Annotated in this window: 119 protein-coding genes and 1 tRNA gene (1 of these 120 running past the window's edge); 66 read left to right on the forward strand and 54 right to left on the reverse strand. The window is 39.0% G+C overall.

What is annotated here, in order from left to right; genetic code table 11:
* The first annotated feature begins 164 nt into the window (after positions 1-164).
* Positions 165-1,739, forward strand: a complete 1,575-nt coding sequence (locus AC5SLP_RS10775; RefSeq protein ID WP_495255157.1) for a DUF3373 family protein — start codon at positions 165-167, stop codon at positions 1,737-1,739.
* A 35-nt stretch (positions 1,740-1,774) separates the two neighbouring features.
* Here the strand turns inward: AC5SLP_RS10775 and AC5SLP_RS10780 are convergent, their stop codons facing one another.
* Positions 1,775-2,593: an Mrp/NBP35 family ATP-binding protein gene (locus AC5SLP_RS10780; protein WP_495255158.1), complete on the reverse strand. Its 819-nt coding sequence runs from the start codon at positions 2,591-2,593 to the stop codon at positions 1,775-1,777.
* 370 nt (positions 2,594-2,963) lie between these two features.
* Between AC5SLP_RS10780 and AC5SLP_RS10785 the strand changes: the two genes are divergently transcribed.
* The 9 genes from AC5SLP_RS10785 to AC5SLP_RS10825 are packed head-to-tail and all read left to right on the forward strand — an operon-like array spanning position 2,964 to position 11,974.
* Positions 2,964-3,992 carry a sulfurtransferase gene (locus tag AC5SLP_RS10785; RefSeq protein ID WP_495255159.1) on the forward strand — a complete coding sequence of 343 codons (1,029 nt, stop codon included), beginning with the start codon at positions 2,964-2,966 and terminating at the stop codon, positions 3,990-3,992.
* A gap of 10 nt (positions 3,993-4,002) precedes the next feature.
* Positions 4,003-6,870 carry a molybdopterin-dependent oxidoreductase gene (locus AC5SLP_RS10790; protein WP_495255160.1) on the forward strand — a complete coding sequence of 956 codons (2,868 nt, stop codon included), beginning with the start codon at positions 4,003-4,005 and terminating at the stop codon, positions 6,868-6,870.
* 3 nt (positions 6,871-6,873) lie between these two features.
* On the forward strand, positions 6,874-7,977 hold the full coding sequence (locus AC5SLP_RS10795; RefSeq protein ID WP_495255161.1) for a 4Fe-4S dicluster domain-containing protein: 1,104 nt from the start codon (positions 6,874-6,876) through the stop codon (positions 7,975-7,977).
* A complete protein-coding gene (locus AC5SLP_RS10800) occupies positions 7,974-9,158 on the forward strand; it encodes an ethylbenzene dehydrogenase-related protein (RefSeq protein ID WP_495255162.1) in 1,185 nt (394 codons plus the stop codon). Before AC5SLP_RS10795 ends, AC5SLP_RS10800 begins: the two co-directional genes overlap by 4 nt.
* The gene (locus tag AC5SLP_RS10805) at positions 9,155-9,538 is read left to right on the forward strand and encodes a hypothetical protein (RefSeq protein ID WP_495255163.1); all 384 of its coding nucleotides are present in this window, start codon (positions 9,155-9,157) and stop codon (positions 9,536-9,538) included. Before AC5SLP_RS10800 ends, AC5SLP_RS10805 begins: the two co-directional genes overlap by 4 nt.
* Before the next feature lie 8 nt (positions 9,539-9,546).
* Positions 9,547-10,089, forward strand: coding sequence for a TorD/DmsD family molecular chaperone (locus tag AC5SLP_RS10810; RefSeq protein ID WP_495255313.1), 543 nt, complete (start codon positions 9,547-9,549; stop codon positions 10,087-10,089).
* On the forward strand, positions 10,083-11,108 hold the full coding sequence (locus tag AC5SLP_RS10815; RefSeq protein WP_495255164.1) for a 4Fe-4S binding protein: 1,026 nt from the start codon (positions 10,083-10,085) through the stop codon (positions 11,106-11,108). The genes AC5SLP_RS10810 and AC5SLP_RS10815 overlap by 7 nt, the downstream gene beginning before the upstream one ends.
* Before the next feature lie 47 nt (positions 11,109-11,155).
* A complete protein-coding gene (locus AC5SLP_RS10820; protein ID WP_495255165.1) occupies positions 11,156-11,404 on the forward strand; it encodes a DUF3862 domain-containing protein in 249 nt (82 codons plus the stop codon).
* Between the two features lie 60 nt (positions 11,405-11,464).
* Entirely contained in the window at positions 11,465-11,974 is a 510-nt protein-coding gene (locus AC5SLP_RS10825; protein WP_495255166.1) for a DUF4405 domain-containing protein, read from the forward strand.
* A gap of 19 nt (positions 11,975-11,993) precedes the next feature.
* Here the strand turns inward: AC5SLP_RS10825 and AC5SLP_RS10830 are convergent, their stop codons facing one another.
* The 4 genes from AC5SLP_RS10830 to moaC form a co-directional block, all read right to left on the reverse strand.
* Positions 11,994-14,339, reverse strand: a complete 2,346-nt coding sequence (locus tag AC5SLP_RS10830; RefSeq protein WP_495255167.1) for an HD domain-containing phosphohydrolase — start codon at positions 14,337-14,339, stop codon at positions 11,994-11,996.
* Between the two features lie 140 nt (positions 14,340-14,479).
* Positions 14,480-15,733 (reverse strand): DUF6781 family protein, encoded by a 1,254-nt coding sequence (locus tag AC5SLP_RS10835; RefSeq protein ID WP_495255168.1) that lies wholly within the window; start codon positions 15,731-15,733, stop codon positions 14,480-14,482.
* A gap of 13 nt (positions 15,734-15,746) precedes the next feature.
* Complete coding sequence (locus AC5SLP_RS10840) at positions 15,747-16,004, reverse strand: HP0495 family protein (protein ID WP_495255169.1); 258 nt, start codon at positions 16,002-16,004, stop codon at positions 15,747-15,749.
* Positions 15,976-16,455: a cyclic pyranopterin monophosphate synthase MoaC gene (moaC, locus tag AC5SLP_RS10845; RefSeq protein ID WP_495255170.1), complete on the reverse strand. Its 480-nt coding sequence runs from the start codon at positions 16,453-16,455 to the stop codon at positions 15,976-15,978. Before moaC ends, AC5SLP_RS10840 begins: the two co-directional genes overlap by 29 nt.
* Before the next feature lie 228 nt (positions 16,456-16,683).
* Between moaC and rbp the strand changes: the two genes are divergently transcribed.
* On the forward strand, positions 16,684-16,962 hold the full coding sequence (gene rbp / locus AC5SLP_RS10850) for an RNA-binding regulator (protein WP_495255171.1): 279 nt from the start codon (positions 16,684-16,686) through the stop codon (positions 16,960-16,962).
* A gap of 49 nt (positions 16,963-17,011) precedes the next feature.
* Here rbp and AC5SLP_RS10855 read toward each other — a convergent pair whose 3' ends face one another.
* Positions 17,012-18,058: a phospholipase A gene (locus tag AC5SLP_RS10855; RefSeq protein ID WP_495255172.1), complete on the reverse strand. Its 1,047-nt coding sequence runs from the start codon at positions 18,056-18,058 to the stop codon at positions 17,012-17,014.
* A gap of 125 nt (positions 18,059-18,183) precedes the next feature.
* On the reverse strand, positions 18,184-18,471 hold the full coding sequence (locus tag AC5SLP_RS10860) for a Dabb family protein (RefSeq protein WP_495255173.1): 288 nt from the start codon (positions 18,469-18,471) through the stop codon (positions 18,184-18,186).
* A 121-nt stretch (positions 18,472-18,592) separates the two neighbouring features.
* On the opposite strand from AC5SLP_RS10860, the gene AC5SLP_RS10865 reads away from it, so the two are divergent.
* Positions 18,593-19,729, forward strand: a complete 1,137-nt coding sequence (locus AC5SLP_RS10865) for a nitrous oxide reductase accessory protein NosL (protein ID WP_495255174.1) — start codon at positions 18,593-18,595, stop codon at positions 19,727-19,729.
* 10 nt (positions 19,730-19,739) lie between these two features.
* Here AC5SLP_RS10865 and AC5SLP_RS10870 read toward each other — a convergent pair whose 3' ends face one another.
* From AC5SLP_RS10870 to AC5SLP_RS10895, 6 genes are all read right to left on the reverse strand, one after another.
* Positions 19,740-20,909, reverse strand: a complete 1,170-nt coding sequence (locus tag AC5SLP_RS10870; protein WP_495255175.1) for an EAL domain-containing protein — start codon at positions 20,907-20,909, stop codon at positions 19,740-19,742.
* On the reverse strand, positions 20,906-21,481 hold the full coding sequence (mobA, locus tag AC5SLP_RS10875) for a molybdenum cofactor guanylyltransferase (protein ID WP_495255176.1): 576 nt from the start codon (positions 21,479-21,481) through the stop codon (positions 20,906-20,908). Before mobA ends, AC5SLP_RS10870 begins: the two co-directional genes overlap by 4 nt.
* The gene (gene leuC / locus AC5SLP_RS10880) at positions 21,481-22,746 is read right to left on the reverse strand and encodes a 3-isopropylmalate dehydratase large subunit (RefSeq protein ID WP_495255177.1); all 1,266 of its coding nucleotides are present in this window, start codon (positions 22,744-22,746) and stop codon (positions 21,481-21,483) included. Before leuC ends, mobA begins: the two co-directional genes overlap by 1 nt.
* Before the next feature lie 100 nt (positions 22,747-22,846).
* Positions 22,847-23,074 (reverse strand): YgaP family membrane protein, encoded by a 228-nt coding sequence (locus AC5SLP_RS10885; protein WP_495255178.1) that lies wholly within the window; start codon positions 23,072-23,074, stop codon positions 22,847-22,849.
* Between the two features lie 75 nt (positions 23,075-23,149).
* Positions 23,150-23,767: a Crp/Fnr family transcriptional regulator gene (locus tag AC5SLP_RS10890; protein WP_495255179.1), complete on the reverse strand. Its 618-nt coding sequence runs from the start codon at positions 23,765-23,767 to the stop codon at positions 23,150-23,152.
* Positions 23,768-23,830: 63 nt separating this feature from the next.
* Complete coding sequence (locus AC5SLP_RS10895; RefSeq protein ID WP_495255180.1) at positions 23,831-24,232, reverse strand: gamma-glutamylcyclotransferase family protein; 402 nt, start codon at positions 24,230-24,232, stop codon at positions 23,831-23,833.
* A 108-nt stretch (positions 24,233-24,340) separates the two neighbouring features.
* Between AC5SLP_RS10895 and AC5SLP_RS10900 the strand changes: the two genes are divergently transcribed.
* The 11 genes from AC5SLP_RS10900 (at position 24,341) to AC5SLP_RS10950 (ending at position 34,367) form a co-directional block, all read left to right on the forward strand.
* Positions 24,341-24,793 (forward strand): GNAT family N-acetyltransferase, encoded by a 453-nt coding sequence (locus AC5SLP_RS10900; RefSeq protein ID WP_495255181.1) that lies wholly within the window; start codon positions 24,341-24,343, stop codon positions 24,791-24,793.
* 1 nt (position 24,794) lies between these two features.
* A complete protein-coding gene (locus tag AC5SLP_RS10905) occupies positions 24,795-25,250 on the forward strand; it encodes a methylated-DNA--[protein]-cysteine S-methyltransferase (RefSeq protein WP_495255182.1) in 456 nt (151 codons plus the stop codon).
* The gene (locus AC5SLP_RS10910; protein ID WP_495255183.1) at positions 25,247-26,392 is read left to right on the forward strand and encodes a glycerate kinase; all 1,146 of its coding nucleotides are present in this window, start codon (positions 25,247-25,249) and stop codon (positions 26,390-26,392) included. The genes AC5SLP_RS10905 and AC5SLP_RS10910 overlap by 4 nt, the downstream gene beginning before the upstream one ends.
* Positions 26,389-27,714, forward strand: a complete 1,326-nt coding sequence (locus AC5SLP_RS10915) for an NFACT family protein (protein WP_495255184.1) — start codon at positions 26,389-26,391, stop codon at positions 27,712-27,714. The genes AC5SLP_RS10910 and AC5SLP_RS10915 overlap by 4 nt, the downstream gene beginning before the upstream one ends.
* A gap of 83 nt (positions 27,715-27,797) precedes the next feature.
* The gene (locus tag AC5SLP_RS10920) at positions 27,798-28,130 is read left to right on the forward strand and encodes a hypothetical protein (RefSeq protein ID WP_495255185.1); all 333 of its coding nucleotides are present in this window, start codon (positions 27,798-27,800) and stop codon (positions 28,128-28,130) included.
* A gap of 60 nt (positions 28,131-28,190) precedes the next feature.
* On the forward strand, positions 28,191-28,955 hold the full coding sequence (locus AC5SLP_RS10925) for a phosphatidate cytidylyltransferase (RefSeq protein WP_495255186.1): 765 nt from the start codon (positions 28,191-28,193) through the stop codon (positions 28,953-28,955).
* Position 28,956: 1 nt separating this feature from the next.
* On the forward strand, positions 28,957-30,024 hold the full coding sequence (gene dxr / locus AC5SLP_RS10930; RefSeq protein WP_495255187.1) for a 1-deoxy-D-xylulose-5-phosphate reductoisomerase: 1,068 nt from the start codon (positions 28,957-28,959) through the stop codon (positions 30,022-30,024).
* A gap of 75 nt (positions 30,025-30,099) precedes the next feature.
* Positions 30,100-31,350, forward strand: coding sequence for a uracil-xanthine permease family protein (locus AC5SLP_RS10935; RefSeq protein WP_495255188.1), 1,251 nt, complete (start codon positions 30,100-30,102; stop codon positions 31,348-31,350).
* 13 nt (positions 31,351-31,363) lie between these two features.
* Positions 31,364-32,695, forward strand: a complete 1,332-nt coding sequence (locus AC5SLP_RS10940; protein WP_495255189.1) for an alanine/glycine:cation symporter family protein — start codon at positions 31,364-31,366, stop codon at positions 32,693-32,695.
* 8 nt (positions 32,696-32,703) lie between these two features.
* Entirely contained in the window at positions 32,704-33,825 is a 1,122-nt protein-coding gene (locus AC5SLP_RS10945) for a metallophosphoesterase (RefSeq protein ID WP_495255190.1), read from the forward strand.
* A complete protein-coding gene (locus AC5SLP_RS10950; RefSeq protein WP_495255191.1) occupies positions 33,822-34,367 on the forward strand; it encodes a hypothetical protein in 546 nt (181 codons plus the stop codon). Before AC5SLP_RS10945 ends, AC5SLP_RS10950 begins: the two co-directional genes overlap by 4 nt.
* Here the strand turns inward: AC5SLP_RS10950 and AC5SLP_RS10955 are convergent.
* Complete coding sequence (locus AC5SLP_RS10955; RefSeq protein ID WP_495255192.1) at positions 34,360-34,971, reverse strand: class I SAM-dependent methyltransferase; 612 nt, start codon at positions 34,969-34,971, stop codon at positions 34,360-34,362. The genes AC5SLP_RS10950 and AC5SLP_RS10955 overlap by 8 nt on opposite strands.
* A 100-nt stretch (positions 34,972-35,071) precedes the next feature.
* Here AC5SLP_RS10955 and AC5SLP_RS10960 point away from each other — a divergent pair, with 100 nt between their 5' ends.
* The 4 genes from AC5SLP_RS10960 to tsaD are packed head-to-tail and all read left to right on the forward strand — an operon-like array spanning position 35,072 to position 40,356.
* Positions 35,072-35,665, forward strand: coding sequence for a hypothetical protein (locus AC5SLP_RS10960; RefSeq protein ID WP_495255193.1), 594 nt, complete (start codon positions 35,072-35,074; stop codon positions 35,663-35,665).
* Between the two features lie 26 nt (positions 35,666-35,691).
* On the forward strand, positions 35,692-38,577 hold the full coding sequence (locus AC5SLP_RS10965) for a cache domain-containing protein (protein WP_495255194.1): 2,886 nt from the start codon (positions 35,692-35,694) through the stop codon (positions 38,575-38,577).
* 30 nt (positions 38,578-38,607) lie between these two features.
* Entirely contained in the window at positions 38,608-39,354 is a 747-nt protein-coding gene (locus tag AC5SLP_RS10970) for a M15 family metallopeptidase (protein WP_495255195.1), read from the forward strand.
* Complete coding sequence (tsaD, locus tag AC5SLP_RS10975; RefSeq protein ID WP_495255196.1) at positions 39,355-40,356, forward strand: tRNA (adenosine(37)-N6)-threonylcarbamoyltransferase complex transferase subunit TsaD; 1,002 nt, start codon at positions 39,355-39,357, stop codon at positions 40,354-40,356.
* Here the strand turns inward: tsaD and AC5SLP_RS10980 are convergent.
* The 4 genes from AC5SLP_RS10980 to AC5SLP_RS10995 are packed head-to-tail and all read right to left on the reverse strand — an operon-like array spanning position 40,353 to position 42,810.
* Positions 40,353-40,871, reverse strand: a complete 519-nt coding sequence (locus AC5SLP_RS10980; RefSeq protein WP_495255197.1) for a P-loop nucleotide/nucleoside kinase family protein — start codon at positions 40,869-40,871, stop codon at positions 40,353-40,355. The two genes, tsaD and AC5SLP_RS10980, sit on opposite strands and share 4 nt — an antisense overlap.
* A gap of 23 nt (positions 40,872-40,894) precedes the next feature.
* Entirely contained in the window at positions 40,895-41,668 is a 774-nt protein-coding gene (locus AC5SLP_RS10985) for a UDP-N-acetylmuramate dehydrogenase (RefSeq protein WP_495255198.1), read from the reverse strand.
* Positions 41,668-41,934 carry a flagellar biosynthesis protein FliQ gene (gene fliQ, locus AC5SLP_RS10990; RefSeq protein WP_495255199.1) on the reverse strand — a complete coding sequence of 89 codons (267 nt, stop codon included), beginning with the start codon at positions 41,932-41,934 and terminating at the stop codon, positions 41,668-41,670. The genes AC5SLP_RS10985 and fliQ overlap by 1 nt, the downstream gene beginning before the upstream one ends.
* 12 nt (positions 41,935-41,946) lie before the next feature.
* Positions 41,947-42,810 carry a menaquinone biosynthesis family protein gene (locus tag AC5SLP_RS10995; RefSeq protein WP_495255200.1) on the reverse strand — a complete coding sequence of 288 codons (864 nt, stop codon included), beginning with the start codon at positions 42,808-42,810 and terminating at the stop codon, positions 41,947-41,949.
* Between the two features lie 156 nt (positions 42,811-42,966).
* Here AC5SLP_RS10995 and recA point away from each other — a divergent pair, with 156 nt between their 5' ends.
* Genes recA through AC5SLP_RS11015 form a run of 4 tightly spaced genes read left to right on the forward strand, consistent with a single transcriptional unit; the run spans position 42,967 to position 46,262 of the window.
* The gene (gene recA, locus AC5SLP_RS11000) at positions 42,967-44,004 is read left to right on the forward strand and encodes a recombinase RecA (RefSeq protein WP_495255314.1); all 1,038 of its coding nucleotides are present in this window, start codon (positions 42,967-42,969) and stop codon (positions 44,002-44,004) included.
* Positions 44,001-45,272: a phosphopyruvate hydratase gene (eno, locus tag AC5SLP_RS11005; protein ID WP_495255201.1), complete on the forward strand. Its 1,272-nt coding sequence runs from the start codon at positions 44,001-44,003 to the stop codon at positions 45,270-45,272. The genes recA and eno overlap by 4 nt, the downstream gene beginning before the upstream one ends.
* The gene (locus AC5SLP_RS11010) at positions 45,269-45,544 is read left to right on the forward strand and encodes a septum formation initiator (protein WP_495255202.1); all 276 of its coding nucleotides are present in this window, start codon (positions 45,269-45,271) and stop codon (positions 45,542-45,544) included. Before eno ends, AC5SLP_RS11010 begins: the two co-directional genes overlap by 4 nt.
* Before the next feature lie 13 nt (positions 45,545-45,557).
* Complete coding sequence (locus tag AC5SLP_RS11015) at positions 45,558-46,262, forward strand: AMIN domain-containing protein (RefSeq protein WP_495255203.1); 705 nt, start codon at positions 45,558-45,560, stop codon at positions 46,260-46,262.
* A 45-nt stretch (positions 46,263-46,307) separates the two neighbouring features.
* Here the strand turns inward: AC5SLP_RS11015 and AC5SLP_RS11020 are convergent, their stop codons facing one another.
* The 3 genes from AC5SLP_RS11020 to topA form a co-directional block, all read right to left on the reverse strand.
* Complete coding sequence (locus AC5SLP_RS11020; protein ID WP_495255204.1) at positions 46,308-47,588, reverse strand: citrate synthase; 1,281 nt, start codon at positions 47,586-47,588, stop codon at positions 46,308-46,310.
* A gap of 141 nt (positions 47,589-47,729) precedes the next feature.
* Entirely contained in the window at positions 47,730-48,575 is an 846-nt protein-coding gene (locus AC5SLP_RS11025; RefSeq protein ID WP_495255205.1) for a biotin synthase, read from the reverse strand.
* Positions 48,576-48,674: 99 nt separating this feature from the next.
* Positions 48,675-50,750, reverse strand: a complete 2,076-nt coding sequence (topA, locus tag AC5SLP_RS11030; RefSeq protein ID WP_495255315.1) for a type I DNA topoisomerase — start codon at positions 50,748-50,750, stop codon at positions 48,675-48,677.
* A 158-nt stretch (positions 50,751-50,908) separates the two neighbouring features.
* Between topA and AC5SLP_RS11035 the strand changes: the two genes are divergently transcribed.
* From AC5SLP_RS11035 to AC5SLP_RS11105, 15 genes are all read left to right on the forward strand, one after another.
* A complete protein-coding gene (locus tag AC5SLP_RS11035) occupies positions 50,909-52,378 on the forward strand; it encodes a flagellin B (RefSeq protein WP_495255206.1) in 1,470 nt (489 codons plus the stop codon).
* Positions 52,379-52,565: 187 nt separating this feature from the next.
* Complete coding sequence (locus AC5SLP_RS11040; RefSeq protein WP_495255207.1) at positions 52,566-55,334, forward strand: motility associated factor glycosyltransferase family protein; 2,769 nt, start codon at positions 52,566-52,568, stop codon at positions 55,332-55,334.
* A 122-nt stretch (positions 55,335-55,456) separates the two neighbouring features.
* Entirely contained in the window at positions 55,457-56,122 is a 666-nt protein-coding gene (locus AC5SLP_RS11045) for a methyltransferase domain-containing protein (RefSeq protein ID WP_495255208.1), read from the forward strand.
* On the forward strand, positions 56,119-57,015 hold the full coding sequence (locus AC5SLP_RS11050) for a glycosyltransferase family 2 protein (protein WP_495255209.1): 897 nt from the start codon (positions 56,119-56,121) through the stop codon (positions 57,013-57,015). Before AC5SLP_RS11045 ends, AC5SLP_RS11050 begins: the two co-directional genes overlap by 4 nt.
* Positions 56,996-58,492, forward strand: a complete 1,497-nt coding sequence (locus AC5SLP_RS11055; RefSeq protein WP_495255210.1) for a hypothetical protein — start codon at positions 56,996-56,998, stop codon at positions 58,490-58,492. Before AC5SLP_RS11050 ends, AC5SLP_RS11055 begins: the two co-directional genes overlap by 20 nt.
* 8 nt (positions 58,493-58,500) lie before the next feature.
* Entirely contained in the window at positions 58,501-59,340 is an 840-nt protein-coding gene (locus tag AC5SLP_RS11060; RefSeq protein WP_495255211.1) for a methyltransferase domain-containing protein, read from the forward strand.
* Complete coding sequence (locus AC5SLP_RS11065; RefSeq protein ID WP_495255212.1) at positions 59,333-59,551, forward strand: hypothetical protein; 219 nt, start codon at positions 59,333-59,335, stop codon at positions 59,549-59,551. The genes AC5SLP_RS11060 and AC5SLP_RS11065 overlap by 8 nt, the downstream gene beginning before the upstream one ends.
* Complete coding sequence (locus tag AC5SLP_RS11070) at positions 59,548-60,201, forward strand: nucleotidyltransferase family protein (RefSeq protein WP_495255213.1); 654 nt, start codon at positions 59,548-59,550, stop codon at positions 60,199-60,201. The genes AC5SLP_RS11065 and AC5SLP_RS11070 overlap by 4 nt, the downstream gene beginning before the upstream one ends.
* A gap of 2 nt (positions 60,202-60,203) precedes the next feature.
* Positions 60,204-61,175: a hypothetical protein gene (locus tag AC5SLP_RS11075; protein WP_495255214.1), complete on the forward strand. Its 972-nt coding sequence runs from the start codon at positions 60,204-60,206 to the stop codon at positions 61,173-61,175.
* Between the two features lie 6 nt (positions 61,176-61,181).
* On the forward strand, positions 61,182-62,606 hold the full coding sequence (locus AC5SLP_RS11080; protein WP_495255215.1) for a glycosyltransferase family 9 protein: 1,425 nt from the start codon (positions 61,182-61,184) through the stop codon (positions 62,604-62,606).
* A 212-nt stretch (positions 62,607-62,818) separates the two neighbouring features.
* Positions 62,819-63,805 carry a GDP-mannose 4,6-dehydratase gene (locus tag AC5SLP_RS11085; protein ID WP_495255216.1) on the forward strand — a complete coding sequence of 329 codons (987 nt, stop codon included), beginning with the start codon at positions 62,819-62,821 and terminating at the stop codon, positions 63,803-63,805.
* Positions 63,802-64,035: a hypothetical protein gene (locus AC5SLP_RS11090; protein ID WP_495255217.1), complete on the forward strand. Its 234-nt coding sequence runs from the start codon at positions 63,802-63,804 to the stop codon at positions 64,033-64,035. Before AC5SLP_RS11085 ends, AC5SLP_RS11090 begins: the two co-directional genes overlap by 4 nt.
* Before the next feature lie 140 nt (positions 64,036-64,175).
* Positions 64,176-65,108: a glycosyltransferase gene (locus AC5SLP_RS11095; protein ID WP_495255218.1), complete on the forward strand. Its 933-nt coding sequence runs from the start codon at positions 64,176-64,178 to the stop codon at positions 65,106-65,108.
* 23 nt (positions 65,109-65,131) lie between these two features.
* Entirely contained in the window at positions 65,132-67,027 is a 1,896-nt protein-coding gene (locus AC5SLP_RS11100) for a glycosyltransferase (protein ID WP_495255219.1), read from the forward strand.
* A gap of 13 nt (positions 67,028-67,040) precedes the next feature.
* Entirely contained in the window at positions 67,041-68,348 is a 1,308-nt protein-coding gene (locus AC5SLP_RS11105) for a glycosyltransferase (RefSeq protein WP_495255220.1), read from the forward strand.
* On the opposite strand, the gene AC5SLP_RS11110 is transcribed toward AC5SLP_RS11105, so the two are convergent.
* From AC5SLP_RS11110 to pseB, 11 genes are read right to left on the reverse strand one after another with little or no spacing between them, the layout of a single operon-like run.
* A complete protein-coding gene (locus AC5SLP_RS11110) occupies positions 68,337-69,734 on the reverse strand; it encodes a CDP-glycerol glycerophosphotransferase family protein (protein WP_495255221.1) in 1,398 nt (465 codons plus the stop codon). The two genes, AC5SLP_RS11105 and AC5SLP_RS11110, sit on opposite strands and share 12 nt — an antisense overlap.
* Positions 69,727-71,106 carry a 2-C-methyl-D-erythritol 4-phosphate cytidylyltransferase gene (gene ispD / locus AC5SLP_RS11115; RefSeq protein ID WP_495255222.1) on the reverse strand — a complete coding sequence of 460 codons (1,380 nt, stop codon included), beginning with the start codon at positions 71,104-71,106 and terminating at the stop codon, positions 69,727-69,729. Before ispD ends, AC5SLP_RS11110 begins: the two co-directional genes overlap by 8 nt.
* A complete protein-coding gene (locus AC5SLP_RS11120) occupies positions 71,106-72,434 on the reverse strand; it encodes an AMP-binding protein (RefSeq protein ID WP_495255223.1) in 1,329 nt (442 codons plus the stop codon). The genes ispD and AC5SLP_RS11120 overlap by 1 nt, the downstream gene beginning before the upstream one ends.
* Positions 72,427-73,128: an SDR family NAD(P)-dependent oxidoreductase gene (locus AC5SLP_RS11125; RefSeq protein WP_495255224.1), complete on the reverse strand. Its 702-nt coding sequence runs from the start codon at positions 73,126-73,128 to the stop codon at positions 72,427-72,429. Before AC5SLP_RS11125 ends, AC5SLP_RS11120 begins: the two co-directional genes overlap by 8 nt.
* A complete protein-coding gene (locus AC5SLP_RS11130; RefSeq protein WP_495255225.1) occupies positions 73,121-73,408 on the reverse strand; it encodes a hypothetical protein in 288 nt (95 codons plus the stop codon). The genes AC5SLP_RS11125 and AC5SLP_RS11130 overlap by 8 nt, the downstream gene beginning before the upstream one ends.
* Position 73,409: 1 nt before the next feature.
* On the reverse strand, positions 73,410-73,946 hold the full coding sequence (locus tag AC5SLP_RS11135; protein WP_495255226.1) for a hypothetical protein: 537 nt from the start codon (positions 73,944-73,946) through the stop codon (positions 73,410-73,412).
* A 19-nt stretch (positions 73,947-73,965) separates the two neighbouring features.
* Positions 73,966-75,006 (reverse strand): pseudaminic acid synthase, encoded by a 1,041-nt coding sequence (pseI, locus tag AC5SLP_RS11140; RefSeq protein WP_495255227.1) that lies wholly within the window; start codon positions 75,004-75,006, stop codon positions 73,966-73,968.
* The gene (gene pseG, locus AC5SLP_RS11145) at positions 75,003-75,890 is read right to left on the reverse strand and encodes a UDP-2,4-diacetamido-2,4,6-trideoxy-beta-L-altropyranose hydrolase (protein WP_495255228.1); all 888 of its coding nucleotides are present in this window, start codon (positions 75,888-75,890) and stop codon (positions 75,003-75,005) included. Before pseG ends, pseI begins: the two co-directional genes overlap by 4 nt.
* Positions 75,874-76,566, reverse strand: coding sequence for a pseudaminic acid cytidylyltransferase (gene pseF, locus AC5SLP_RS11150; RefSeq protein ID WP_495255229.1), 693 nt, complete (start codon positions 76,564-76,566; stop codon positions 75,874-75,876). The genes pseG and pseF overlap by 17 nt, the downstream gene beginning before the upstream one ends.
* Positions 76,563-77,684 (reverse strand): UDP-4-amino-4,6-dideoxy-N-acetyl-beta-L-altrosamine transaminase, encoded by a 1,122-nt coding sequence (gene pseC, locus AC5SLP_RS11155; RefSeq protein ID WP_495255230.1) that lies wholly within the window; start codon positions 77,682-77,684, stop codon positions 76,563-76,565. Before pseC ends, pseF begins: the two co-directional genes overlap by 4 nt.
* Positions 77,681-78,670 (reverse strand): UDP-N-acetylglucosamine 4,6-dehydratase (inverting), encoded by a 990-nt coding sequence (gene pseB, locus AC5SLP_RS11160; RefSeq protein WP_495255231.1) that lies wholly within the window; start codon positions 78,668-78,670, stop codon positions 77,681-77,683. The genes pseC and pseB overlap by 4 nt, the downstream gene beginning before the upstream one ends.
* Positions 78,671-78,814: 144 nt before the next feature.
* Between pseB and AC5SLP_RS11165 the strand changes: the two genes are divergently transcribed.
* The 5 genes from AC5SLP_RS11165 to AC5SLP_RS11185 are packed head-to-tail and all read left to right on the forward strand — an operon-like array spanning position 78,815 to position 83,051.
* Positions 78,815-79,534 carry a flagellin gene (locus tag AC5SLP_RS11165; protein ID WP_495255232.1) on the forward strand — a complete coding sequence of 240 codons (720 nt, stop codon included), beginning with the start codon at positions 78,815-78,817 and terminating at the stop codon, positions 79,532-79,534.
* A gap of 26 nt (positions 79,535-79,560) precedes the next feature.
* Positions 79,561-80,148, forward strand: a complete 588-nt coding sequence (locus AC5SLP_RS11170) for a class I SAM-dependent methyltransferase (RefSeq protein ID WP_495255233.1) — start codon at positions 79,561-79,563, stop codon at positions 80,146-80,148.
* Positions 80,145-80,927 carry an alpha/beta hydrolase gene (locus AC5SLP_RS11175; RefSeq protein WP_495255234.1) on the forward strand — a complete coding sequence of 261 codons (783 nt, stop codon included), beginning with the start codon at positions 80,145-80,147 and terminating at the stop codon, positions 80,925-80,927. Before AC5SLP_RS11170 ends, AC5SLP_RS11175 begins: the two co-directional genes overlap by 4 nt.
* Positions 80,920-82,092, forward strand: a complete 1,173-nt coding sequence (locus tag AC5SLP_RS11180) for a class I SAM-dependent rRNA methyltransferase (protein WP_495255235.1) — start codon at positions 80,920-80,922, stop codon at positions 82,090-82,092. The genes AC5SLP_RS11175 and AC5SLP_RS11180 overlap by 8 nt, the downstream gene beginning before the upstream one ends.
* A gap of 5 nt (positions 82,093-82,097) precedes the next feature.
* Positions 82,098-83,051 (forward strand): hypothetical protein, encoded by a 954-nt coding sequence (locus AC5SLP_RS11185; RefSeq protein ID WP_495255236.1) that lies wholly within the window; start codon positions 82,098-82,100, stop codon positions 83,049-83,051.
* Between the two features lie 35 nt (positions 83,052-83,086).
* Here AC5SLP_RS11185 and AC5SLP_RS11190 read toward each other — a convergent pair whose 3' ends face one another.
* The 3 genes from AC5SLP_RS11190 to dcd are packed head-to-tail and all read right to left on the reverse strand — an operon-like array spanning position 83,087 to position 84,760.
* The gene (locus tag AC5SLP_RS11190) at positions 83,087-83,542 is read right to left on the reverse strand and encodes a hypothetical protein (RefSeq protein WP_495255237.1); all 456 of its coding nucleotides are present in this window, start codon (positions 83,540-83,542) and stop codon (positions 83,087-83,089) included.
* Positions 83,543-83,554: 12 nt separating this feature from the next.
* Complete coding sequence (locus AC5SLP_RS11195) at positions 83,555-84,193, reverse strand: GNAT family N-acetyltransferase (RefSeq protein ID WP_495255238.1); 639 nt, start codon at positions 84,191-84,193, stop codon at positions 83,555-83,557.
* A gap of 6 nt (positions 84,194-84,199) precedes the next feature.
* The gene (gene dcd, locus AC5SLP_RS11200) at positions 84,200-84,760 is read right to left on the reverse strand and encodes a dCTP deaminase (RefSeq protein WP_333804795.1); all 561 of its coding nucleotides are present in this window, start codon (positions 84,758-84,760) and stop codon (positions 84,200-84,202) included.
* A 91-nt stretch (positions 84,761-84,851) separates the two neighbouring features.
* On the opposite strand from dcd, the gene accB reads away from it, so the two are divergent.
* Both accB and AC5SLP_RS11210 read left to right on the forward strand, forming a co-directional pair.
* Positions 84,852-85,325, forward strand: coding sequence for an acetyl-CoA carboxylase biotin carboxyl carrier protein (gene accB, locus AC5SLP_RS11205; RefSeq protein WP_495255239.1), 474 nt, complete (start codon positions 84,852-84,854; stop codon positions 85,323-85,325).
* Positions 85,325-86,656 (forward strand): acetyl-CoA carboxylase biotin carboxylase subunit, encoded by a 1,332-nt coding sequence (locus AC5SLP_RS11210; protein WP_495255240.1) that lies wholly within the window; start codon positions 85,325-85,327, stop codon positions 86,654-86,656. The genes accB and AC5SLP_RS11210 overlap by 1 nt, the downstream gene beginning before the upstream one ends.
* Positions 86,657-86,727: 71 nt before the next feature.
* On the opposite strand, the gene AC5SLP_RS11215 is transcribed toward AC5SLP_RS11210, so the two are convergent.
* Positions 86,728-87,585, reverse strand: coding sequence for a peptidylprolyl isomerase (locus AC5SLP_RS11215; RefSeq protein WP_495255241.1), 858 nt, complete (start codon positions 87,583-87,585; stop codon positions 86,728-86,730).
* A gap of 201 nt (positions 87,586-87,786) precedes the next feature.
* On the opposite strand from AC5SLP_RS11215, the gene gltX reads away from it, so the two are divergent.
* From gltX to upp, 3 genes are read left to right on the forward strand one after another with little or no spacing between them, the layout of a single operon-like run.
* Positions 87,787-89,187, forward strand: coding sequence for a glutamate--tRNA ligase (gene gltX / locus AC5SLP_RS11220; RefSeq protein ID WP_495255242.1), 1,401 nt, complete (start codon positions 87,787-87,789; stop codon positions 89,185-89,187).
* Positions 89,180-90,457, forward strand: coding sequence for a malic enzyme-like NAD(P)-binding protein (locus AC5SLP_RS11225; protein ID WP_495255243.1), 1,278 nt, complete (start codon positions 89,180-89,182; stop codon positions 90,455-90,457). Before gltX ends, AC5SLP_RS11225 begins: the two co-directional genes overlap by 8 nt.
* Positions 90,458-91,087, forward strand: a complete 630-nt coding sequence (gene upp / locus AC5SLP_RS11230) for a uracil phosphoribosyltransferase (RefSeq protein WP_495255244.1) — start codon at positions 90,458-90,460, stop codon at positions 91,085-91,087. It abuts the gene before it with no gap.
* Between the two features lie 43 nt (positions 91,088-91,130).
* On the opposite strand, the gene gdhA is transcribed toward upp, so the two are convergent.
* Positions 91,131-92,492, reverse strand: a complete 1,362-nt coding sequence (gene gdhA / locus AC5SLP_RS11235) for an NADP-specific glutamate dehydrogenase (RefSeq protein ID WP_495255245.1) — start codon at positions 92,490-92,492, stop codon at positions 91,131-91,133.
* 23 nt (positions 92,493-92,515) lie between these two features.
* Entirely contained in the window at positions 92,516-93,187 is a 672-nt protein-coding gene (locus AC5SLP_RS11240; RefSeq protein ID WP_495255246.1) for an MqnA/MqnD/SBP family protein, read from the reverse strand.
* 130 nt (positions 93,188-93,317) lie between these two features.
* On the opposite strand from AC5SLP_RS11240, the gene AC5SLP_RS11245 reads away from it, so the two are divergent.
* From AC5SLP_RS11245 to AC5SLP_RS11285, 9 genes are all read left to right on the forward strand, one after another.
* Positions 93,318-94,079: a TerC family protein gene (locus tag AC5SLP_RS11245; protein WP_495255247.1), complete on the forward strand. Its 762-nt coding sequence runs from the start codon at positions 93,318-93,320 to the stop codon at positions 94,077-94,079.
* Entirely contained in the window at positions 94,076-95,083 is a 1,008-nt protein-coding gene (locus AC5SLP_RS11250; RefSeq protein WP_495255248.1) for a rod shape-determining protein, read from the forward strand. The genes AC5SLP_RS11245 and AC5SLP_RS11250 overlap by 4 nt, the downstream gene beginning before the upstream one ends.
* Before the next feature lie 156 nt (positions 95,084-95,239).
* Positions 95,240-95,671, forward strand: a complete 432-nt coding sequence (locus AC5SLP_RS11255) for an arsenate reductase ArsC (protein WP_495255249.1) — start codon at positions 95,240-95,242, stop codon at positions 95,669-95,671.
* A gap of 116 nt (positions 95,672-95,787) precedes the next feature.
* A complete protein-coding gene (locus AC5SLP_RS11260) occupies positions 95,788-96,192 on the forward strand; it encodes an arsenate reductase ArsC (RefSeq protein ID WP_495255250.1) in 405 nt (134 codons plus the stop codon).
* Positions 96,185-97,147: a permease gene (locus AC5SLP_RS11265; RefSeq protein WP_495255251.1), complete on the forward strand. Its 963-nt coding sequence runs from the start codon at positions 96,185-96,187 to the stop codon at positions 97,145-97,147. Before AC5SLP_RS11260 ends, AC5SLP_RS11265 begins: the two co-directional genes overlap by 8 nt.
* Before the next feature lie 58 nt (positions 97,148-97,205).
* Positions 97,206-98,639 (forward strand): sensor domain-containing diguanylate cyclase, encoded by a 1,434-nt coding sequence (locus AC5SLP_RS11270; protein WP_495255252.1) that lies wholly within the window; start codon positions 97,206-97,208, stop codon positions 98,637-98,639.
* An 8-nt stretch (positions 98,640-98,647) separates the two neighbouring features.
* Positions 98,648-99,100 (forward strand): rhodanese-like domain-containing protein, encoded by a 453-nt coding sequence (locus AC5SLP_RS11275; protein WP_495255253.1) that lies wholly within the window; start codon positions 98,648-98,650, stop codon positions 99,098-99,100.
* Between the two features lie 2 nt (positions 99,101-99,102).
* Positions 99,103-99,330 (forward strand): thioredoxin family protein, encoded by a 228-nt coding sequence (locus AC5SLP_RS11280; protein WP_495255254.1) that lies wholly within the window; start codon positions 99,103-99,105, stop codon positions 99,328-99,330.
* A 10-nt stretch (positions 99,331-99,340) separates the two neighbouring features.
* On the forward strand, positions 99,341-99,793 hold the full coding sequence (locus AC5SLP_RS11285) for a C-GCAxxG-C-C family protein (protein ID WP_495255255.1): 453 nt from the start codon (positions 99,341-99,343) through the stop codon (positions 99,791-99,793).
* Positions 99,794-99,804: 11 nt separating this feature from the next.
* Here the strand turns inward: AC5SLP_RS11285 and mnmA are convergent, their stop codons facing one another.
* From mnmA to AC5SLP_RS11365, 16 genes are all read right to left on the reverse strand, one after another.
* The gene (mnmA, locus tag AC5SLP_RS11290) at positions 99,805-100,824 is read right to left on the reverse strand and encodes a tRNA 2-thiouridine(34) synthase MnmA (protein ID WP_495255256.1); all 1,020 of its coding nucleotides are present in this window, start codon (positions 100,822-100,824) and stop codon (positions 99,805-99,807) included.
* Between the two features lie 370 nt (positions 100,825-101,194).
* Positions 101,195-101,270: transfer RNA gene (locus tag AC5SLP_RS11295), tRNA-Thr, on the reverse strand.
* 100 nt (positions 101,271-101,370) lie between these two features.
* Positions 101,371-102,651 (reverse strand): aminotransferase class V-fold PLP-dependent enzyme, encoded by a 1,281-nt coding sequence (locus AC5SLP_RS11300; protein WP_495255257.1) that lies wholly within the window; start codon positions 102,649-102,651, stop codon positions 101,371-101,373.
* A 143-nt stretch (positions 102,652-102,794) separates the two neighbouring features.
* The gene (gene cobA / locus AC5SLP_RS11305; RefSeq protein ID WP_495255258.1) at positions 102,795-104,063 is read right to left on the reverse strand and encodes a uroporphyrinogen-III C-methyltransferase; all 1,269 of its coding nucleotides are present in this window, start codon (positions 104,061-104,063) and stop codon (positions 102,795-102,797) included.
* The gene (locus AC5SLP_RS11310; protein WP_495255259.1) at positions 104,060-106,345 is read right to left on the reverse strand and encodes a ferredoxin-like domain-containing protein; all 2,286 of its coding nucleotides are present in this window, start codon (positions 106,343-106,345) and stop codon (positions 104,060-104,062) included. The genes cobA and AC5SLP_RS11310 overlap by 4 nt, the downstream gene beginning before the upstream one ends.
* A 175-nt stretch (positions 106,346-106,520) precedes the next feature.
* A complete protein-coding gene (locus AC5SLP_RS11315; protein WP_495255260.1) occupies positions 106,521-106,916 on the reverse strand; it encodes a M67 family metallopeptidase in 396 nt (131 codons plus the stop codon).
* Complete coding sequence (locus AC5SLP_RS11320) at positions 106,913-107,719, reverse strand: HesA/MoeB/ThiF family protein (protein WP_495255261.1); 807 nt, start codon at positions 107,717-107,719, stop codon at positions 106,913-106,915. Before AC5SLP_RS11320 ends, AC5SLP_RS11315 begins: the two co-directional genes overlap by 4 nt.
* Positions 107,716-107,922 carry a sulfur carrier protein ThiS gene (gene thiS, locus AC5SLP_RS11325; RefSeq protein WP_495255262.1) on the reverse strand — a complete coding sequence of 69 codons (207 nt, stop codon included), beginning with the start codon at positions 107,920-107,922 and terminating at the stop codon, positions 107,716-107,718. The genes AC5SLP_RS11320 and thiS overlap by 4 nt, the downstream gene beginning before the upstream one ends.
* Before the next feature lie 99 nt (positions 107,923-108,021).
* Positions 108,022-109,395, reverse strand: coding sequence for a sulfate adenylyltransferase subunit 1 (locus AC5SLP_RS11330; protein ID WP_495255263.1), 1,374 nt, complete (start codon positions 109,393-109,395; stop codon positions 108,022-108,024).
* Positions 109,395-110,273 (reverse strand): sulfate adenylyltransferase subunit CysD, encoded by an 879-nt coding sequence (gene cysD / locus AC5SLP_RS11335; protein WP_495255264.1) that lies wholly within the window; start codon positions 110,271-110,273, stop codon positions 109,395-109,397. The genes AC5SLP_RS11330 and cysD overlap by 1 nt, the downstream gene beginning before the upstream one ends.
* Before the next feature lie 182 nt (positions 110,274-110,455).
* On the reverse strand, positions 110,456-111,148 hold the full coding sequence (locus tag AC5SLP_RS11340) for a phosphoadenylyl-sulfate reductase (protein WP_495255265.1): 693 nt from the start codon (positions 111,146-111,148) through the stop codon (positions 110,456-110,458).
* On the reverse strand, positions 111,145-111,372 hold the full coding sequence (locus AC5SLP_RS11345) for a DUF2061 domain-containing protein (RefSeq protein ID WP_495255266.1): 228 nt from the start codon (positions 111,370-111,372) through the stop codon (positions 111,145-111,147). The genes AC5SLP_RS11340 and AC5SLP_RS11345 overlap by 4 nt, the downstream gene beginning before the upstream one ends.
* Positions 111,373-111,591: 219 nt before the next feature.
* The gene (locus AC5SLP_RS11350) at positions 111,592-112,077 is read right to left on the reverse strand and encodes a glutathione peroxidase (RefSeq protein ID WP_495255267.1); all 486 of its coding nucleotides are present in this window, start codon (positions 112,075-112,077) and stop codon (positions 111,592-111,594) included.
* Between the two features lie 140 nt (positions 112,078-112,217).
* Positions 112,218-113,393: a sensor histidine kinase gene (locus tag AC5SLP_RS11355; RefSeq protein ID WP_495255268.1), complete on the reverse strand. Its 1,176-nt coding sequence runs from the start codon at positions 113,391-113,393 to the stop codon at positions 112,218-112,220.
* Positions 113,374-114,036, reverse strand: a complete 663-nt coding sequence (locus tag AC5SLP_RS11360) for a response regulator transcription factor (RefSeq protein WP_495255269.1) — start codon at positions 114,034-114,036, stop codon at positions 113,374-113,376. The genes AC5SLP_RS11355 and AC5SLP_RS11360 overlap by 20 nt, the downstream gene beginning before the upstream one ends.
* Before the next feature lie 150 nt (positions 114,037-114,186).
* Positions 114,187-114,996 carry a DUF2059 domain-containing protein gene (locus AC5SLP_RS11365; protein WP_495255270.1) on the reverse strand — a complete coding sequence of 270 codons (810 nt, stop codon included), beginning with the start codon at positions 114,994-114,996 and terminating at the stop codon, positions 114,187-114,189.
* A gap of 151 nt (positions 114,997-115,147) precedes the next feature.
* Here AC5SLP_RS11365 and AC5SLP_RS11370 point away from each other — a divergent pair, with 151 nt between their 5' ends.
* On the forward strand, positions 115,148-115,343 hold the 5' portion of the coding sequence (locus tag AC5SLP_RS11370; protein WP_495255271.1) for a FixH family protein. 188 nt of this gene lie beyond the right edge of the window; the window shows 196 of its 384 coding nt (coding positions 1-196); the start codon lies at positions 115,148-115,150; the stop codon falls past the right edge of the window.

Raw genomic sequence — 115,343 nt, forward strand, 5'->3', positions numbered from 1 at the left:
TCAAAAAAATATCCAGGGCTAGATGCTTTCTTAAAAGGCGAAAAATTTCAAAAATTTATGCCTGATATTAAAGACTTCTGTATAGAGTTTGCAAGCGACAGCGGTAACGTTCCGTCTTGCTAATTAAGTGTAAAAAAATCTTACTTTAAGAAGGTAAAAAAAAGATGAAAAAAATCATCGCTCCACTGCTCATTGGGGCAGCATTAACGTCAGCATTTGGCGCGGATGAAGCATTAAAACAGGAGATCGAGGCACTTAAGGCGCAAATGGCTGAATTAAAAGATGCTCAGTCAAAGATTAACGTCGATGCGCTTAAAGCACAACTAAAAGAAGTCAAGGCACATGATGCGGGCGATAACATTAAATGGGATATTGACTTTAGAACATCTTATGATTATTTAGACTATAAAGTGACATCAGGCGCAATGGCTCCTGTGGATAGTGCTAAAAATGGGATTTGGAGCAATAAGTTAATTCTTGGCATGGCGGCACAACCTGCTGATAATTTAACATTTAAAGGATCGTTAAGCGCTTATAAGTTATTTGGAAATAATAATGCAACAGCTTACAATGCTTTTCAAAATATGGATTGGTACTCATCTGAGACTCCTGATGATTCTACGATTCGTTTAAGAGAGGCGTATTTCCTTTATTTTGGTAATATGGGTGAAGTACCTTATACTGTAAGTTTTGGCCGTCGTCCATCTGTTGATGGTTTTATGACAAACTTAAGAGCTGATAATGAGCACCCAGCATCGCCAATTGGACATAATATCAATATGGAATTTGATGGGGCTAGCTTTAAATTTGATGTTGAAAACCTTACTGGAATTTCAGGTATGTATTTCAAAATCTGTTTAGGTCGTGGTAATTCTAATGCTGATTCCAAATATGCAACATTTGATAATTTCCAAGGTTCATTAACAACTGCTGGAATGATGAATACAGCATTGCCTTATACTAAAAATGGTAATGATGCTCCTAATATGGACCTTGCAGGCTTACTTGTCCAAGTCTTTGATAATGGTCAATATAAATTAATGGCGAATTATTTTAAAGGCTGGAATATGATGGGTGCTAATATTCAGTGGAAAGGACAAGGTCTCATTGCAGATAATCCAGCTGATCCAACTACATATCTAGATGATACATATAATGTCAATCTTGTAGATGTTGGTGATCTAACAGGTGGTGCGTTATCACTTCAAGTCAATGGTATTGGTGATGGTATCAACGACTTCTTAGATGACAGTATCTTCTTTATTTCTTATGCATTTAGCAAAACGGATCCAAAAGGTACGCATGGTATCATGGCAAGCAATGCAGGTGCTGGTGGGACAGATGTAACTGAAATGTTAGGTTCTTCTGATAACGAAACAGGTTATTCTATCTATACAGGCGTTCAAGTTCCTGGTTTTATGAAAGATCAACGTTTTGGATTAGAGTATAACCATGGCAGTAAATACTGGAGAAGCTTTACCTATGGTGAAGATACTTTAATTGGTTCAAAACTTTCAGCACGTGGTAATGCTTATGAAGCATACTATATCCTTCCAATCGTAGGTAAAAACTTAACCGCGCAACTTAGCTATGTTTATATAGACTATGATTATTCTGGTAGCGATATGTTCTTCGGTTCAACAGGAACACCAATGACAAAAGCACAAGCTTTAGCAAATGGTATGAGTTTTGTTGATTCCGCTTCAGAAATTCGTGCTTCTTTACGATACAGATATTAGTCTCTATCTTCTTTAGAGAGGTCATTATGACCTCTCTACTCCTTTAGATTTTTCTCAATTTTGTTTACAATGTCATTATAGATACATTGTGTTTGTGTATCTCCTAGAGCGATAGGAATTTTTCCATTATCGCTAAGGGCTAAAATTTCATACGTCAGTGGAATTTGTCCTAAAAATGAAATGTCATACGTTTTGCACAGCTTTTCTGCGCCGCCTTCACCAAAAATATCGTATTTTTTGCCTGTATCTGGGGCTATAAAATAACTCATATTTTCGATGAGTCCTACAATGGGGACGTGTATATCTTGAAACATCACAATGGCGCGACTGACGTCGTCGGTACTCAGCATTTGGGGCGTTGTTACAAGTATTACACCACTTAGAGGAAGCTCTTGCGCCATAGTTAGTTGTACATCACCTGTTCCTGGAGGCATATCGATGACTAACACATCGAGCTCTCCCCAATTCACGTCGTCTAAAAACTGCATTAAGGCACTTATTGCAACGGAGCTTCGCCAAACAAGAGGTGTATCATTTTTTGGCGTTGTAAGCCCTACACTCATCACTTTTATTCCAAAATTTTCACTGGGAATCATCTTGTTCTCGTCATTCCATCGCAGTTTTTCATTTTCAACGCCTAAAAGTCTTGGTATGCTAGGCCCATAAATATCTGCATCAAGTAGCCCTACTTGTAATGCTCTTTGTGCAAGACCAACGGCAATATTTGCAGCAACGGTGCTTTTCCCAACCCCTCCTTTTCCGCTACTAATTGCGATAACTTTTTTAGCATAAGGTGCTCGGTTGTTTGGCTTTTGTGTTGTGCCATAGGTCGTTTTCTTTTTAATAATATTCATAGAGATCCTTTACATGTAAAAAGCATGAGTATAAATGCATATCTCTTTGCTTAATTGTTTGTGATAGTGGGATGAAATGTAACATATAATATACAGTGATAGAAGAAAAAGCTTTTTATTATGTATCATTTTCATCTTATTGCGTATATGTTTCCTTTAGTTAAGTTACATTTATGTAACAAATTCATCATACTTATTTTATTTTACATCGTGTTAAGTAAACGATGACTAAAATCGAGTAAATAGCTATAGTATAAAGCTAGAATTTAGTAAATTCGGCAATTTTATATAAGTTATAGTCTATTATTATGGTCTTTTGCTATTTTTTCACTAAATACAATGAGTAAAATAGATACATAAAGGAGATTGTATGGTTATATTTAGAACAATAGTTCTTTCATTGATGCTTTATACAGTTTCTTTTGCTACATCAAGTGACATATTGATTTCAGCAGAAGATGCAATGAAGCTTATCGGGAAGGATCACGTTATGTTCGTCACGGGCGATGATGAAGATATTTATGCCACAGGACACATTAAAGGTTCTGTTGAAATGTATGCGCATCACTTACATCATTCATCTATTACGGGTCAGATGGAGTGCGCGCCGTTATTTATGTGTCCGAAGGAGGCAGAGGCGTATATCGGGAAGAAGGGCATTGATAACGATACGCTTGTAATTGCTTATGATGATTTCAAAGGACCAAACGCGACGGGCGTGTATGCTTTTTTTAAAAGCTTTGGTCATGAAAAAATTAAAATCCTTAACGGTGGACGAGCGGCGATAATGGCGGCTGACCCTGAGCAGAAAATTTATGATGAGCTTAAAGCAAAGCTCAAAGCAGCAAAAGACGATAAGACGCTGAGTGATCAAATCAAAGTACAAATGAAAGAACAAGAGAAGAAACTCATTGTACAAAGAGGCGAAGAAAAAGAGCGTGTACCTAAAAAATATCATATTGACCTCCAAAAGATTGATTACACCTTTATTGCAGGGAAGGATGAAGTACTAAAAGCGGTGCAGGATTTGATTGCAAAGGGTGCAAAATCCTCTTATGCCATTATTGATGCCAGAGGCTTTGAGGAGATTATGGGTGAACGTAAGATGGATAATGTTGCGCGTGGTGGACATATTCCTGGTGCTACATTTATTGAGTGGAAAAATATCACAGACATGGATAAAAAGCTCTCCTTTAAAGAATTAGAAAAACTTCAAGCGGTGTTTGACCAAAATGGCATTACAAAAGATAAAACGATTTATGCGTATTGTCATGTCGGTGCAGGAAGAAGTTCTCACATTGTAACCGCATTGGAGCTTCTAGGATACCCCCATGTAAAAGTTTATACGGGCAGTTGGGACGAGTGGGCAAATGATATGAATTTGCCGATTCGACGATAAGGAGTTAAACATGTTAAAACGAAGAGATTTTTTGAAAATATCGAGTGCTACTGCTGCGATGATTGCAGGCGAAGGGTATGCATTTGCCAAAACGGGTGCAATGAAAATTGAGAATGCGAAAGAGCATTACCCCAATACAAGTTATACGGAAGCGATGTACCGTAATGAATTTGGATTTACGTATGGTGTAAAAGAAGAGCATGGTTTTGCGTACCATTGCGTGAATTGTCAAGGAAACTGCTCATGGGAAATTTGGTCCAATAATGGCGTCGTCACACGTGAAAACCAATCGTCGCGTTATCCTTCTATCAATGCGAAAATCCCTGATTTTAATCCTCGTGGATGTAACAAAGGGGTACAACACTCCCAAATCATGTACGAAAAAGACCGCTTACTTTATCCAATGAAACGTATGGGTAAACGAGGCGAGGGCAAATGGAAGCGCATCTCGTGGGATGAAGCAAGCCAAGAGGTTGCCCAAAAGATATGGGATGTCATGACCGATCCTAAAAAAGGTCCCGGCAAGTTGATGGTACATGCGGGTACGGGACTTTTAACCGAAGGCAGACGTGGTGGACCACTTCGTTTCTCGACACAGTTGGGTGCAGTACGAATTTATCCAGCATCATACCTCGGCGATATGTTCAGCGGTGCGGCTGTGGCGTATGGTGAAGGAAACTTAGGCTGTACGTATGATTTTATGTACACGGTCAATACGGCTGTTTTTTGGGGTGGTAATCCTTCGGTTTCTCGTATTCCTGATGCCCATTTTGTCTGGGAAGGTAAATACAACGGTGCAAAGGTCATTGTTATCACACCAGAATACAATGCCAGTGCACGTGCCGCTGATCTTTGGATACCGATTAAAGCAGGAAGTGACAACATCCTTGCGATGAGCGTTATTTTTGAGATTTTAAATGCAAAAATGTATCGTCCTGCATTTATGAAAACGTATACCGACTTGCCATTTTTAGTAAGAGCTGACAACAAGAAACTATTACGCAGATCGGATTTGGAACATGCCAAAGATGAAAAAGAGCACGAAAAATTTGAAGAACAGTTTTACACGTGGAATGCCAAAACCAATCAGCCTATTTTGATGCCAGGTACCGAAGGTAGCGATATAAAAACGTTGCGTTTAGCCGAATTTGATATTGAGCCAATGCTAGAGGGAACATTTGAAGTGACGCTACATGATGGCAAAAAAGTTGAGGTTACAACGGTGTTTGAGATGCTAAAACGCTCAACGGCTCGTTTTAGTCCAGAAGCAACGCAAAAAGATACGGGTGTTCACCCAGACACTGTTCGCCAACTCGCACGTGATATTGCTCTTCCAAAAGTTGTAGAAATTACAACAGGCTTTAGCTTGAACAAATATTTCAATGGCATGATGTCCATATGGAATATTGCATCTATCTGCGGCTTAACGGGACGGATGGGACCGTATGGCGGGCTTAATACCGAAAACGAGTTCCAACTGAGCGGCCTTGAGGCACTGAGTGGCTTTTCAGGTAAATACACCGCGCGTTTTGGTTCAGGCTTCGTGGGTGAATTCATTTTGGGCGATGGGATGAAAACGTTTGAGCAATACTTTAATGATGCTGACGTAAGGCGTGCTCAAAATGGAATGGGGAAAGAGGAGTATATGAAGGTTGTTTCTATGCTCCTTGAAAAAGGTAAAGACGGCAAAGAAAAAGGAGTGAAGCCGCACTGGACACCCGAAGTGGCATTGGTTGTTGCCGATTCAAAATTCAGACGAAACAAAGGCAACGCTTACAAAGAGGCGTTCTTGAAAAAAACAAACTATTTTGCTTATGTGGATACGCGCATGAGTGAAGCGGCTGTGTATGCGGACTTATTGCTTCCTGCAAAAAGCCATTATGAAGTGTGGGATATTCGCTCAAGCCCGGGATACCATCGCTTCACAAACCTCGCACAACCTGCAAAAAATCTTCGACCCGTAGGTGAGTCGATGGATGAGTGGAGCATGTTTACCCTTATAGCTAAAAAGTTAGAAGAGATTGCTAATAAACCAGAAAACAAAGAAAAAGCGAAAGTTACAGACGATAAACGCTATGCCAAAGAGGGCTATCATGACCTCACTATCGTCCATCAAGAGTTTACGAATATGGACGAAGATAGTAGGTCTGAAATGGAGCCGATTTTGGGCACGGATAAACAAGCCGTAGAAGCGGCGCTGAAAAACTGCGTGCAGTACGAGCCGTGGACGATTGAGAAGATGTACAAAACGGGCGGATTTTTGCAGCTCAATGAAAAAGCGGCGAAAAGCTCTCCTTTGTATGCAGACCGTCCGTTTAATTCCAACGAAGACCATCTTTTTAAATTCCAACGCTTTGAAACACTTAGTGGTCGTCAAACATTTTACGTTGATCATGACATGTACATCAAGATGGGCGCTCAAACCAATACGGGCATGCAGGGCATTCGCCCTGATACCAAAGCGCATCCGTTTGTCTTAATGACACCGCATGCGAGATGGAGTATCCACTCCAATTATAAAACAAGCCGTACACTCTTGCGTTTACAACGAGGTGTTCCTGCCGCGCAAGTCAATCGCGAAGTTGCCAAACTAAAAGGGATTCTAGACGGCGATTCCATTCGCATTTTCAATACGCTTGGCGAGTTTTATGCGATGGCCAAACTTAGCTCCTCTTGTCCGCCCGATGGATTGGTGTTGGAGCACGGGTGGGAGCCTTACATGTATAAACACAAAAAAGGGCATAACGAAGTCGTTCCAACGGCACTCAACCTTTTGGAGATGGCAGACGGTTGGGGGCATCTCAAATTTGGCGGTCTTTGGGACGGCAATCAATATGCGTACGATGGTGCGGTGAATTTTGAAAAGGCAAGGGGGTAGGGCATGTCACAACGTCAATTAGCTATGGTTATGGATTTAAATAAATGTATTGGGTGTCAGACATGTACCGTTTCATGTAAAACACAATGGACGAACCGAAACGGCAGAGAGTACATGTACTGGAACAACGTTGAGACCTATCCGGGTGAGGGGTATCCCAAAAAATGGCAAGAACTGGGTGGTGGCTTTGATGAAGCCGGTGATTTAAAAGAAGGCGTTGTTCCAAGCATCCAAAGCGAGTACGGCGTTCCGTGGGATTATAACCACGACGAACTCGCACTCGGAAAGCCGTTTCATCCCAATACTGACCCCAAATGGGGACCTAACTGGGATGAGGATGAAGGCGCAGGGGATTTTCCAAACGATAACTATTTCTTCTACATTCCACGCATTTGTAACCACTGCTCGAATCCTGGATGTTTAAGTGCGTGTCCGAGAGACGCGATTTTCAAACGTGACCAAGACGGCGTGGTGTTGGTGGATTTGGACCGATGTCAGGGGTATCGTTACTGTATTGCGGGGTGTCCGTATAAAAAGATTTACTTTAATCCGCGTATTTCTAAAAGCGAAAAGTGTATCTTGTGCTTTCCAAGAATCGAAAAAGGTTTACCCCCTGCTTGTGCACAGCAGTGCGTCGGACGTATTCGTTTTGTGGGCTTTTTGGACGATGAAGAGGGGCAAGTTTACAAACTGGTGAAAAAGTACAAAGTGGCATTGCCTTTGCGTCCCGATTACGGTACTGAAGCGAACGTTTACTACGTACCGCCAACCGAAGCGCCGCCAAAGTTTGATGCCAATGGAAAAATCATTGAGGGAAGTACGCGTATCCCCCCTGAAGCTTTGGAAAAACTTTTTGGAAAAGAAGTGCATGCGGCAGCTAAAACGTTAAAAGCAGAGATGCAAAAGCGCAAAGAAACAGGTGTGAGTGAGCTCATGGATTTACTCATTGCATATAAACACGAAGATATGTTTAGACTCGATAGCAATTACTACGCCAAAGTGGCGCAAGAAAAAGGTCTACCAGCTATCAAGCCTGTCGATCATCGTTACAGCAGTGGTAAATATACCTCTAAAATGACATTTTTTACCAAGGAAGTGCACTCATGAAAAAAGGCTTTTTTCTACTCAACGTAGTGTTGTTTTTAGGTGCAACAGCCTTAATGGCGAACAGCTTAGATGTTTTACATGTAAAAGATGATTTTACAAAATTGGGCTTTTCTTCTGCTTTATGGAACAAAGCAAAAGCACAAGAGGTGATGGTGTATCCTCAAACGACACTCAGTATGAATGATGCCGATGCCCTTCATGCAAACGCAGAAAATAAGGCAAAAATTTTACATGTAAAAGTGCTGAAAAACGACACAAAAATTGCATTTTTACTTCAATGGAGGGATGCAACCAAAAGTATTCAAGAGGGATTGAGCTCGACAGCGTATGGAGATGGATTTGCTGTGCAGTTTCCTATGGTAGCTGACGTACTTCCTTATATCGGTATGGGAAGTGAGGGACGTCCTGTGATTGTACATTTGCAAAAAGCAACGGGCCCTGTCTTTGAAGCCAATAATTGTGGAGATATCTATCATCAAATGGTGGCTTCCAACCAAAATGTATTTGAAAAAGATGCAAAAGCTTATAAAGCAGATGTTGCTAAAGAGGCAAATCACGACTACCAACGCACCTTTATTTCGGAAGGTTTTCGCTCTATGACGGAGCTTAAAGACAACTCCGAGCCAAGCGTTATGGAAATGCGCTATGCCAAAGGTATATGGATAGCATTGTTCGTAAGACCGCTTAAAAGCGAGCATTTAAATCTTGAAAAAACGTTTCCAATGGCATTTGCTCTTTGGGACGGTGATGCCAAAAATCGTGATGGCGTGAAGCGTTTAAGTGCGTGGATTGGTGTCAATGTCGATGGTTCCCATAAAGCGTTAGCTCTTTTAGAGGAGATCAAAGGCGATGCAAAAAATGGTGAAAAGATTGTCATGGAAAATTGTGCAACGTGCCATCAATACAAAACAGTGAAAAACGCGCCTAATTTTATGGCGCCCAATCTCTCTAATATCGGTGGTTACGGCAATGCTAGTTATATCAAGGAATCCATCTTGTATCCAAGTGCGGTGGTTGTTCCGGGCTACAATGCCAATGCACATAAAAACTTTTTATGGTACACAAGCAACGATAAAGGAGTGCGTACTTCGACGATGCCGCCGTTTGAGCACTTAGATGAAAAGAGTGTTAATGACATTGTTGCGTATCTTGAAACCCTCAAAGTGGAGGTTGAAAAATGAAAAAGGTGATACTTCTATTATGCGTCGTGTTTTTAAGTGCCTATGCGGAAGAGAAAAAAGGCTTTTTGACCAGTAAATGGTGCGCCGAAAACGGTTATTTTTCCGATTGTAGGCTTGAGAGCTTGGTGTGCGGTAGTGGAGATTGCTATAAGAGTTGGAATTTTGGTGATAAAATGAATGATGAATTGGTTTTGTTTGTTCACAATGAACAAAAAATGTACCATATCGATTATCATGCGATTCCTCGCTATCAATTGGACGAGCCAATGAACCGCAATGATGTGACGATTATCGGTGATATCAAAGGCGATACCATCGTCGCTACAAGTTTTAAAGCGCCGCCGCCTGCGCAGAAGAGTTTCTTTAAAGGATGTTTGTAGTGGATAAAATGATGAGAGCTAAAATGTATGCTTTTTTATCAAGAATGTTTCGTAATATTTTAGATAAAAAGCTCATTTTAGAACTTCAGCGTGATGATGCGTTGCTCGAATTGGTCATGGAGGAGCAAAAGGGGTGGTTTCAAACCACTCCTTTAGAGGAATTGGATGAAGCGCTCAATGTGGATTTTAGTTCGCTGTTTCTCATGCGTGCTTTGCCGATAGAATCAACTGTATTGGATGATAGAGATGAGGTGTTGGTTGGGCTTCAAAACCCGGTTATGCAGTTTTATTTTGAGCATGGCTATGAACTAAACCTTACCAAGTCTGAATTACAAGCCCCTGATCATTTGAGTTTTGAATGCGCTTTTATGCAAAATTTGATTTTAAAAGATGAAACGGCATCAGAGCGTGCCTTTTTAGAAAAGCATCTTTTGCAGTGGGCTCCTAGCTATCTTTTAAGTATGGCGGAAATGGCGCAGACTCCCTTTTATAAAGGGTTGTGTCAGTTAGGTGCTCAATTTTTAGTGGCTGATTATGAGGAATTATGCTAGATAGAACATTGTATCTTGACCGTGTGGGTGCTTTTGTATTGGATAGATTAGCGTGCTTACGCAATGACTATGCTATGAACGAATGCACGTTGTGCCAAGATGTCTGTGCGCATCACGCATTTGTATTTGAACAAGGCAAATTACGACTGACATCGTTGTGTGTGGGATGTGGCGCATGTATGGGGAGTTGTCCTAGCAAGGCGCTTTTCTTGTATGGGTTCTCCGTGGAAACGACAAAGCATCTTTTATCAAAAGAGGGTGAGAGCGTTTTTACATGTAAAGAGCATTTGCCTTGCCTTGGAGCCTTGAGCGTGGACGAGTGGAGCGCTTTGCTGTTGGCTGCTTCCAACGGTTTTACATGTAATCTTTTTGAGTGTGCTACGTGTGCGCATAATCATGAAGATAGTGTACAACGTGCGATCACAAAACGACTGGATGAAGCCAATCGTTTTGTTCAAGCGCTCGGTTTACCACAGCGTATTCGTACTATCAAACAGGATCTAGCAATTCCCAATCGCCGCCTATTTTTTGAACGTCTCTTAAAACCTAAAGCCCAAGATTATACTGCGCCAATAACACCGCTTTTTTCTTTAAAACAAACCCTTAAACAAAAGCTAGATGCAACCAAAATCGTGCCGGAGGCCTTCTCATTTATTCACGTAAAACGTATTTCCAAGGCATGTGATAACTGTAAAGAGTGTGTCCAATTTTGTCCGACCAATGCGTTAAGTTATCATCAAGACCAGACAAAAATTCTCTTTCAAATGGGAAAATGCATTGGGTGCGGCATTTGTGAAGATATCTGTCACAAAGAGGCTATAAGCAGTGTTGAAAGGTCGTATGATATCGTTGATTTTGCTTATGATAAAGCAGAAGTGCTTATCGCGCATGATTTACGCGTATGTCAGACGTGTAAATGTGCGTTCTCTTACAAAGGCGGTGAGATGATATGTGAACGTTGTGGCTGTTTCGAAAAAGAGCATGCTGAGATGTTTTTATTGGCGTCACAAAGCCACTAAACAGTAAAAATATGCTACTCTATAAAAAATTCACTCAAGGAGTTTTCATGCGATGGATTATCATGGCATCACTCTTCTTTTTACTAACTGGGTGTTCAAATTTAAGCAAAGAAAAATATGACAAATTGCAGATAGGAATGTCGTATTCTGCTGTCGTAGATATCTTAGGTAAAGCAACGCAATGTGAGGCATTGGCGGGCATGAGCGATTGTACATGGGGCGATGAAAAACGCTACATTAAAATCAAATTTATTACCGATAAAGTGATGTTTATGCACTCTTCAGGGCTCGAATAATTCACAAATGATTAACAAAACTCCTTTATAATTCCATTACGAATTAAAGGAGTTTTATTAATGAATGTTATACCTCGCAATATTTTAAGTGCCTTATTGACAACGATATTTGCTGTTGTTGCTATTACGGGCATTATGATGTTTTTCAAAATCCGCATCCTCTCAACAGAAGCGTTACATATTTGGCTTGGACTTGTTTTTGTACTAATTTCTCTGCTTCATTTAATGAAAAATTGGAGTGGATTTCTCTCTTACTTTAAAAAATCTTCGACCATGCTATCCATCGGTGTTGGTATTTTGGTTGTAGCCCTTTTTGTGATTGTCCCAATGTTTAGCTCTCATGAAAAAGGAGTGAACCCCAAAGGACAAATTTTTGGTGCGATGATGAACAGTCCGATTGAAAAAGTGGCAACGTTTTTAGATATGGATAGCGAACTTATCCTAAAAAATTTGAGTGAAAAAAGTCATATTATCGCCTCTTCGAAACAATCTGTGAGTGAAATTGCTCAAGCCAACAATAAAAGTAATGACGAAATTTTAAATGTTATTTTTTCGACGCCTAAGCCTTGATTTTAATGGGAATACTGGCTTAAAAGTTATCTTTGAAATGCTCTCTGATTTCCAAAAATTGGTCGATATGATGAAGAAGAAGATCGACCAATGTGGGATCAAAAGAGACTTCACGCTCTGCTTTAAAATAATCCAAAATACGCTCTAACTCCCACCCTTTTTTATAACATCGATCCGAACCTAAAGCATCGAAAACATCGGCAATGGCAGTAATACGTCCGTAAATATGAATCTCTTGTTCTTTTAAGCCTCTTGGGTAACCTTTCCCATTCCATTTTTCATGATGTTCGTGCGCAACAATGGCCGCAGCTTTAAGAATAGAACGAGAAGAGTGTTTGAGCATTTCATAACCCAACTGGGCGTGCGTTTGCATAATTGTCCATTCATCAGGGTCAAGTTTACCCGGTTTATTTAAAATGGCATCTGGAATACCGACTTTTCCAATATCATGCATTGGAGAAGCTTGACGGATGAGCTCTGCTTCCTCTTTTTTCAACCCGACGAGCGTGGCGAGCAATTTAGAATATTCAGCGACCCTTTTGACATGATTTCCTGTCTCTTGGGAGCGAGATTCACCAATCGCACCCATCGTGAAGACAACCTCTTTTTGCGTATCTTCAATTTCTTGATAGAGTTTGTACAATGGCGTAACATCATGGCTAATACACATAATCTCTTTGAGTTCGCCTCTCTCAAAAATAGGCGAAAATGTGGCATCTAAAAAACAGGCAATGTGTGCATGGTGATGGCACTCGATGATGCCATTCCATGTTTCCCCTTTGGAAATAGCCGAAAAAATTTCTGAAAAAGTACGTGCAGACAGTAATCCTAATGCAATGACCGAATGCCCTAGCATATCATTGGCATCGAGTTTGGCAACCGAACACATGGTTTCATTGACATATAAAATGGTTCCTTTTGCATCAAATCTGCAAAAAGAAGAGGCATGTTCAATGGCATTTTGGTATTGACGAATCATATCAAGATGGACTTGCAGGTTGTAATCAGTATCGCTGAGTTTAGTCTCTAAAATTTCACGATACGCTTCTAATTCTGTAATGTCGTAGCGAATCGCGATGTATTCCAAAATTTCTCCACGTTCGTTGATGATGGGAATAATCGTCCCATTAACCGTATAGCGTTCACCATTTTTCTTTTTATTGGTAATTTTTCCCTTCCAAACATTACCGCTTTTGATGGTGCTCCACATCTCTTTAAAAACATGATGAGGCATTTCTGGTGCACGAATAATGCGATGATTATGCCCTAAAAGCTCTTGAGCAGAGTAGCCTGAAAGTTTGACAAAAGGCTCATTGACATAGGTGATACGACCTGCCGTATTGGTTTTTGAAACGAGAGCTGAGATATCAACCGCTTCTTTGTATTGCTCCAATAACGATTCTGTGCGCTGGTTATTACGGTAAAAATAATACAATAGTCCCAAAACAAACCATAAAACAGCGATTTTCAGTATTTGGAAGAATGTAATCAGAATATACTTAGAATCATTTTGGATAGAGACCAATAAGCCTACAACTTCTTGATTGTAGTTATACACAGGTAAAATAACAGCAATGTGTGCATCAAACGGTGTTGTGAAAAATGATAAAGCAATCCCTTCCGAAGTGATAACGCGATGCACCAATTGATGAGAAAGTATTTTTAACGCATTTGGAATCGCCGCATGTGAAAAGGTTTTTCTCAGATAGTACTCTCCTTGGGCATCTAGTGGCGTAAATTGCTTTGTCCACTCCTGATTTTGTTCACCACGTTCTAAAAACGCTTTTTGATATATAAAGTAAGAGGTACTGTGCATGCTTTCATCCAAATATGCAACAATATGCTCCATAGGAATTGAAATTTGGGCATATCCCACATGTTGATGATTGGGGTTTAAGACACCGACATAGCGAAAGCCTTGAAAAGTGGATGTAAATAAAAGACCAAAAGCTGCTTCTTTTGTTTGCATCGCATTTTGTAAGAGCGTGTTATAGCCCAATAAAGTATGGTCGCTCGTGGGTACAGCTTGTGAATTCAGTAGTAAGTCACCTTGTAGCGAATAGATTTGAATGTTGGTCATATCTTCTTTGCGTAAAAGCGTTTGAATCGCTAAGAAGTCCTGCGGTGGTTGCTTTGTGAGATGTTGTTGAAGTATAGCAGGCATATGCATCTCAATCATGTGTGATGAGATTTCCCCGAGCTTTGCATATGTATTTAATTTATCTTCGTAGCGAAATTGAAAATCTTCAATCGTATGAGCATGGTAGTCATGGATGCTTTTCTGCCATTCAAGATAGATAACGCCTGTGAAAAAAATACCGATAACTAAAAAAATAAAAGTACTATGGCGGTATTTTACACGCATGCCTTACCTTTGTATTGATAATGTACTATTGTAGCATAGAGTCATTTGAAAATTATTTTTTTAAAGTTTTATGTGAGAAAAAGAGTGAAGGTGTGGCTACATCGTATAGCCACACGTGTTTACATGTAAAAAGAAAGAGACTACTTATCGTCTTTTTTCATAGCTTCTTTTGCACCCTTAACCGCGCCATCAACCATGTTCTTAGCAACTTCCCATGCGCGAAATCCTAGTTTCTTAGCCTCTTTTGCCATCTGTTTTGCTTTTTCGTTTTCAAATTCAAATTGCTTCAGCGATTCTACTTTGGAAGAAGCTTTCTTCTCAAGTTCATTAACATCTTTTTTAAGAGATTCTAATTTCTTTTCTGCCTTATCTTTGAAATTCTTTTCTAGCACCAAAGCATCGGCTTTAAGTTGTTCAATACGTTCTCCAATAACCTCTTTTGCTTCGTTGGCGGCACGTTTGATTTTGGCTGTTGAACTGTTCATCTCTTTGGTCATCTCTTTAAGTAGACCACATGAGATGCCTTCGCTTTGTGTTGCTAATGCATCAAGGAGTTGAATGAATTGCTCGTCAATTTTGAGAAGTTCTTTACGCAATTGTGAAAGGTCTGTTTCTAAAAGCCCTTCTAATTCATCTGTTGGCGCGTATTTGAGATCGTTTTTAAATTTATCAATCGCTTTAGCAATACCTTCTCTAACACCGTTAATAGAGCCTTCCAAAATATCCTTTGCGTGCCCCAAATCTTCATCGGCAATATCAACGCTTGCGGCAATAATCGTATGCGAAATATCAATGATGCGCTGCTTGTTCAGTTCACCTTCTGCAATCGTATGAAAAGCAAGATTCTTCGTAATTTCGTGAATCGTATCGACGATATCACTTCCTTTTTCAAGTGTTGTAAGAAGCGCTTCGGTAGTGGTCTCTTTTAAAATGCCTAGCATCTCAATCCCACGTAGCTTTGCATCATGGAGTGCTGTGATTGCATTTTGTTTTGTCTCGTCTTGCATACGCTCAATATGATGTTCTAAAACATCATAGGCATGTGTGAGGGTACTTTTAATCTGCTGTTTTTGTGTGAAAATACTTTTTTCAAGTTGCTCTTTTTCATAAATCGTTTTGTACAAAAATGCTTCTTTGTCATGGCTGACTGCTTTTAGGAGCCCATCTATCACACAATTGATTGATTTGGAAGATTTTAATCCTTCATCATGCAATGCTTTACAATAAAGCTCGAACAGCTCTCCAATGCGATTATAGATGTTAGAACTGTCTTTAAGACGTTGTAACTTTTTACGTGAAAGTTCAAAACAAAGCTCGGAGATGAGTTTGTGCAGTTGAGGATTTTCTTTGTTCTCTTTTAGTGTGGCTAAAAAAATAGTATATGTTGATTCCATGCAAACCTCTCTTTTATAGTACAAATTTTATGTGTTTGTGGGCTTTAAGGGTGTGATAAAGCATCTTGCGGTCATCAGCATTATGCACAAGTACACTGAGCGTATAACTTGTATAATTCCCTTTTTTACTCTCCTGTGATTTACTGATAGTATGAATCCGTTCGCACAAAATCTCTTCTTTGAGAAAAGAGAGATCATGCTCACTGCTCATGACCAGTTTGTATTCCCAATGGCAGGGATAATCAAGCTCGAGTTCGGGTGTATTCTCCACTTTTACCTCCACTTTTAGATTCTAAACAAACATCGCTAATCACCATGGATTTATCAATAGCTTTGGACATATCATAAATGGTTAAAAGACCTATACTAACGCCCATCAATGCTTCCATCTCTACGCCTGTTTGCCCTCGAAGCTTTGCGGTGACTCTCAATCTAAAGCCTGGAAGTTCAGGAAGCTCTTCAACATCGCAATTAACAGATGTTAGCATCAAAGGATGACACATAGGGATAAGGTCGCTTGTCTTTTTTGTTCCCATAATCGCTGCAATAACAGCAGTTTGAAGTACAGGGCCTTTTTTGGTTTGTTGAGAGATAATCATATCAAAAGCTTGCTGACTCATGGTAATCGTTCCGCTAGCGACAGCTACACGGAATGTATCGCTTTTTTCACTGACATCGACCATCTTTGGACGATCTTTTTCATCTAAATGCGTTAGTTTCATCCGCACCTCTTCTTTTTTATTCTATTATAGCACCATTTCTCTTAAGCAAGCGCGTGATAAGAGTGTGTCATTTTTTCTCACTTTTGTTGAAAAAGCACTATTCTAAGGTATAGAAATGAGTTTTATATGCTACAATGAGTTCACAAAGTCATTCAGTGTTCTCTTGAATTAACGTAGTTACGGGCGAAAGATAATGTGAATGATTCAAACACGAGGAGTATTGTAAAGATGAACATTTACGTAGGTAATGTAAAGTATGAAATGACGGGAGATCAACTCAAAGAGATGTTCTCTGCGTATGGCGAAGTAACCAGTGCACGAATCATAAGTGATAGAGACACTGGCAGATCAAAAGGTTTCGGTTTTGTTGAGATGCCAAATGATGCAGAAGCAAAAGTAGCAATCGAATCGACGAATGAAAAAGAGATTGGCGGAAGAACACTGAAAGTGAATGAAGCTAGACCTCGTGAAGAACGCCCAAGAAGATCCCCAAGAGAGTTCAACTAAGACGTTTATCGGTAAAGAAGACCCACGGGCACAAAAGGGTCTTTTTTACTTAGCGTGAAAGCGCAAATCCTATACCGATTCTATCACTTCGTTTATCATAATCTATAAGACTTTCTGCATACCCACTGTAGAGTTGTATGTAGCCAAAGAGATTGTCTTCCCACAATGGAAATGTCCAGTCAAATTGTACTGCGCCGCGGTTATTATCCCGTTGAAGGTTGTTCTTGACTAAAAATTTAAAAGTTTGTTTTTTCCATGGATAAATGAGCTCCAAATCAGCTGAACCTAAATAGTCGTCAATATTTGGATTATCATCGGTTGCCGCATCTTCTGGAATACGATACCACACGCGTGGTGAAATCACCCATCCTCCCGCTTGAAAATAGGCTTTTGCATAGACTCGATTCCAAGAGCGTGATTTCTCACCGCCTTGACCATTAGACTCATGCAATACACCAAATTGATAGGCTTTAATAAAGCTGTCTTTTTCAAAGTGAGGCATAATCACAAAAAGTTCAGGCTGATAATTCGTTTCGCGAAACGGTGCTGAGTCAGCCGCTGTTTGCCACCATGATGTTTGCGTATAGGCGACGACAAAGGTTTCATGGAGTCCAAAAAAGTTATCGACCAATCCTTTTTGAATACTGAGTTGAAATTTGGTCTCTTGATGTTCCCTTCCCTCATGCGTGACGTTATCGTACGTATAAGGAAGAAGATAGTTCATTTTGTATGGCGCTAAATCAAATGTTTTTGTCAGCATCTGCTTTACAGAATTTTGCGTTTCAACATCATCATTGTACGAATCTAAAAAGGAGCTGTACACCGCTTCGGTGCGTTCAACTTTTTGTAACTGTTCGGCAATCGTTGATTCTAATGCTTGATGAGAAGGTTCTCCATCTAAACTAGAACTCGCTGCTTGTTTGTACCAAATAAAAGCCCGTTCTTTATCGCCTTTGGCTTCATAATGCTTTGCCAGCGCATACGCAGAAACCGCATCTCCTTGAGACGCTTTTTCTTCTAAGGTCGATATGTCTTGAGCCCACAAGCCCACTAGAGGGATTATAAGCGCCCATACTGTAAAAAATAATTTTTGCATTGTTGTTTACCTTGAAAGTTTAAAAATGAAATTATAACCAAATAGTCGCGAAAGCTTTACATGTAAAAATCATACCGTAGCGAAAACCAGCACCCAATGTGCTGGTTGGAAGAGAAAATAGTCTATTAGTAGATGTAATCAACGACCTTGCTGACAGCATTGAGCGATTTGATAAAATTAACAACTTCCACATGAATAGGATGCGTTGCATAGATTTGTAAGTCTTCTTTGGTCTCAAAATCACTGATAAGAGCCACATCAAAAGCTCTCTCTTCGGTTGAAAAATTAAGACCAACTTCTAAGTGTTTCACAAAATCAAGCTTTCCTTGCATACTCATGATACGCTCTTTTACGGCGTTTTTATTCGCTTCGGAATTGTCGGGCAATTTAAAAAATACAATGTGTCTAACCATAAATAACTCCTCTTTTTTTAATTTATTATAGCGCAATCGCCTCATAAATGAATGATAGTATTTAACACATATTTAACACTTGAAGATTAGACTTGTGCGGATTAAACAAAAGGAGTTAAGGATGGTAAAAAATCTAGTCGTACTTCTTGCAGCCCTTGTTTTAACACTTGGATTGCACGCAGAAGAGTTTTCTAAGGCAGCAAGTTCTAGCCCAGAATTGATTCAGAAAGAAGATGTCAAAGCCTATTGCCCCATATGTGGTATGAGTTTACAACAATTTTACAAAACGTCTCATGGGGTTTATCTTAAAGATGGTACCGCAAAACAGTACTGTTCTATGCGTTGTTTAGCAGCGGATTGGAATAGCATTGAAGCGAATGTGAAAAAAATCGTCGTAACAGATGCTAAAAGTGAAAAACTCATTGACGCCAAAGAGGCATTTTATGTGGTTGGTTCAAAAGTGCCGGGAACCATGAGTATGACAAGTAAAATTGCTTTTGCCAACCAAAAAGATGCAGAAGTATTCCAAAAAGAGTATGGCGGAGAGATGATGAACTTTAAAGATGCGTTTGCCAAAGCGCAAGCATCACTTAAAATGGATGTGGATGCTTTTATTGCGAAGAAACAAAAAGGCATGTATCCTATGGGTGAAAAGATTTACAATGCTCAATGCCAAAAAGAGAAGATTGATCTGCATGCTTTTAGCGCAATCAATGAACTTAAAGTGAGTTTGAAAAAAGAAAAAATGTGCGGTGAGTTGGATGAAAAACAGCTTCAAGCACTCTCGTTGTATTTATGGGAAATTTTACGTGTAGAAGCGCATGAACATGAACATAAAACCACTATTCACGTTGAAAAAGATGAAAAATGCCCCGTTTGTGGAATGTTCGTTTATAAATACCCTAAATGGGCGGCACGCATGAACTATATGGAAAATGGCAAAATGGTCAGCCATGTGTTTGACGGACCCAAAGATATGCTCAAATTTTATTTTAATCCAGCAAAATGGGGCAATTACACAAAACACAACGATGCAGATTTAACTATTTTAGTGACGGATTATTACACGCAAGAAGCGATTGATGGTAAAAAAGCATTTTATGTGGTGGGTAGCGATGTGTATGGTCCTATGGGACATGAATTTATCCCGTTCGCTACGCGTAAAAATGCGGAGACATTTTCTAAGGACCACAAAGGCACAGCGATTTTAGAGTTTACACACATCACTGAGCCTGTCGTGGATAGAGAAGATCACTAAGACGTTTTTATTATTCTAATGTATGGGGTTGCTCAATAATATAGCCTTGGAAAAGATCAAATCCAAGGTCATGCGCAACCTCAAGTGCTGCTTTTGAATTGAGCTGTGTGGCGATGGTTTGAATGTTTTGTCGTTGAGCAAGTGCTACGATAGCTTTACATGTAAGTTCTGCAACCATATCAATTTTAAAATTACGTATCAAATCACCGTGAACTTTCACATAGGTAATCACGTGGGTTGGCAAACTTGTCAGCAACTCAGTGTTGCGAATATTATCAAGCGCCAGCGTGATGCCTAAGGCTTTAAGTTCGGTTAATGCTTTCGTAAAAGCAGCCAGTGGCGTATGATTTTCGTATTGAATTTCCAGTATCATCCATTTTGGGTCAAGGTGTTTTTTCAAAAACGCTAAATAGTCCGCATTGAGCAAATCGTCTGAGGAGATATTTAGAGCTAAATGTTGTTGTTTACTCGTAGCAAGCTCTAAAGCTTTGAGTACAATTCCTTGAAACAGTTGGTCATAGAACTGGCGCTCTTTGGCGATTTTTAAAAACAGTCTAGGCGATTGAACGGTTTCATGGTATGCAAGGCGTAAAAGACCTTCAAAATATGCAGGTTTATTATCAGCATCAACTACCGCTTGAACATGAAGAACGATTTGTTCGTTTTCAATGGCACTTTTCATCATGCTCTCAATGGCTTCTTCATTTTCACCCATCAACATGTTCGCAAATTCAGAGTAAGTCACAAACGGTTGATCTTCCGCTTTTGCGACCAAAAGGGCTTGGCTCGCTTTTGCTAAAGGCTCAAAATGGTCAAAACTGATACCAATATAGGTTTCAATCGGAATAATTTGGTCATGATACGTATAGCTAAGCTTTTTCAAGACATCGCACAATGCAAAGATAAAACGTTCCATTTTTGCGAGCTCAAAAGGTGTGTCAAGTAAGAGAGCGAATTTATCATCTTGGATGCGATAAAGCTCCATTTCATTTTCATGCGCAAATGTTTCAAGTGTTTTAGCGAAGTTGCATAAAACAAAATCGCCTCCCTCATCACCAAAGGCAACATTGATCTGTTTAAACTGCTTGATGTCCACTAAAAAGAGTTTGGGACTTTTACATGTAAAAAGTTTTTGCTCAAATGCGTTGCGTGAATGAATGTGGGTTAAAGTGTCTTTCATAGGCGCTCCTTCGCGGATTCATATTCGTGGGGATGGTTGAGATTACTAAAGAGAGAGTCGTCTTCAAAAGCAATAAAACGTGTGCGGGCTTGTGCTAAAACAAGGCGAATTTTATGCTCGTTATTTTTGAGTAAAGAGGCGATAATCGGCTTGATAGCCGGTGTATAAATAGCACAAAGCTGATGGGAAGATGACGTTGAAGTGGCTACTAAAGCATCAACGTTGTCATTGAGGTGGCTATAGAGTGTCTCAAAAACGGTTGGTGTAACAAAGGGTGTATCGACGCTAAGAACACATACAGGCGTATTGAAATAGTCTAGTATAGAGAGCAATGCCACTAAAGGAGAGTGGTCATCGTATGCTGCAATGTCATTAATAAATGATGCTTCAAAATCAAATTTTTCTGCATTTTTGGCGCTGACATGAATGCTTTTAAAATAAGGGCTGAGACGGTGCAGTTGATACTGCGTTAATGTTGGTTGGTCGCCAAAAGGAAGCAATGCCTTATCGCTTCCCATGCGCGAACTTTTTCCACCCGCGACAATCACAAGAGGCAGTGGGACAAAAATCATTACAATGATCTTGGATCGGTGATTTTCCCCATAACCGCACTGGCTGCTGCTACGGCAGAATTCGCAAGATAAATCTCACTGGTGCGAGCGCCCATGCGTCCAACAAAGTTACGGTTGGTGGTCGAAACACAACGTTCACCCTCACCCAAAATGCCCATATAGCCACCTAAACATGCACCACAAGTTGGATTACTAAATACCGCACCTGCTTCAATGAAAATATCGACCAATCCTTCTTTTTGTGCTTGAAGTGAAATTTTTTGAGTCGCTGGTGTGATAATCAAACGCGTTTTACGTGCAACTTTTCTTCCTTTTAGAATTTTAGCGGCAATGCGTAAATCTTCCAAACGACCATTGGTACAACTGCCAATAAAGACTTGGTCAATGGATAAATCATCCGCAACCGCTTTTGAAATGGATTTGCCATTGGAGGGCAAAAAGGGGTATGCGATGACAGGTTCAAGGTTTGCGACGTCAATGTGCAAGACTTGAGCATACGTCGCATCTTCGTCAGAATAGAAGAATTTGGGTTCTCGTACTAATGGTTTGTCACTTAAAAAGGCTTTGGTTGTCTCATCAACCGCAACAATACCACTTTTCGCACCCGCTTCAATAGCCATGTTACAAAGAGAAAAACGGTCATCCATGCTCAAATACGAGATAGTGTCGCCTGTAAATTCGAGTGTACGGTACAATGCTCCATCCACCCCTAAAATACGAATAACTTCAAGGATGAGGTCTTTACCATACACGTATGCTTTAGGCTTTCCGCTAAAGACAACTTTGATAGACTCAGGCACCTTAAACCAGTTTTCACCTGTAATCATCGCAAATGCAAGGTCGGTTGAACCCATACCGGTTGAAAACGCACCTAAGGCTCCATGCGTACACGTGTGTGAGTCTGCGCCGATGATGACATCTCCAGGACCAACAAGTCCTTTTTCAGGGAGGAGGGCGTGTTCAATACCCATGTCTTTTTCGTCGAAATAGTATTTGAGGTCATGTTTGTAAGCAAATTCACGGCTGATTTTGGCTTGATTGGCACTGGCAATATCTTTGGCAGGAATGTAGTGATCCATGACGATGCTAAAGCCATCAGGATTGGCGAGCTTTGTTGCGCCACTCTCTTCAAAGGCACGGATAGAAATAGGGGTTGTAATATCGTTACCGATAACCATGTCGATTTTACATTTTATGATTTCACCTGCTTTAACAGGATGACCGACGTGTTCGCTAAAAATTTTTTCAGTGATTGTTTGACCCATAATAATACACCTTGTGTGGTAAATTAGGGTATTGTAACAAAAAAAGGTTTAAGAAAAAGCAAAATTAAGAGTTGCATTTGCGCAACTCTTAAAGGAAGGATTAATGGCCGCAGCCACATCCTCCTGAACCGCATCCGCCTGCACTATCATTTTTTGATGTGTCGATTTTAAACGGAATATACGCAGGGCAAAAGCGAAACAATGCTGTGCCTAGAACGATAACACCGATAATTCCAAACCAGCTTTGATACGCAACCCCTGCTAAAATAATAGCAATCCCTGCGATAAAACGAATCGCTTTATCGGTTTTTCCTACGTTACATTTCATTGTGTAAACTCCTCATTTTGATTTTGACTATTATAAAACAAAAAGCTTTAATTGTCAGTAACATACGTTACAAATCTATGACAAAATTTCAATCTCTTTGCGATGGAGTTTCAGTAAATTTTGTTTCTCTAAGTCTTTTAATACACGACTGATGACGACGCGAGATGTGCCCATTGCCTCTGCGATTTCTTCATGAGTTGCTTGAATATAAGGAGTGTTATGCGCTCTAAGCCAACTTAAAATACGACTATCGAGTTTTTTAAATTTGATATCTTGAATGAGGGTTGCAAGTGCATCAAGTTTAATCGTAAAGAGTGAGAAAACATAGTTAAGATACGCAGGAGAGCGGTGCATGAGCGTTTTAACGACATCTTGGGGAATGAGCCAGCCTTCAATGTCACTGAGTGCGTACGCTGTGCCAATAGCGGGTGTTTGTGAAATCGTGCTTGAAGTGTTAATCACACATTGTTCGCCCTCTTTTAAGGCATATAGCGGAATTTTTTTATCGTTTTCACCGTACATAAACAGTTCAACTTCCCCTTTGCCCAGTAACAAAATATCTTGGCAAATATCTTCTTGATAGAATAAAACAGTCTCTTTGGGAAGGGCAATTTTTCGTGCGTGTGAACGTAAATAGTCAAGCTCACTCAGTTCAAGCGATTTGGCAAAATCAAACGCTTCTAGTTGCAGCATAGAACTCCTTTAATCTTTAGAAGAGTTCTTTATTGTAGCGCAAAAGAGGTGAAAAAAAGCTCTTTACATAAAACCTTTATAGTTGGCTAAAAAGCGCGGGAGTCCTTGTGTTGCAAAAACGCCCTCACTCCACGGTTTAGGGTCTATAATATGAAAATAGTCGGTTTTTAGTACATACACACACGCTTGAATTATCGAGCCTTTTACCACCAGTTCTACTTCTTTACGCTCGTAATATTCGCCCTCAAATGCATCAAGCGTTTGCATGTCTTCATCACTGATATCGTAGTAAACTACCCCTTCCACGTGTTCATCTCCTTGGAAAATGACAGGGTATTCGTCCTCTTTGACTGAGCGTCTTGTATAACCATTGAGCGTGGCTTTTTGAGAGAGATAATTTCCTTTGACAAGTTTGTCCCAGACCTGTTCAAACATTAATGAACCATACGTAAAAAGATGTGCCATAAGTTACTCCTTGGTTAAAATCATACCATGCTTCCGTCCTTTTTGGGTGCTCAAAAACTGAGCAAATGGGGTATAATAAGAGCAAATCATTCTTTTAGAGGCGTTCTTATGGTTACATGTAAAACAGATAATGCTGACCCTTTTTTTTGTCAATTAACAGCACAGTTAGATAAAGAATTGCATGCGCGTTACGGTACTTTACAATCCACGTACGATAAGCACAACAAAATTGACCCTATTGCGACAGCACTTTTAGGGTATGAAGATGATAAAGCCGTTGCGTGTGGATGTTTTAAAAAAATTGACACGCAATGTGTTGAAATGAAGCGCATGTTTGTTGTCCCTGAATTTCGACGTCAAGGCTTTTCTTCACAACTTTTACGGGAACTAGAAGCGTGGGCACAAGCGCTTGGCTTTAGTGAAGCTCGCTTGGAAACAGGCAAAGCACAACCCGAAGCTATAGCCCTTTACACCAAGATGGGGTACCGCATTATCCCTAACTATCCGCCGTATGTGGGGATGGAAAACAGTGTATGCATGCACAAACTTTTAAGGAGTTGATATGGCACAATGTACGTTTGATTCTCCCATCGGGCGATTGATAGCCGTTGCAGATGAACAAGGGATTTGTTCTTTGGATTTTGAAAAAGATGGTGAGATTTTTGATGAAGAAAACAGACATTTAACACTGCTAAAGCAAGAGCTTGGGGCTTATTTTGAAGGAAAACTCAAGCAGTTCAGCGTTCCCTTAGCTCCTAAAGGGACTTCGTTTCAGCAAGGCGTTTGGAATGTTCTGAAAACGATTCCTTATGGTGAAACTATCTCGTATACGCAAGAAGCTATTTTGTTGAAACACCCTAAAGCCACACGTGCTGTTGCAAACGCAAATGGCAAAAATAAAATCGCTATTATTATTCCGTGTCACCGTGTGATTGCCAAAGATGGAAGTATTGGTGGATACAGCAGTGGTGTGTGGCGTAAAGAATATCTTTTAGCATTGGAGCAAAAATATAAATGAAAATAGTATTAGCGATAGACTCTTTTAAAGGGTGTGCAACCTCGAAAGAACTTTCGTTGTGGATGACAAAAGCTATCACATCTGTGTACCCAGAAGCGCACATTCATGCGTGTGAAATTTCAGACGGCGGAGAAGGTCTTACCGAAGCATTGGTCTCAAATACGCAAGGGCGTATGATTACATGTAATGTGCATGACCCTTTGATGAATCCTATTTGCGCAACCTATGGTTTATTAGGCGATGGTAAAACGTGTGTCATTGAAATGGCCCAAGCAGCAGGACTTCCTCTCGTTCCAAAAGAGAAACGAAATCCTCTTGTAACAACAACCTATGGGGTGGGTGAGTTGGTGAAAGATGCGCTTAACAGAGGCATCCGCTCTTTTATTATCGGCATCGGAGGAAGTGCCACCAATGACGCTGCTGTAGGAATGTTGCAAGCACTTGGCTTTCGCTTTTTAGACGCTTCCAACAAGGAATTAGGGTATGGAGGCGCTATTTTAGAACAGATTCATCACGTGGATACAACGCAGGTTCTACCTGAGCTTCGCGAATGCAGCTTTAAAGTTGCGTGTGATGTGGATAATGTCATGTATGGTACCCACGGCTCTGCGCATGTTTATGCGGCACAAAAAGGGGCAGATGAAGCGATGATTGAACGTTTGGATGCGGGTATGAAATCGTTTGCAACCGTGATTGAAGCTTTTTGCCATCACAACGTTGCCATTCTTGCTGGTTCAGGTGCCGCAGGGGGAATGGGCGGAGGGTTGATGGCGTTTTTGGGTGCGACACTGCATTCGGGGATTGATTTGGTTTTGGACCAACTAAACTTTAATCATCTTATAAAAGATGCCACGATGGTAATTACAGGCGAAGGGCGCATTGATAGGCAATCTTTAATGGGAAAAGTCATTTGCGGTATCGCTAAGCGCACGCAAAAAGCAGATGTGCCGTTGATTGCATTAGCCGGTGGCATTGCAGATGAGTTAGAAGAACATCCTGGCGTAGATGCGCTTTTTTCCATTGCCCAACATCCTTTATCCCTTGAAGAGGCGATGCAAAAAGAGCGTACCAAGCTTTGGGTTGAACGCAGTACTCAAGAGATTTTTAGATTGATGAAAACCATGCAAAAAAGGGCATTATGAAACACGCTGAGCTGATAGCTATCAATGATTATTTAAAACGCTATACAAAAATTTCATCTATTCACCGTGTTGATGATAGTGTGCTTCGCATTCTTTTTGAATCGGGCGAGCCTTTGTTTATTGATTTGGGGCGTAACGATTCGTATATGTTCTTGAAAGAAGATTTCAAACAGTCCAAACGGTATAACGCGCCTTTTGACGTTTTGTTAAACAAGCGCTTTGCAAATGCAAAAATTGAATCCATGGTGGTTGAAGAGAACAATCGTATCTGGCGCATTAGCGTGTTAGCCAGTTCAAGCTATAAAGCCCTTCGGACGACACTGCAGTTAGAATTTACAGGGCGCAATACCAATGCGATTATCGTGGATGAAAATGAGGTCGTCTTAGAAGCACTGCGCCACATTGACGCCAGTGTCTCCTTTCGCAGCGTGAAAGTAGGTGAGGTTCTTGAAAAATTACCGCCTAAAGAGCTCAAAGAGAAGCCTTTTGTTGCAGATTTAGGTATTGAGGCTTACTTAAAATCAGGCTATGAAAAACGTTTACATGTAAAACTTTTTGAGCTTAAAAGTCAAAAAAAAGCATTGTTAAATAAAAAGATTGCCAAGCTTGATGAGACGATGAATCTTCTTGAAAACGAAGAGGAGCTTTTAGCAAAAAGTGAGCAAACGCATAAAGAAGCAACTTTGGTGTTGGCTCATTTGCATACGATTAAAGGGTATCAAGACTGTGTGGATGTGTACGATTTTGAAGGCGTGCAGGTGCACATTGAGCTTCCTTTGGCAAGCACACCGCAACATGCGGCAAATTTAATGTTTAAGAAATCAAAAAAGCTTCGTCAAAAGGCATTTTCTGTCCACAGACAACGCGAAAATCTGGAAGAGAAAAAGTTCTTTTTAGAGCGTATGATAGCGGTGATTGAAGCGGCGCATGATTTAGAAGAGATTCATATTTTAACGCCTAAAACGAAAAAGCAAAAACAAAAAGGCGATGATACAAGTTATGAGACATTTTTGTTAGAGGGATACCGTATTTTGTTAGGAAAAAATGAAAAGGGGAACATTACACTACTGCAAGAGGCAAAAAAGAACGATATATGGTTACATGTAAAAGATTTACCTTCTTCGCATGTGATTATCTGTACAGAAAAGCAGAATGTGCCAGAGCCTATTTTGGTTTTTGCCGCAAAATTGTGTGTGGATTTTAGTATGACGCAAAAAGGCGGCTATTTGGTCGATTATACCAAACGCAAAAACGTCAAGCCTTTTGATGGAGCGAATGTTGCTTATGAAGAGTACCAAACATTAAAAATTTATAAAGAGTGAGCAAACCATTTTTTTCTGGCTCAAAGAGCCAAGCTTTTACGTATCAGACATTGAAACGAAACAAGGAGTAAAGGAGGAAAATCATGGCAGTAGGTCCTGTGGGTAATATAATTTATTCGAACCAAATGATGCATGTGCAAGCCTCGAAACAGAACGATTATCAAAACAGTATCCAGATGCAAAGTGTCTTAGCGACTGCTTTGCAAAATGAGAAAGATGAAGAAGTGCAAGAAGTGCGTCCCGCGGAAGAGAGTTACCGTATTGACCCTGAGAATGAACATGAACGTCAAAAACATGATGAAGAGAGTGGTACCACAAAAGAACAGATGAAACAAGCCAATGAAAACGACGAAAATGAGGCAAAAGAGGATGAGGAAAAACCTTTGCATCAAGGTCTTTTAGACATTAAAGCTTAGCTTCACCACTGCTTTGCTATTATTCTTTTAATTTAACTTAATCTTTATAAAAGAGTTTTCATGAACTTTAAAACACTGTATGAATCCAACAAAGAGCGCGTTGTCACGGGTCTATTGATGATCGCTTTTGCTGCCTTTATTGCCTTCCTTGATAATCCTTTCATTACATGGATTATTTTAGGCATTATGTATTTGTTCGCTTTTCACGAAGCAATGAATCTTTTTGAAGTCCGTGATACAAAATTTTATATTTATGCCATTGTCTTGTGGTTAGCGGCTTTTATTTATCCCAACCCCGATGATTTGGTCTATCTGGCGTTGATTCTCTCTTTAGCGATTATGGCGTATCGTAAAGCAGTCAATTACAAACTTTTAGCGCCTTTCTTATACCCCTCAATTTCCATGCTTTTTTTGTATGCGTTGTACCATGATTTTGGTATGAGTGTGTTGATTTGGCTCGTGATTGTTGTTGCATTGACCGATACGGGCGCTTATTTTGTTGGTAAAAGTATTGGCAAAACCTCTTTCACGCCCACTTCACCCAATAAAACGCTTGAAGGTGTCGTCGGAGGCATCTTAATTGCAACCGTTGTTGGCGCATTGTATGGCACTTTTTTAATTCCGATGTGGCTTTCAGCATTGATTGCGCTTTGTACCTCTATCGCATCGGTGTTTGGTGATTTGTTTGAGAGTTATCTGAAACGCGAAGCGGGGCTTAAAGACAGCGGAAATTTATTTCCAGGACATGGGGGAATGTTGGATCGCTTAGATGGTTATCTTTTTGGCGTGGTTGTCATGGTGATATTACTACGAGGATTAGCATAACATGGTACTCCTTGGCTCAACAGGCTCCATTGGCGTTAATGCGCTTATCATTGCTAAACGCTTTAACTTACAAATTGAAGCCTTAGTTGCCGGAAAAAATATAGCCCTTTTAAATGAACAAATAGCAGAGCATCATCCAAAATATGTGGCTATCAGTGACGCTAAAGATCGTCCTCTTGTGAAACATGAACATGTTTTTGTCGGTAAAGAGGGTATGTTAGAACTTCTTGGGCGTTGCCAAAGCCATTTGGTGATTAATGCGTTAGTCGGTTTTGCGGGACTTGCTCCTAGTATTGAAACGCTGCGTTTGGGAAAAAAACTAGCGTTAGCCAATAAAGAGTCTTTAGTCGTCGCAGGACATCTTTTAGAAACTGCAAAAATTACTCCCATTGACAGTGAACATTTTGGACTATGGTATCTTTTAAACAATCGCTCGGTTCATGGGATGAGTATCACCGCAAGCGGTGGGGCATTTCGCGATACTCCTCTTGAACTTTTACCTCAAATGAGCTTTAGTGATGCGCTGAAACATCCTAATTGGAGCATGGGTGCAAAAATTACGATTGATAGTGCAACCATGACCAATAAGCTCTTTGAATTATTGGAAGCAAAATGGCTTTTTAATTGTGATAATTTAGATGCCATTATTGAACCGAAATCGCTCATTCATGCGTTCGTTCATTTTACAGATGGCAGTACAACGGCACATTTAGCTGCTGCCGATATGAAGCTTCCTATCTCTTTCGCACTTTTGGGTAGTGTGGAAGAAGCCATTTTACCGCCCCTTGATTTAACAGCCATCGGTTCATTCTCTTTTCAACCTATCGATAAAAACCGTTATCCTATTTGGGAAATTAAAGATGAGGTTTTGGCAAATCCACGCAGAGGTGTTGTCATTAATGCGGCCAATGAAATAGGCATTACTAAATTTTATAACCATGAGATTAATATCATTGAATTAGCCAAGCTCACACAAAAAGCATTTTACTATTTTGAAGACGCTACGCCTTCTAATTTGGATGAAGTATTTGAAATTGATAAAGAAGTTAGAGCCTTTTGCTTAAAATAAACGCATCAAATCAATACCATCAACACGCAGTTTATCATACAATATACGATAGAAAATTACCAAAGAGAGGTGTAAATGCTAAGTCGTACGGACTATAACTTTAGACTTAAAGATAGCATTGTCGGGCTACAATTTTTATTTGTTGCTTTTGGAGCATTGGTTTTGGTGCCAATTCTCACAGGGCTCAATCCCAACGTAGCGCTGTTTACAGCGGGTCTTGGAACGTTAATTTTTCAGCTAGTGACTCGTAAATCGGTTCCTCCTGTTTTTTTAGCATCGTCATTTGCGTTTATTGCGCCGATTATTTATGGCGTTAAGACATGGGGTATTGCAGGAACGATGAGTGGCTTGGTTGCGGCAGGTTTATTTTATGCGTTTTTGAGTTTATTGATTCATTTGCGTGGAAGTAATTTTATTCATAAGCTGTTGCCACCTGTTGTGACAGGCCCTGTTATTATGACGATTGGTCTCATTCTCTCTCCTGTAGCGGTGAATATGGCGATGGGTAAAACGGGAGACGGCTCTTTAGTATTGGTTCCGTTTCATGAAGCCATTGTTGTCTCTTTAGCAGCACTGGTCGTGACGATGCTTGTGACACTCCTTGGAAAAGGCGTTTTGCGGCTCCTTCCGATTATGTGTGGTATTGCAGGTGGTTATACAGTAGCGTTGTTGCTCGGACTTGTTAATTTTGACGCCGTGAGTCAAGCTCCTTGGTTTGCAATTCCTGCTTTCATCACCCCGGAATTTAATATGGAAGCTATTTTTTATATATTACCCATTGCTATTGCTCCTGCAGTAGAGCATGTGGGGGATATTCTAGCAATTAGTAATGTCACTAAAAAAGATTATCTTAAAAACCCCGGACTTAAGTTTACGCTCTTGGGCGATGGTTTAGCCACCAGTGCGGCCTCATTGCTTGGCGGACCACCAAATACAACGTATTCTGAAGTGACAGGCGCTGTGACTATTACCAAAGCATTTAATCCCGCGATTATGACATGGGCGGCTATTTTTGCTATTGTTTTAGCCTTTGTAGGCAAATTGGGCGGACTACTTTCAACAATTCCTGTGCCTGTTATGGGTGGTATTTTATTGCTATTGTTTGGCATTATCGCATCCATTGGTATGGAGACAATTATTAAGGGTAATGTCGATATGGCAGACCCTCGCAATATGATCATTGTTTCGATTATTTTAGTATTTGCGATTGGCGGAATGACATTTGATTTTGGCGGTACCAAATTTAGCGGTATTGGTCTGGGTGCAATCGTTGGAATTTTTCTAAATTTAGTATTACCAAAAACGCGCCATTTTGATGGCTACTAAGGAGGATGGTTTAATGGAGTTTATCGAGAATATTATTTCTACACTTTCGGGTATCGTTTGGGGTGCACCAATGCTCATTTTATTGGTGGGTACGGGTATTTACTTGACGATTATTTTAAAAGGCATGCAGTTTTGGGCATTGCCTCATGCGCTCAAACTAATTTTTCATAAAGAGAGCGATGGCGAAGGTGAGATCAGTCACTTTGCTGCACTCATGACGGCGCTTGCCGCAACGGTGGGTATTGGTAACATCGTTGGCGTTGCAACTGCGATTACCCTTGGTGGTCCTGGTGCTGTTTTTTGGATGTGGGTTACAGGACTTGTCGGTATGGCCACAAAATATTCTGAAGCAGTTTTAGCCGTTAAATATCGCCAGCAAGGTCACCACCATGGCTTTAAAGGTGGACCAATGTACTACTTAACCTACGGTCTTAAAATGCCAAAACTTGGTATGGCTTTTGCTATTTTTACAGCACTTGCCGCATTTGGTATTGGGAATATGACGCAAGCCAATGCCGTTGCTAATATTTTGGACTCACAAATGGGTGTTCCAACATGGGTGACCGGTGTTGTTCTTTTGACATTAACGGCAGTGGTTATTTTAGGGGGTATTAAATCGATTGGTCGCTTTACCTCTTTCTTAGTTCCGTTTATGATTTTGGTTTATGTTGCGGTAGCACTGATTATCTTAGCGATGAATGTTGATAAAATTGGCGCTGCATTTGGACTTATTTTTTCTCATGCTTTTAATCCCATTGCTGCGGGCGGTGGATTTGCCGGTGCGACGATAGCAACGGCGATGCGTTATGGTATCGCGCGGGGTGTCTTTTCAAATGAATCTGGTTTGGGTTCTGCACCGATTGCTGCTGCGGCTGCAAAAACAAGTGACCCTGTCCGTCAAGCCTTGGTCAGTATGACACAAACGTTTATTGATACGTTAGTGGTGTGTACGATGACGGCACTCATTATTTTGATTGCTCCATTTTGGCAACAAGGCGTTAGTCCAGGTAGCCTTACCATGCAGAGTTTTGAGCTCTATCTTGGCTCTTTTGGTTCTGTTGTGGTTGTTCTTTCAACCGCGCTTTTTGCGTACTCAACCATTTTAGGGTGGAGTTATTATGGCGAAAAAGCATTTGAGTATATTTTTGGTGAGCGTTTCATCCGGTTGTACCGTGTTTTATTTATTGCCGTTGTGATGGTTGGCGCGATGATGAAACTAGAATTTGTATGGAACTTCTCTGACTTGATGAATGGTATGATGGCAATTCCAAACCTTATTGCTCTTTTAATGCTTTCTAAAGTCATTTCAAGTGAGAGCAAACGCTATTTTAATAGTCTGAAATAGGACATTTCATGTTTCGATTCTCTTTTGCAATTGCCGCAATCATCGTCTTATCGTTGATTAATTTTTACAGTTACAGGCGCTTTTTAAAGCGCTTGGACCTGCTTTTTAGGTTTGCAAAAGAGATCAAATGGGTGATGATTCTCATCACGTTATGCGAAGTTTTTTATTTTTTAGTGTTGCGATTAGACAATCTTGACCCCTTTTTGTACGCGCTTTTTTCGGCCATGATTGGTATCTCTTTTATGCTGTTTTGCGTGGCGATACTGTACGATTTGATGCACATTCCTTATTCAAAAATACCGCAAAATGCTTCCAGACGAATGTTTGTTAAAATGGTTTTGGATGTGACTATGTTGCTTTTAGCGCTTTCGTATATGGCCAAAGGGTTTTTCAATGGCATGAAACCGCCAAGGCTTAAAGAGCTGGATGTGGCGATTAAAGGTTTAAAAGAAGAGCTTTGCATTGTGCAAATCAGTGATTTACATATTGGAAAGACTCTGGGAAAATCTTTTGTCGATGCGATTGTCCAACAGGTCAATAAACTCGATGCCGATATTGTCGTTATTACAGGCGATTTGGTTGATATGCCTGTGGAGGCTATTGGCAATAAACTCGATGCACTTAGAGAGCTTCAAAGCAGATTCGGTGTCTATTTTGTCCCTGGAAATCATGAATATTTTTATGGGGTTCATAAGATTATGGAGTTCGTGGAATACTTAGGCATCAATATCCTCTCCAACCGCTCGATGATAATTAACGATACGATTAATCTTGCAGGCGTGATGGATATGATGGGCAAACGTTTTGATTTTGCGCCACCTGATTTACAGAGTGCCCTTTTACATGTAAAACCTGAATTACCTACGATTTTATTGGCACATCAGCCAAAAATGGTGCAGGAGATAAAGGGTGAAAAGATTGATTTGATTTTATCAGGGCATACGCATGGTGGGCAGATTTTCCCCTTTGGATTGCTTGTTCTTTTAGACCAACCCTATTTAAGTGGGCTGTACAAACATAATGACACCACGCAGATTTTTGTCACCAACGGTGCTGGATACTGGGGGCCTGCTGTTCGCGTTATGGCGCCGAGTGAAATTGTCAAACTTACTTTAAAAGCAACCGTATGAGACATATCTTTTTCGTTTTTTTTATAGCATTCTTCTTTTTAGGATGCAGTGTTAAACAAGAAAATCTGGCAATAGAGCCTACAAAACTTACACAATTAACGACAGATTTAGCAGCACTGTCTCCAAGCGTTGATTATCAAGAGGCGCGTCTTTTTGCGTATGAGGCATTATGGTATCCGCATGTGTTGGCAAAGCGATATGGTCTTGTCTATCCGCCTACATTTCACAATTTATTGATTAATACGGGACTTCGTGATAGAGGGCTGTGTTATCAATGGAGCGAAGATATGATTACTCATTTAAAAGCGCTGCATTATCAGAGTTTTGATTTGAGATGGGGGGTTGCCAATAAAGGTGAATTTGATGAGCATAACACCGTTGTCGTCGTTGCTAAAGGTGCGCCTTTTAGTACAGGGATTTTGATTGATCCGTGGCGCCATTCGGGGGAACTTTATTGGACGAAATTAAACGATGATCCTGAGTATCATTGGATGGAAAATCTTGATCGAAGTCACTATTATGGAACTATTAGCGCTAAATAGAAGCAAGTTTCTTTAAAATAATACGTATCACGCTACCTCTGCCTATATGTTTGTCACCCTCATTGAGCAAAACAACCTCTTGCGCAAGCTTGATGATTTTACAGGGAAGAAATTTCACACAGTCTAAAATATCATTGATGTCATACAATAAAGCGCTATTCCTAGGGCCTCCACTACTAAAATGAATCTGACTCTCACTAAAAAGCTCGGCGATAAAAATGCCATCGACATTCAGCGCTTCTATGGCTTTTTCAAATAAAAGATGTTGATCATGTTTGGGTAAATGTAAGTAAGTACATACCACGGCATCGTACAGTGGCTCTGGTTCCCAGTATTGAAGCAGTGTGTGTCGTACTTTGATAGACACATAATGTTCTTTCGCGCGTTTTCTCAGCTTAACAAGTGCTATATCGGAAGCATCAAGCGCTTCGACATTTAATCCATGGTCAGCAAGATAGATAGCATTGCGCCCTTCACCTTCGCCTAGACACATAATGTTGGTAGCATGCAGTAAAAAGTCGAGATTTTCCAGAATAAAGTTGTTGGGAGTCTCCCCATAAATCAAATGTGGCGTCTGAAATTTCTCATTCCAAAATGCTTGCATGCTTTTCCTTCAGTGACGTTAAATTTATTGTAACACAATTTAAATCAATGCAATTTTTTTTTAAATAGATTAGAATGCTTGCTTATTAAAAGGAGTAAAAATGAAATACCCTAATTTTTTCGATACGGTTGAGACGATGACATTGTATGATCCTCTTAGTGAAGCGTTAGGTGCCTTTGAAAATGGAATTGTCACCTACAGTTATGTGGATATTGTTAAAAACGCAGGGCACAGTTGTCCTACGGTTGCAGGCGCATATTTGATGGTACGTGAAGGTTTAAAAGCCTTGTATGGGGAAGATATTCCGCAAAGAGGATCTATTCAAGTCATGTTCAAAGAAGCTCAACATGAAGGTACAACAGGTGTCGTGGCTGCTGTTTTTTCATTGATTACCGGTGCGGCTAGCGTTGGCGGATTTAAAGGGTTGTCTGGAAATTTGGTTCGTTCGGGCTTACTCTTTTTTCAAGAAGAAATTCCTTTACATGTAAGAATGACACGCGTTGATACACAGCAGCATGTAGACATAGCTTATAATCCTAATAAAATTCCTTACGATACGTCCTTGCAACCACTGATGTCGAAGTTGTTTACAAAAGCGCTTGATGAGAAAGAAAAAGAGCTTTTTCGGGAATTATGGCAAGAAAAAGTGCGAAAAATTTTAGAAAATTTTGATAAAGTTATAGAGTTAATCTAAACCTTATACATTGCGGAGTAAAAGTATTGCTAAGCCTAAAAAAACAAAATATCACAAAATGGATTGTTTTTTTACCCGCATTTGCAATTTTACTCACCTTTGGAATTACACTCATTATTGTCATCTCCACCGAACAAGCCGAATATCAAAAAGCCGTTGAACATGCCCGCATCGAATATGTCAAACGTTCCAAAATACAAGCAAAAGAGCGTGTTGATAAGCTGATTGATTATATCAACGTGAATGAAAAATTTGTAATGAATGAGGCAAAAGACGAGATTAAAAATATCGTCAATCTCGCGTACAACGTGATTGTAGATACGGACATAGAAAATTCAAAATTACCTCGCGAGCAAATTCTAGAAAAAATTAAACTCAAGTTACGTAACACGCGGTTTTTTAATGATTTAAGTGGTTACTATATTATTTTTGGCTTGGATGGTACTTGTGTGATGCATGGTGAAAATCAAGCTCTTGAAGGTCAAAATGCACTTAATTTGCAAGATGCCAATGGACACTATCTCGTGCGAGATACACTTGAGCATTTAAAAAAGGAAGATGCCTTTTTCTTGGAATGGGACTGGAAAAATCCATCAGACAATCATTTCCGTACAAAAGTAGGGTATATCAAAAAGTATGCGCCATTAAATATCTATGTTGGAAGCGGGCGGTATGAGGAGGAGATACGAGAACGCATTAAAAAAGAGACGCAAAAACTGCTTTTAAACACTCGGTACGGTGAATATGGGTACATTTTTGCCTACGACTACAATGGGAACACCATTGCTCACGGTGATAGAAGCTTGGTGGGTAAAAATCGCCTAGGTGTTGTGACCAATAACCAGTACATTATTCGTGATATTGTTGAGGGCGGTAAACGCAATGAAGAAGGATTTTTCATGACCTATGAAGCCTCGTTTCATCCGCATGACGAAGACAGACGCAAAATCTCTTTCATTCGCTCCATCCCTCAATTTAAATGGGTCATAGGAACGGGTGCTTATTTGATGGAAGAGAATAATGCACTGATTGAACAAGAACGACTCCTTAAAAATAAAATGCAATCCACCATCATTAATATGCTTGCCGTTTCGCTCATCATCATGCTTTTGGTGATGGGCGTGATGTTTTTTATCTCTACAAAACTTCGCTCTGTTTTATCGCGTTATGAAAACCATCTTTTGCTGAGTAATAAACAAATACGTGAGCAAAAGTTGGTGTTTGAAACGCTGTATCAAAAGTCTGCCGATGGTATTTGGTTGTTAAAAGAGGGTGTTTTTGTCGATTGTAACGAGGCAATTATGAAAATGTTTAAAGCCAAAGACAAACAAAAACTTATTAACGTCTCTTTGGCGGACCTTTCTCCTGAGTTTCAACCCGATGAACAAAGTTCTTATGAAAAAGCACTGTGGATGAATGCTCTTGCTTCGCAAAACAGTGTCCATAAATTTGAATGGCAAGCGCGTGATTGCGAGGGTAAACTCTTTTGGATTAGTATTGTTATGACAACAATTCATATGAACAAAGGTATTATTCAACACTGTTCTGTGCGGGATATTACCATTCGTAAAGAGTTAGAAGAAGAGAATAAAAAACAGAAAAAACTTTTAATGCACCAGGTAGAACATGATATTTTAACAGGTCTTCCTAATCGCAATTTATTGCAAGACCGCCTGACACAAGCTATTAAAAAAGCCAGTCGTGATAACAAGGTGCTGGGCATCATGTTTATCGATGTCGATAAATTTAAAAGTGTTAATGACTCCTTGGGACATGATGCAGGCGATATGCTTTTAAAAACGATTGCATTGCGTATGAAAAACAGTATTCGTGAAACCGATACCGTGGCGCGCTTAAGCGGTGATGAGTTCATTGTCCTTTTAGATGGTTGCAAAGATGTCAGTGATATTTTTGTTGCGATTAAGAAGCTGGTCAATGCTTTTCAAGAGCCGTTTCTCATGGGCAATGAGAGCTTTAAAATCACGATGAGCATCGGTGTAAGTGTCTATCCACACGATGGAGAAACCGCAAGTAAACTTCTTAAAAACGCAGATATCGCAATGTACAAAGCCAAGTCCAAAGGGCGCAATCGTTATGTCTTTTTTGACCAAGAGATGAACCAAGAAACGAATGAACATTTGGAAATTGAGAAAAGCTTACAAAAAGCACTGATTCACAATGAATTTATGATTTACTACCAACCTCAAATTAACCTTCAAACCGAACATATTGTTGGCTTTGAAGCTTTGATTCGCTGGAATCATCCGACCAGAGGCTTAACCGTTCCTGGGTATTTTATTCATATTGCCGAAGAGAGCGAGCTCATTGTTGAAATTGGAAATTGGGTTATTGCTGAGGTCATGCGACAAATTAAAGTCTGGTATGACATGGGGCTTAATCCTGGGAAAGTGGCTATTAATATCGCAGGAAAACAGTTAGAATCAGCAGGCCTAATTGCTTTTATGATTCAAAATCTTAAAGAGAGCGGTTGCCGACCAGAGTGGATTGAAATGGAGATTGTCGAGCGCTTTATTATGAAAGATACCACCAAATCCATTGCTCTTTTGAAGCGTTTTCGTGAGTTGGGCGTGGATATTTCTATTGATGATTTTGGAACGGGACACTCTTCTTTGGCGTATCTTAAACAACTACCGATTACAAAACTCAAGATTGACCAGAGCTTTGTGCAAAATTTAGAAGAAAGCAAAGAAGACAGAGCTATTGCGCGAACGATTATAGAACTAGGGCGCGGACTGGGACTTAAAGTATTAGCAGAAGGCGTTGAAACCAAAGAGCAAAAAGAGTTTATTTATAGCAGTGGTTGCGAGTTGATGCAAGGGTATCTCTTTAGTAAGCCAATTAGTGCTGCAGAGACTGAAATATTGCTCAAAAATCAAAAGCACATGCTATAATCATAATGAAAATGACCACTTAGGGCGAAAATGGTACGTAGAGAATTTTTAGGATTACTGGGAGCTGGATTACTGGGTAGCACTGCTTTTGCAGATGAATTAAAGCACAGCGATGTATGGTTAAGAGAAGATCAAAAAGAGGTTTTTGCTTCCGTTTTAAAAAAACTCGATCAAGTTGAACATACCGTTGGTTACGCAAATTTTAATCTTATTTCCTTTGATGATACCCTCAAAATCGCAAAAAATTACTCTAAAATAGGTGCTTTTACACCCGCAGAACTTGCGTTTATTGAAGAAGTGTTTTATACCGATCCTGTTATTTATGGATTTTATGGCAAAAAAACAGTCGATAAACTCACTACCACGATTAATGAAAAAGAAGTGATTAAAATCTCTGGTACAGGGCATTTTCTCTATAAAGGGCATTCGCAAGAATCCTTTAATCGCATCATAAAAGATGTTGGGAAAACGGTTATTTTAACATCAGGAATCAGAAGTGTTGTCAAACAACTAGGCCTTCATCTGGAAAAAATTCAGAGTGAAAAAGGCAACATTACTATCGCGACACGCTCTTTGGTACCCCCTGCGTATTCGTACCATACGATTGGGGATTTTGATGTCGGCAAAAAAGGGTGGGGTTATCAGAATTTTACAGCGAATTTTGCGCGTACTGAGGAGTTTTGGAGTTTACAAAAACTCTCCTACATCTCTATGCGTTATACCCTTGGTAATGGAGATGGTGTCAGGTACGAGCCATGGCACGTAAAGATTGTTTAAATGATTTTAAGTATTGAGAGTAGCTGTGATGATAGCTCGATAGCTATTACTCGCATAAACGATAAAAAACTTCTGTTTCATAAAAAAATATCACAAGATAGTGAGCACGCCCAATATGGCGGTGTCGTTCCTGAATTAGCCGCTCGCCTTCACGCCATAACCTTGCCTAAAATTCTTGAAGAGACCAAGCCTTATTTCCATGAGCTTAAAGCTATTGCTGTAACGAATGAACCAGGACTTTCCGTGAGTTTGGTTGAAGGCGTGAGCATGGCAAAAGCACTCAGTGTGGCACTCTCTCTTCCGCTTATCGGTGTCAATCATCTTAAAGGACATATTTATTCACTCTTTATTGAAGGTGAAACAACGTTTCCTATGGATGTTTTGTTGGTATCTGGCGGTCACACACAGCTTTTACATGTAAAAAATTTAGATGAAATTCAACTACTTGCAACGACGATGGATGACAGTTTTGGAGAGAGTTTTGATAAAGTAGGCAAGATGTTAGGACTTCCTTATCCGGCAGGGCCCATTATTGAAGCCTACGCTAAAAAAGGGGATGAAAAACGATTTGACTTTACAATTCCTCTGCAAGGCACCTCTTCTTCTAAACTTGCCTTTAGCTATTCTGGTTTGAAAAATCAAGTCAGGCTTTGCATTGAAGCCCATGAAAATTTGGATGAGCAGACCCTTTGCGATGTCTGTGCTTCCTTTCAGCGTGTAGCAGTGGCGCATTTGATGCAAAAAGTTAAAAAAGCGTATAAAGAGCGAAACGTAGAGCACTTTGGCGTGGTTGGAGGTGCAAGTGCCAACCAATACCTCCGTAAACATCTAGAAGCTTTTTGCGCCACAAAAAAAGCAAAATTACACACCGCAAAAATGGAATTTTGTTCCGATAATGCGGCAATGATAGGTAGATGCAGTGTTGAAATGTATGAAAAAGGAAAGTTTACAGCGCTGGAAGCTCTGAAAGTACGTAGTTCTTCAAAAAATATTTTTTACTAGTTTTCAAAATAAACTTTAATTTTGTTTTCCAACTCTCTGCTTGAATCGTGTAAGGATTTATGGGCGGTGTCAATGATAATATGCTCTTGTTCCCAAGGGTGATATTCTCGTTTGAGTACATCTTGCCATGTTGGTAGGCGAAGATTTTCTATATCTGTTTTTCTTGTATCAATACGAAAACGATGTTCTTCTTGATCTGAACACATTATTTCGATATTGACAAATAAAGTGTTATGCGATAAGGCAACGGATTCCCATTCCTCTCTAGTCATTTTCCATGGATTGCAACTATCTGCGATGACGCTTTGCCCAAGCGCAAGATTATCTCCTGCAATACGATAGGCTAGTCGATAACCTTCCCCTTGAACTCTATAATGGCATAAATCTTGTATGCCTTGCTCTATTGTATCAATTCTAAGATAAGTGGCTTGTGTGATGCGAGCAAATTCTTTTGCGATAGTGGTTTTACCCACACCTGGAAGTCCTGAAAAAATATACAATATAGGTTGTTGCATTAGTAATCTCTTGTAGGTAAAACTTATAAGATAATAATCTCTTCTTCAAGCCTTATATCACAATGCTTGAATACGGCTTCTTTAACCGAAGAAATAAGCTCTATGGCTTCCTCATACGTTCCTCCTCCAAGATTGACCAAAAAGTTGGCGTGAACATTGCTGAACATCATATTGCCGACGCGTTTACCTTTAAAGCCTACCTCTTCGATGAGCTTGCCGGCATAGTTTCCCGATGGGTTTTTAAAACAACTTCCCGCACTGGGTTCTTTGGGTTGATTGTCTCTCATTTTTTTAAACATGACCAGTAGATTTTCATCGAAACCACTTTTACATGTAAAGGTTGCTTCATAAACGATACCATCGATATGCGCAAAACGATAACCGTGCGCTATCGCCTCTTTGGGTATCCATCCTTTTTCGGTGCGAATTGCAAGGAGATGATTGAAAATTTCCCACTCTTTGAGTCCCGCATTCATCGCTACCATTCCACCAAGGGTTCCTGGGAGTTTTTGCATCAGCTCAAAGCCTGAGAGGTTGTTTTTTTTAGCAAAGGAGAGTATTTTGCCACTGGGCGTTGCACCTCCAATATGCAAAATATCATCGTGTATCGCTATAAAATCAAAACGTTTATCGAGCATAGCAAGAGGGGGTGGCGTAGGACTCACTAAAAGATTATTCGCCCCTCCAATGAGCTGATACTCTTTGGGCAAGGAGGTGAGATTATCCAGCAATAAAACATCAACTTTGGGTCCTATTTTAATGCTTGAGTAGGTCGAAAAGTTGATGGATTTTGTCATTAAAATACAAATGTGGGAATAAGATCGATCATACGTGTTGTAAATTCAATCATCATATTCATCATCCATGGCATCGTGAAAATAGCCACGACAATGACGATTAAAATCTTAGGAACAAAACTGAGCGTCATTTCATTGATTTGCGTTGTTGCTTGAAAGATGCTAATCGCAAGACCCGCAATCATTCCAGCAAGGAGCATAGGCATAGAAAGATAAAGCGCAATTTTAAATGTTTCAACACCAAGACCGATGAGTTTTGCTTCCATAAAATACCTTTCTTAGCTATTTCGTAATTCTTTGTATTCTTTGGGAATTAAGAACTCTTTTGCGCGAATTTGTTGATCGTAAAATCCATGTTTAAATCCGAGCTCAAAGAGCTTATCTATCGCTTCATATTGTAGGTCACTCATCTCAATAGAGTTTTCATTGGCATACAATCCAAGGTACGTTTTAAGTGTGGTTTGGTCTACGCGAACTAAGTTTCTCTCCAAAAGCATTTTAGAGAGGATATTTTGATGCGTATGCGCAACATCCACAGCTTTTATCAATGCATCTTCGCATTCAATCGCTCGTAAAATCGGCATAGAACGACGTAATGCCATCCCTCCAAGCGGTAAAGGAAGGTCTTTGGGAGATAAACTTTTCCAGATATCCCAGACTTCCCTCTCGACAACCAGTTCATCACTAAAATTTAAAATACTCTCATGAATCAAAACCCCTGCATCAACTTCACCGCTCAAAACAGCCGATTCGATTTCTAAAAAATTCTTATAGATGATACGAGCCTCAGGATAGGCAATCTTAAATAACAGTGCATTGGTCGTGTAGGTACCGCTGAGTGCCACTTTGAAATTGCGCTTGAGCTTGGTCTCTTTTTTCTTGACAAGTTTGGGACCATACCCTTCGCCAAAGCTGACAGCCGTACGTAAAAGCGCATAGTCATTGCGGATTTTTGGATACAGTGCAAAGCTAATAGCGGTAATATCATAGGTGTTTTTAAGCGCTTCTTGGTTGAGTGTTTCGATATCAAGAGCAATATTGTCAAAGCTTAAATCTTCTAAACTAACCCAGCCAAATTTAACGGCATAGTACATAAAAATATCATCGGCATCGGGTGAATGCGCTACGGTAATTGTCTTCAAAAATATCCTTAAAAAAGTGTTAGGTTTATTTTAACATATTCCATATTGAAATATTTTGAGAGTACGAAAACAAAATTTTATACAATCACTCCAAAGGGCTTTTTCAAGCTCGAAATGATACAATAATAACATTACGCAAAAGGGTAATTCATGCAAATCGATGAAAATAAGAAAAAAGCATTAGAACTGGCGATTAAACAGATCGATAAAGCGTTCGGAAAAGGTGCACTTGTAAGACTGGGTGATAAGGTCGTTGAACCTATCGCTTCGATTAGCACAGGTTCTATTGGGCTAGATTTAGCACTTGGAATCGGTGGTATTCCTCAGGGTCGTATTATCGAAGTTTATGGACCAGAAAGTTCGGGTAAAACGACACTTTCTCTTCAAATTATTGCTGAAGCACAAGCCAAAGGTAGCGTATGTGCATTTGTGGATGCCGAGCATGCCTTGGATGTTAAATATGCAGGCAACTTAGGTGTTGATATTGAAAACTTACTGGTTTCGCAACCTGATTTTGGTGAGCAAGCTTTGGATATCGTTGAAACACTTGCACGCAGCGGAGCGGTAGATGTTATCGTTATTGACTCGGTTGCAGCACTCACGCCTAAAAGTGAAATTGAAGGGGATATGGGCGATTCGCACGTAGGACTTCAAGCAAGACTGATGAGTCAAGCACTTCGTAAACTAACAGCGGTTGTTCATAAAATGAATACAACAGTCATTTTTATCAATCAAATCCGTATGAAAATTGGTACGATGGGGTATGGCTCACCTGAAACAACAACCGGTGGAAATGCTCTAAAGTTTTATGCTTCTGTGCGTATTGATGTTCGTAAAATTGCAACACTTAAGCAAGGTGAAGAGCAGATTGGTAACAGAGTAAAAGCAAAAGTCATTAAAAATAAAGTGGCGCCTCCATTTCGTCAAGCCGAGTTCGATATTATGTTCGGCGAGGGTATCTCTAAAGAGGGAGAAATGGTCGATTATGGCGTTAAACTCGATATTATTGATAAAAGCGGTGCATGGTTTAGTTATAACGAAACCAAACTCGGGCAGGGTCGAGAGAACGTTAAAGCATTTTTAAAAGAGAACAAAGAATTGGCTTTGGAAATTGAAGACAAAATAAAACAAGCCATTGGCGGCAATGTGATGGTAATGGCATGCGGCGCCGATGATGTAAAGGACGATGAATGATTTATATTGAAGACATTGCAGCAGATGAAGTTTTAGACAGCAGAGGAAATCCTACTGTTAGAGCTAAAGTAACACTCAGTGATGGAACCGTTGCAAGTGCTATTGTACCAAGTGGCGCAAGTACCGGTAAACGTGAAGCATTAGAGTTAAGAGATGCCGATAAACGCTATATGGGCAAAGGCGTTTTAAAAGCATGTGAAAATGTCAATACTGAAATTTCAGATGAACTCATTGGTTTAAGTCCGTTTAATCAAGCGGCAATTGACCAAGCGATGAAAACACTCGATGGCACGGATAATTATGGAAGACTAGGCGCAAATGCCGTTCTTGGCGTTTCTATGGCTGTTGCACGAGCATCTGCTTTAAGCCTTGGCGTTCCATTGTATCGTTACCTTGGTGGCAGCAATGCGATGACCCTTCCAACCCCAATGTTCAATATTATCAATGGCGGAAGTCATGCAAATAATAGTGTGGATTTTCAAGAGTATATGATTATGCCACTTAATTTTGAAGATTTTCCAGAAGCATTGCGTGCAGCGACAGAAGTGTATCATCATCTTAAAAAATTGATTGCTTCTATGGGTGAAAGCACGGCTTTGGGTGATGAAGGCGGTTTTGCTCCAAATCTTAAAGACAATGAAGAACCGATTAAAGTTGTAATGCAAGCTATTGAAAATGCAGGCTACAAACCAGGAATTGATATCGCCATCGCTCTTGATATTGCAAGCAGTGAACTTGTATGCGAAGGTGGATACAAACTCGAATCTGAAGACAGAGTCCTTAGTAGTGCCGAGATGGTTGCTTATTATGAAAATCTTTGTAATAAATACCCTATCGTTTCTATTGAAGATGGACTTAGTGAAGATGATTGGGATGGTTGGAAACTTCTGACTGAGAAACTCGGTTCAAAAATTCAGTTGGTTGGTGATGATTTATTTGTAACCAACACTAAAATTCTTAGCGAAGGTATTGCTAAAGGCATTGGTAATGCTATTTTGATTAAGCCAAATCAAATTGGTACGGTCACTGAAACAATGCAAACCGTTCGTTTGGCACAACGCAATAACTATAAATGTGTTATGAGTCATAGAAGTGGTGAGAGCGAAGATGCTTTTATCGCTGATTTTGCCGTTGCCCTTAACACTGGCGAAATCAAAACAGGTGCAACTGCACGTGGCGAGAGAACCGCAAAATACAATCGCTTACTTGAAATTGACAATGAACTCGTTATTGGCGAATATATAGGGAAACAACTCTTTTCTAAATGAGTGATGTTTTAGACGAATTTGAAGAAGAAGGAGAAGAGGGCGGAAGTTCTGCTCTCTTTTACCTTAAAATCATAGGATTAGTTATTGTTGTGATTGGCTTTGGATTGTACATCGGTGATGTTTTATTTGGTAAAAGCTCACTTGATGTCTTGTTAAATCTTCAAGCCGACAAAGATACTTTAACCGGAAAAATTAAAAACCTTAAAGATGAGAATGCGGTGCTGCAAAAAGAGTATTTTGAATTGCGGCAATTAGATCCTGACAAACGGTAATAAAGGGGAGCAAATGCAAAAGGTTCTTTGGCTTATACTATCTTTCATGATGATTGCAGAAGCGAGAGAAAATCCTTTTGAAACAACGATGTCTCCTACCGTTGTAGGTAAAACAACTCAAATACCTGAAACACGCGAAAATTTTGTCAATACAACCCTAAAGCTTCCTAGCAGTGCACGTATCTTAAAAAGTGCTACAGTAACCTTTCAAAATCTTGATGGCTCCATTAGTGAAGAGATTGTTGCTATTGATCAAAATGTGGATTGGCATTATCCTTTATTGCTTTCCAATCAAACATTAGAAAACAACGTGATATCAAAACCAGTAGCAGTCTCTCCGAGCCCTGTCTCTGAGATGAAAAAAAATATAGAAGTTAAGAAAGAACAACCTGCTATCAATCTGAAGCAAACAGAAAATACTCATTCGTATCAATTTACGGATACTATCTCTTTGCTTCCCAATGGAAACGAAATTTCAATTTTTACAAAAGAGAGTAAAATTCGCGATTTTTTAATTGCCGATCCTTACAAAGTTGTTGTTGATTTTAAAAAAGAGAGCTCTTTTGGAACGAAAACGCTTAACCTTTCAACACCTCCTTTTGTTTCTGCAACACTTGGCAATCACGAAGGATTCTATCGTATAGCTATTTTACTGGATGGGCATTATCGTTACGATATCTTGCCATTTAACGGTGGGTATATTATTAAATTGAAGTAGCAGAGAGATTACATGTAAAAATACTTTTACATGTAATCTTAGAGTTTATGCTTTTGGAGTTCGCTCTAATGGTCCGAGGTAGTGTTGTCTTGGACGTGCGATTTTCATATCGGGTTGCTCTTTGAGTTCAAGCCATTGTGCAATCCAGCCTGGTGTTCTACCAATCACAAAGATAACTGCAAACATCTCTTTTGGAATTTTAAGTGCTTGCAAGATAAGGCCTGAATAAAAGTCAATGTTTGGATAGAGTTTACGTTTGATAAAGTACTCATCGTTAAGGGCAATTTCTTCAATACGATGTGCAACTGCCATCAGTTCAGTATCTAATGAAAGTTCAGTGACGAGTTGCTTTTGAAGATTTTTCAAAATGGTTGCTCTTGGGTCAAAGTTTTTATACACCCTATGACCAAAGCCCATTAATCTAAATGGATCATTTGGATCTTTTGCCTTCGCAATAAATTTATCAACATTCTCAACCTTACCGATAAGTTCAAGTTGGCGAATAACCGATTCATTAGCACCACCATGTGCACGACCCCACAAGGCACCAATGCCTGCTGAAATAGCAGCATAAGGATGGGCATGGGTTGAAGCAACAACACGAACAGCTGTTGTCGAAGCATTTTGTTCATGGTCAGCATGCAATGTAAAAATAGTATCTAATGCTTTAACTTCAATCGGTTTAAGGTCAATATGATGGTGAGGATAACCCCGAATCATATACAGAAAGTTTTCTGTAAATCCCTTGTCCAAATCAGGATAAATAATTGGAAGACCCTGAGAATAACGATATGAAAATGCCGCAATTGTAGGAATTTTAGCAATAATTCGGTGTGCCATCTCTTTGGCTTCTTCTGGTGAATCCATATCTAAATGATCAAAATAAAACGTTGAAAGTGCAGAAACTGCGGCTGAGAGAATCGCCATCGGATGTGCATTATCGGGGAATGCATCAAAAAGTTTACGCATACTTTCATGAATAAAAGAGCGTTTTTTTAATTCAAACAAAAAGTTTTTGTATTCATCTTTATTGGGTAACTCTTTATGTAACAGTAAGAACGCTGTATCTAAGAAAGATTTCTTTGTTGCTAAGTACGCAATATCATATCCTCTGTACATGAGTTTACCAATGTCACCATCAATATACGTGATACGAGAACGACAACTGGCCGTAGATGTAAATCCTCTATCGAGTGTAAACATACCTGTTTCAGGATAAAAGGTAGAAATATCTACAACATCAGGACCTAAAGTAGATTTTAAAATAGGAAATTCATACTCTTTGCCCGTACGATTGTCCACAAGGCTAACAGAATCTTTACTCATACGCATCCTTTGTCAAATAATAAAATATTATATCAAATTTTATTTTGCTCGCTTAATAAATTGTAAGTCTTATTATATTAGAGAGAGGAATAATATAAAAGTTAGTTAAAAAGTTTTAGGAATTGCGTAGTACAAAGAGTACTACGCATGACATAATGTTGCTATTTCATAGCCAAGGCGTGTTATCATAGAGCGATCTCGCTCAGGGAGTTCACCTTTTGTTGTTAAGTAATCACCAATGACGATAGCGTCAGCACCCGCTTCAAAAATATCACAATCAGCACTTGTAAACGTAATTTCACGTCCGCCTGCAACCATTAATCGTGTGTTTGGAAGGGCCGCTCTTACTTCTTTAATAATATCAAGTGCTTCTTTTTCACTCAGAGGTTCTGCTTTAAGCGGAAGGGCAGGATTTTGAATAAAAAAGTTTAAAGGCATCGTATCGGGAGTCAGAGATTTGACACTTTGTATAAAAGCAGTTCGCTCATCCTTGCTCTCGCCTAAGCCAAAAATACCACCACTGCAAAGTGACAATCCTACCGTATGTACATTGAGACAGGTTTGGTAACGTTCTTGCCATGAATGGGTCGTACAAATCGTGTTATAAAAACTTTCTGAGCTTTCTAAATTATGGTTATAGGAATTAATGCCCGCATCTTTAAGTACGCGTAATTGCTCTATCGTTGCTAAACCATTGCATGCAATCAGATGAATATCCGGTAATTCAGCTTTTACCGCACGAGCAGCTTCACAGACAAATGCGAGTTTTTTATCATCCAGCCCAAGTCCTGATGTGACTAAGCAAAAGCCAATGGCTCCATTTTTAGTGGCGTTGTGTGCTTCAAAAACAATTTGCTCAATCGGTTTGTATTTGTAACGCTCAATGTTTGCATGGTGATGAGCACTTTGTGTACAAAAGCCACAATCTTCTGCACAGCTTCCACTTGATATATTGCTAATAGCACATAAAAAGATTGATTTTTTCATTAATAAAGATTCCTTACATGTAAAGTTATGGCTTCTTGCGAACTGAAATTCGCAAGAAGAAAAGCGCCAAATGTGCGGCGGTTGTTTAGGTAAGTGTGTTTATGCATCCTCTTTGTGTTTACACTTGATGCATTCAAAAATTTCTTTTTTACGCAGTTCACGCTTTGACATAATATAACCACATTCAGGGCATTTTTTATCCGTTGGTTCATAATTGGAGATAAATTTGCATTTTGGGTAGTTGCCACAACCGTAAAATTTACCTCTGCGTGAACTTCGCTCAATAATAGCTCCGCCACATTCAGGGCACGGAATTGCTAGTGTTACTTTTTCTTTGGGAGCTGTTTCGCTGACTTTTTTGAGATTTTGTGTGTATTTACATGTAGGATAAGTACTGCATGCGATAAACTCACCAAAACGACCTTTACGTCTCACGAGCTCTTTGCCACAATCTGGGCACATTTCACCTGTGAAAACGACAACTTTTTGGCTCTCAATATTGGTTTTACCCTCACTGACTTGTTTCTCAAATGGTTCGTAAAAATTCCATAATGTTGTTTGCCAATTTTCTTTATCTTCAGCAATCAAATCCAGTGTTTCTTCCATCGTGGAGGTAAATGATGAATCGACTATTTGAGGAAAATGTTTTTCTAATAGCTCGGTTACACTAAACGCTATTTCACTAGGAATCAGCTGTTTCTTTTCAATCGTAATATAATCTCGTGCTGTTAAGACGGAAATCGTTGGCGCATATGTTGATGGACGACCAATGCCAAGGCTCTCTAGTTTTTTAATAAGACTTGCTTCTGAGTAACGAGAAGGTGGCTCGGTAAAATGCTGATTGGCATCTAGTTTACTTAAGGTCACTTCTTGTTTAAGCGCAAGGTCTGGAAGCAATTTGTCTTTATCGTTATCGCCGTAAACTTTGTAAAATCCATCAAATAATAGTTTTCGACCACTGGCTTTAAATTTGCCGCTTTGACTTTCAAAAAGAAGCGTTTGTGACTCAAAACGTGCATTATTCATTTGAGACGCTAAGAAGCGATTGTAGATTAATGCATAGAGTTTGAGTTCATCCGCTTTGAGATACTCTTTGGCAATCTGCGGTGTAAACGCTAATATCGTTGGGCGAATCGCTTCATGCGCTTCTTGTGCCCCTTTACTTTTATTGGCGTAATAGCGAGGTTTTTCAGGGAGATACGCTTTGCCATAGTGTGTGCTAATTTGTTCTCGTGCCGCCTCAATAGCCTCTTTTGAAACATTTAACGAGTCAGTTCTCATATAGGTAATGACACCTTGCACACCTTGATGTGTTTGCACGCCTTCGTAGAGTGTTTGCGCAAGCATCATCGTTTTTTTAGGGGAAAAACCAAGTGCACTAGAAGCGCTTTGTTGCAACGTTGATGTCATAAAAGCGGGGCTTGGGGAACTTTCACGCTCTTTTTTCTCTAAAAGAGCGACGTGAAATGTTTCGTTAAGCAACCGTTCTTTGATTGCATTGGCAAGAGTAGCATTGGTAATGCTCATCTTTTCAATTTTTTCGCCATCAAATTCCACTAGGAGTGCTTCGATATTTTGATTGAATAAAGCGTCAATACTCCAAAATTCTTCTTCTTTAAATGCTCTTATCTCTTTCTCCCTGTCTACCACGATTTTCAGTGTAGATGATTGAACACGCCCTGCGCTGAGTCCTTTTTGAATCTTCGACGAGAGCAGTGGCGAAAGTTTATAACCTACGATGCGGTCTAACAAACGTCTGGTTTGTTGCGCGTTGATACTACTTTCATCTAAAATTCTCGGATTTTCGAGTGCATGGGTAATCGCATTTTTCGTAATTTCATGAAAAACAATACGCGGAAGCGATTTTGGGTCTTTGCCGATAGCTGTGGCAATGTGAAAACCTATGGCTTCACCTTCGCGATCCTCATCGGTTGCGATATAGACTTGATCAGCACTCTTGGCTAAGTCTTTAATTTCTTTGACCACGCTAGCATGATCTTTTGGTATCCGATATTCTGGAATGAACGCTTGATTTTCAATCTTGATGCCAAAACTACTTTTAGGAAGATCGCGGATATGACCCTTTGATGCAATAACAGTGTAGTTTTTACCTAGAAAATTTTTAATCGTTTTCGCTTTGGTTGGTGATTCGACAATAATGAGGTTTTTCACAATTTTTTCCATTTTACATGTAAACATTTTTGTGTATTCTATCTAAAAAAAAATCTTTTTAAAAATAACGTATAAAACTAAAGTTTTTTTTTGAGTGTCCGATTTTGTTTTCATCAAAGGCAAGGAAGCCTGAGAAATACAAAAAGATAAAAGGATTTATCATGAGTTTCCGTATTAACACTAACGTTGCAGCGTTATCTGCACAAACAAGTCTTACTAAGACTAACAACGCTTTGAGTAGCTCACTTTCTAAGCTCTCTTCTGGTTTGAGAATCAACTCTGCGGCTGATGATGCATCAGGTATGTCAATTGCTGACTCTCTTCGTTCACAAGCTAACTCTCTTTCACAAGCTATCTCAAATGCGAACGATGGTGTTTCCATCTCTCAAATTGCAGATGGTGCGATGGATGAACAGATTAAAATTCTTGACACTATCAAAACGAAAGCGACACAAGCTGCACAAGATGGACAAAGTACAAGTTCACGTAAAGCGCTTCAATCAGACATTTCTAAATTGATGGATGAGCTTGACAACATCGCTAGTACAACATCTTACAACGGTAAAAGCCTTCTTTCTGGTACATTTACCAACTCTCAATTCCAAATTGGTGCGTATTCAAACCAAACTGTAACCATGAGTATCGGTGCTACAAGTTCTGATAAAATTGGTCAAACACGTTTTGAGACAGGTGAAATGGGAACTTCAACAGGCACTGTGACCATGACATTCTCAGCAGCAACAGGTGCTGATGTTACGATTGCTTCTGTTATCATTAGTACCAGTGCTGGTACAGGTGTAGGCGCATTAGCAGCTGAAATCAACAAAAATACTGATGCTACAGGTGTTAGTGCGAGCTGGAGCTTAACTCAAACGGGTACAGCGGCTGTTGCTTCTGGTACAATCAGTAACTTAACGATCAATGGTGTTACCATTGCATCTTCTCTTGATGTTAAGAAAAATGATAGCAATGGTGTTTTGGTTAATGCGATCAATCAATACTCCTCTACAACAGGTGTTACGGCAAGTATTGACTCTAAAGGTCAATTAGAGCTTACATCAAGTGATGGACGTGGTATTGAAGTTTCTGGTTTATCTGGTCAAGGTAATATTGCCGATAATACTTATACTGGTCGTTTAACATTGACAAAATCGGGCGCTGCTGATATTAGTTACACTGTCGGGACTGGTGAGACGGATATCTTTAATACATCTGCAAATGAAAAAAGCGTTGGTCTTAGAGATATGATGGGTACTATTAGTTCTTCTATCGCTGAAGCAATGGGTGCATTTAAAAATGATAATGTTGTTGGCGCTGGAGAAGATATCGGTGCGGGTGTTACAACGTATGCAGGTGCTCAAGCAATGATTAAAATTGCTCAAAGTGCACAAGAGACATTGGATAGTATTCGTGCGAACATTGGTTCTGTGCAAAACCAATTGACATCAACAATCAACAATATCTCTGTAACACAAGTAAACGTCACTTCTGCGGAATCTCAAATCCGTGACGTTGATTTTGCTCAAGAGTCAGCGACTTTCTCTAAAAACAACATCCTTGCGCAATCAGGAAGTTATGCATTAAGTCAAGCAAACTCAGTACAACAAAACGTTCTCAAATTATTACAATAATTTGAGGTTGTTTCCTAGAAAACGTTCTTAAACTACTTCAATAGTTTAATCAAGTAGCGTACGCTACGAGAATGTTTTTGTGAGGGCTGATGAGGAGACTCATCAGCCCTTTTTTTATCTACGTATCAAAATCAATAAGGTATAAAAATTGCTTTAAAGCATGGAAGAAAACGCATAAAGGGTTTGTATGGATTTATATGAAAAAAATATCACTGTTTTAGAAAATATCAATCCCTCACTCGCTTCTTTGGTCGCAAAAGGACATACTGAACTGTGCTATGCAGTGTTTATGGATGAAGGTAATCTAGCTAGTTTAAATCTGATTCATAATCAAACGTTCCAACCTCTTTATGATTCTAGACCCCAAGAATTCATCGCAGAACAAAAAGCCTCGTTTGTAAAATTTCAAGAGTATCCTTACCTCTATTTTTTCGGTCTTGGTAATGGGATATTGTTGAAAGATTTATTGAGTAATCCTCATCATCAAAGAATCGTTGTTATTGAGCCTGACCCACTTATCCTTTACGTTGTTTTTCACCTGATAGATTTTACAGAAGAGCTTGTCCAGAAGCGTTTAATTCTATTGGGAGATGGACAAGTAAACTTCCCAACAATTGCGGCACTTTTTAGAGAAACAACGACTCAACGTTACGTAAGGTTGTATGATTTGCATGTTATGAGTCCCTATTATGAGACTTTTTTAGCAAGTATTGATCATACCAATCATTGTTTTATTGAAGCAATTCATCATACGATTGTGTTAGCAGGCAATGACACAAAAGATGCCTTAATCGGTTTAAAACATCATGTGACCAACACAACGTTTATTCCTACAACACCACCTTTGTATGATTTGTTTGCCAAAGCTAAAACAACGGATGTTGCGGTACTAGTATCAACGGGACCTTCTCTAGGAAAACAATTAGAATTATTAAAAAAAGTGGCTCCTTATGTCACTGTTTTTGCGGTTGATGCTAGTTTACCAATATTGATTAAAAATGGAATTAAACCTGATGTCGTGACTTCTATTGAGCGTGTATCGCTTACAGCTCGTTTTTTTCAAGCTGTCCCTCAAGAGAAGATGCAGGACATTATTACGGTTTTAAGTTCTTTGCAGCATGTGGATGTCATTAACAGCGTTCAAGGCGGACAAAAGGTTATGAGTATCCGACCTTTAGGGTATATGCGACTTACAGGACCCAAAGAGTGGGGGTATATTGGCATTGGCATGAGTGCTGCTAATATGGCGTATGAACTTATTTATCATAGCCAATTTAAAATATGTATTTTAATCGGGCAAGATTTAGCCTATGGCAATGATGGAAAAAGCCATGCCTCAGGACATGTCTTTGGGGAAGACGATGTCAAGCAAAGTGATCTTGATGGTTGGACAACGGCATACGGTGGTCAAGGTCGAGTCAAAACAACCGCTGTTTGGAATATGTTTCGAGGATTTTTTGAAAAAGATATCGAAGAGGCAAAAGACAGAATGCTTACCATCAATGCAACAGAAGGAGGAGCGCAAATCTTTGGCGCACAAGAGCTTCCTTTTGCAAAAGCGATCTCTTTACATGTAAAAAAAGTGAAGTCTAAAAAACCTATTAGACTGCATGCGTTAGATGCTTCCCAACAAAAATATATCTTGCAACAGAGTATGGGCAAAATTGAAGAGATTGAACAGTACATTAACGTGCAACAACAAAAGACAGAAGCACTATTCTTAGAAGTGGCAACACTGTGTGATGTTCCTGATTTTGAGCAAAATAAATCCACCAAGGATTTTGAAGCGCTTTTTCAAAAAATTGCTCTCTTTAGAGAAAGCTTTAAAGATGAAATATTTGATAAAGTTATATGGCATATTGCGCAAACAATGGTACTAGCACAAGAAATAACCATCGCACCGATGGAAGTTATGTATGCACCTGATGATATTTCTAAAAAAACGAAATATAAAAATCTTCTACTCGCTTATAAAGGATGGCTTTTTTCTTTGGCTGGCTGCATGGATGCCATCAATAAAACAATTTCTTATGCCAAAGCAAGATCGCTCATTTATACGATAGACACCATTGACGTCATGCTAGGCGATCAAAAGATTGATACCATTACATGTAAAACAATGAAAGCGCAAAATGGGCGTGTTTTTGATGTAGATATGAGGGGAATACTGTATGATGCCCCTGATGCATATTTAGGTAAAGCATTGGTGTTTAAAGATGCTCTAATTGGAAATGTACTACCAGAAATGTTTGTTTGTGTCATTGGTCGAGACGATAAACAATACAATGAATTACGATTTGTGGCAAGTTTGGAAGAGCCAATCGATGAAGAAAAAATACGTGATTTATATTGTCCGAATACAATTGGTTTCTTGGCAACGGAAGAGAATTTAGAAGATAAAGATTTCGTAGAATATATTAGAGAGTTGATGAAAAGATTTCCTAATGTAGAGTTTAAAGCTTTCTACTTTAATACTAAACCAAAAGAAGAGATAAAACAAATATGTAAAAATTCAATCAAGAATATTGAAGTATATTTAATCAAAGATATTAAGGAGATAGCTTGTTATATAGAAATATTTATCTGGAACAAGCCATCTCTAGAGCTAACCATTGCTTCATATTTGCAAAAATATTATCCTTATATCTTTACCACATATTCTTATTTAGACATACAAAAAGGTATGACATTGAGTGAATTTGATGATCAGGAAGCATATAAAACAAATAGACTATTTATGCTAATTGATAAAAAAATAATTCAGCAATATAATCATAGTTTTATATTACTCAACTATCAAAGCCTTTTTGATGAATTGGAAGAGTGTAATTATAAGATTGAACTTTCTGGCAATGCATATAATTTTTTTGCATTCGATAATATTAAAGTGGCTTTAGATTGTAAGGAATATAAAAGATTGCGATTTTATAGAAATAAACTACTTACGAAAAGATGATAGAAATTTATATACAAGATTCTAAAAATTTGAATATAAACCGAATAATGATGATTGAAAATATCTTTTGGGAATAATGAGGCATATTTTGTACCTTCAGATAAAAAAAGGAGGGAGTTGAAATGAAATCTAGTTTAGATGTACAGCAGTTTTACGATGCTAATTACTTTGAAGACGGAATATGCAGTGGAAAATCTTGCTACATAAATTATCGTTGGATGCCGGAAATGACGATTAAACTGGCTTATAATATTCTAAAGTATTTAAAGTTAAAAGATGGAGAGCGTGTCTTAGATTACGGATGTGCCAAAGGTTATATTGTAAAAGCTTTAAGGATTCTTGATATAGATGCATTTGGATGTGATATCTCTGAGTATGCTATTAGCCATGTAGATGCTGATGTCAGAGAGTATTGTCATTTAATTAAACAGAATAATATATTTAATAATAAAAAGTACAATTGGCTGATGACTAAGGATGTTTTAGAACATATGGAAGAGGATAACATAGAATCGCTTCTCATTGAGTCTCATGATCGTATTGAAAAAATGTTTCATATTATTCCGTTAGCAATAGAACCAGGTATATTTGTGGTTCCAGAGTATCACAGCGACCCGTCTCATATACAAATCCAAACCAAACAATGGTGGTATGAAAAATTTGAAAAACATGGATGGAACGTGATTGATTTTCAGTACCAAGTAAATGGAATTAAAGACAACTGGACAGGAAAATACAAATATGGGAATGGTTTTTTCATATTGGATCGAATGAGAAACCCTAAATGATAAAAAATCATATTACTGTAGCCCTTTTAACATACAATAGGTCAAAAACGGTGGTTCAATCCATCAAAAGTATTTTAAATGACAAAAACCATATTCAATTAGCTATTTTTGATGATGGTAGTGATCCTGAACAATTTATTTTCATTGAACAATATTGTGCAAAATATCCCCAAATAAAAATTTTTAAAAATGAAAAGAATATGGGATATCAAAATAATTTAATCAACGCATTGAATTATTTGTCAAATTGTGATACTCAAATAGTATTTTTATGTGAATCAGATATGCTACTTACAAAAAATTGGAGTGATTACGTATTTGAAGCATTTAATGCGTCAAAAGATTCTGTCGCATTAAGTGCAATGTTGCATGAAGGGCAGTTTGGTGAGCAAAGGTCGGCAATTTTTAGAGAAAGATGTATAACGGGGTGTGATCCGCGATTTCCTCATACTCGTGGTCGTGCGCCTTTTGGTAAAGAATGTTATGTGGAAATGCCAGATGCAGAAAAAAGTATAAAAATATCTGGAACAAATATCCGCTTTATAGCAAACAGTGTTGGCTCTATAATTTTTAAAAAAGAATATTTGAAGAAAATCATATTTTATTTGGATGAGTTAAAAAAATTCCCTGTGCAAGAAGATGCTTGGCTTAGCTATATGTGTTTTAAAGTAAATCAGTATCACCCAAGAAGCTTTATGGTTTTGGATCCTGGTATTGCATTTACGTTTGGAGAAAAAGGATTACATGGCGATATGATATTATGTAATGTAAGGTGGTTAGGTAGTATATTTTGGAAAAGTAGGCTTATGGCACAATATTCAAAAGTTTTTTTAAAAAAATATATACAATACAAAAATAGATATTGGAATAAAAATGTCAAAAAAAATTATTAAATCTGCACAAAATGATAGATATGTAATTACATTAATAGAAGAAAAAGAAGAGAATAGTAGCGTATATGTTATTTATATAAAAAGTCTTCTTGGCTCTGGACATAATGCAAGGCATACTACATATAATAAAATTAGTGATTTTGGAGCAGAGGTAAAGTCAGAAAGAATATCATTAAATATAGCGGATTTACTTATAGATAATATCATGAAAAAAGGTGAGACCGAAGGGTTTAATCTTTTAGATGGTGAGCTTCAGATATTGGATGTTAGTGATATAAGGCATAAATTGACATTAAAAGAAAAGTCATTTACTTCTCGAGGAGAAAAACTATTCTATCATTGGCCAATTTTTAAAAAATATAAAGAAACAGGTTTTGGTTCGATTATTCGTGCGACATTGACATTGCATCAGGTTTGTTCTTCTCATTGTCCTTATTGTTCTACAATCGCTAGAAATAATAAAGATTCAATATCTTTGCAAGAAGCAAAAGATTTTGTTGAAAAATTATATTTTGGCCAGGCTCAATATAATAGAGAGTATTTTGGTAAGTATAATGAACTTTATAAGCAGAGTACAGGTACAGACATACGTTTAAGAGGATTGATTTTGTCTGGAGGAGGACAACCGAATTTGTGGCCACATTTCGCAGAATTTGTGGAATGGCTAGCTACATTAGATATTGAATTAGGACTAATAACCAATGGATTTCCTAGGAACATTGATCCCAAGGTGTATAAAAATTTTACGTGGATTCGATTATCTATCACTCCAGAAGATGCTTCTCCTCACTATATAAATAATCAGTTTAATCAGCAATATATTCCAGAAGATATTGTTGATGATAGCAAAATAACTTTTGGTTTATCGTATGTATATGGATCTTGGACAACGGATGATATACTCAGTAGAATAGAAAAAGCTATAAATGTTTGGAATGCTGATTACTGTAGAATCTTGACAGATTGTAATCTTACGAGAAATAGTCAATTGATAGCGCATCAAGAGCTTTCAAATAGACTATTCAAATTGGGGCTAATTGATGAAGAGGGCAACCCTAGGAGCAAGATATTTCATCAATTGAAATATCACGGCACAAAAGAAGAAGCTTATTCACTTTGGGAAGAGGGGCAATGTTTTTTACAAATATATAATGTATTTTGGGATACAACTGGACATGATGACAAAAAAGTGTCTTATTGTTATACCTGTGACTCTATAACAGTTTTAGCTGAAGAAAATAATGCAGAGATTAATGTGTCAGAAAGACGTTTTAATGCTGAAAAATGGGGGACTGTAACAAATAATAATGTTTCTGATTTATTTACAAAACCAGTTAAAGCCTATTTTGACCCTAGACAAGTGTGTAAGTCTTGTCTATTCATGAATAACAATAAGGTAGCTAAAGAACTAATAGCGTATGAAAATTATAATGAATTGAAAAAGCAATTTGATATTCAACATATTAATTTTCCTTAGGAGGTAAAGTGATTGTGAGAAATGAAAACTATAATATTATTATTGATAATGCAACAAAGCCAATAACCTTTGAAGAAATAGACTGTACGCAAAAAAAAATTGTTGATGTTGCTCAGTCAGAAGTTGTGCAATGGCTTATTAAAGCAGATTTAAAAGAGTTTCTTGTTGGTGAATTTATTCATAAAAAAGGGTTAGAGTTCTTTTTTTCAGCATATCTTCTTGATATACAAGCTAGTGATATTGTCTTAGATGCTGCTGGAGGAAAATCGAAATATTTAGAGGCTGTAAAACTTACAAGAAATGTTAAAAATTTATTTTTGACAGACCATATTTATCAAGGTATTGTTAAGCTAGATTCAACAATTTATATTGTAGGAGGGGATATTTCAGCCATTCACCTTGGGAATGAATCTGTTAGTAAAATAGCTTGCCATCATGCTTTTGAACATTTTCAAGATAATAAAGATATAGATTTTGTTAAAGAGTGCTATAGAATTTTGAAAGCAAATGGCGTGGTAGTGATTATTCCTCTATTTTTAATGGATGATTATATTGAATGTTGGAATATAAAAAATGATAGTTTATTTGATCAATCTGCAAAGTATGTTTTTGATCAATCTGCCTCGATCCCTGGAGCTGATGATGATGGGCATTTTGCACGATTTTATAGTAATGAATCTTTAATGTCTAGAATCTTAAAACCAGCGCAACAAATGGGATTTGAATGTTCCATTATAGAGTGTACAATAGATGGACAAAGTATACCAGATATGAGTAAAAATTTTGGATCTACTTTGAACAATCCAACACGAGCATTACAACTCAAGAAAAGGATAAGTTGTGGGTGAAAAAATAAAAATTTTAGCCAAAGGATATATACACAATAGTGAGTTTGAAATAGAGCTTAACCACCCAGTTGTGAGTACACAGGATGAGCAGATTCATATTCAAACTAATGGATTGAGATTTGAAATAGATAAAAAAGATTATATTCAATACGCTTTGACTATTTTGCTAGCCGAGAAAAACCTGAAAAACCTGAAAGATATCCACTCATGAGTTTTGTAGAAGCAAAAGAACTAATAGATATATTTTCATTATTAAATGAGAGTAATATTGAATATATCCTTTTGCGAAACATCAATCAGGAAGTCCCATATCGACTTCAAGTTGGGAAAGATATTGATATATTAACACATAAACAAGAAGAGAGCAAGTTGATAAATTTTTTTTCACAGCATGGATATGAAAAAATTGTTCATCCGTTAGAACATAATGTTTTTTTATATGGAGTTGATAAATTTGTATTTTTGCATAATGTGAAGAATGACATCATATTTGATCTAAATTATCAAATAGCAGTTAGAAGCTGTGATGCTGGGCAATGGATTCCTTTGGATCAAGAGATTCAAGAGTCAGCTTGGAAAAATAAAAGATTTGAGCAGTATGATAACAGTTTTGGATATTGGACTTTAAGTTATGAAGATGAATTTATATGCTTGATTGCAAGATCAATATTTGACAAAAAAGAGTTTCAAAGAGGCTATATTAAACGTATTGAGGAGCTGCAACAATATATTAATATGGATTATATGATAAAAAAACTTTCAATGATTTTTTTCAAATTTGCTCCATATCTGTTAGCATATATTTTGGAAAAAAAATATGCTGATATCTTAGAAAATTATTTTAAGTTTAAGGAATACTAACTATGAGTAATCCAGGCATTAAAATACTTGCAGAAAATCATCAAGGACAAAAAATTAAAAGATTTGTCATTGAAGATAATATTGGAGAATCAATTCATCTACATGTTGATAATATTAGATTAGATTTTTCTATTAGATCTTTTTTAAGTTTTTCACAAACTATAAGAGAGTCTTTACACGCTTTAAATATTTTAAAAGGATACCCACTAGAGATGTTTGATGAACATTTTTTAAGTGAGTGCTCATCATTTTTACTTAATTTACGCAGGATAGAAGTGGATGAAGTCTCTTTAAAAGAACTCCAAGCAATTAAGTACGTGGGAGATAGTACTGAGTTTAAAATATCAGAGTTAATATCAGTGAATGAAACAAATGCATTTAAGTATTTGAATAATGAGACAAGTGACTTTTTAGACTATAGCCAATTTAACTATTATAATATGGATAATAAAATAAGGCTAAAAAATCTATTAGAATCTATTAAAATAAATGGGTATCCCTATTTGGATCAATATATAATTTTATTTGATGATGCCAATATCATTCGAGATGGACAGCATAGAGCTTCAATTTTAGCTTATTTATATGGGATGGAATACAAAATAAAAATTTTAAGATTTTATTTTACTGGAGATGCGCATATTTATAAAATCAATAAGCATTCTTATTATACTGAATTATGTAAAAAAGTAGAGAATCTGCCAAAAGCCCGATTAGTATTGTATGGATACGGGCAGCTAGGTAAGGCTTTACATGCAAAGTATACTGAGAGGATAGATTATATAATTGATAATCATAAATATGACGATAATTCTATTTTATCATTTAATACATTTTGTGAGCGTTCATATCCATGTGTAAACTATTGTTTTTTAGTGAGTGTTCTTAATGCGAATGCTCTAGTTTCAATTAGAAATGAGCTTTTGGAAAAGTATGTAGACTGCCTTGTGATATCTATTTTGGATATTTCTTAAAATACTATGAAAAAGAAATTATTAATTGTTAAAGTTGATGGGATTGGCGATTACATACTTTTTAGAAACTTTATCAAGCCTATTGCAGAAAGTACTTTGTATCATAGCTTTGAAATCTATATGCTATGTCATTTTTCATGGATAGAACTTGCCAGACATTTAGATAGCAAGTATATTCAAGAGTTCATTTCGTTTGATACTGAGAAGTATAGAAAGGATTTATGGTATAAATATTCCTTAGAAGTTAATTTGAATAGATATAGCTTTGATACCATCATTCAGCCTACATATTCAAGAAATTTTCTTGTTGATTGTTTGATTAATTGTATTAGTGCAGAAAATAAAATTGCGTATGATGGTGATCTAAATAATATTTCGCTAGAACAAAAGTCTATATCTGATAAGTTTTACACGAAGCTAATTGCATTAAATGACATATATCTTTTTGAATTTTATAGAAATAAACTTTTTTGTGAACAATTGCTTGGAAAAATTCTTGACAGTGGCAGAACCGAAATTATTTTGAAAGAGTTTATTGAACCGCCTTTCGATAATTATGTAGTTTTTGTTATTGGGGCAGGTCATAAAAAAAGAAAATGGAGTTTAGACAACTACATAGAAACGGCGAAACATCTTCACTCGCTTGGCTATAGCGTGGTTCTTTGCGGGCATAATAATGAGCTTGCCGATACAGTTTATTTTGAAAATTTTTTTGGTAAGCAGTATATCAATTTAGTGGGCAAAACTTCTCTTATCGATATGTTAAGTATCTTGAAAAAATCAAAATTTATAGTATCAAATGATACCGGATTAGCTCATATGTCCATTGCATTAAAAAAACAGACTTTCATTCTTTCTAATGGCAATCACTTTGGAAGATTTGTACCTTATCCTAAAGAATATGAACAGTATGTTCAATGTATATTCCCTTTTGAATATCAAGCAAGTTTTGGTAATTTTTGTGCACAGTATTACAAAAATTCTGATTTAGATATCAATTTGATTAATACTAGTGAGCTACTAAATCTTGTCCCAAAAAATATAATAGTAAATCATAATGAAAATGTGTATGATAATTTTAATTCAGAATTAATTACAGAGAATTTATCTTTACGCTTTTCACAACAATTGAATCTTTTATATGGACAAATTATTAATTTAAATGTTGATATTCTTATTTATGGATATGGTGTAACAGGTAAAATTATACAAGCTTTAATACCAGAAAAAATAATTGGATTTGTTGATAGAAAAAGTAATTTAATATCTAAAAAAATTATTAAAGGCAAAGTTTATAGCCCTAAGAACCTACCAAATATGCAATATTCTAAAATTATTATTAGTGTTTTGGGTCGTGAAACGGAAATTATCAAGTATTTAGTAGAAGATTTACATGTAAATAAAGAAAAAATTGTAAGAATATCTTTATAATATTATCTAACAAAATATTAAAAAGTTTTTGTGTTACTTATGTTTATTCTTTGGAAAAATAGAATATAAATTAAGTAAATGAATTTGAAGTACAGTAGTTGATACAAAAGCTAAGTGTATATATATGATGCAATGATATAAACAACATAATATGATAAATCTTCGGAAGACAAATAGTGATTGAGTAGTAATTTTAATGCTAAAGGTACAACATGAAAAGAGTAGCACTAATCACAGGAATAACAGGCCAAGATGGCTCTTATTTGGCTGAATTACTGTTGAAAAAGGGATATGAAGTTCATGGATTTGTGAGGCAAAAAACGCTTGAAGATAAAGCACATAAGCTAGTCAATATTTCACATATTTTAAATCAAATCAACCTTCATACAGGAACGATTGATAATCATTTATCCGTTTATAAAATCATTTCTAAAATTATGCCTGATGAGTGTTATCATTTAGCGGCGGCAAGCTTTGTGAGTTACTCTTTTGATGATGAATCCTCTGTATTAACCAGCAATTTTAATTCGACGCATTATTTGTTGTCTAGTATTAAAGAACTTTGTCCTATGTGTAAATTTTATTTTGCGGGGTCGAGTGAGATGTTTGGCGATGTAAGTGTCTCGCCTCAAAGTGAAACAACACTTTTTAATCCACGATCAATTTATGGTATCGCAAAACTTGCAAGTTATCATTTGGTGAAAAATTATCGCAAGCAGCATGGTATTTTTGCGGCATCAGGAATCTTATATAACCATGAATCCTCACGAAGAGGGTATGAGTTTGTGACAAGAAAAATTATTTCTATGGTTGTCAGGATTCATTTAGGATTGCAAGATTGCATTGAGCTTGGGAATATAGAAGCTAAACGTGACTGGGGTTACGCACCTGATTATGTGAACGGTATGTGGAAAATCTTGAATTATGAAGAAGCCGATGATTTTGTGTTGGCAACAGGAACGTTGCATAGCGTTAAAGAGTTTTTAGAGATTGCTTTTGGATATTTTAATTTAGATTATCGTCAATATTTAAAAATTAATCCAGAATATTTTAGACCACTTGAAGAAGTACATTTAGTGGGAGATCCATCCAAAGCCAAACTCAAATTGGCATGGGAATCGACAAAGAACTTGCAAGAGATTATTGAAGAGATGATCGAGAGTGAGTTGAAATTATTGCAAAAAGGACTGTTGCCATGATGTATGAAGATGAAATTAAAGCATTACGAGAGCTTGTGCTAAAACAAGGTGAAAAAATTGAAGCTTTAGAAAAAGTAATAGAAGAGCATTGTAGTCAAAATGAAGCATTGATTCAAAAAGAGGTGGCTTCTGCAACTTTCCATCAAGTGAAAGCTTTGCAACATAGAATCGACCAATTCCTTTTTGATGCAAAGATTACTTTAAAAAATTTCGGGCTAGATTTACAGTAAGCATGAAACACCATTTTGCAGTACATCAATACATCAGAACATGTGTATATGGTGATGGAATTACAAAAGGCGTTTTATTAACGCAAAAAATATTATCTGAATTGGGGTTTGAATCAAAGATATACACTCTTGTAAATTATGTGGATATAAAATTAAAAACAGATATTTACCACATCGATGAATATATCGAAAATTCAGATAATGTCCTCTTATTTCATGCTTCTATTGGGGATGATGAGCAAGAAAAAATATTTCATTTTTTAGATAGAAAAATCTTAGTCTATCACAACATCACGCCGTCGCATTTTTTTGATGGGGAAGCTTATCAAAAGAGGTGTGCTTTAGGGCGTCTACAGTTTGAAAAACATAAAGATTGTTTTTTGGGATCTTATGCCGATTCTGCCTATAATGCGCGTGAGCTAAAAAGCTTTGGCTATCAATCTGTAGAAGTTTTACCTCTTTTGGTCGATTTAAAGCCTACCATAAATAATACGCATTCGAAGAGTATTTTAAAAACCTATCGCGACTCTTTTAATATTCTTTTTGTAGGCCGGGTCATTCAAAATAAATGCCAGCATGAGTTGATTAATGTTATGTATGAGTTGAAAATCCGCCAGATCAAAAACATAAAATTGTTTATCGTAGGTGGCAACCACTATACAGAATATTTTCAATTTTTATTTAAATACAAAAAAGCATTGGGGTTGGATGACGATATTATCATCACCGATAAAGTGTCGGAAGATGATTTATCGGCGTATTATAAGGTGGCAAATATCTATGTGTCTCTTAGTGAGCATGAAGGCTTTGGTATGCCTTTGCTAGAGGCTATTTTAAATGACGTCCCTGTCTTAGCCTATGATACGAGTGCAATTTCAACAACGATAGGCAATTATGGATTGTTACATTATAAATCGGTTGATTATGTGGTTGAAAAGATTTTAAAGATAAAAGATAACCTAGAGTATAGAGAAGAAGTCTTGAATAATCAAAAAAACCATTTAAAAGAGTTTGAGTATGATAGGCTCAAAGGGAAATTTTACAATTATTTGAAAAATGTCTGCACACTATAGTAATGCAAAAGGAATATAGAAATATGACGCCTAAAATAAGTGTAATCACGGTTGTCTTCAACAGTGAAGCATTAATCGAAAGAACAATTCAAAGTGTATGCAATCAAACTTATTCCAATATTGAATATATTATTATTGACGGAAAAAGTGTTGATCGAACAATCAATATAATTAATCGCTACAAAGACTCTATTGATATCGTGGTGAGTGAAGAAGACAGCGGTATTTATGATGCGATGAATAAAGGTATTCATCGCTCCTCTGGAGAATGGCTCTTTTTTCTCAATGCCGGTGATATTTTCTTTGATGCCCATACGTTAGCGCTATTGACAGAGGCCCTGGATGAAGATACAGATATTTTGTATGGCGACATTGTAATCGTCGATGAAGATTTATCCAATAAAGAGTATGCTAGTGCGGGTGGCTTACCCAATATTTGGAGAACCCCTCCTTGTTGGCATCAAGCGATGTTGATTAAGGCTACATGGCAAAAACAACATCTGTATAATTTGCGATACACATTAGGCGCAGATTATGATTTTATGTTAAAAAGCTTTGTAAACAACGCGAAATTTAAATATCTTGCCCATCCTTTTTCTTATTTTCTCAGAGGTGGACTCAGCACCGGGAGAATTTTTTTAAATAGGCTCGAATGTACTATAAGTTTATCGACATATATACCTCATCTTGAAAATATACGCGAGAATTTCTTCTTTAGGGATATGCTCAATATCTATAATGAAGATTTCCTTCAGGGTACAGCTCTTTCAAAAAAAATGGGTCATATAACGCAAAAATTGGCTACTTTAAAAGCAAAATATCAAAAAATTGCACTGTATGGGTTTGGGAATACAGGACAGTTAATAGCCCCCTATTTGGGTGATAATCTTACCCTTATTGTGGATAAAAAGATAGAAAATATTACAACGGGTAAAACACTTTGTACCTTAGAAGCGCTGCATCAGCATGACTTTGATTGTATCCTGATCTCATTGATAGGTAGAGAATATGCGGTAGCGTGCGATTTAATGCATAATTTCAATGTGCCATATCATAAAATATGTACGCTAACCGGTGATATACCTCGCACTGAAGATCTTTTTCAAGATATCAAGAGAGAAGTGGTTCTCGAATCTCGAATATGTACGCAGGAGCAACTTGAATCCAAAGAGTATCAAAAATGGGTGAAATACTTTAAATTAGTGCCAAATCAACTCCATCGAAAAATATGGGAATATTGCTTTATTGCGGAGATTTTAAAAAAATACGATCTTCTTCGAGAGGGTGCGCACGGTTTAGGATTTGCCGTCGGTACAGAACCTTTGCCCGCTGCCTTTTGCTCTTTTGGCACTAGCATTACTGCAACCGATTTAAATTTTGAAGAAGCCAATAAAAAAGGATGGGTAGATACAAACCAACATGCGAAGAATCTTGAAAATCTCAATCAGCAGATGATTTGTCCGCAAGATAAATTTTTAAAATTATGCCGTTTTCAAAATGTCAATATGAACAATATTCCTGAAGATTTAAAAGAGTTTGATTTTATATGGTCGGCGTGTGCATTGGAGCATTTAGGATCACTCAAGCATGGAGAAGAGTTTATTTATAATTCTCTTAAGTGCCTAAAACCGGGTGGCATTGCTGTGCATACTACCGAGTATAACTTCTCATCCAATGATAGAACGATTGAATTTGGGTCGACTGTTTTATACAGACGACAAGATATAGAAAAAATTGTAGCCAACCTCCGTTTAGATGGCCATATCGTCTCTGAAATTAATTTTTCGGGCGGTATCTTAGAAGGTGATCAATATATTGATATACCGCCGTATAATCTTAATAACAAACATTTAAAACTAGTTATGGATGAGTTTGTTATCACCTCTATAGGCTTGGTGATTCAAAAAAAGAGTCAATAGTTTAGGAGAAAAGGTGTTAAAACAAAAAGTTGCTTATGTTGGACTTGGGGTTCATCGAAAAACAAAATCAACACAATTTTTTATTGATATTTTAAAACAGTATTTTGAAGTTGATCTGTTCTGGGATTTTGGTGATACTCCCGAAGATGAAACAAATAAAAATGCTTTTAGAGATGAGTATTATGCTGTATTGTATTTTCAAGTAATGCCTAATCCTAAAAAATTGCGTGAAAGCTTGTGCCAGAATATTATCTTAATTCCGATGTATGAACATATTCAGGCCTATACTTCAGAGCAATGGCACCCTTACTTATCGTATAAAATTTTATCGTTTTCAAAAACGTTACATGTAAAGCTTATAGGTTTAGGGGCTGAGTCACTGTACGTACAGTTTTTCCCTTCCCCTCTTCAAAAATCTCCACGACAAAAGGGTGGATTGAGGTTCTTTTTTTGGCAACGTAGTGCAGAGCTTAATTTTTCACTCATAAAACAATTGATTCCTTCTAGCAAAGTTGAACAATTTCAATTTCATCGTACGCGCAGTGATTCAGCTCAGGATGTATGGTTTAAGACTCCTAGTAAAGAAGATATTGAGGCGTACCATATGACATTCTCATCATGGTTTGATACGAAAGAAGAGATGATGCAAGCGCTTGATGCTTGTGATATTTATATCGCGCCTCGTATGTACGAAGGTATAGGTATGGCGTTTTTAGAGGCCATGGCTATGGGAAAATGTGTTATTGCTCCTAATTTACCGACAATGAATGAATATATTATAAATGGTGAAAACGGTTTATTGTTTGATCCTCAAAATCCTTCTGAACTAGATATCTCTCAATGCTTTACACAAGGAGAAAATGCATTGAAGACAATCAAAGCAGGGTATAACCGTTGGCAATTGAATGAAAAGAAAATGATTGAGTTTTTCCATAAATCTTGCGAAAAAGTCGCACAGAATAAGGTTTTGCATGCACATAATGCCAATATGGTGTTTTCACGTAATCTCAATTTTATCCATGCGTATTTGCATGCAAAAGCATTTCCAAAAGCTTCCATTGTTCTTTATGGGGCAGGTACGGGTGCCGAATTACTTGTTTCTATTTTAAAAGATAAAATTGCTTATATCGTTGATATTGATCCATTGAAAGAGGGGCATGACTTAAATGGGTATTTAATCCATTCTCCGCACAAGCTTTTACATGATGAAACGACAATTATTATTACTGTCTTTGGGCGTGAAGAGAAGATTTTCGATTATTTATGTAAAGTGCTTTGTATCCCTTCAAAACGTATTATCATTCTCGATTTATTCAATTAATTTGCGTAGTAAGTCATTTGTAGGTGAAGATTTCAAGAAAAGTGCAGCGATGCGTTTACGCTCTTGCACAAAAGAATCTTCTGTGAGTGAAATAGCGTGAATCAGTTCTTCTTCTGTAGATACTTTTTTCCCAGGAGAATATGTATCATAATCAAACAAAAATCCACCCATATTTTCTTCATAACGTTTTCGATCATAATCAAAAAAAATGATTGGACGATCCAATAATAGAAAGTCGTAGACGATGGATGAGTAATCGCTTACCAATATATCCGTATATTTTAAGATTGGATAAACATCGCCATCTGGAGAGTGAAAAGCGATATGGCTCAAATTGTTGGAAGCACGGTTCTTTTGAAAAAATTCAATAATGAACGGATGAAGTTTGATGATCAGCAACGTATTGATGATAGCAAGTTGCATGTTGAGTTCATCTAAGCGAAGCGGTAAGAGGTTTTCAAGCGTCGCTTCCGTACCAAAAAGGTATTCACGCGTTGTTGGCATATAGAGTACAATTTTATCATATTGTTTACTTTTAACAGTTTCCAAAAGAGTTTTATCACAGAATAAAAGGTCATAAGGGTCTTCATCTTCTTTGACTAAAAATTCATTCCTTGGATAACCATAATCTACAAAGTGCTTTGCTTTGAAAATATGTTTAAAATTGGTATCATTGGTCCATTTTGAAGTTGAAACAAAATAATCATAAGTAATATGAGTATGGGGTGACATTTTTTTAAGACCAACTCCATGCCACAATTGAATCGTTATTTGATGTGGACTAATATAAAAATAGGTGTAATTACCTTGATCAAATATAAGGTATTTAGCTTTCGCAATTGCTTTGTCTCCCTCATTAGTATCAAGCTTTACACAGGGTAAATCGTACTGATTTAATGCTTGAAGTTGCTCTTGATTATCTGTTATCATGATACATGATAGGTTGTGGTGAATACAATATAGATAAAAAAATTTGTTATTGCTACCAATAAATCCTTTGCTGATAAATGCTATACCTTGACGTTCATCTTTAGCATTATCCCGTTCTTTAGAATAATATTCAATTAAGCTAGTTGCTTTTTTTTCGATGTGTTGTGTGAGATGATAGCTTTGATTTTGTATGTGCACTAGATACAATTTTGACATATCAATGAAATTCAAGCAGTCTTGATAGATGGCATGGAAATGATTAGGGCTCACGATAATAATAGCATCTACTTCATTGGGATTAAGAGATTCAAGATGAATCACATCAGAATCATTTTTGGACTTGTCTATAAAGCCAAGAAAGTTACATGTAATCTGCTTTAAGAGGTAATCTCGAAATGCTATACTCATAGCTGTTTTTGGGGCAATCCTTATTCGTTTTGTTTCAAAATTATGCATCAATTCCCTTTTTAATATCGATCACAAGGCCAGAATATGGAGAAAGAATTGTTTGTAGCGTTTTTTGGGCAACGATTTCTGCTGGAAGAAGTGTTTCCTCTTGTTCTTTTCCAAAATTGGCAAGGCGTAATGGCGTTTTTGTACGTGCAGGATTGATAACATTAATGCGGACTTCGTCTGTTTGCCACTCTTCTGAAAGGGCTTGTGTTAAATTAACGATAGCGGCTTTTGTTGCACTGTATAGACTATACGTGGAACGTCCTCTTGTATAAGAACTTGATGTAAAAAGTGTTAAAGAACCTTTTGATGCTTTAAGATAAGAAAAAGCATATTTTGCAAGTATAATTGAGCCTGTTAAATTTGTCTGGATGGACTCTACTATCTCATCATCGTGTTGTTCACATAGCATTTTTTTGCTCAATACAGCAGCGCAATTGATGATGTGATTGATTTTCCCATAAGTGTTATAGACTTCTTCTAAACTTTTTTTGATATCGTTTGCATTTTGGATATCAACACCATTATGCCTGCTCAATGTAATACATTGCACTTCATGTTGGTGACATTGTTTAGCAATTTCTAAACCAATACCACTGTTTCCTCCATATACAACAATGACTTGCCCTTTTAAGAGCTCTAGGCTCTTGTCTGAACTAAGGGAATGGCTATTTAGTTGAATAAGCTTTTCAGCAAATAAAAGATCTTCTGGATACGTGATTTTGATATTTTTCTCTTCTCCTTCTACGACAATAATAGGTGTAGTAGGAAGATAATGTTTGATAAGACCACAATCGTCAGTTACGACAAGTGTTTGAGCATCATTTTGTGCCAAAATATGAGCTTCTTTAATCGTTTTCAGTGCAAAAGCTTGTGGTGTTTGACCTCTTTGTAATAAATTTCTTTGCGGTATATTTTGAATAATATGTTGTGTAGGATCGACTTGGATGATGGTATCCGCCGAAACAATAGCAACATCAACAGCATCATACGTTTTCAAAGCTTCAATGGTACGGGAAATAATGAGATGTGATACAAATGGACGCACTGCATCATGAAAGATAAGGTTAATGGGTTCTTTGTCATTGTCGTAAGCTTTAATAGCTTCAAAACTTGAATCCCGCCTTTCTTTTCCACCACTAATAATTTTTTTGACTTTTGTAAATTTGAGTTGTTTACAAAGATCAAAAAGTTTTTGATGATATTCTTGGTTGGCAACGATACAGATTTCATGAATATTCTGGTGTGTTTGAAATTGCTCAAGTGTGTATTCAATGATGTTTTTTCCTGCAAGATTAATGAACTGTTTCGGAATTTCTGAACCAAAGCGAGAGCCATTTCCTGCTGAAAGAATAATAGCAACGTTTTTTTTCACTATTTGAGCCTCATTTTTTTAAATCGGCCACTGAAATTTGTATGATCGCACACGGTGACTTTTGTAGGTATTTTATATGGATCAAGACGAGCTTTGCAAAAAAGACGAATACTTTTTTTAATCTCTTTTGAATCAGCACTATCGTTTAAAACAACATCAACGACAACACTTTGCCCTGTGATGCTATTGGTTTCACCTCTGACGAGACAGTCTGCAATTTCTGGCATGGACAAGATAATCGATTCTACTTCCATCGGTAAGACTTTTTGACCACCGACATTGATCACTTCTTTACAACGCCCAATAATGCGCATATATCCATCTTCCAAGCTTTCTACAAGGTCTCCAGTGTTAAACCAGCCATTTTCAAAACTTTCCATTGGGGCATTCAGATAGCCTAGAATTTGAGTATCACTTTTAAGCCATAAGACGTTATCAACGATTTTATACTGTACACTTGGATCATCAATACGCATCAGGGTTGAATCTGATGATTTGGATGAAGTCGTGGCAATTCCTGTTTCACTCGTGCCAAAGGTTTGAAGAAATTTAACTTTTGGGAAAAATGATTTGAGTTTGGCAAGGAGTGATTCTGGCATAGGTTCTGTTCCATAGGTCACCATACGCAAGGAAGATAAATCGAAATTCTCCCATTCTCCACTTATTACGATAAGGTTTAAAAATGTTGGAGATGATGGCATAATGGCTACACGATACTTTTCTATAAGTTGGCAAACATGCTGTGGTGTCCTTTGATTTGGAACTACCATTGTTGTTCCCATGGAAAGGATGTTGAGCATAGTGTTAAGTCCGCCAATGTGGTCAAACATCAAAAAGAGTAACATGATTAAGTTTTTAGGTTTTTTTGTGTTATAGTGTGCCATAAGATGTGTAAGATCATGCACCATAGCTTTGGGTTTTCCAGTACTTCCACTACTAAAGAGAATTAATCCTGCGTGATGAATGGTTTTTAATTGTTCTAGCATAGGATGTGACACAGTACGTGTAAGCGCAGCTAACTCAGGTGTATCATGTGTCAATGTAATGCAATGCGTGCAGCAAGCAGTTATGATTTTTTCTTCAATTTCACTAGGTGCTTGACTGGTTATAGGAACAATGATAGTTTGCTTTTCAGCAAGAGCTATAAAAAGCGCGATTGAGTTTAGACTATAATCAGAAATAATAGCGATACAATCGCCTTCTTTTAGAGGTGCTAAGATCGTTTTTTGATACTCATGGGCACGAGCGATAAGGTCAGCATATGTATAAGAGATGTCATGATGTATGATAGCGATTTGTTGGTCAAAGCGCATCAATTGATCAAGCACTGACTCCTCCTAGATAGATAATTTGACCGGTAATAAAATCACTTTTTGGGTCGGTAAAAAAGTCAATTACGTGTTTAATATCGTCAAAATGACCCAACCGTTTAATGGTTTGTTTCTCAATGAGTGCCGCCATTTTCTCTTTAGGAACAGCTTTGATAAGGTCTGTTTCGATAGGCGTTGGTGCGATGGCATTGACTGTAATGCCAAAGGCTGAGAGCTCTTTGGCGGTGGTTTGTGTGAAATTTTCAATGGCTGCTTTGGTGGCGGCATAGATAGCTTCACCCTCCAGCCGAAGCGCAACGGCAACGGTCGAATAATTTACAATGCGCCCCTGCTTTTGTTTGAGCATGGCTTTGGCAACTTCGCGCGAAAATAAAAAGGTACCGATAAAGTTGGTTTGTAACATCTGTTGTACGGTGCTGAGTGAGGTTGTCAAAAAATGGTTCATGCTAGCTATGCCTGCGTTATTTAAAAGTACATCGATACGTCCAAACTCTTTTTTAACACTACGCACCATGGCGATAACTGCCATTTCATCCGAGACATCAAGGATAAAATGTCGGTAGTTTGGGTGCGATAGTGTTGTTTCCTTGCGACTGCATCCTACAACAATGTGACCCTCTTCAAGGTATGCTTGGCTTAAAGCAGCACCTATGCCTTTGCTTGTGCCTGTGATGATGAAAACTTTAGGCATCGAGGAGCTTTTGGATATAATTTGCAAGTGACTCCACTGTTCTAAAAGGAGAAACTTTTTGGCTCATCGCTTTTTCATCTGCTAAGACAATATCTCTTCCATAATTTATTGAAATTTTTTCTTCTACATCTGCGATTAAAGAAACAAGCGCAAGACTATCAAGTGCACCATCTCCTCCAAAGAGTTTGGTTGTTAAGGTAGGCTGTGCTAACGTTGGCTCTTGTAACTCTTCGTTAAACTCTTGAAGTGACGTGATAATAATGTCTGTAACAGTACTCATATTATTCCTCTCTGGCAATTTGAGAAGCTATTTTCAGAATAGGTTGAAATAGCTTAGAGTGTTTTTTTATCTGCCATTGTTCTTGGCTTAATGACATCAAGCAAAAATTAGACCTTTGTACATCGGTAATACTAAATCCTAAGCGTTCATTGAATTTTTTTGCCACACTATTTTCGTGATGTACAAGTGATTCAATATAGTTTGCATGATAATGATTAAAAAGTGTATCCAAAAAAAAGAGTGCAACCGCTGATGTGACACTGGGTAACGTTGTTGGTGAAAAAAAGAGCCCCCATGTTGGGTGCTGACTCAAAAGAGCATTGGCATGGACCGCTCCTTTAAGAGCCTGATCTTCTTTTACAGCTAGATAAAGAGAATTCTTATTGGTTTTAAGTGTTTCAACCCATGCGAGATGCTCTGTCAAACAAATTGGCTGTTGGGTTGGCGTATAACGAAGGATTGCTTCGTGGTTACGTAACATCAGAAGTGAATGGTGTTCTTCTAGTGTGAGTGTGAAATAAGGAGTTAAAAAGAGCATATGAGTGCTTTATCCATGATTATAAATCTACATCTTCTAAACGCAAGGGTGTTCCAAAAGCGAGGTCGCGCAATGCAGGCTTTCCTAAAATCTCTTCTAGATAACGTGGATGTAAACCATTGAATGGTCTAATGCTCTTGATATTTTGTTGCGTTAAAAGCTCTCCTTTTTGGATAGGCTTACTCACATACAAACTACGACAAAAACGACGATTTTTAGCTTTGAAATCATCCAATTCATAATGAATATCACCCAAGAGTTGTTCTGCTTCTCTTACGGCTTTGACCATAGTAGAAAAAGCTTCCATATCAAGTGAAAAGGCAGAGTCTGCACCGCCGATAGAGCGATCCAAGATAAAATGTTTTTCAATGACTCGCGCACCAAGACTGACAGCAACAACAGGTGCATTGACACCTAGTGTATGGTCTGAAAGTCCTGAAAGTACATTAAATCGAGAGGCAAGATTAGGTATGGTCTTAAGATGGGCCTGATTCAGAGGCGCAGGATAGGAACTTGTACATTGTAATAAAATGATTTCATTGTTTCCTTCTTTTTGGCAAAGAGTGACAGCATCATGGATCTCTTCTAATGTTGCTGTTCCTATAGAAATGATCATCGGTTTATGCTCTTTTGCACAGCGGCGAATTAATGCATGATCAGTAATTTCAAAAGAAGCAATTTTATATGCAGGTGGATTGAATTGTTTAAGGAAAGTAACAGCGCTCTCATCAAAAGGGCTTGAAAAACAGATAAGTCCAAGTTCTGAAGCAGTTTTAAAAAGTGTTTCATGCCATTCCCAAGGAGTGTACGCTTGTTGGTAGAGCTTATATAAAGTTGTATTGTCCCACAGTGTTCCACCTTGGATGATAAACTCTTCTCGGTCACAATCAAGTGTGATAGTATCTGCAGTGTAGGTTTGAAGTTTGATGGCATCTGCACCCGCTTTGTGAGCAGCTTTGATTGTTTCAATGGCGGTTTGTAAAGAGCCATTATGGTTGGCGGAGAGTTCAGCGATAATGAATGTACGATTTTTTTCAAAATCAAAATGACCAATTTTCATAGTGAACCTTTCTTTATCTGTGCCTGAACCATTGCTTTGAGTATGTGAGACTCAAAAGATTTCATCACGGGATGCTTATGCATCTCTAAGTAATGAAGCATATCGTCTTGATTTTGCGCAACTTTAATGGCCAGAAGCGGAATATTCATAAATAAAACTTCGTGGGCAATGACACTGGGTGTGATAATCGCCAAACGACTTTGATGCATGATTTTTGCCACCTCATTGGAATTGACATGTAAAGCGATAGTAGGTTTATCTATGATGTAATTTTTGAGTGTTTCAAGATGCGTATTGGCTGTGGTTGTTAAAACAGCGACACGAAGGTATTGAGGGATGGCGTTTAAAATATGGAGTGTTATATTACTTGCATCCGTCCCGCCCATGGCAACGAAAACATCGTAGATTTTTGCGCGTTTGTGCCCCTTTTCCTCTTTAAATTCATCGCGTATGAGAGTGTACGCACTGCCGCAACGAAGCTCGCAACCTTTAGGGACTAACGAAGCGTAACGCGAGGCATCGGCACAGATGTTATGGTTGAGTAAAATATCGCAATAATGCGGTTGATAGGTGTCGTCAAAAGCGAGAATCGTCACGCCGGTTGCTTCTTTAACAGCTTTTTCAAATGTGACGTCAATACCGTAGTGGTCAATAACCAAAAGATTTACATGTAAATCTTTGATAAGCGCTATAAGTTCGTTTGCGTCGTTACTCTGAAGGATTTTTACTTCGTAGGGAATTCGTTTAATAGCATTGCCTTCTAAGTCTTGGCATGCGAAAATAATTTCGCCTTCTATCTCCATTTGTTTGGCAAGAACAAGGTCTCGCATAATATGCCCATGCCCTATGGCAGAAGAACTATCACTTCTAAAGAGTAGTTTCATGAAGGACTTTATACATCAATTCAGCTCTCATCCAATCTTCTTGCGTATCAATATCTTGGACGAGATGGCGCGGTAAAAGAATGGGAATGCTCTCACTACCGAACATTACATCGTGGGCCGTTTTATGAAGGTTGTGCCAGTAAAATTGCCCGGCATCGTGATACGCTTCTTCTAAATCTTGGCTTCGTTTGGCAAAGTTTTCTTTCCAGAACATCTCACAACGTTTTGTATCGGTGATTTTAAAACTGCGCCAGATAGGATAGGGCATGGACGTGGCCGAAAAAGCATTGACCGCGTCGCTTGTGCGTAAAGCCTCAAATCCTTGGATGAGGTACTGAGCCTGTAAAAGAGGCGCCGTAGCATAAATCGTGCATGCAAAATCGAATGATTCACCGTGTGCAGACAAGGTCTTAAGCGTGTGTTCGACCACCGCCCCTGTTCCTGTGAAATCATCGCTAAGTTCAGGAGGTCGCATAAAGGGAATATCTGCACCATAGGTCCTTGCAACGGTTGCAATGGCTTCATCATCGGTACTGACGACAATTTTTTCAAAAAGCTCGCTTTTTTTTGCCACTTCGATGCTGTATGCGATAAGCGGCTTACCGCAAAACGCTTTGATATTTTTATGAGGAATGCGTTTGCTCCCACCTCGTGCTGGAATAATGGCAACGTTCATGCTCTACAGCCTTTGATAGAAGCGCAGATTTCTAAAAGCGTTTCAGCCACATACTTCGCATCTTCCATTTGCATCTCTTGATGGCACGGAATTGAGAGTTCGGCTTTGTAAAAATCTTCGGTAGTGTCTAGATGCTGTTCGCCAAAACGCTCTTTATAATAGCTAAATTGATAAATAGGTTTGTAGTGAACTTGCACCCAAATCCCTTTTGAGTGCAAGGCTTCAAAAATCTCTTCTTTGGAACACCATAAAGAGCGGTCGAGTAAAATAGGGTAGAGATGGTAACTGGTTTTTTTTGTCGCATCAATGGTAATGGTCGTGAAAAAAGGATTGTTTTTAAACGTTTTATCGTAGTAGTGCGCAATCTGGGTACGCTTAGCAATAAAATCATCCAACCGTTTTAGTTGTGAAAGCCCTAACGCACAAGCAACATCGCTAAGACGATAGTTTTCACCCAGCATAATCATGTCGGAATTCCAGAGGTGCTTTTTGACGATGCCGTGGCTTCGAAGCAGTTTGGCTTTTTCATAAAAAGCGGTTTCATTGGTGGCTATTGCACCGCCTTCAAAGGTGGTAATGGGCTTGATGGCGTGAAAACTAAAGATGGTCATATTGGCATTTTGCCCTACGTTTTGGCCATGGATGTGACTGCCTAATGCATGGCTCGCATCTTCGATTAAAAAAAGTTTGTGTTGATTGCATAGTGTTTTAATCGTTTCAATAGGCAGTGGATTTCCGCCAAAATCCACAGGCACTATTGCTTTGGTTCGAGGAGTGATTAACGCCTCTAGTTTGCGCTCGTCGATATTTCCATCGTACTTAATATCGCAAAATACAGGGGTTGCACCACATTGAATCGCCGTATTGGAGGTTGCGGCAAAGCTAAGAGGGGTTGTGATGATTTCATCGTCTTTTTCAAGTCCAATGATTTGATACGCTACATGTAAAGCAGATGTTGCTGAGTTCATTACACACACATGTTTCACACCAAGATAAGCAGCAAGCGCTTCTTCAAACGCATTTACCGTTTTGCCCCCCGTTAAAAAATCACCTTGAAGGGCTTGAGTCACAGCGTCTATGTCGCTTTGATCGATGCTTTGTCTGCTGTAAGGAATCATGCCTCTAAAAGCTCCTTTAACCCGTGTGCGTCAAGCCAATCGGTATTGGTTTCCGAACTGTACTCAAAGCCGATAGCGACAGGCTTTCCTCTCTCTTTTAAAGCATTACATGTAAAATCAACTTTTTGCGCAAATTGGATGGTTGGCTGAATCACAAAATGGTCATGAAATTCGAGCGTTAAGTGGCTGTCGTCTTTAGGAACCATGACTTCATGCATTTTTTCTCCCGGTCTGATACCGATGACTTTAATGCCTAAATGCGGCGCCAAACCATGCGCGAGATCGACCATTTTCATGGAAGGGATTTTAGGAATGAAAATTTCACCGCCTTGCATGCGCTCAAAGTTTTTCAACACGAAATTGACGCCTTGCTCTAAGGTAATCCAAAAGCGCGTCATCTCAAGCTCCGTGATAGGTAACTCTTTGGCACCTTCACTGATGAGTTTTTTAAACAGTGGAACGACAGAGCCGCGTGAGCCTAAAACATTGCCATAGCGAACGACAGAAAAAGAAGTTTTTTGAGAGCCTCGGATATTGTTAGCGGCAATGAAAAGTTTATCGCTTGCGAGTTTGGTTGCCCCATAAAGGTTGATAGGATTGGCCGCTTTATCGGTGGAGAGGGCGATAACTTTGGTGACCTTACATTCCAACGCCGCGTCAATAACATTTTGAGCGCCGTTGATATTGGTTTTGATGCACTCCATCGGGTTGTATTCTGCGATGGGAACATGCTTAAGTGCCGCGGCATGAATCACAAAATCAACACCGTCCATTGCCCGTTTTAAACGTTCAGCGTCTCTGACATCGCCAATAAAAAAGCGCATGCAAGGGTGTCGAAATTGCTGTGCCATTTCGTATTGCTTCAGCTCATCGCGCGAGAAAATAATGATTTTGTTGGGTTTGTAATTTTTTAAAAGAATTTCAGTATATTTTTTCCCAAAACTGCCCGTTCCGCCCGTAATCAAAATGTTTTTACCGTTAAACACGTACTACCCTTTGTATCGAGTTTAGAATCAATAGCTTTCTCAATAAACGTTATGATGTAAAAAGCAATTTTAATTCCCTTTGCTATTTGACATCAAGGTCTTATGAATAGTATAATAAAAGTATCTTAAATTAGGGGGCATGTGATGAAAATTTCCAGTAGTTCAAACACACAAGTGCTCAATTCTATTACACAAAATAAGTCCAATACTGATTCTGTTTTAGAAAAAATTGGCGCAACGAAAGAATTAAGTGGTAAAGACAGTGCAAGCCTTATTATCTCCGATGCGTTGGCTTCGCAGATTTCAACACTCTCACAAAGCGTTCAAAATGCCAATGAAACCATTAGCATGAACCAAATTGCCGATTCATCCTTGCAAGCACTTCAAGCCGGAACCGATAAACTCAACCAACTCTCCGTACGTTATAACAGTGCTTCAATGAACAGTGACCAAAAAGCGATGTTGCAACAAGAGTTCACAGCTGTGAGCAAATCCATGCAAGATATTACCGACCAGACAACCTATAACGGTCAAAACTTGCTTTCAAGCAATTATGGTCTGGATGTCTCAGGTTTGGGAAGTCTTTCTATCAGTGACCAACAAGGTATTTCGAACTTTAGCGATACGATTAGTTCACTCTCTTCTGTCGTTGGAGGACGTATTAACAGTGCAAGCAGCGATATCACCAACTCATTAACGGCGGTGACCAATCTTAGCAGTGCAAATTCTCAAATTTCCGAAACGCCGATGGATCAAAAAATAGCATCGCTCAATAGCGACCAGATTAAACTTACCAGCTCTGTTTTGGCACAAATTCATCAAAACAGTGTCATGCAACAAAATATTTCGGCACTTTTAAACTAAACGTGCCAATGCGTTTTTAAGTCTTCATGCCACGAATCAACAACCAAACGTTTTATGAAAATGCCATCAAACGCTTTGGTTGTACGGCTCGTGGGCTGAATTGGAACTCCAAACAATCCCAACACCTTCGCTTTGAAATTATCCATGAGCTTTTAGCCCATCATCTGCCCTCTTCTAAAATCATTGATGCGGGATGTGGTTTTGGCGATTTGTATCTTTTTTTTCAACAAAAAGGCTCATTACCTCGTAAATATATCGGGTACGACATGCTCGATGAAGCTATTTTTGTGGCGCACAAACGAACGAAACAGCCTATTATGAAATGCGATATTTTAAACGATGAACTGGAAATGGCAGATTTTTACATCGCCAGCGGGTCGATGAATATTTTAAACCGTTTTGAGACATTTTTGTTTATTCGCCGCTGTTTTGACGCATGTACGAAAGGTTTTATCTTCAACCTTCTTAAAGGAGAAGAACAAGAGGGGCATTTTAACTATTTTTTACCCGAAGAGATTGAAGCGTATGTCAATGAATTTGCGTACGATGTGATTATCGAAGAAGGGTATATGGAAGGTGATTTTACGGTGCTACTACTAAAGGAGAGTGCGTGAAAAGGTTGATATGGGGAGTTGTCGGGCTTTATTTTTTAGCCATGGGGTATCTGTATTTTACGCAAGATGAGCAGATTTTTCCTGCGCGCTTAATCGAAAAAGAAGAGCCTGTGCGGGGTGAAAATATTACGCCTTTGACATTAAACGTAGGCGATAATGCGGTTTTAGATGGCGTGTTGCGCAAAGATGAAGAAAACAATGCAGGGCTCATTCTTTATTTTGGCGGCAATGCCGATGATGCAACCCGTTTTGTTTTACATGTAAAAGCGCTTCAAGGCTATGACATTGTGACTTTTAACTACCGTGGGTATGTGAATAGCACGGGAAAACCTTCGGAAGAAGCATTGTTTCATGATGCCTTAAAAATCTATGACACGTATGCCAAAGGGCGTAAAGTCTTTGTGGTAGGAAGAAGCCTTGGAACGGGTGTGGCAACGTACCTTGCGACAAAGCGCGTTGTGGATGGATTGGTGCTCATTACGCCGTATGATTCTATTATTTCGTTAGGACAGCGCAAATACCCTTTCTTCCCGATAGCACTTCTCATCAACCATCCGTTTGAAAGTGCCCAATATATTCCCTTTGTGACAGCGCCTATTGCGATTATTGAAGTGGAAAATGACCAAACCATTCCGCAGTACCATCTCGAAAAGCTGATGGCAGCGATACCCAAAGAGTTTTTACATGTAAAACTCTCCAACACCACACACGGCACGGTGCTAGAGCATCCGAATTTTACCCAAGAATTACAAACACTATTAGGAAAAATGAGTGAATAAAGTTTATGTCAAACACTCCATCGTCGCAAAAATAAGGCGCTTTACCCCATGGGTTTATGCCAATGAAATCGACTCCAGTTTTGAGGAGTACCAAAGTGGTGAAATCGTCGCCCTTTTTTCCAAAAAAGACGGCTTTTTAGGAACCGCGTATGTCAATCCACGCTGTGCTATTTTTGCTCGAATTTTGAGTTTTGGCAAAGAAGAAATTGGCAAAAAGTTTTTTCATAATCGTATTAAAAATGCTATTGCGAAACGAAAAAAACTGCTTACGCAAACCAACGCTGTTCGACTGATTCACTCCGAAGCGGACTTCTTGCCCGGTCTTATTGTCGATCAATACGGCGACGCACTTTCCATTCAAATCAACACCGCAGGTATGGAAGCGTTTCGAGAGCTTATCTTAAGCACGCTCAAACACCTTTTAAACCCTTCATGGATTGTCGAAAAATCAGACGAATATTCCCGTGAAGTTGAAGGGCTTGAAACGCATAATGGCACGCTGTTTGGCGAACCGCACATGAACTTTGAACTTCACGAAAACGGGCTCAATTTTTTAGTGGACATTGAAGATGCCCAAAAGACAGGTTTTTACCTTGACCAGCGCAAAAATAGAGCCATTTGCGCCAGTTATATCCATGAAAATGATAGCGTGCTCGATTTGTGCTGTAACGCGGGCGGTTTTGGTATTTACGCACTCAAAGCGGGCGCAAAAGCGTGTACCTTTGTCGATATTTCAGAATCTGCCATAGCGCAAACCACTGCCAATATTGAGCATAACGCATTAAGTGGCGCAACCTTACATGTAAAAGATGTTTTTACGTTTATGAAAGAGCAAAAATATAAAAATAGCTTCGATATGGTCATCATCGACCCGCCATCCTTCGCCAAAACTAAAGAGCAAGCCGTAGGCGCAAAACGAGGCTTCAAACACCTCTTAATGGAAAGCGCAAAAGCCGTCAAAGACGGTGGACTCATCGGCTTTTTTTCCTGCTCGCATCATGTCGGAAGACGTGAACTTTTAGACATCGCTATGGATGTTTCCCATGACCTCAAAGTGCAGTTTGTGTTGTTGGAGCAAATGCAACAAGACTCTGACCATCCGTGCTTGATTAACGCAAGTGCATCGTTTTATTTGAATGGGTTGTTGTTGAGGGTGGAGAAGTAAGATAATTGAAAAATGAAATTCTAAAAAGAATTGAACAAATCAAAGCTTCTGAAACATCTGTTCGAGATTTTATTAATACAACAAGATACCAAGATGACTTGCTAAAAAACCTTGATACTTGGAATCAAATTTGTAGTTCTTTGGACACGATAGGCGATACGTTATGCTCATTTGAAGATTATCTTAGCGGAGAATATCCTAAAAGTGATGGGCTAAGATACATCTATACTTATGGCATCTTACAAGCACTTTTTATTCAACAAGATGCTATGAAAAATTTATCAGAATCTTTTGATATCAAATTTGATTTATCAGAACAACTATCATCAATCCGAAATATAAGAAATGCCTCGATTGGACATCCCACAAAAAATAGTGTTAAAGGTTCGGTATATTTTAATTATATTTCTCGGATGACCATGTCGAAAGAAGGTTTTACGTTGATGCGAAGTTATCAACAAGGAAAAACAGAATTTAAAGATGTTGATTTAATATCTATTTTGAAGGAACAACTTTCTGATATACACAAGAGCTATGATTTATTAGTACAAAAATTAATAAAAGAAGATAAAGAACATCGAGGAAATTTTATGAATAATTTATTGGTTGATATTTTTCATTCAGGAATGAACTATTCGTTTGAAAAGGTATCAGAAGGAATTTATACTCATAATTCAACACAAAATTCATTTTTTATTAGTATGCTTCAATCCATACAAAAGACTTATCAAAAATTTGAAGAAGCTCTTCGTGAGAGAAAAGAATTAAATGATTCTATTTTATATGACATCAATGAATATAAACACGCTATTTCAAAAATAGAGGCTTATCTATCGAATAATGATGCAGAAATTAAAGAGGTAGATGCGAGAATTTATCTTTTTTACATTCAAGAACAACACAAATATTTCATTCAAATTGCAAAAGAAATTGATGAAGAATACAATAGAACAAATTAGAATGTTAAGTAAGACATGTAAATTTCTTAAAGTATTTATGCTACTTCAAACTTGCCTTCATCAATAAAACGTAAAAATTCCGCTTTAAATTTTGTGCGATTGTCGGCTTGCTGTATCCATGTTAGATGAATTTTACGTTCCGCTTCAATGATAGGAAACCATGTATTTTGGAGTGCGGCGTCTAACATGCAACGGTCATAAATGGACTCTAAAAAGTTCCAAACGATAAACGCGTAGATGCCATATTCGACCTCTTGTTCAGTGCTTCTTTCAATACTTTGTTGTACCAAATGTGGTTTGGCTAAAGCTTCTTTGAGAATTTCAAAGTACATTTTATCTAGCTCTCCATAATGCATCACTTGCATCGTTTTGCGATACGTTCGCATTGAGTAGAGCAGGGCGAAAATAGCCAAGGTTGTCGCGATAACACCCATAATGGAGCTAATCGCTGTCCAAAGCGTTTGGTATTCGTCACTTAAAAAAAATTCCATCTCTATTCCTTTTTAGATAAGGTTTAAAATTGGTGGTACTGACTGAAGCATTTGAGTAATTCTGGCGTCATCACGTGAACATCCATAGACATTCGTATAAAGTTTTTCAAGCCATATTTGGAGAGTTTTTTTGGAAACTTCTTGCATGCTAGGATGTATAACAAGCAGTTCCATAGGCGGTGTTTCTTCACTGCTTAGTGAAGGCAAAATATAATCAAACGGGTCAATTTTACGGGCTCCTAAACGGCGGTAAAATAGCTCTCTTTTTTCGCGTATTTCTTGCTCATTAGAAGTCTTCTCCGGTGAGTCGATTTCAATCAGAAGTGCTTTTTCACCATACTGGTGGTACAGTATTTTTAGACTCTCTTTCAAGACAAAAGAACCAAGTCCCATGCCTCTTTGCACCGTACTAACTGCCATGTATTCAAGGAGAAAAAAATCTTCAGCTAGCGGATGATACATAATGGTAAAACCAACAATTTTTTCGTCATTTAATACTAAAAATATCGTATAGGAAGGATTGCTCAGCATGGCTAAAAGGGCTTCGATGCTCTTTTGTTCGCTGGCAGGAAATGCGGTAGAGTAGATGGCATAAAAGCCATCAAAACTCTGTGTATCCTTAGGTGCTAAAGGTTTTACATGTAAAGACATTGTACGTTATTTTAAAATGCGTGGTAAGGTAATACCTGTTTGTCCTTGGTACTTACCGTGTTTGTCTTTGTAAGTCGTCTCACACGGTGTGTCACCCTCTAAAAAGAGCACTTGTGCAATGCCTTCGTTGGCATAAATTTTTGCTGGAAGCGGTGTGGTGTTCGATATTTCAATCGTGATGTGACCTTCAAATTCTGGCTCAAATGGGGTGACGTTCACGATGATGCCGCAACGAGCATAGGTACTTTTGCCTAAACAAATCGCCAATACGTTTTTGGGGATGCGAAAGTATTCAACCGTGCGCGCTAACGCAAACGAATTTGGAGGAACGATACAGATGTCGCCTTCAAAATCTATGACATTTTTATCGTCAAATTCCTTAGGATCCACGACGGTAGAATTGACATTGGTAAAAATCTTAAATTCACGTCCTACGCGGATGTCATACCCATAACTGCTTACACCATAACTGACGACATCTTTACCGACTTGACCGTCGCAAAAAGGCTCTATCATACGCTCTTTGAGCGATTTTTCTCGTATCCAACTGTCTGCTTTTAAACCCATAATTTCCCTTAAGTGATCGTATATATTAAGTGTGGTATTATAACACATTTTATGTCATGCCAAAAAATGGCAAATATTTAGGAGAAACCGAATGGACAAAAATGAAATTAGAGAGTTAATGCGTTTTTTTGATAAAAGTGATATTACTAAATTGAAAATCAAAGAGGGTGAGTTTAGCATTGAATTACAAAAGGGTTTTGACTGCGGTGTCTCTTATGCTCCTGCTGCCGTATCTACACCGGTTGCGCAAATAGCAACGCCCGTATCTTCAGCGCCAACAGCCGCGATTAGCGCTCCAACAGAAACGGCTATTACCGTCGCTGCAGGTTTGACAGTGAAATCACCGATGGTAGGAACTTTCTATAAATCGCCTGCCCCTGGGGCTGCTCCGTTTGCCAAAATTGGTGATGTTATTCGAAAAGGTCAGCCAATTGGTATTATTGAAGCAATGAAAATTATGAATGAAATTGAAGCAGAATTTGACTGTAAAGTGTTGGATATTCTTGTTGAAGATGGTCAGCCCGTTGAGTTTGATATGCCAATCTTCTCGGTGGAGAAGGTGTAATGAAGATTGAGAAAATTCTTGTTGCCAATCGTGGTGAAATCGCCCTTCGTGCAATAAGAACCATCAAAGAGATGGGGAAACAGGCGATTGCAGTTTATTCCACTGCGGATAAAGATGCACTCTATCTTCAGCATGCGGATGCAAGTATCTGCATTGGTGGGCCAAAATCATCTGAGAGCTATTTAAGCATTCCTGCAATTATTAGTGCCGCTGAAATCAGCGGTTGTGATGCAATTTTCCCAGGGTATGGTTTTTTGAGTGAAAACCAAACGTTTGTTGAAGTGTGTCAGCATCACAATATTAAATTTATCGGACCTTCTGTGGATTCTATGGTGTTGATGAGTGATAAATCTAAAGCCAAGGAAGTCATGAAAAAAGCGGGTGTTCCTGTTATTTTAGGAAGTGATGGCGCATTAGAGAGTGTAGAAGACGCGAAAAAACTTGCCGAACAAATCGGACTTCCAGTGATCGTTAAAGCCAGTGCCGGCGGTGGTGGACGCGGTATGCGTGTCGTTGAGAAGATGGAAGATTTGGAAAAATCGTTTCTTGCGGCGGAAAGTGAAGCGCTCAGTGCCTTTGGTGATGGTACACTCTATATGGAGAAGTACATTAAAAATCCACGACACATTGAAGTACAAGTCATTGGCGATTCTTTCGGCAATGTTGTACATATCGGTGAGCGTGACTGTTCGATGCAACGACGTCACCAAAAACTCATTGAAGAATCGCCTGCGATTGCATTAGATGATAAAACACGTGCACGCCTTCATGCTGTGGCAGTCAAAGCAACGAAATATATCGGTTACGAAAACGCTGGTACGTTTGAGTTTCTTTTAGATGCCGATAAAAACTTCTACTTTATGGAAATGAATACCAGACTTCAAGTCGAGCACTGTGTCAGCGAAATGGTCAGTGGTATTGATATTATTGAGTGGATGATTCGTGTGGCAGAAGGTGAGAAGCTTTTTGATCAAAGCGCACTTACGTTTCGTGGACATTCAATAGAGTGTCGTATTACAGCGGAAGACCCTGTTAAATTCATTCCAAGTCCGGGTAAAATTACAAAGTACATCATTCCTGGTGGTCGCAATGTTCGTATGGATTCTCATGCGTATCAAGGCTACTCTGTACCACCACATTATGACTCTATGATTGGAAAGCTTGTTGTTTGGGGAGAAAACCGCACACGTGCGATTGCCAAAATGAAACAAGCGCTTAGCGAGTTACAAATTGAGGGTATTAAAACGGTTCGTGATTTTCATTTAAATATGATGGATAATAAAGACTTTATTGAGAACAAATTCGATACGAACTATCTTTCACGCTATTAACAAGCATTAAAAAAGGGGCTGCTCCCATTTGGGAAGCAGCCCCTTTTTTTATATATTACGCTTCGAAAAATCTACGGCGCTCTTACGACTTGAATGTTTGCTGAAGATTTTAATTTTTCAAAATACTCTTCAATAGATTTTTGCTCTTTTCCTTCAGCGAGTTTAGAATAGATATAATTTTTTGCATCTGCAAACGAAACGGTTTTAATGTCATGTTTGTCTTTTACAAAAAACATAACGTAATTTGAGTCAGATTTTACAATAGTAGAAAATTTACCAACCGCAGTTTTGTTTAAAAGCGCTGCTAGGTTTTGATCCATTTTTGTTGCCTCAAACGAAACATCTTTGAGTTCAACATCACTCATGGCACTCATTGGATTATTTTGAATGGTCGCTAAACTTTGTTGGTTAGTGCTCGTATAGATTGTAACGTCAAAAGAACCTGCTTGAGAGAATTCGTTTTGATTTTCATTGAAGTATGCGAGTAGCTCACCATCACTGGCTTGTTGCATTTTTGTATTGACAATTTTTTTGTAAAGTTTGTCACGTTGAAGTTTCTTTTTGATATCTTCTTTGTAATCTGCAATATCAATATTTTTAGAGCGAATCATATTTAAGAAGTCATACTGATTCATTTTATTGCTGATAGCTAGATTTTCAATGTATTGGTCTACTTCAAAATTGGTAACATCAATGCCTTGTTTTTTGATTTCAGAGTCTTCTAATTTTTGGCGTACCAAAATATCCAAAGCCTCTTTTTTAGAGAGCTTGAAGCGTTGGGAATATTTGTAAACATCGTAGAGTGTAATAGGTTCTTTATTAATAATAAGAGAGACACCATCAAGTGTGCTTGCGTTTGCAATAGTGGTTGCGAAAAGTAGGGGCATACACAAAGTTACCAAACTAAACAATTTCAGTTTAACTGTCATTCATAATCCTTTGTTTTAAGAAAAATCGCTATATAATCGTGCTGTATTAAAAATAAGAGGCTACGAATGATAGCATTTTTTTTGGCAAAAAAAATTAAAAAAATGGTTTTATCGCTCCTCGCGTAGATTTTTTGTTCTCCTCGTAACAAAATGATACATAATTTTTACATAACTTTGAAAAAATACAGTAAAAGGTGAGTCATGATTGTGACACGTTTTGCCCCCAGTCCGACAGGATATTTACATATTGGAGGGCTCAGAACGGCGCTTTATAGTTATCTATGGGCAAAAAGAAATAATGGAAAGTTTTTACTTAGAATTGAAGATACCGATCTTGCGCGTAACTCCAAAGAGGCTGCAGATGCGATTGTAGAAGCATTTAAGTGGGTTGGACTTGAGCATGAAGGTGAGATTGTCTATCAATCCGAGCGTTTTGATTTGTATAAAAGCTACGTGCAAAAGCTTCTAGATGCAGGCAAAGCGTATAAATGTTATATGAGCAAGGAAGAGCTTGATGCCCTTCGCGAAGAGCAAATGGCACGCAAAGAACGCCCTAGATACGATGGCAGATACCGTGATTTTACGGGGACTCCACCTGCGGGTGTTGAACCGGTTATTCGTATTAAAGCGCCCACCAGTGGTGTTATTTCCTTTGTCGATGGTGTCAAAGGTGAAGTGAGCTTTAATGCAAGCGATATGCTCGATGATTTTATCATTGCGCGTAGTGATGGCACGCCAACGTATAATTTTGTTGTCGTAATCGATGATGCTTTAATGGGTGTGAACGAAGTCATCCGTGGGGACGATCACCTTTCAAATACACCAAAACAGATTATTTTATACCAAGCATTTGGGTTTGATATTCCCAAATTTTACCATGTACCGATGATTCTCAATCCTGAGGGTAAAAAACTCTCTAAACGTGATGGTGCAATGGACGTGATGGAATACAAAAAAGCAGGCTACTTACCTGAAACATTGCTCAATTTTTTAATTCGTCTCGGTTGGAGTCATGGCGATCAAGAGATCTTTTCAATGGATGAGATGAAAGTTCTATTTGATCCATCCAACATCAATAAATCAGCTTCTGCGTACAATCAAGAGAAATTGGTTTGGCTCAATACGCATTATATCAAACAGGCTTCTTATGAGCGTTTGGTAGATGAACTTCGTTATTTTGACGTCGATATTTCATTACATGTAAAAAAAGAGTTGCTTCTTGATGCCCTTCGTGATCGAGCGAAAACATTGGTCGAATTTGCCGCGATGATTAAACAGATCATTGAAGCGCCACAAACATACGATGCAAAAGCTGTTGAGAAATTTCTGGACACAAAAAGTGTTGAAATTTTAACCCAGTACGTAAATGAGCTCAAAAAGATAAATCCACTCCAAAATGCGGGTGAATTTGAAACATTCACCAAAACATTTTTGGAAAATAATGGCCTTAAACTTAAAGATTTAGCGCAAGCCATTCGTATTGCAATGGTCGGAAATTCCGTTAGTCCTTCTATTTTTGAAGTTCTCGAAGTGATTGGATACGAAGACGTCATTAAACGAATTGAAACATTAATATTATTTAAAAGGAGTTCTGGTGAGTAATAAAGGAAAAGTAACAAAAGAAGAGTCATTAGCCTATCATGTCGGTGGCAAAATTGCAATCAATGTTAAAACACGTTGCGATACGGCTAGGGACCTTTCTATGGCCTACACTCCAGGTGTTGCCCATCCATGTTTAGAAATTGAAAAAGATAACGAATTAGCCTACACGTATACGAACAAAGGCAATTTGGTTGCTGTTATTACCGATGGTACAGCCGTTCTTGGTCTTGGCGATATTGGTGCGGTTGCGGGAAAACCTGTTATGGAAGGAAAATCCGTTCTTTTCAAAAAATTTGCTGATGTCGATGCTTTCGATATTGAACTTGATGAAAAAGACCCAGAAAAAATTGTAGAGATTTGTAAAGCTCTTTCTCCTACATTCGGTGGTATCAATTTAGAAGATATCAAAGCGCCAAAATGCTTTGAGATTGAAGAGAAACTTCAAGCGGCTGTGAATATCCCTGTTATGCACGACGACCAACACGGTACAGCGATGATTACTTCAGCAGGTCTTATCAATGCCCTTGAAATCAGCGGTAAAAAAATTGAAGATATGAAAATTGTTGTTTCAGGTGCGGGTGCAGCAGGTATTGCGTGCGCTAAAATGTATAAACTTCTAGGGGCTAAAAACATTGTGATGATTGATACCAAAGGTGTCATTCATAAAGGACGAACGGATTTGAATAAATACAAAGCAGAATTTGCCCTTGAAACGAGTGATAGAACTTTAGAAGATGCGATGAAAGGTTCTGATATGTTCTTAGGACTTTCAGCACCAGGTGTTGTCACACAAGAGATGGTTAAGTCTATGAATCCATACCCAATTATTTTTGCATTGGCAAACCCAACGCCTGAGATTTTACCAGAAGAAGTTCATGCGGTAAGAGATGACGTTATGATGGGAACAGGTAGAAGTGACTACCCGAACCAAGTGAATAACGTTTTAGGTTTTCCATTCATCTTTAGAGGTGCTTTAGATGTGAAAGCAACCAAAGTGACTGAAGGTATGAAAATGGCAGCAGCGGTTGCGATGGCAAAACTTGCTAAAGAAGAAGTGCCTGATTATGTCAAAGCGGCTTACAATGGTGAAGACCTTAAATTTGGTATCAACTACATTATTCCAAAACCGTTTGATCGAAGAGTTTTTGTGTGGATTTCTGCGGCAGTTGCCGAAGCTGCGATTAAAGATGGCGTTGCTCGTGTTACAGACTTTGATATTGGCTTATACAAAAGAGACCTTCAAGCGATTATTGATGCGGAGCAAAAATAAGTGAAAAATGTTCATGTTATCAAACATCCTTTGATCGAGCATAAACTCTCGATTCTCAGAGATGAAAAAACGGATCCTTTTCAGTTTCGTCTTTTGGTCGATGAAATATCCCACTTGATGTTATTTGAAGCAACGCGTGATTTACCGCTTCGTGACATTCAAGTTCAAACGCCTGTTGCATTGGCCAATACGAAAAAATTAGACGCTAAAATTATGATCTGCCCGATTCTAAGAGCCGCCCTTGGCATGTTGGATGGTATCTTTAAATTGATTCCTGATGCAAGTGTCGGTTTTTTAGGATTTCAGCGCAATGAAAAAACACTCGAAGCAGAGTTTTATTATGCGAAGCTTCCAGCGGATCACAAAGAGCGTATCGCAATTATTATTGATCCGATGTTTGCCACAGGTGGAACAGCGATTGATGCGGTGAATTTTTTGAAGTCTAAAGGGGTGAAAGATATTCGCTTCTTGGCGTTGGTTTCAGCACCTGAAGGACTGAAACGTTTTTGTGAAATACACCCTGATGTACCTGTTTTTACCACATGCATTGATGATGGTTTGAATGAAAACGGCTACATTGTTCCCGGTCTTGGTGACGCAGGTGATCGTGTATTTAATACCCTGAATTAAGTATGACAATACGTTACATGTAAAACGGGCAAAGCCCGTTTTACTACACTGCTCCTTGGTCGATCATGGAGTCCGCTACTTTTCTAAACCCTGCAATATTCGCACCCAGCATTAAATTTCCTTCATCGCCAAACTCTTTTGATGTGGCATAAGAGAGGTCAAAAATAGATTTCATGATGTGACGCAATTTATTGTCCACATCTGCAAAACTCCATTTTTGCATACTGGCATTTTGGCTCATCTCCAGTTGGCTTGTTGCAACGCCACCTGCATTAGCCGCCTTTGCAGGACCATAAAACATTTTTTTAGCAATAATAAAATCCACAGCACCTGCGGTACTTGGCATATTTGCCCCTTCATTGATGAGCTTACAGCCATTTTTATAAAGGATTTGAATGTCGGTGAGATTCAGTTCATTTTGCGTCGCACTTGGAAAGGCTGCAAAGCAAGGGATACTCCAAACGGCATTGGTTCCATCTGGGTATTGTTTGACGGGGATATAAATCGCCTCAGGGTGTACTTTGAGGTACTCACTTAAATCTTTTCTGGCAATCTCCTTGACGGCTTTAAGGGTATTAAAATCAATGCCATTTTTATCGTAAATCATACCGCGTGAATCACTGCATGTTACAGGCGTTGCGCCAAGGTCGTAGAGTTTTTGAATTGTATAAAGAGCGACATTCCCTGCTCCTGAGACCGTGCATATTTTACCTTTGAGTGAGTCGCCATTGCGGTTGAGAATATTTTCTGCAAAATAAACAGACCCATATCCTGTTGCTTCCGTACGTGCGAGTGAACCACCCCAGTTAAGTCCTTTGCCTGTGAGTACGCCCTCAAATCGTGATGTGAGGCGCTTGTACTCTCCAAACATGTAGCCAATTTCACGTCCTCCCACACCGATGTCGCCTGCTGGAATGTCTTTAGTCTCACCAATGTGTTTGGAAAGCTCGACCATAAACGATTGGCAAAAGCGCATAATTTCGCCTTCACTTTTTCCTTTAGGGTCAAAATTGCTACCGCCTTTTGCGCCACCGATGGCAAGTCCCGTGAGGGAGTTTTTAAAGATTTGCTCAAAGCCTAGAAACTTGATGATACCAAGATTAACGCTAGGATGAAAACGAAGTCCGCCTTTGTACGGTCCGATGGCAGAATTAAACTGGACACGATAGCCTATGTTAGTTTGGATTTTTCCTTGGTCATCCATCCAGACCACGCGAAACAGAATTTGGCGTTCAGGAATAACGATACGCTCTAGAATATTGTACTGATCGTATTTGGGTTCAGCTTGAATTAAAGGTTCCAAAGAGGTTAGAACCTCTTCGACAGCTTGGTAAAACTCGGTTTGACCGGGGGTACTTTGGATAGTAGATTGCAATACACGTTCGAGATACTTTTTCACTGACATGCGAATCCTTTTAGATAAGAGTATTAGTCGCTACGTTTTTTAATCCTCTGTGCTTTTTTCAAAAAGAGCGAAAGGGCTTTTTGCTCTTTCTTCTGTATAGTATAGCTAATAAATTTCAGATAATCGCGGATATCTTCTGGTTGAATGTCCCTCTCTTTGGCATAGGTATCTAAAATGTAACGGGGAATTTTAATAGGGGCTTTGATAAAACGTTTTGCGAGTTTCGCGTAAAACGTTTGATTGCGATTGACACAAAAGCGAGCAAAGACAAATGGAAGATGAAAGCGCTTGTTCCAAATTTCTCCCAAGTCGAGGTATTGCTCGGGCTCTTTTAAATAGAGTCTCAGTGCACGATCACCAATGAATACTTCGCCTTGCAGTTTTAAAACACGACTGAGCATATTTGACGTTGCAGAAGCAGGGTCACTTTTAGCAACACCCTCTTTAATAATAACGCTTTTAACATTTTTTTGTGCCACGATGCCAATATTTAAAGGTGTGATACCTTTTCGTTTACTCTCAATGCTTGAAATAAATGCCGCATCCACTCTACGCGTTTTAAATTTACGATTGATAGAGGATGGAACCGCTTTTTGATGTTCGCACGAGCGTTTGAAAGCATTTTGAAGTGAAGACTTTTTCAAAAAAACATGAAACGGAAGAAGATTGATATAATCTATCTTTCCAAAGACCATGAAGACTCCTTTGGAATATAAAATAAAAATAAGATTATACCCAAGCTTCGTTAATAAAGCATTGCACTAAGAGGGTTTATATTTGTATCTTGGTACAATAAAAGAGAAAAAATTTGAGGATTACAAAGAGATGGTAGATTCGTTTTTTAGTTTGGAAGCATTGATGGCGCTTGCAACTTTGACGGCATTAGAAATTGTACTGGGAATTGACAATATTATTTTTATCGCGATTTTAGTAGGTCGCTTGCCAGCGCATCAGCGAGACAAAGGCAGAATCTTTGGTTTGGGTCTTGCGATGCTGACACGTATTATGCTTCTTTTATCGCTTTTTTGGATTATGCGTCTGACACAGCCTCTTTTTACCATTTTTGCGCAAGAGATTTCAGGGCGTGATTTGATTTTAATCGTGGGAGGACTTTTCTTATTGGCAAAGTCCACGACAGAGATTCATCATGATATTGAAGAAGACGATGAAGAAGAAGAAAAAGAGCTCAAAAAAAGTGCACGAGGCTTTTTCAATACCCTCATTCAAATAGCCATCTTAGATATTGTTTTTTCACTGGATTCTGTCATTACTGCGGTGGGTATGGCCAATAATATTCTCATTATGATTTTAGCCGTTGTGATAGCTGTTGGCGTCATGATGTTTGCGTCCAAAGCAATTTCCGATTTTATTGATGCGAATCCAACGATTAAAATGTTAGCCCTCTCGTTCTTGATTTTAGTCGGTGTGACCCTCATTGCTGAAGGCCTTGATTTTCATATTTCTAAGGCATATGTCTATTTTGCGATGGCATTTTCGCTGGCTGTAGAATCCATCAACATTTATAGCCGTAAGAAAAAAACCAAAAAAAGAGCGCTTAAAGCAACCAAAAAAGAAGAAGTATCATGATTTCCTTATTTAATAATTCTAATGCATTTGCCATTGACCTTGGCACCAATAATACACTGGTATATCAGCCTCGCAAAGGCATCATCCTTGATGAACCAACTTCGATTGCGTTTGATTTGAAACGAAGAGCATTTTTTAATTGCGGCGTCATGTCAAAGGCGATGACCGGTAAGAGTCCTCAAAATGTTGAGGTGATGCAACCCCTTTCTAAAGGCGCAATTGCCAATTTAACGGTAGCGAAAGCCTACATCAAAGAGGTCATTCGTCGTATTGCTTCCAATCGTTTTTTTAAGCCGATGATTGTGGTAAGTGTTCCAAGCGACTTAAATGCGATGGAGCGAAGCGCGGTCATTGAAGCAGGGCGTGAAGGGGGTGCTAAAAATGTGATGCTTTTAAAAGACCCTTTTGCAGCAGCCCTTGGTTCTCAACATGAGATTGAATATCCTGAGGGTGTTTTAGTGCTTGATATTGGTGCTGGCGTGAGTGAAATTTCACTGATTTCATGCAATGGTATCGTTATGAGTAAATCGCTTCGTGTTGCAGGAAATGACATTGATGAAATGATTCATGACTATTTTAAAGAGCATAAACGCGTATTGATTTCACAAGCCGATGCTGAAACCCTTAAAAAAGAGCTTGGCGATTTGTTTGTACATGAAGAAAAAACCATGAACATTAGTGTTAAAAGCATGGTGACAAGACTTCCTGAAACATTTTGTGCTAGCTCGATAGATGTCCGTAACGCGATGATACCTATTGCGGATAAAATCGTAACGCTTGTTCATAGTATGCTCGCCCAGTTGCCACCCATGTTTGCACAAGATATTTATGACCAAGGTATCGTTCTTACCGGTGGTTCTTCCATGTTGCAAGGATTGGATCGTTATATCAGTGAACGACTTGATATTCGTGTCAATGCTGTCCATAATCCGCTTCAAAATATTATTTTAGGTGCAGGAAGAACGTTAGAAGATAACCGCTACGCCGATCTTTTAGGCGCTTAAAAAGTCGTATTTCTCATTCTTAGGTACAGGCGCTAGTGCGCGCCTTCGCCTAATCTTTCAACACTTTTTTTCTTCTTGTAACCATTTTGTAGATTATTTCAAGTAAAGTTTTTGTGCAATTTACGTAGTTGTTACATTGAAATGAAGGGAACAAGAATGATTAAGGTATTGTTCGTGTGTATTCAAAACAGCGCACGCAGTCAAATGGCAGAAGCATTACTCAAAAAATACGGTGGAGAGACTTTTTTAGTCGAGAGTGCAGGCTTAGAACCAGGTGAACTCAATCCTCTAGCGGTGGATGCTTTAAAAGAAGAGGGCATTGATATAAGCGGTAAAAAAACACATTCGGTCTTTGATTTTTACAAAGAGGGAAAGTTGTTTCACTATGTCATTACCGTGTGCGATGAAGAGAGTGCTCAAAAATGTCCTATTTTTGCAGGACAAACCAACCGTTTACACTGGAGTTTTAAAGACCCTAGTTGCTTTTCGGGAAGTTACAAAGAGAAATTAGCACAAACAAAAAAAGTTAAAGAAGAGATCAAACAAGCGGTTCTTAGTTTTATTGAATCACTTGAATCAGCAGAGTGAAGCGTTTATATTAAACGCTTCATTGGTAAGTACATGTCTATAATATATCAATATATCTTGATATAAAGATAAATTTATGCTACGATTTCATGGATAATGATATATGAAGGTTATCTATGAAAAAAGTTCTTATTCTCTGCACTGGCAATAGTTGTCGAAGCATCATCGCTGAAGCGCTTGTGAATGCTCATTTAGAAGGTATTGAAGCCTACAGTGCGGGCGTGCGTGCCAGTGGAAAAATCAATGCATATGCCAAAAGAGTCCTTGAAGAAGAGGGCATATGGGATGAGCGTTATCATTCTAAAACCGTGGATGAGGTTCTGGACATCGACTTTGATTTAGTTGTGACCGTATGTGACCATGCCAATGAAACGTGCCCGATGTTCCCACGCCCTATCAAAAAAATTCATGTCGGATTTTCTGACCCTGATGGTAAAGATTATGGTGCATTTATTTTTACATGTAAAGCGATTGAAGCAGAACTTTTACCGATTATTCAAAAGGAACTAAGCGATGTTTAGTCTTTGGGAAAAAATGGTCGATGCGCTTGTTTATGGAATTATGGGTATGGATGCTGCTACCAAAAGTGCGCAAGCCGTTCATTTTTTTATCTTCGATACGATTAAAATCTATCTGCTTCTTATCAGTATTATTTTTATCATCTCCTTTTTACGCACCTTTTTCAATACCGAAAAAATTCGTGTTTATTTACAAAAACGAAGTAGCTTTATGGGCAATATCTTAGCAGCGCTTTTTGGCATCATTACACCCTTTTGTTCGTGTTCTGCCATCCCTCTGTTCTTAGGGTTTATGCAAGCTCGTATTCCGATGGGCATTACGTTTAGTTTTCTTATCTCTTCTCCTATGAACAATGAAGTCGCTATTGCGCTTTTATTTGGTCTTTTTGGTTGGAAAGTCACCGCTTTGTATATAGGATTTGGGTTACTTGTAGCCATTGTGGGCGGTTTTGTTGTTGGAAAGCTTGGACTTGAACGCTATGTGCTCATTCCTGTAACGCCGATGCAAGGAGAATTAGAAACGGTAACAATTAGGATGAGCGCTTCTAAGCGCTTGAGGGAAGCTTGGCAAAATACCGTGGAAATTTTTGGCAAGATTTATCCGTATGTACTCATTGGTGTGGGTGTGGGCGCGTTTATTCATGGGTTTGTCCCTACTGAGTTGATTGTTACGTATACGGGCGAGAACAGATGGTATAGCGTGCCACTAGCTGTTATCATGGGTGTACCGATGTATGCTAGTGCGGCAAGCGTTTTACCGCTCATTGAAGTTTTAACCTCAAAAGGGATGCTTTTGGGTACGGCTTTGAGTTTGATGATGGCCATTACCGCACTCAGTCTGCCCGAAGCGTTGATATTAAAACGCATTTTACATGTAAAACTGATTGCGATTTTTTTTGGCATTGTAGCGATTGGAATCATAGGTGTCGGGTATCTATTTAATACACTTCTTGGATGATTTTTACGACACATCGTATGCGTATTTTGTGTTATAATCGGCTTTTCAAGGAGTACGTATGCGTTTAAAAACAAAAGTCGTTGTTGTCATCGCGGGATTATTGTTGGGTGTTTCGATTGCAGGGTCCATTATAAACTATATGAAAAATGTTGAAAATACGCAAAAACAGCTACAAAATACCTCTTTGCCGTTATCGGTAGATAATATTTACACGGAAATTCAACAGCGGATGATTGAACCACTGCTTGTCTCTTCGTTGATGTCGCATGATACATTTTTACGCGATTGGATTATGAGTGGAGAACACAATCTTGATAATATTGTGCACTATTTAAAAGAGATTCAACAAAAATATGATGTGTTTACGACCTTTTTAGTTTCTGATAAAACGAAAAATTATTACCATCCAAGAGGGTTGATTGATGTCGTCAATGAAAAAAACAGTGCAGATGCGTGGTATTTTAGATTTAAAGCGCAAGATGAACCGTATGAAATTAATCTAGACCATAATGCAAATTTGGGTGATTTTTTGGTGATGTTCATTAATTACAAAGTGATGAACTATAAAAAAGAGATGATAGGTGTCACAGGTGTGGGTGTGCGTCTTTTAAACATCGAAGAGATGCTCAATTCGTTTAAAACAAAATACCAATACGATGTCTATTTTGTAGACCCCACGGGAGAGATTACACTGTTTTCAAAAGCACTCAATAAGCGCGGTAATATCTCCAATGTGAAAGGACTCAAAGAGATTAAAGAGGCTGTTTTTAATGGGCATCAAACCCAATTTGAGTATAAAGATGGCACCAATGAGTATCTACTCAATACAAAATATATTGAAAAACTCAAGCTCTACCTGTTTGTCGAAATCAATAAAAAAGCCTATATGGATGATCTTAAAAAGACATTTTACACCAATTTATTAGTATCGCTTTTGGTCACACTTTTGGTCACACTTATTATTATTTATACCATCAATTTGTATCAAAAGCAGTTGGTTCAAATGGCAAATGAAGACTCTCTGACGGGTTTAGCCAATCGAAGACAATTTAATAACTCCTTTGATAAATTGATGAAAATGTATCACAAAGGGGTCAATCACATTGTCCTTATTTTAATCGATGTGGATGATTTTAAAGAGGTAAACGACGCGTTTGGGCATCTTGTGGGAGACCAAGCGTTGGTAAGAATCGCTGAAATTTTAAAAGAGCAACTGCGCCAGACGGATTTGATTGCACGTTGGGGCGGAGAAGAGTTTGCCGTATTGCTCAATGATGTCAGCAAAGAAAAAGCGACTGAAATTGCCCAAAAACTTTTGTGCGCCGTCAAAGACGATGCATCGCTTCAAACGCTGCTTCAAAAACCGCTGACGATTAGTTTAGGTTTAGGGGAACTCAGGAGCACTGATAGCCAAGATGGCTTGGTGCAAAAAGTTGATAAAGCCCTTTATGCGGCTAAGACAAGTGGAAAAAATCAACTCGTTATTGTGTAGGAGAGGTCATGTTCAAATGTTTTGCAAGCCTTGTTATTGTGAGTTGTTTTGCATGGGGCGCTTCGACGCCGGTCTCGTTTGAGGAGTATTTAAGCCATTTTGACTACTCAGAACGTGCGGATATGAAAGTGAAAACACCCGAAATGCTTGCACTTGTTGAAGAGGGAAAAGCCATCGTCATTGACGTCAGATTTGCCGAAGAGTATGAAGTTTGGCATTTTAATTTTGCGAAAAATATTCCCTTAAATGAGTTACCACAACGTTTAAGTGAGCTTCCAAAAGACAAACTCATTATCACGGCATGCCCGCATAATGACAGAGCCAATTTGGCACGAATATTTTTAGTGCTCCATGGCTATAACGCAAAATATTTGAACGACGGGCTTCTCAAAACAGCCGATTTTTTGCGAGGAGAGAGTGCCCAAGAATTTTTAGAAGCGTTTAAAAGCTCAAAGGAGTAACGATGAAGATAGAAGTTTTAGGAACAGGGTGTGCAAAATGTCAGACACTGCTTTTACATGTAAAAGAAGCGGTGGCACAAAAGGGCATGTTTGCGCAGATAGAAAAAGTTGAAGATATGATGAAGATTTTAGAGTATGGCGTAACCTCTACCCCTGCACTGGTTGTGGATGGTCGTGTGGTGAGCAGTGGAAAAGTCTTGAGTACGGAAGAGATTACAACGTTATTGTGAGGATGGGTACATGAATGTGAGTGAGAAAGCATTGGAGCATTTTTCCAATGGGTATGTGTGCAGTGAAGCGGTTTTAAAAGCGATTGCAGAACATCATGGCATCGACTCGCCTTTGATTCCCTCTATCGCTTCTGCGTTTGGCAGTGGAATGGCACGAACGAAAGGTGGATTGTGTGGCGCATTTAGCGGCGGTATGATGGCTTTGTCGTTGTTGCAAGGACGTACGCAAGCCGATGCGCCCAAAGAGGAGCTGTACCACAATGTACAAACACTCAAAGCACGTTTTGAAGAAGCGTATGGTACATGTGAATGTGCCGAATTGCTAGGATTTGCTCTAAGCGATGCAGACGCAGGTGAAAAATTTCATGCGCGAAATTGCAAAGCGTGCAAATGCGATCAGTATGTTGCTTTTGCCGCCAATGAAGTAGAAAAACTTTTTACATGTAAAACAGAAGAGCCCTAAAACGGGCTCTTTTACGCTTCAATCCAACCGCCGCCTAAGACTAAATCATCTTGATACACCACAAGTGCTTGACCACTAGCGAGTCCAAAAACACTCTCTTGGAGTTCTGCGATGATTTTGCCATCGACCACTTTGACGTAAGCTTGAACTTGTGGACTTCGGTAGCGTACTTTTATGCCGTACACACCCTCTTTAAAGTCCTTTCCTAAAGAAAAGTTTTCTGCCACTACTTTGGTTTGACGCAGGTCATCTTTCGTACCTGCAACGACGGTATTGCTCTTCGCGTCGATGCCTACCACAAAATGCGGGTCGTGCGCTCCATTGATAGTAAGACCCTTTCGTTTGCCGATGGTGTAGTGCATATAGCCTTTATGTTCACCAATGACATTGCCTTTAACATCTTTGATAGCGCCTTTTTGATCGACGTTGATATGTTTTTTCAATACTTCAATATAAGTGTCGGTGACAAAGCAAATCTCTTGAGATTCTTTATAACTCTCAAGCGTGCCTAGCCATGGGAGTTCTTTGAGTGCTATGGGTTTGATGTCATTTTTAAGCATGCCGCCCAACGGGAAAATAATTTTTTCAATCACCTCTTTTTTAAGCCCAAAGAGAAAATAACTTTGGTCTTTACTCATATCAAATGCTTCTTGAATATGTCCCTCTTTGATGCGCGCATAATGTCCTGTGGCAACTCTCTCGCATCCCATTTCCATCGCTTCTTCAAACGCAAACCCAAATTTCATTTTAGGGTTACAAAAGGCACACGGATTGGGCGTTCGTCCTTGCTCGTAGGAGCGGACAAAATAGTCATACACATGCTCTTTAAACAGCGTTTTGGCGTCAATCACATGGGTCTGTATGCCCAAATGATGGCTCACTTTTTCAATGTTGGCGATATTGATGGCATGTTTTTTCTCATCGTCATGGAGTTTGAGATAGATGCCAATGACCTCATGTCCTTGGTTTTTGAGCAAGTAGGCAGAGTAACTGGAGTCAATACCTCCGCTCATAAGGAGTGCAATTTTCATTTTTTATTTCTCTCTTTTTATTTTTGACACGTGCAAAAAGCAAAGCTCTTCGCACTACGTTAGCCACTGGGCACTAAAGCTAGCCTCTACGAGGCAGAAAGTGCGCCTTTGGCGCTTAACTAATTCGACGTCTAAAGAGTAAAAGTCTTTACGTTTCGTGTTAGCCCAAAGGGCACCGCGTTCATTTTTGACACGCTTTTAAAGCAAAGCTCTAAAAGCTACGCTAACGCTGAGTTCACTTCGGCAGTGAGCCCACGCTACGCTTTAAAAAAGTTCAAGGCTAAATTTTTAACATTTCTTTACATGTAAAGATTTAAAAGGCAGGGAAGTTAAACGTTTAGCATTAAAACATGGGGAATTTTGAAGAGGCTGGAGCTGGTGAAGGGGCTCGAACCCCCGACCTGTTGATTACGGATCAACTGCTCTACCAGCTGAGCTACACCAGCGCGATGAAATTTTACCCCATGTTTACTTTTTTTATTTTAAAACAGACCCTTTTGCGTGAATTTAGGGTTTACATGTAACACTTTTCATTCACTCAAACGCTTAAACATCAAAAAGATAGTTCTCTTTAGGTTCGTTATCTTTCCACGAAGTAGTCTCTTCTACTATCAACGCTTGGTCGATATCTGCGAGTAAATCTTCTACATCCTCAATACCAACAGAGAGGCGAATCATCCCCTCGGTTAGTCCAAACGCTGCTTTTTGTTCTGTGGAATACTCCGCATAAATCGTATGGTACGTCGCAATCGCTAAGGATTTATTGTCTTGAACGTTTGTGCCTCGCTTGATGATGTTGAGGCGGTTTAAAAAAGCATACGCACTCTCTTTGTCTTTAAAGCTAAAGCTGATAATACCGCCACCGCCGCTAAACTGTTTAGACGCGTTAGCAAACGCCGATGAACTCTCTAAAAACGGATACTCAACGCTAATGATTTCGGCTTTACTTTGTAAATGTTGTGCGACTAACAGTGCATTTTGACAGCTTCTTTGCACTCTTAAATCCAGTGTTTCAAGCCCAAGAGAGAGCAAGTAAGCACTTTGTGGCGAAAGTGAAGCTCCCAAGTTGCGGTAGGTCTCTTTACGAAGACGTGCCATAAAAGCATTGGGACCAAATTTTTTGTAGTACGATGCCAAATTTGCGTGATTTTTCCAGTTAAATGTGCCATTATCGACAATCAAGCCGCCTAAAACATGCCCGCCGCCACTGATGTACTTGGTCGCGGAGATAATCTCAATATCCACACCGTGTTTTTTTGCATCGAAAATATTCCAAGGTGTTGCGGTTGTATCGACGATGAAAGGCACATTTTGCTCTTCTAACACATCTTTAATCGCCCCAAAATCAGGCACAATGAGCTGTGGATTGCTGATACTTTCACAAAACAAAAAGCGTGTTTTATCATCAATATTCGCTTTAATGGCTTCTAAATCGCTCAAATCCACATAACGCACTTCCACCCCAAAGTCACTGAAAAGTGTTTGGAAAAGAGAGAGCGTGTTGCCAAAAAGATACTTGGTGGTGATGATGTTATCGCCACTTTTTAACAGCGCAAAAAAAGCATTGGAGATGGCAGCCATACCTGTTGCTGTTGCAATAACTCCAAACGCACCACTGATGGCTTTGATTTTGAGTTCAAACTCTTCAATGGATGGATTGGAAGAGCGTGTATAGACATGCCCCATTTTTTGACCTTTAAAAACAGCCTCTAAGTCTTCTGCTTTTTCAAACTCAAACGCTGAACTTTGGTAAATAGGGAAGCGCATCGCGCCATATTGGTCTTTGTGTGCAGGTTTGGCATGCAATGCTTTGGTCGTAAATCCCATAAAATATCCTTTATAAGGCTAATCAACTTCGAAATAAACCCTCTCATGGCACGGCCCAGACACGATGGGAGCCCCGAAACGCTCACGCTTCGTTCCATCGGCTGGGGGTGTCTCGTTCAGGTTTTTTCTGCGCGATTAGCTTTTTACATGTAAATAATTTTACCGCTATTCTCAGCGGGCAGTATGTTCTCACGTGCTACGCACTCACCGATGATTAAGACCGCGGGTGTAGCACATAATGCGCTCATTTTATCTAATTTTTCCACAGTTCCCACTATGGTCACTTGCTCTGGTAGGTCTATTTTTGAGACAAATGCCGCGGGAAGATTTGGGTCGATACCTTCTTTTGCGATAGAAGCTTGAATTTTACCGGCAAAACTGTGTGCCATTAAAACGATGACGGTGTGCAAAGGTTGTTTTAAAATATGCACCCAGTCATCGTTAAACAGTGTTTCTCTTAGGTGTGCTGAGACGATGGTGACACCTTTTGAGATGTCACGAATCGTCGGTACAATGCCTGAAACCGTGCAGGAGCGAAGCGCTGAAGTAATGCCATTGATGACCTCAAACGCGATGTCCTGTTGGCTCAAAATCTGCTTCTCTTCGCCGAGTCTTCCAAACAAAAGCGGGTCGCCTCCTTTGAGTCGTCCGACAACGAGCCCTTGTTTGGCGTATTCCACTAAAAGCGCATTGATTTCATCTTGGCTTTTGGAGTGAAATCCTTTTTTCTTACTGACATCGACAATCGTACACGAAGAGGGTAACAACGCTTGAATCTCTTTGGAGACCAAAGCATCGACCAATGCAACGTCTAAAAGCTCAAATGCTTGGAGTGCATCGAGCGTGAGATTTCCAACATAACCTGTTCCACACCCAATGAGAAAAACCTTGCCTACTCCTGCTTTAGCAATGCTTCGCAGGTTTTCGAGGTCGCGCTCAGGCTTTTTGCGCTCAGTTTTGAGGCGTTCAATCAAAGAGGTCAAATCGCGCGGTAAAATGCGCTCAATCTTGTCACGAATCACTTGTGCCAAGGTTGGTGAGCTGCCGCCACTGCTGACGGCCACTTGAATGTCCCCACGGCGCGTAAGCGCGCTAAAGTAAAAATCGCACAGTTCGGGCACATCGACGACATTGAGCCAAAAGTGAAGATGAGGTTTCAGTGCAACTAAACGTTGTGTAACGTTTTCATTACCTGTTGCGTCGATAATCACCTCAAACCCCTCCGCGTCTTTATCTTCAAACGCTTTACATGTAAAGGTTTTGGACGCAAAATAGTCGTCCAAAACCTCAGTTGCGACAATCTCATACGCAAAATCAAGGCTATCGAGCACGCGCGCTTTCTGGGCGGCGACTTTGCCTGCACCGATGAGAAGCGTTTTTTTGGGCGTAAGCGCGATACCTAAGGTGCTCATTTTTTCACGATCCTTACGCGCCAGCCATTGCCCTCTTTGGTGGTAGCTTCGACTTTATGTCCTTCGCCCGCGACGGATTTTGGCACATTGTCTATCGGTGCGCCATCATCAAGCAGTATTTCTAAAACATCACCGCTTCCGATTTTGGAGAGTTCCATCTTCGTTTTCACAAAATTCATCGGACACGCCACGCCGCTAAGGTCTTTAAAATGCACCGCTTTGTCCTCTTTGACTTCTGCTGCGGCGGCCGCGATCTCTTTTTCTTTGGCAAATTTAAGCGTATGATCCATACTCGCATAAAGCTTCATCACCTCTTCGGCAAGTTCAATCGATTTTTCATCCGCATCACCTTCTAGCATTGTGCCAAAATACGCGTTGAGCAGCGTTGTGTCGATAAAATGCGTTTTAAACGCTTTGAGAACGCCCGCTTTATCGCGCGCATCTTCACCTCGTGTGACAAGGAGCATACGAGCAGATAAAAGACGAATCAACTCAAAATCTTTTTCTTCTTTTTCTAACGCTTCTTTGAGCGCTTTTTTGTCGGCTTCGATAAGGTCGTACATGCCTGCGCTACATTCACCCATCCCTCTACCTTTGAGAGAGAAAAGCTCTACGGCATCGTAATCAAAATACGGATTTTTATCCTCTTTGAACGAAGGAATATCGACGTATTTTTTACTGATTTCGGTGATGATGGCAAGTCCACCATCGTCAATCCAGTCGGCAAAACTTTCATATGCTTTTACATGGTTGAGCCATGTATCCAACACTTCTTCCACAAAAGCAGGTACATGAAACGCCGCAACATCGCCCGCTTTTTGAGCGTAAACGCTTCCTTCTCCGCTTGTGCGAGAACCTGCGACGACGTTGTAGGCTGGGTAAGAGTAGCCTTCATTGCGTTGGACTTTTCCAAAAAATCCTAGGTCGCCGATAAGGTGTTTTCCACAACTGTTCGGACAGCCCGATAAATGAATTTTGAAACCTTGAAGTGCGTCATAATCGCGTTCGTCTAAAAGTTTGCTCAAACGCTTTTGAATCGCATCCACCGCACCTCTGGGACGAGCAATGCCAAGCTGACATGTTGCCGCTCCCGTACACGCGACCATATCACCAAAGAGCGTTGGGCGTACGACATCTTTGGAAAAATGTTGCAAGATGTCGTGCAAACTTGCTATTTGCGGTGCGGTGAGATTACGAATATAAAGGTTTTGGTCTCCCGTAAAACGAAGCACATCTTCCCCAAATGGAAGCAACGCATTTGCTAGGGCACGAGCATTATTGAAGTGAATATCTCCCAAATGCACAGGCACTTTACAGCCATAAAGTCCCGCTTGTTTTTGTGCATAGACATAACGATTCCACCATTTTTTGATGTTCTCTGGCACAACGAAAGGCTCATGCGTGGTATCGCCCACGGTTCGCTCAATCGCTTCAATGTCCATCTCCCAATCACCCTTGGCGCGTACATCATTTAGTTCCACTTCTAGGAGTTTGTTAAACTCTTCCAAGCCCAAATCTTCAAATAAAAAGCGAAGACGTGCGGCATGTTTGTTTTTACGGTTGCCATATTTATCGAACACTTGCTTGATGGCTTGCGCGTATAAAAAGGCTTCGGTATCGGGTATAAAATCACGCAATTTTGTTCCTAAACGAGATTTTGCACCCATGCCTCCCGCGGTAAAGAGCTTAAAGCCTTTCACGCCATCTTGAATCTTGGCGATAAAGCCCACATCGTGAATTGTCGCGTAACCGCGGTCTGCTTCTGAGCCACTAAACGTGATTTTGAATTTGCGAGGAAGCGCGAACGAATCTTTTTGCTCTAACATCTTTGATGTAATGGCAAGCGCATAAGGGGAGACATCAAAGACTTCATCTTGTGCCGTTCCTGCGAGTGGGTCTGCCATAACATTTCGCACCGTATTGCCACCGCCACCGCGACCACTTAGGCTGATGGAGTGTAATGTTTCGATGATGCTGATAATGTCTTCGATTTTAACATAGTGCAGTTGCACGCCACCGCGCGTTGTGATATGAAGGCTTTCATGGGCATATTTTTCTGCCAAATCCGCCAACGTTAAAAGCTGTTTTGGAGTGAGAATACCCCCTGCGAGTTTAATGCGCACCATAAAGGTATTGGCTTCTCTTTGCTCGTACACACCAAAAGGCACACGCATTGTTTTAAAGGTCAGGTCATCGAGTGTACCTGCTAAAAAGTCGGCATGATTTTTTTTAAAAACTTCGAGGTCATCGTAGACCAATTGAGGAATTTCATACTTGCTCATAATCGTAACTCCTTGTTGTTACATGTAAACGTTTTGGATGAAGAAGGCAGCTTCCGAAATAAATCTTTTCTCGACACGGTTGAGACACGATGGGAGCCCCAAAACGCTTACGCTTTTTGTCCCATCGGCACAAGGTGTCTCGTGCAGATTTTTTCTACGCGCCTTCTTCAGGACTTTAAATAATGTTAATTTCTTCTTTTTCAACCGTTTTATTTTTGATAATAAATGACTTCATATCAGGCGCATCATCCGCAAGTGAGATAATAATATAACTTACATTGGGATCATATGCCAAACGAATATCTTCTTCACTGGGGCGTGCGGGCGTTTCTGGGTGAGAATGATACACCCCAATTAAACGCAACCCCTCTTTTTGCGTCTTTTTAAACGCATCAAACTGCTCCTGAGGGTCAAAGCTAAAATGCTCATTACTCGCGTCGGTATTTTGCATCGGAATAGCGTACTTGACTTCGCCATTCAGTCCAGCCAAGTACCCACACGCCTCGATGGGGTTGTCTTTGAGTGCATGGAGAATCATCTCGTTGTACGCACTTTGAGGAATTTTTATCATAGTTTTGCCTCACAGACCACCGCTTCGTAATCTTTAATTTCTTTAATACCTTCGCCTCCACAGACGCGACATTTCGGGTTTTTCTTAAAATTGACGTTTCTAAAATTCATCGTTTTGGCATCAAACGTTAAAAGTCTGTTGTACAAAGGCTCACCCACGCCAACGATGTATTTGAGTGCTTCCGCGGCTTGAATGGTTCCAAGCATACCTGCAACAGCACCTAAGATACCCGCACTCGAACATGTCGGAATGGCGTTGGCTGGCGGAGGGCTATCAAACACACACGCATAACATGCACTCTCATGGGGTTTAATGGTCATCGTTTGTCCGCCAAAGCGTAAAATGCCGCCGTGTGAATAAGGGACGTTTGCCAAAACACACGCATCGTTGATGAGAAATTTTGCCGAAAAGTTGTCGGTTCCATCGATGACAAAATCATACCCCTTAACGATGTCAAGGATATTTGACGCATCTAAAAATTTCTGATACACCGTGACTTTGACATTGGGATTAATCGCTTCCATCTTCGCTTTAGCGGAGAGTACTTTAGGCACACCCACTTCGGTTGTCGTGTGAATGACTTGACGCTGAAGGTTACTTAAATCGACCACATCGCCATCAACGATGCCGATTTCCCCCACGCCTGCTGCGGCTAAGTAAAGCGCTACGGGTGAACCAAGTCCGCCTGCACCGATGACAAGCACTTTGGAATTTGAAATTTTCTCCTGTCCTTCAATACCAACATCTTGGAGGATAATATGGCGTGAATAACGCTCTAATTCCTCATCGCTAAACTCTTTCACGCGCCGCCTCCCATAAAGTATAAAAAGTTGATTTCATCGCCTTCTTTAAGCACGGTTACTGCATGCTCTTCTTTGGTTAAAAACTCATCGTTGAGTTGAACGGAAACCATCTCTGGCATTTCAACATTTTCAATAATCAGTAGCTCAGAAAGAGCAATGCCGTCCTTAATCTCTTTTGAATCGCCATTAATGGTAAGTTTCATAGTTGTCCTTTTTTATTTTTAATAACGCCAAAAAAGCAAAGCTTTGTTGGCTACGCTAGCCGCTGTGACACTAAAGCTTGCCTCAAAGAGGCAGAAATTTTAGGTAAACTGATGTGGAAAATGTTTGCGAAGCAGGGCAAAAAGCTCCTCTTCAAACTCTGCGTTGTCGTCTGCTTTTCCAACTAAAGTCGATGCCACCGAATGCGTTTTTGTACGACGATTCGCATAAGGCTCCAGCACTTCCGTGATAATGCCACCACCGGCAATATCATACTCATCGACGATGACGAAACGTCCCAATTTTTGGTTCTCGTCAAATTGTTCCATCGCTAAAATATCATGCAAACGAAAAACCACGTTGGCGGCTTCATGACGACCCACACTTGGCTCATCGGCGTGGTCTAGCGTATCGCCATCAATCACACGTTTAATCTCTTCAAGATAGATGGTACTTTGTGCCGAACCTATCTTGATTTTATACGGCTTATCAAGCTCCAAAGGTTTGGCGCCCAACCAAAAAAGATTGGCAACAAAGCGGTTGCTCACCTTTGGCTCACTCTGGTCAGCCCTTGCTACCACTTCGCCATTGCGCACATAAATTTGCGTTTGAAGCGTAAAGCCGATCGCTTCGCTCTCTTTCACACTCGTTTTCAGAGGCGTGTTAAAACTCTCGATGCTCGCCACACGTGAACGTTTCAAAGAAGGGTAAAAGATGACTTCATCGTTTACATGTAATTCTCCACTGGTCACGGTTCCTGCGTAAATGCGTCTATCGTCGTTATCGCGTGTAAATTTATACACATCTTGTAAAGGCATTCTAAAATGCTCTTCTTTTTTTTCTTCCACACTTTTGAAACTATCTAAAATTTCTAAGACAGTCGGTCCTTGATACCAAGGCGTAGAGGCGGAATGCTCTATGAGATTGACTCCTTCACGCGCACTGATTGGGATGAAAATATCGCTTTTCACACCCAGTGTTGCGAGGTATTCGCTGTACTCAATTTTCAGTTTGTTAAAAGTAATTTCGCTAAAACCCACTAAGTCCATTTTATTGACCACAATCGCTACTTGTTTGATGCCTAAAAGGGAAAGCAACATTCCGTGACGTTTGGAGTTTTCCGCTACGCCTTCTTTCGCATCAATGAGCAAAAGCGCCGCTTCCGCACGTGACGCTCCGCTAATCATGTTTTTCAAAAATTCGATATGACCGGGTGCGTCGATGATGATGTACTCACGTTTTTTACTTTGGAAAAAAACACGCGCACTGTCTATCGTAATGCCTTGCTTTTGCTCATCGGCAAGTGCGTCAAGCAAGAAGGCATACTCAAACGGACGTGCATTGTTTTCACACATCTTTTTCACACTCTCTAGTTTTCCCTGTGGCAATGAGTCGGTGTCGGCAAGCAGACGCCCGATGAGCGTACTTTTGCCGTGATCGACGTGCCCTGTGATGACAATATTCAGTCTTTGCATTACATATATCCTTCTTTTCTGAGTGCTTCAAGTGTGCCGCCGCCGTCTTTATCTTGGGCACGACCTGAGCGTTCTGCGATGTCTTTGAACTTTCCACTGGTAAGCTCTTCGATAATCTCTTTTGGGTTAGATGCCACCGAATCCACAGGAGCGGTGCAGGGAAAACAACCTAAAGAGCGGTAGCGTTTGCCGTTGCCTTGATCAAAATAGAGTGAGATAATAGGAATGTTTTCCCTCTCTATATACTCCCAAATGTTCAGCTCCGTCCACTCTAAAAGCGGGTGAATGCGCACATGTGTTCCTGGTGCAAAGTCCGTTTTGTACTGATTCCAAAGCTCTGGTGGTTGGGTACTTGCGTCCCATTCGCTTTTTTCATCACGTGCTGAGAAAACACGCTCTTTGGAGCGGCTTCCCTCTTCATCGGCTCTAACACCTACGATAACGCCCGTATAGGGTGCTCCGTTTAATTCATCTTCCCATACTTTTTTGTAAGGGTTCCATTTGCGTCTTGCCCATGTTCCATCGAGCGTGTATTTGAGCGCGTCGCTTTTGAGCTTTTTACAGCAACTCAAACGATCAAGTCCATTCACGAAAGTTTCGCCTTTGGCAAGCGCTTCTTTGTTTTGTCCAACGACTAAGTTTAAGTCCCATTGGATGGCGATTTCATCACGGTAACGAATCATCTCTGGAATTTTAAACGCTGTATCAATGTGTACCAATGGGTAAGGTACGTGTCCAAAAAATGCTTTTCGAGTCAGCCACAAGAGTACGGTGCTATCTTTGCCGATGCTCCAAAGCATGGCAAGATTGGGGAAGCTTCGATACGCTTCACGCAAAATATAAATACTCTGGGCTTCAAGTCTGTCTAGATGATCCATTAATTTAATCCTTCATTTTTTATAACGCCAACAGAGCAAAGCTTCTTTTGGCTACGCTAACGCTGAGTTTTCTTCGGCAGAATGCCCACGCTTCGCTTTTGATTTTTAATACGCATTCAAAGCAAAGTTTCTCACGCTACGCTAGGCGCTATGCCACTAAAGCTTGCCTCTGCGAGGCAGAATTAACTTTTATGCAGATGCAATCCGCACTCTTTATGTTCGGGATTTTCCCACCACCATCTGCCTGCTCTGATATCTTCGCCTTCTTTCACGGCTCTGGTACAAGGCTTGCAGCCGATGCTTTTAAACCCTTTGGCGTAAAGAGCATTTTTAGGAATGATATATTCAGCCATATAACGTTCAACCTCTTCATCACTAAAAAAAGCGAGTGGGTTAAACTTCAAAAGTTTAAAATTCTCATCAAATTCTTTTAAGTGTGTGTCACTACGGGTAATGGATTGGGCGATGCGAATTCCGCTAATCCAGCCGTCATAATTTTTTAATGCCTCCCTTAGAGGCATAATTTTTCGCACATGACAACACTCTTTGCGTAAACTAATATCATCAAAAATGCCATATTCTCCGACTTTTGCTTCTAACGTAGCAATGGCATCATCGCTTGCGCTAAAACGTTGAATCGTTATGCCAAAAAAGGCTTCTATCTCTTTTTCATACGCATGTGATTCATCAAACAGTTTGTGTGTATCTAGCGTAAACACATCAAAATCAATACCCGCTTTTTGCGCTAAAGAGATGGCGATGGCATCTTCATTTTGGTGGCTAAAGGCCAACGTCACGTTTAAACCTTTCGCTCCAATATGCTCTTTCAATACTTTAATAGCTTCAGCGATTTTAGATTCGTATGTTTTGCTCATATCTGATACTCCGGCTCAGTTTTTTCGCGCCCGAAATCAATCTTATTCCACGCACGTTCATGAAAATAATACAACGTCGTTTTAGTAATGAGCTCGAATGCGCCGATAGAAACAGCAGCAAGCGGACTTCCCGTGACGATAAAACTAATAAGCATTGTGTCGATAGTTCCTGTTGCTCTCCACGAAATTGCTTTTGCAATGCTTCGTTTTTTATGCTCTATCATGACGCCTCCTTTTAAAATTTTCAGAATAATAGCGGTTTTAGAAGATAATGTCAAGTATAATTATTAAAATAGTCAAGATTAAAATTGGAGCAAAATTTTTTGTGCTTATAAAAATGATAAGTGACGATTTAAAAAATGGATATGGATATATTTTAACTAGAAAGAATTCAAAAAGGTTTTGTAAAAGATGCGTCGATGGTGGGACGATTCCCACCATCACTAAAGTAAGTTTTTAATCGCGTCTTCGATGGATTCAGGCGTCGTCGCCGGTGCAAAGCGTTCGATGACAGTGCCGTTACGGTCAATCAAAAACTTCGTAAAGTTCCATTTGATGGACTCACTGCCCAACAATCCCGTTGCCTGAGCTTTTAGGAAACGATAAAGAGGATGCGCATTGTCCCCGTTCACCTCTATTTTGGCAAACATGGGAAACGTTACCCCATAATCCAGCTGACAGAAGCTCTCAATCTGCGCTTCATTCAAAGGTTCCTGAGAAGCGAATTGATTGCACGGAAAGCCTAGGACTTCAAACCCTCGGTCATGGTAGGTTTTGTAGAGCTTTTCGAGTCCTTCAAATTGCGGAGTAAAGCCGCACCTGCTGGCGGTATTGACGATGAGAAGGACTTTGCCTTTAAACGAAGCCATGGATACGGGTTGGTGATGAATATCGACCACTTCAAAATCATAAATTGACGGTGTTGCCATAAGAAGACTCCCTATAAGCATGAGTAAGGAAAAGGTTTTCATGCCTCGCTCCTATGAAAATATGGATAAGATGCATTTTCATCTGCGGTATGTAAACAGATGACGCAACTATTGTAGCGCAAGCGAATGGATGTTTTGGCTTAAAAGTAAATATTAAAAACAGAACCAACATTCACTTCAGAGTCGATGACGAGTCTAAAGCCATTGTCTTTGCAGATGGTGTTTACGATGTCCAAGCCGATGCCAAAGCCGCCTTTATCGCTGTTAGCGCGTTTGTAGCGCTTGGTGATGTCGCCTAATTTTGAACTTTCGATGCCAATGCCAGTGTCTTTGATGCTGAGTTTTTCTGGTGTCAGACTCACGTCGATGCTTCCGTCTAAACGGTTGTATTTGATGGCGTTAGAGAGCAGATTATCAATGAGTTTGATAAGGCTTTCTTGATTTACATGTAAAAATTTTTCTTCCAGTTCGAGCGTTAAATCAATGCGTTTGCTTAGCATCAAATCGGCAAAATATTCGACCCGTTCCTCGATGAGTTTTTTCACATCAACATCGCTTTTCTCTTCATTTTTCTTGTCGTGCAAGAGCATGTAACTGAGGTTTGCATACAGTGTTGCGATGCGCTTGGCGCTGAGTTCAATGCGTTTGCGCTTTTTTTCTTCCACATTTTTAAGCGTGCCAATGCTCATCAAGATTGCCGTGATGGGCGTATTGAGTTCATGCGTGGAATCTTTGATGAAGGTATCGAGCGTTTCGATTTCCGCTTGGATGGGCTTTAAAAAGAGCTTGGCAAGCACGTAACCAAGGAGCGTTGCAAAGGCAAGGCTGAGTAAAAGATAGAGAATGATTTCATACAAAATCGCGTTTAGAAGATGTGAAATGTGTTTTTCTTTGATAACGATGTACTGCACGCCAAGATGCAGTTGTGCGCTGTCATCAATGTAGAAAAAACTGTTGTCTTTGAGGTAGAATTTTTTCGTAAAATCAGGAGCATCGTTAAACGTTACATGTAAAGGGGTGTGGTCGATGCCAAAAAGCGCTACTTCAAACCCTTTTTCAACACCAAAACACTGCTCTATAAAGCCTTGATGCAAGCAATGAACCAACCTTTCATCGTCCATCATGTGGGCGGTGATGATTTTATGCGAGATGGAAGAGGCGAGGGTATTCATTTTAAGCGAGTGCGTTTCGTACATGTTTTTCTTCTCGATGGTGTAAAACATGCCCGCAAGAATGAAGATAAACGTATAAATCGAGATCAAATAAATGAGCAAAAAACGAACGAGAGAGCGTTTTTCATAGTGGCTTAAAGACATAACCCACTCCTTTGGTGTTCTCAATCAACGCTTCAAGCCCGTAACTGCGCAGGTTTTTAATATAGGTGCGAACCGTCGCGTGCGTAGGAATCTCCTCAAAACGCCACACCTCTTCGATAATCTCCTCAAAACTGAGCACGCGATTTTTGTGTTTTAAAAAATACTCCAACAACTGCGCCTCTTTTTTGCGAAGTTTGTACGAAGTCTTGGGGGTGTGAATCTCCAAAGTGCTCGGGTCAAAAAAGAGTGCATCGGCAAGCGTGATGCGCTCATCTGCGTCAATGTGGTGCAACTTCTTCGTGCGTTCAATACGCACTAAAAGCTCTTCTAGATCAAACGGCTTTTTGAGGTAATCTTCCGCACCCAACGCAAACCCCTTTTTCACATCGCTGATCTGGTCGAGCGAGCTGATAAAAATAGTCGGTGTGGTAATGCGCGCGTTTTTGATTTCGTTTAGAAGCTCAAAGCCATTGAGACTTGGAACATTGATGTCCAGAAGCAGCAAATCAAACTGTTCCGAAAAAACAGCCTCAAGCGCCTCTTTGCCATCGTAAAAGAGTTTTACATGTAAAGCATGTTCCACTAAAAACTCTTCAATGATTTCGCTAAGTATTGGGTCATCTTCTAGGAGTAGGATTTTCATAGAGGCATTATACACGAAATCTAAAAGAGACTTATTGCATTTTTAAGTTTACATATAATGTGTGTTTAAATAAAATACTTTGTTTGAGCTTATCCCTCTACATAAGCTTAAACGCAGAGGGGATAAGTGGCTAGAAATAGCCATATATTTTTACTTTGTAAGCAGCTTAGCTAATGAATCAGCCCATTTTAATATGGAAGACTCAAGTTCTTTATTCATACTGTCAGCAATAGTTTTATTAAATTTTATTGTTGTAGAGTCATTTAAAAAGGATTCATATTTTTTTAATTTAGCTATTTCAATATTCTGATAAGCATACACGAAAGAAAGAATAACCACTTGTTTGGTTTCCGCTCTTGTTTGAGCATCTTTTGCATCCAACTGTGCTTCATATGCCGCAATATTTAATGGTACATTTGGTTGTGCTACTGTCATAATTGCTGAATAAATTGCGATACTACCATTCTTTTGTAAGTGCATTGTCAGGTCAGTTGCACCACTCAATGTATCGAACCTATTAGCAAGTTCAACTCGTTGTTTATTTTGCAGAAGAGATGGGGCTGATTGTAGCATTTGTTGGTATGCTTCAGGGGTTTGAGCCTTTTCTTCAGCACGTGTAATTTCTTTTCCTAAATCAGATTCATACCACAATAATAATTTTTTAACTTCTTCTTCATTAAGTGAGCTTTTTAAGGATGCTTTTATCCCATCAACAATAATTGAAGGTACAATTGACTCTTCAGCACTTTTAAGCATTAATTTATATTTTGTATCAGAAGTGGTGTGATCTTTTTGTTTAGCTTTATTTAGCCCTACTTTAATTAGTTCAGGATATTGATTGATCTGAGACTCTAGTCCTGATAGGGATAATAATTTATCGAGTGATTTATCCGAAACATCGGCATAACTTACAGATGCCATGAGTAAAAGAAGTGCCATTATATATCTAAATTTAAACATGTTTCTCCAATTAGTATGATTAAAATTTCATAATGAGTATAACAATAATAATGATAAAAGTAGATAAATGAATATATTTTTTAAATACTCATTCCACAAAAACTACACACACACCTCTTATACTTCCCTCATAACTTTATAAGGAGTCAGAATGAAGAAGCTATTTGTAGCGATTTTTGCGGTGTTATTAGGGTTAAGCAGTGCCTATGCTGAGGGTGTTAGCAAAAAAGGTATGGCGGGAAATTTGGAGGTTGAGTATGTAAGTGCGAAGCCTTTAACAACGGGTATGAATATGTTTACGATTACCGTGAAAGAGAACGGTAAAGTCGTGAAAGATGCCAAAGTGA

It is taken from the genome of Sulfurospirillum sp. E15m (genome assembly GCF_059415145.1).

What these genes read in the sequence shown, in the direction of transcription:
- AC5SLP_RS10775 (WP_495255157.1), top strand. Translation starts at nt 165, where the DNA reads ATGAAAAAAATCATCGCTCCACTGCTCATTGGGGCAGCATTAACGTCA.
- AC5SLP_RS10780 (WP_495255158.1), bottom strand. Translation starts at nt 2,593, where the DNA reads ATGAATATTATTAAAAAGAAAACGACCTATGGCACAACACAAAAGCCA.
- AC5SLP_RS10785 (WP_495255159.1), top strand. Translation starts at nt 2,964, where the DNA reads ATGGTTATATTTAGAACAATAGTTCTTTCATTGATGCTTTATACAGTT.
- AC5SLP_RS10790 (WP_495255160.1), top strand. Translation starts at nt 4,003, where the DNA reads ATGTTAAAACGAAGAGATTTTTTGAAAATATCGAGTGCTACTGCTGCG.
- AC5SLP_RS10795 (WP_495255161.1), top strand. Translation starts at nt 6,874, where the DNA reads ATGTCACAACGTCAATTAGCTATGGTTATGGATTTAAATAAATGTATT.
- AC5SLP_RS10800 (WP_495255162.1), top strand. Translation starts at nt 7,974, where the DNA reads ATGAAAAAAGGCTTTTTTCTACTCAACGTAGTGTTGTTTTTAGGTGCA.
- AC5SLP_RS10805 (WP_495255163.1), top strand. Translation starts at nt 9,155, where the DNA reads ATGAAAAAGGTGATACTTCTATTATGCGTCGTGTTTTTAAGTGCCTAT.
- AC5SLP_RS10810 (WP_495255313.1), top strand. Translation starts at nt 9,547, where the DNA reads ATGATGAGAGCTAAAATGTATGCTTTTTTATCAAGAATGTTTCGTAAT.
- AC5SLP_RS10815 (WP_495255164.1), top strand. Translation starts at nt 10,083, where the DNA reads ATGCTAGATAGAACATTGTATCTTGACCGTGTGGGTGCTTTTGTATTG.
- AC5SLP_RS10820 (WP_495255165.1), top strand. Translation starts at nt 11,156, where the DNA reads ATGCGATGGATTATCATGGCATCACTCTTCTTTTTACTAACTGGGTGT.
- AC5SLP_RS10825 (WP_495255166.1), top strand. Translation starts at nt 11,465, where the DNA reads ATGAATGTTATACCTCGCAATATTTTAAGTGCCTTATTGACAACGATA.
- AC5SLP_RS10830 (WP_495255167.1), bottom strand. Translation starts at nt 14,339, where the DNA reads ATGCGTGTAAAATACCGCCATAGTACTTTTATTTTTTTAGTTATCGGT.
- AC5SLP_RS10835 (WP_495255168.1), bottom strand. Translation starts at nt 15,733, where the DNA reads ATGGAATCAACATATACTATTTTTTTAGCCACACTAAAAGAGAACAAA.
- moaC (WP_495255170.1), bottom strand. Translation starts at nt 16,455, where the DNA reads ATGAAACTAACGCATTTAGATGAAAAAGATCGTCCAAAGATGGTCGAT.
- rbp (WP_495255171.1), top strand. Translation starts at nt 16,684, where the DNA reads ATGAACATTTACGTAGGTAATGTAAAGTATGAAATGACGGGAGATCAA.
- AC5SLP_RS10855 (WP_495255172.1), bottom strand. Translation starts at nt 18,058, where the DNA reads ATGCAAAAATTATTTTTTACAGTATGGGCGCTTATAATCCCTCTAGTG.
- AC5SLP_RS10860 (WP_495255173.1), bottom strand. Translation starts at nt 18,471, where the DNA reads ATGGTTAGACACATTGTATTTTTTAAATTGCCCGACAATTCCGAAGCG.
- AC5SLP_RS10865 (WP_495255174.1), top strand. Translation starts at nt 18,593, where the DNA reads ATGGTAAAAAATCTAGTCGTACTTCTTGCAGCCCTTGTTTTAACACTT.
- AC5SLP_RS10870 (WP_495255175.1), bottom strand. Translation starts at nt 20,909, where the DNA reads ATGAAAGACACTTTAACCCACATTCATTCACGCAACGCATTTGAGCAA.
- mobA (WP_495255176.1), bottom strand. Translation starts at nt 21,481, where the DNA reads ATGATTTTTGTCCCACTGCCTCTTGTGATTGTCGCGGGTGGAAAAAGT.
- leuC (WP_495255177.1), bottom strand. Translation starts at nt 22,746, where the DNA reads ATGGGTCAAACAATCACTGAAAAAATTTTTAGCGAACACGTCGGTCAT.
- AC5SLP_RS10885 (WP_495255178.1), bottom strand. Translation starts at nt 23,074, where the DNA reads ATGAAATGTAACGTAGGAAAAACCGATAAAGCGATTCGTTTTATCGCA.
- AC5SLP_RS10890 (WP_495255179.1), bottom strand. Translation starts at nt 23,767, where the DNA reads ATGCTGCAACTAGAAGCGTTTGATTTTGCCAAATCGCTTGAACTGAGT.
- AC5SLP_RS10895 (WP_495255180.1), bottom strand. Translation starts at nt 24,232, where the DNA reads ATGGCACATCTTTTTACGTATGGTTCATTAATGTTTGAACAGGTCTGG.
- AC5SLP_RS10900 (WP_495255181.1), top strand. Translation starts at nt 24,341, where the DNA reads ATGGTTACATGTAAAACAGATAATGCTGACCCTTTTTTTTGTCAATTA.
- AC5SLP_RS10905 (WP_495255182.1), top strand. Translation starts at nt 24,795, where the DNA reads ATGGCACAATGTACGTTTGATTCTCCCATCGGGCGATTGATAGCCGTT.
- AC5SLP_RS10910 (WP_495255183.1), top strand. Translation starts at nt 25,247, where the DNA reads ATGAAAATAGTATTAGCGATAGACTCTTTTAAAGGGTGTGCAACCTCG.
- AC5SLP_RS10915 (WP_495255184.1), top strand. Translation starts at nt 26,389, where the DNA reads ATGAAACACGCTGAGCTGATAGCTATCAATGATTATTTAAAACGCTAT.
- AC5SLP_RS10920 (WP_495255185.1), top strand. Translation starts at nt 27,798, where the DNA reads ATGGCAGTAGGTCCTGTGGGTAATATAATTTATTCGAACCAAATGATG.
- AC5SLP_RS10925 (WP_495255186.1), top strand. Translation starts at nt 28,191, where the DNA reads ATGAACTTTAAAACACTGTATGAATCCAACAAAGAGCGCGTTGTCACG.
- dxr (WP_495255187.1), top strand. Translation starts at nt 28,957, where the DNA reads ATGGTACTCCTTGGCTCAACAGGCTCCATTGGCGTTAATGCGCTTATC.
- AC5SLP_RS10935 (WP_495255188.1), top strand. Translation starts at nt 30,100, where the DNA reads ATGCTAAGTCGTACGGACTATAACTTTAGACTTAAAGATAGCATTGTC.
- AC5SLP_RS10940 (WP_495255189.1), top strand. Translation starts at nt 31,364, where the DNA reads ATGGAGTTTATCGAGAATATTATTTCTACACTTTCGGGTATCGTTTGG.
- AC5SLP_RS10945 (WP_495255190.1), top strand. Translation starts at nt 32,704, where the DNA reads ATGTTTCGATTCTCTTTTGCAATTGCCGCAATCATCGTCTTATCGTTG.
- AC5SLP_RS10950 (WP_495255191.1), top strand. Translation starts at nt 33,822, where the DNA reads ATGAGACATATCTTTTTCGTTTTTTTTATAGCATTCTTCTTTTTAGGA.
- AC5SLP_RS10955 (WP_495255192.1), bottom strand. Translation starts at nt 34,971, where the DNA reads ATGCAAGCATTTTGGAATGAGAAATTTCAGACGCCACATTTGATTTAT.
- AC5SLP_RS10960 (WP_495255193.1), top strand. Translation starts at nt 35,072, where the DNA reads ATGAAATACCCTAATTTTTTCGATACGGTTGAGACGATGACATTGTAT.
- AC5SLP_RS10970 (WP_495255195.1), top strand. Translation starts at nt 38,608, where the DNA reads ATGGTACGTAGAGAATTTTTAGGATTACTGGGAGCTGGATTACTGGGT.
- tsaD (WP_495255196.1), top strand. Translation starts at nt 39,355, where the DNA reads ATGATTTTAAGTATTGAGAGTAGCTGTGATGATAGCTCGATAGCTATT.
- AC5SLP_RS10980 (WP_495255197.1), bottom strand. Translation starts at nt 40,871, where the DNA reads ATGCAACAACCTATATTGTATATTTTTTCAGGACTTCCAGGTGTGGGT.
- AC5SLP_RS10985 (WP_495255198.1), bottom strand. Translation starts at nt 41,668, where the DNA reads ATGACAAAATCCATCAACTTTTCGACCTACTCAAGCATTAAAATAGGA.
- fliQ (WP_495255199.1), bottom strand. Translation starts at nt 41,934, where the DNA reads ATGGAAGCAAAACTCATCGGTCTTGGTGTTGAAACATTTAAAATTGCG.
- eno (WP_495255201.1), top strand. Translation starts at nt 44,001, where the DNA reads ATGATTTATATTGAAGACATTGCAGCAGATGAAGTTTTAGACAGCAGA.
- AC5SLP_RS11010 (WP_495255202.1), top strand. Translation starts at nt 45,269, where the DNA reads ATGAGTGATGTTTTAGACGAATTTGAAGAAGAAGGAGAAGAGGGCGGA.
- AC5SLP_RS11015 (WP_495255203.1), top strand. Translation starts at nt 45,558, where the DNA reads ATGCAAAAGGTTCTTTGGCTTATACTATCTTTCATGATGATTGCAGAA.
- AC5SLP_RS11020 (WP_495255204.1), bottom strand. Translation starts at nt 47,588, where the DNA reads ATGAGTAAAGATTCTGTTAGCCTTGTGGACAATCGTACGGGCAAAGAG.
- AC5SLP_RS11025 (WP_495255205.1), bottom strand. Translation starts at nt 48,575, where the DNA reads ATGAAAAAATCAATCTTTTTATGTGCTATTAGCAATATATCAAGTGGA.
- AC5SLP_RS11035 (WP_495255206.1), top strand. Translation starts at nt 50,909, where the DNA reads ATGAGTTTCCGTATTAACACTAACGTTGCAGCGTTATCTGCACAAACA.
- AC5SLP_RS11040 (WP_495255207.1), top strand. Translation starts at nt 52,566, where the DNA reads ATGGATTTATATGAAAAAAATATCACTGTTTTAGAAAATATCAATCCC.
- AC5SLP_RS11045 (WP_495255208.1), top strand. Translation starts at nt 55,457, where the DNA reads ATGAAATCTAGTTTAGATGTACAGCAGTTTTACGATGCTAATTACTTT.
- AC5SLP_RS11050 (WP_495255209.1), top strand. Translation starts at nt 56,119, where the DNA reads ATGATAAAAAATCATATTACTGTAGCCCTTTTAACATACAATAGGTCA.
- AC5SLP_RS11055 (WP_495255210.1), top strand. Translation starts at nt 56,996, where the DNA reads ATGTCAAAAAAAATTATTAAATCTGCACAAAATGATAGATATGTAATT.
- AC5SLP_RS11070 (WP_495255213.1), top strand. Translation starts at nt 59,548, where the DNA reads ATGAGTTTTGTAGAAGCAAAAGAACTAATAGATATATTTTCATTATTA.
- AC5SLP_RS11075 (WP_495255214.1), top strand. Translation starts at nt 60,204, where the DNA reads ATGAGTAATCCAGGCATTAAAATACTTGCAGAAAATCATCAAGGACAA.
- AC5SLP_RS11080 (WP_495255215.1), top strand. Translation starts at nt 61,182, where the DNA reads ATGAAAAAGAAATTATTAATTGTTAAAGTTGATGGGATTGGCGATTAC.
- AC5SLP_RS11085 (WP_495255216.1), top strand. Translation starts at nt 62,819, where the DNA reads ATGAAAAGAGTAGCACTAATCACAGGAATAACAGGCCAAGATGGCTCT.
- AC5SLP_RS11090 (WP_495255217.1), top strand. Translation starts at nt 63,802, where the DNA reads ATGATGTATGAAGATGAAATTAAAGCATTACGAGAGCTTGTGCTAAAA.
- AC5SLP_RS11100 (WP_495255219.1), top strand. Translation starts at nt 65,132, where the DNA reads ATGACGCCTAAAATAAGTGTAATCACGGTTGTCTTCAACAGTGAAGCA.
- AC5SLP_RS11110 (WP_495255221.1), bottom strand. Translation starts at nt 69,734, where the DNA reads ATGCATAATTTTGAAACAAAACGAATAAGGATTGCCCCAAAAACAGCT.
- AC5SLP_RS11125 (WP_495255224.1), bottom strand. Translation starts at nt 73,128, where the DNA reads ATGCCTAAAGTTTTCATCATCACAGGCACAAGCAAAGGCATAGGTGCT.
- AC5SLP_RS11130 (WP_495255225.1), bottom strand. Translation starts at nt 73,408, where the DNA reads ATGAGTACTGTTACAGACATTATTATCACGTCACTTCAAGAGTTTAAC.
- AC5SLP_RS11135 (WP_495255226.1), bottom strand. Translation starts at nt 73,946, where the DNA reads ATGCTCTTTTTAACTCCTTATTTCACACTCACACTAGAAGAACACCAT.
- pseI (WP_495255227.1), bottom strand. Translation starts at nt 75,006, where the DNA reads ATGAAAATTGGTCATTTTGATTTTGAAAAAAATCGTACATTCATTATC.
- pseG (WP_495255228.1), bottom strand. Translation starts at nt 75,890, where the DNA reads ATGAAACTACTCTTTAGAAGTGATAGTTCTTCTGCCATAGGGCATGGG.
- pseF (WP_495255229.1), bottom strand. Translation starts at nt 76,566, where the DNA reads ATGAACGTTGCCATTATTCCAGCACGAGGTGGGAGCAAACGCATTCCT.
- pseC (WP_495255230.1), bottom strand. Translation starts at nt 77,684, where the DNA reads ATGATTCCTTACAGCAGACAAAGCATCGATCAAAGCGACATAGACGCT.
- AC5SLP_RS11165 (WP_495255232.1), top strand. Translation starts at nt 78,815, where the DNA reads ATGAAAATTTCCAGTAGTTCAAACACACAAGTGCTCAATTCTATTACA.
- AC5SLP_RS11170 (WP_495255233.1), top strand. Translation starts at nt 79,561, where the DNA reads ATGCCACGAATCAACAACCAAACGTTTTATGAAAATGCCATCAAACGC.
- AC5SLP_RS11190 (WP_495255237.1), bottom strand. Translation starts at nt 83,542, where the DNA reads ATGGAATTTTTTTTAAGTGACGAATACCAAACGCTTTGGACAGCGATT.
- AC5SLP_RS11195 (WP_495255238.1), bottom strand. Translation starts at nt 84,193, where the DNA reads ATGTCTTTACATGTAAAACCTTTAGCACCTAAGGATACACAGAGTTTT.
- dcd (WP_333804795.1), bottom strand. Translation starts at nt 84,760, where the DNA reads ATGGGTTTAAAAGCAGACAGTTGGATACGAGAAAAATCGCTCAAAGAG.
- accB (WP_495255239.1), top strand. Translation starts at nt 84,852, where the DNA reads ATGGACAAAAATGAAATTAGAGAGTTAATGCGTTTTTTTGATAAAAGT.
- AC5SLP_RS11210 (WP_495255240.1), top strand. Translation starts at nt 85,325, where the DNA reads ATGAAGATTGAGAAAATTCTTGTTGCCAATCGTGGTGAAATCGCCCTT.
- AC5SLP_RS11215 (WP_495255241.1), bottom strand. Translation starts at nt 87,585, where the DNA reads ATGACAGTTAAACTGAAATTGTTTAGTTTGGTAACTTTGTGTATGCCC.
- gltX (WP_495255242.1), top strand. Translation starts at nt 87,787, where the DNA reads ATGATTGTGACACGTTTTGCCCCCAGTCCGACAGGATATTTACATATT.
- gdhA (WP_495255245.1), bottom strand. Translation starts at nt 92,492, where the DNA reads ATGTCAGTGAAAAAGTATCTCGAACGTGTATTGCAATCTACTATCCAA.
- AC5SLP_RS11240 (WP_495255246.1), bottom strand. Translation starts at nt 93,187, where the DNA reads ATGGTCTTTGGAAAGATAGATTATATCAATCTTCTTCCGTTTCATGTT.
- AC5SLP_RS11245 (WP_495255247.1), top strand. Translation starts at nt 93,318, where the DNA reads ATGGTAGATTCGTTTTTTAGTTTGGAAGCATTGATGGCGCTTGCAACT.
- AC5SLP_RS11250 (WP_495255248.1), top strand. Translation starts at nt 94,076, where the DNA reads ATGATTTCCTTATTTAATAATTCTAATGCATTTGCCATTGACCTTGGC.
- AC5SLP_RS11255 (WP_495255249.1), top strand. Translation starts at nt 95,240, where the DNA reads ATGATTAAGGTATTGTTCGTGTGTATTCAAAACAGCGCACGCAGTCAA.
- AC5SLP_RS11260 (WP_495255250.1), top strand. Translation starts at nt 95,788, where the DNA reads ATGAAAAAAGTTCTTATTCTCTGCACTGGCAATAGTTGTCGAAGCATC.
- AC5SLP_RS11265 (WP_495255251.1), top strand. Translation starts at nt 96,185, where the DNA reads ATGTTTAGTCTTTGGGAAAAAATGGTCGATGCGCTTGTTTATGGAATT.
- AC5SLP_RS11270 (WP_495255252.1), top strand. Translation starts at nt 97,206, where the DNA reads ATGCGTTTAAAAACAAAAGTCGTTGTTGTCATCGCGGGATTATTGTTG.
- AC5SLP_RS11275 (WP_495255253.1), top strand. Translation starts at nt 98,648, where the DNA reads ATGTTCAAATGTTTTGCAAGCCTTGTTATTGTGAGTTGTTTTGCATGG.
- AC5SLP_RS11280 (WP_495255254.1), top strand. Translation starts at nt 99,103, where the DNA reads ATGAAGATAGAAGTTTTAGGAACAGGGTGTGCAAAATGTCAGACACTG.
- AC5SLP_RS11285 (WP_495255255.1), top strand. Translation starts at nt 99,341, where the DNA reads ATGAATGTGAGTGAGAAAGCATTGGAGCATTTTTCCAATGGGTATGTG.
- mnmA (WP_495255256.1), bottom strand. Translation starts at nt 100,824, where the DNA reads ATGAAAATTGCACTCCTTATGAGCGGAGGTATTGACTCCAGTTACTCT.
- AC5SLP_RS11300 (WP_495255257.1), bottom strand. Translation starts at nt 102,651, where the DNA reads ATGGGATTTACGACCAAAGCATTGCATGCCAAACCTGCACACAAAGAC.
- cobA (WP_495255258.1), bottom strand. Translation starts at nt 104,063, where the DNA reads ATGAGCACCTTAGGTATCGCGCTTACGCCCAAAAAAACGCTTCTCATC.
- AC5SLP_RS11310 (WP_495255259.1), bottom strand. Translation starts at nt 106,345, where the DNA reads ATGAGCAAGTATGAAATTCCTCAATTGGTCTACGATGACCTCGAAGTT.
- AC5SLP_RS11315 (WP_495255260.1), bottom strand. Translation starts at nt 106,916, where the DNA reads ATGATAAAAATTCCTCAAAGTGCGTACAACGAGATGATTCTCCATGCA.
- thiS (WP_495255262.1), bottom strand. Translation starts at nt 107,922, where the DNA reads ATGAAACTTACCATTAATGGCGATTCAAAAGAGATTAAGGACGGCATT.
- AC5SLP_RS11330 (WP_495255263.1), bottom strand. Translation starts at nt 109,395, where the DNA reads ATGCAAAGACTGAATATTGTCATCACAGGGCACGTCGATCACGGCAAA.
- cysD (WP_495255264.1), bottom strand. Translation starts at nt 110,273, where the DNA reads ATGGATCATCTAGACAGACTTGAAGCCCAGAGTATTTATATTTTGCGT.
- AC5SLP_RS11340 (WP_495255265.1), bottom strand. Translation starts at nt 111,148, where the DNA reads ATGAGCAAAACATACGAATCTAAAATCGCTGAAGCTATTAAAGTATTG.
- AC5SLP_RS11345 (WP_495255266.1), bottom strand. Translation starts at nt 111,372, where the DNA reads ATGATAGAGCATAAAAAACGAAGCATTGCAAAAGCAATTTCGTGGAGA.
- AC5SLP_RS11350 (WP_495255267.1), bottom strand. Translation starts at nt 112,077, where the DNA reads ATGGCAACACCGTCAATTTATGATTTTGAAGTGGTCGATATTCATCAC.
- AC5SLP_RS11355 (WP_495255268.1), bottom strand. Translation starts at nt 113,393, where the DNA reads ATGTCTTTAAGCCACTATGAAAAACGCTCTCTCGTTCGTTTTTTGCTC.
- AC5SLP_RS11360 (WP_495255269.1), bottom strand. Translation starts at nt 114,036, where the DNA reads ATGAAAATCCTACTCCTAGAAGATGACCCAATACTTAGCGAAATCATT.
- AC5SLP_RS11365 (WP_495255270.1), bottom strand. Translation starts at nt 114,996, where the DNA reads ATGTTTAAATTTAGATATATAATGGCACTTCTTTTACTCATGGCATCT.